This window comes from Desulfobacterales bacterium (genome assembly GCA_028704555.1).
Taxonomy (GTDB): Bacteria; Desulfobacterota; Desulfobacteria; order Desulfobacterales; family JAQWFD01; genus JAQWFD01.
This window is the reverse complement of record JAQWFD010000008.1, coordinates 1-94,237: the sequence shown is the minus strand read 5'-3', so window position 1 is coordinate 94,237 and position 94,237 is coordinate 1. Positions and strand designations below refer to the sequence as shown.

Annotated in this window: 74 protein-coding genes, 1 tRNA gene and 1 other RNA gene; 44 read left to right on the top strand and 32 right to left on the bottom strand. The window is 47.9% G+C overall.

Annotated elements, in window-relative coordinates:
- Window positions 1-98: 98 nt before the first annotated feature.
- From PHQ97_04980 to PHQ97_04965, 4 genes are read right to left on the bottom strand one after another with little or no spacing between them, the layout of a single operon-like run.
- Window positions 99-482: a hypothetical protein gene (locus PHQ97_04980; GenBank protein MDD4392090.1), complete on the bottom strand. Its 384-nt coding sequence runs from the start codon at window positions 480-482 to the stop codon at window positions 99-101.
- Entirely contained in the window at window positions 482-2,263 is a 1,782-nt protein-coding gene (locus PHQ97_04975; protein MDD4392089.1) for a class I SAM-dependent DNA methyltransferase, read from the bottom strand. The genes PHQ97_04980 and PHQ97_04975 overlap by 1 nt, the downstream gene beginning before the upstream one ends.
- Window positions 2,264-2,278: 15 nt before the next feature.
- Window positions 2,279-4,696 carry a DEAD/DEAH box helicase family protein gene (locus PHQ97_04970; GenBank protein MDD4392088.1) on the bottom strand — a complete coding sequence of 806 codons (2,418 nt, stop codon included), beginning with the start codon at window positions 4,694-4,696 and terminating at the stop codon, window positions 2,279-2,281.
- Window positions 4,689-4,922, bottom strand: coding sequence for a helix-turn-helix transcriptional regulator (locus PHQ97_04965; protein MDD4392087.1), 234 nt, complete (start codon window positions 4,920-4,922; stop codon window positions 4,689-4,691). The genes PHQ97_04970 and PHQ97_04965 overlap by 8 nt, the downstream gene beginning before the upstream one ends.
- 536 nt (window positions 4,923-5,458) lie before the next feature.
- On the opposite strand from PHQ97_04965, the gene PHQ97_04960 reads away from it, so the two are divergent.
- Window positions 5,459-6,250 carry an ion transporter gene (locus tag PHQ97_04960; protein MDD4392086.1) on the top strand — a complete coding sequence of 264 codons (792 nt, stop codon included), beginning with the start codon at window positions 5,459-5,461 and terminating at the stop codon, window positions 6,248-6,250.
- Here PHQ97_04960 and PHQ97_04955 read toward each other — a convergent pair whose 3' ends face one another.
- Window positions 6,251-6,907: a SagB/ThcOx family dehydrogenase gene (locus tag PHQ97_04955; GenBank protein MDD4392085.1), complete on the bottom strand. Its 657-nt coding sequence runs from the start codon at window positions 6,905-6,907 to the stop codon at window positions 6,251-6,253. It abuts the gene before it with no gap.
- A gap of 394 nt (window positions 6,908-7,301) precedes the next feature.
- On the opposite strand from PHQ97_04955, the gene PHQ97_04950 reads away from it, so the two are divergent.
- The 4 genes from PHQ97_04950 to PHQ97_04935 are packed head-to-tail and all read left to right on the top strand — an operon-like array spanning window position 7,302 to window position 10,607.
- A complete protein-coding gene (locus PHQ97_04950) occupies window positions 7,302-8,159 on the top strand; it encodes a phosphate ABC transporter substrate-binding protein (GenBank protein ID MDD4392084.1) in 858 nt (285 codons plus the stop codon).
- 8 nt (window positions 8,160-8,167) lie between these two features.
- Window positions 8,168-9,034: an ABC transporter permease subunit gene (locus tag PHQ97_04945; protein ID MDD4392083.1), complete on the top strand. Its 867-nt coding sequence runs from the start codon at window positions 8,168-8,170 to the stop codon at window positions 9,032-9,034.
- Window positions 9,021-9,905, top strand: coding sequence for an ABC transporter permease subunit (locus PHQ97_04940; protein ID MDD4392082.1), 885 nt, complete (start codon window positions 9,021-9,023; stop codon window positions 9,903-9,905). Before PHQ97_04945 ends, PHQ97_04940 begins: the two co-directional genes overlap by 14 nt.
- A gap of 15 nt (window positions 9,906-9,920) precedes the next feature.
- A complete protein-coding gene (locus PHQ97_04935) occupies window positions 9,921-10,607 on the top strand; it encodes an ATP-binding cassette domain-containing protein (GenBank protein MDD4392081.1) in 687 nt (228 codons plus the stop codon).
- A 244-nt stretch (window positions 10,608-10,851) separates the two neighbouring features.
- Here the strand turns inward: PHQ97_04935 and PHQ97_04930 are convergent, their stop codons facing one another.
- A complete protein-coding gene (locus PHQ97_04930; GenBank protein MDD4392080.1) occupies window positions 10,852-11,499 on the bottom strand; it encodes an OmpA family protein in 648 nt (215 codons plus the stop codon).
- A 112-nt stretch (window positions 11,500-11,611) separates the two neighbouring features.
- Window positions 11,612-12,457 carry a pyrroline-5-carboxylate reductase gene (gene proC / locus PHQ97_04925; GenBank protein MDD4392079.1) on the bottom strand — a complete coding sequence of 282 codons (846 nt, stop codon included), beginning with the start codon at window positions 12,455-12,457 and terminating at the stop codon, window positions 11,612-11,614.
- Window positions 12,458-12,918: 461 nt separating this feature from the next.
- On the opposite strand from proC, the gene PHQ97_04920 reads away from it, so the two are divergent.
- The 6 genes from PHQ97_04920 (at window position 12,919) to PHQ97_04895 (ending at window position 17,980) form a co-directional block, all read left to right on the top strand.
- On the top strand, window positions 12,919-13,218 hold the full coding sequence (locus PHQ97_04920) for a YggT family protein (protein MDD4392078.1): 300 nt from the start codon (window positions 12,919-12,921) through the stop codon (window positions 13,216-13,218).
- A gap of 19 nt (window positions 13,219-13,237) precedes the next feature.
- Window positions 13,238-13,741 (top strand): DivIVA domain-containing protein, encoded by a 504-nt coding sequence (locus PHQ97_04915; protein ID MDD4392077.1) that lies wholly within the window; start codon window positions 13,238-13,240, stop codon window positions 13,739-13,741.
- 217 nt (window positions 13,742-13,958) lie between these two features.
- On the top strand, window positions 13,959-15,041 hold the full coding sequence (locus PHQ97_04910; protein MDD4392076.1) for a type IV pilus twitching motility protein PilT: 1,083 nt from the start codon (window positions 13,959-13,961) through the stop codon (window positions 15,039-15,041).
- Window positions 15,042-15,060: 19 nt separating this feature from the next.
- Window positions 15,061-16,227, top strand: coding sequence for a PilT/PilU family type 4a pilus ATPase (locus PHQ97_04905; GenBank protein MDD4392075.1), 1,167 nt, complete (start codon window positions 15,061-15,063; stop codon window positions 16,225-16,227).
- 127 nt (window positions 16,228-16,354) lie between these two features.
- Complete coding sequence (locus PHQ97_04900; protein MDD4392074.1) at window positions 16,355-17,023, top strand: hypothetical protein; 669 nt, start codon at window positions 16,355-16,357, stop codon at window positions 17,021-17,023.
- 45 nt (window positions 17,024-17,068) lie between these two features.
- Window positions 17,069-17,980 carry an MBL fold metallo-hydrolase gene (locus PHQ97_04895; protein ID MDD4392073.1) on the top strand — a complete coding sequence of 304 codons (912 nt, stop codon included), beginning with the start codon at window positions 17,069-17,071 and terminating at the stop codon, window positions 17,978-17,980.
- A 112-nt stretch (window positions 17,981-18,092) separates the two neighbouring features.
- Here PHQ97_04895 and PHQ97_04890 read toward each other — a convergent pair whose 3' ends face one another.
- The 5 genes from PHQ97_04890 to tilS all read right to left on the bottom strand — a co-directional run bounded on the left by PHQ97_04890 (window position 18,093) and on the right by tilS (window position 24,322).
- A complete protein-coding gene (locus tag PHQ97_04890; GenBank protein MDD4392072.1) occupies window positions 18,093-18,863 on the bottom strand; it encodes a type III pantothenate kinase in 771 nt (256 codons plus the stop codon).
- A 109-nt stretch (window positions 18,864-18,972) separates the two neighbouring features.
- A complete protein-coding gene (locus PHQ97_04885) occupies window positions 18,973-19,929 on the bottom strand; it encodes a CdaR family protein (GenBank protein MDD4392071.1) in 957 nt (318 codons plus the stop codon).
- Window positions 19,922-20,788, bottom strand: coding sequence for a dihydropteroate synthase (gene folP, locus PHQ97_04880; protein MDD4392070.1), 867 nt, complete (start codon window positions 20,786-20,788; stop codon window positions 19,922-19,924). Before folP ends, PHQ97_04885 begins: the two co-directional genes overlap by 8 nt.
- Before the next feature lie 158 nt (window positions 20,789-20,946).
- The gene (gene ftsH / locus PHQ97_04875) at window positions 20,947-22,815 is read right to left on the bottom strand and encodes an ATP-dependent zinc metalloprotease FtsH (GenBank protein MDD4392069.1); all 1,869 of its coding nucleotides are present in this window, start codon (window positions 22,813-22,815) and stop codon (window positions 20,947-20,949) included.
- Window positions 22,816-22,870: 55 nt separating this feature from the next.
- Window positions 22,871-24,322, bottom strand: coding sequence for a tRNA lysidine(34) synthetase TilS (gene tilS, locus PHQ97_04870; protein MDD4392068.1), 1,452 nt, complete (start codon window positions 24,320-24,322; stop codon window positions 22,871-22,873).
- A 417-nt stretch (window positions 24,323-24,739) separates the two neighbouring features.
- Between tilS and ffs the strand changes: the two genes are divergently transcribed.
- The 3 genes from ffs to dnaK all read left to right on the top strand — a co-directional run bounded on the left by ffs (window position 24,740) and on the right by dnaK (window position 28,289).
- Window positions 24,740-24,985, top strand: an RNA gene (gene ffs, locus PHQ97_04865) — signal recognition particle sRNA large type.
- A gap of 679 nt (window positions 24,986-25,664) precedes the next feature.
- Complete coding sequence (grpE, locus tag PHQ97_04860; protein MDD4392067.1) at window positions 25,665-26,315, top strand: nucleotide exchange factor GrpE; 651 nt, start codon at window positions 25,665-25,667, stop codon at window positions 26,313-26,315.
- A 42-nt stretch (window positions 26,316-26,357) separates the two neighbouring features.
- The gene (gene dnaK, locus PHQ97_04855; protein ID MDD4392066.1) at window positions 26,358-28,289 is read left to right on the top strand and encodes a molecular chaperone DnaK; all 1,932 of its coding nucleotides are present in this window, start codon (window positions 26,358-26,360) and stop codon (window positions 28,287-28,289) included.
- An 82-nt stretch (window positions 28,290-28,371) separates the two neighbouring features.
- On the opposite strand, the gene PHQ97_04850 is transcribed toward dnaK, so the two are convergent.
- Window positions 28,372-29,946, bottom strand: a complete 1,575-nt coding sequence (locus PHQ97_04850) for an AMP-binding protein (GenBank protein ID MDD4392065.1) — start codon at window positions 29,944-29,946, stop codon at window positions 28,372-28,374.
- A gap of 528 nt (window positions 29,947-30,474) precedes the next feature.
- Between PHQ97_04850 and PHQ97_04845 the strand changes: the two genes are divergently transcribed.
- Window positions 30,475-32,340, top strand: a complete 1,866-nt coding sequence (locus PHQ97_04845) for an ABC-F family ATP-binding cassette domain-containing protein (GenBank protein ID MDD4392064.1) — start codon at window positions 30,475-30,477, stop codon at window positions 32,338-32,340.
- Window positions 32,341-32,529: 189 nt separating this feature from the next.
- Window positions 32,530-33,261, top strand: coding sequence for a hypothetical protein (locus PHQ97_04840; protein ID MDD4392063.1), 732 nt, complete (start codon window positions 32,530-32,532; stop codon window positions 33,259-33,261).
- Between the two features lie 131 nt (window positions 33,262-33,392).
- On the opposite strand, the gene PHQ97_04835 is transcribed toward PHQ97_04840, so the two are convergent.
- Complete coding sequence (locus tag PHQ97_04835) at window positions 33,393-34,067, bottom strand: DUF554 domain-containing protein (protein ID MDD4392062.1); 675 nt, start codon at window positions 34,065-34,067, stop codon at window positions 33,393-33,395.
- Between the two features lie 677 nt (window positions 34,068-34,744).
- Between PHQ97_04835 and PHQ97_04830 the strand changes: the two genes are divergently transcribed.
- Both PHQ97_04830 and PHQ97_04825 read left to right on the top strand, forming a co-directional pair.
- Window positions 34,745-35,191, top strand: coding sequence for a hypothetical protein (locus PHQ97_04830; protein MDD4392061.1), 447 nt, complete (start codon window positions 34,745-34,747; stop codon window positions 35,189-35,191).
- A gap of 229 nt (window positions 35,192-35,420) precedes the next feature.
- Complete coding sequence (locus tag PHQ97_04825; GenBank protein ID MDD4392060.1) at window positions 35,421-36,749, top strand: MFS transporter; 1,329 nt, start codon at window positions 35,421-35,423, stop codon at window positions 36,747-36,749.
- 148 nt (window positions 36,750-36,897) lie between these two features.
- On the opposite strand, the gene PHQ97_04820 is transcribed toward PHQ97_04825, so the two are convergent.
- Window positions 36,898-37,734 carry a glycerophosphodiester phosphodiesterase gene (locus tag PHQ97_04820; GenBank protein ID MDD4392059.1) on the bottom strand — a complete coding sequence of 279 codons (837 nt, stop codon included), beginning with the start codon at window positions 37,732-37,734 and terminating at the stop codon, window positions 36,898-36,900.
- A gap of 405 nt (window positions 37,735-38,139) precedes the next feature.
- Here PHQ97_04820 and PHQ97_04815 point away from each other — a divergent pair, with 405 nt between their 5' ends.
- On the top strand, window positions 38,140-40,329 hold the full coding sequence (locus PHQ97_04815; protein ID MDD4392058.1) for an ATP-dependent RecD-like DNA helicase: 2,190 nt from the start codon (window positions 38,140-38,142) through the stop codon (window positions 40,327-40,329).
- Window positions 40,330-40,443: 114 nt separating this feature from the next.
- Window positions 40,444-41,118 (top strand): DUF1847 domain-containing protein, encoded by a 675-nt coding sequence (locus PHQ97_04810; GenBank protein MDD4392057.1) that lies wholly within the window; start codon window positions 40,444-40,446, stop codon window positions 41,116-41,118.
- On the opposite strand, the gene PHQ97_04805 is transcribed toward PHQ97_04810, so the two are convergent.
- The gene (locus tag PHQ97_04805) at window positions 41,100-41,222 is read right to left on the bottom strand and encodes a hypothetical protein (GenBank protein ID MDD4392056.1); all 123 of its coding nucleotides are present in this window, start codon (window positions 41,220-41,222) and stop codon (window positions 41,100-41,102) included. The genes PHQ97_04810 and PHQ97_04805 overlap by 19 nt on opposite strands.
- 829 nt (window positions 41,223-42,051) lie before the next feature.
- Here PHQ97_04805 and PHQ97_04800 point away from each other — a divergent pair.
- On the top strand, window positions 42,052-43,137 hold the full coding sequence (locus PHQ97_04800; protein MDD4392055.1) for a LacI family DNA-binding transcriptional regulator: 1,086 nt from the start codon (window positions 42,052-42,054) through the stop codon (window positions 43,135-43,137).
- 135 nt (window positions 43,138-43,272) lie between these two features.
- On the opposite strand, the gene PHQ97_04795 is transcribed toward PHQ97_04800, so the two are convergent.
- Together PHQ97_04795 and PHQ97_04790 are read right to left on the bottom strand one after the other, a co-directional pair.
- Window positions 43,273-43,815 carry a hypothetical protein gene (locus PHQ97_04795; GenBank protein MDD4392054.1) on the bottom strand — a complete coding sequence of 181 codons (543 nt, stop codon included), beginning with the start codon at window positions 43,813-43,815 and terminating at the stop codon, window positions 43,273-43,275.
- A gap of 82 nt (window positions 43,816-43,897) precedes the next feature.
- Window positions 43,898-44,887, bottom strand: coding sequence for an Hsp33 family molecular chaperone HslO (locus PHQ97_04790; protein MDD4392053.1), 990 nt, complete (start codon window positions 44,885-44,887; stop codon window positions 43,898-43,900).
- 249 nt (window positions 44,888-45,136) lie between these two features.
- Between PHQ97_04790 and PHQ97_04785 the strand changes: the two genes are divergently transcribed.
- The 3 genes from PHQ97_04785 to PHQ97_04775 all read left to right on the top strand — a co-directional run bounded on the left by PHQ97_04785 (window position 45,137) and on the right by PHQ97_04775 (window position 52,997).
- Complete coding sequence (locus PHQ97_04785; GenBank protein MDD4392052.1) at window positions 45,137-46,717, top strand: MBL fold metallo-hydrolase; 1,581 nt, start codon at window positions 45,137-45,139, stop codon at window positions 46,715-46,717.
- A 718-nt stretch (window positions 46,718-47,435) separates the two neighbouring features.
- Window positions 47,436-51,620, top strand: a complete 4,185-nt coding sequence (locus PHQ97_04780; GenBank protein MDD4392051.1) for a PEP/pyruvate-binding domain-containing protein — start codon at window positions 47,436-47,438, stop codon at window positions 51,618-51,620.
- Between the two features lie 144 nt (window positions 51,621-51,764).
- Window positions 51,765-52,997, top strand: coding sequence for a glyceraldehyde 3-phosphate dehydrogenase NAD-binding domain-containing protein (locus PHQ97_04775; protein ID MDD4392050.1), 1,233 nt, complete (start codon window positions 51,765-51,767; stop codon window positions 52,995-52,997).
- A 148-nt stretch (window positions 52,998-53,145) separates the two neighbouring features.
- Here PHQ97_04775 and rsmA read toward each other — a convergent pair whose 3' ends face one another.
- Both rsmA and PHQ97_04765 read right to left on the bottom strand, forming a co-directional pair.
- A complete protein-coding gene (gene rsmA, locus PHQ97_04770) occupies window positions 53,146-54,003 on the bottom strand; it encodes a 16S rRNA (adenine(1518)-N(6)/adenine(1519)-N(6))-dimethyltransferase RsmA (GenBank protein MDD4392049.1) in 858 nt (285 codons plus the stop codon).
- A 4-nt stretch (window positions 54,004-54,007) separates the two neighbouring features.
- Window positions 54,008-54,487, bottom strand: a complete 480-nt coding sequence (locus tag PHQ97_04765; GenBank protein ID MDD4392048.1) for a DUF2062 domain-containing protein — start codon at window positions 54,485-54,487, stop codon at window positions 54,008-54,010.
- 279 nt (window positions 54,488-54,766) lie between these two features.
- On the opposite strand from PHQ97_04765, the gene PHQ97_04760 reads away from it, so the two are divergent.
- From PHQ97_04760 to panB, 4 genes are all read left to right on the top strand, one after another.
- The gene (locus tag PHQ97_04760) at window positions 54,767-54,937 is read left to right on the top strand and encodes a hypothetical protein (GenBank protein MDD4392047.1); all 171 of its coding nucleotides are present in this window, start codon (window positions 54,767-54,769) and stop codon (window positions 54,935-54,937) included.
- A gap of 26 nt (window positions 54,938-54,963) precedes the next feature.
- The gene (locus PHQ97_04755) at window positions 54,964-55,371 is read left to right on the top strand and encodes a hypothetical protein (protein ID MDD4392046.1); all 408 of its coding nucleotides are present in this window, start codon (window positions 54,964-54,966) and stop codon (window positions 55,369-55,371) included.
- A 115-nt stretch (window positions 55,372-55,486) separates the two neighbouring features.
- Complete coding sequence (locus PHQ97_04750) at window positions 55,487-58,471, top strand: insulinase family protein (GenBank protein MDD4392045.1); 2,985 nt, start codon at window positions 55,487-55,489, stop codon at window positions 58,469-58,471.
- Between the two features lie 447 nt (window positions 58,472-58,918).
- Window positions 58,919-59,767, top strand: coding sequence for a 3-methyl-2-oxobutanoate hydroxymethyltransferase (gene panB, locus PHQ97_04745; GenBank protein ID MDD4392044.1), 849 nt, complete (start codon window positions 58,919-58,921; stop codon window positions 59,765-59,767).
- A 132-nt stretch (window positions 59,768-59,899) separates the two neighbouring features.
- On the opposite strand, the gene PHQ97_04740 is transcribed toward panB, so the two are convergent.
- Complete coding sequence (locus PHQ97_04740; protein MDD4392043.1) at window positions 59,900-60,778, bottom strand: DUF2520 domain-containing protein; 879 nt, start codon at window positions 60,776-60,778, stop codon at window positions 59,900-59,902.
- 802 nt (window positions 60,779-61,580) lie between these two features.
- Between PHQ97_04740 and PHQ97_04735 the strand changes: the two genes are divergently transcribed.
- The 5 genes from PHQ97_04735 to PHQ97_04715 all read left to right on the top strand — a co-directional run bounded on the left by PHQ97_04735 (window position 61,581) and on the right by PHQ97_04715 (window position 67,223).
- Window positions 61,581-62,669 (top strand): CoA transferase subunit A, encoded by a 1,089-nt coding sequence (locus PHQ97_04735; protein ID MDD4392042.1) that lies wholly within the window; start codon window positions 61,581-61,583, stop codon window positions 62,667-62,669.
- Window positions 62,670-62,849: 180 nt separating this feature from the next.
- A complete protein-coding gene (locus tag PHQ97_04730; GenBank protein MDD4392041.1) occupies window positions 62,850-63,632 on the top strand; it encodes a glutaconate CoA-transferase in 783 nt (260 codons plus the stop codon).
- Between the two features lie 271 nt (window positions 63,633-63,903).
- Window positions 63,904-65,160 carry a histidine--tRNA ligase gene (gene hisS / locus PHQ97_04725; protein ID MDD4392040.1) on the top strand — a complete coding sequence of 419 codons (1,257 nt, stop codon included), beginning with the start codon at window positions 63,904-63,906 and terminating at the stop codon, window positions 65,158-65,160.
- Between the two features lie 92 nt (window positions 65,161-65,252).
- A complete protein-coding gene (aspS, locus tag PHQ97_04720) occupies window positions 65,253-67,070 on the top strand; it encodes an aspartate--tRNA ligase (protein MDD4392039.1) in 1,818 nt (605 codons plus the stop codon).
- 77 nt (window positions 67,071-67,147) lie between these two features.
- Window positions 67,148-67,223 (top strand) — tRNA-Asn (locus PHQ97_04715).
- Between the two features lie 1,566 nt (window positions 67,224-68,789).
- On the opposite strand, the gene PHQ97_04710 is transcribed toward PHQ97_04715, so the two are convergent.
- The 10 genes from PHQ97_04710 to PHQ97_04665 form a co-directional block, all read right to left on the bottom strand.
- Window positions 68,790-69,380, bottom strand: a complete 591-nt coding sequence (locus PHQ97_04710) for an ImmA/IrrE family metallo-endopeptidase (protein MDD4392038.1) — start codon at window positions 69,378-69,380, stop codon at window positions 68,790-68,792.
- On the bottom strand, window positions 69,381-69,746 hold the full coding sequence (locus tag PHQ97_04705; GenBank protein MDD4392037.1) for a helix-turn-helix transcriptional regulator: 366 nt from the start codon (window positions 69,744-69,746) through the stop codon (window positions 69,381-69,383).
- Between the two features lie 1,262 nt (window positions 69,747-71,008).
- Complete coding sequence (locus PHQ97_04700) at window positions 71,009-74,152, bottom strand: type I restriction endonuclease subunit R (GenBank protein ID MDD4392036.1); 3,144 nt, start codon at window positions 74,150-74,152, stop codon at window positions 71,009-71,011.
- Window positions 74,142-75,269 (bottom strand): restriction endonuclease subunit S, encoded by a 1,128-nt coding sequence (locus tag PHQ97_04695; GenBank protein ID MDD4392035.1) that lies wholly within the window; start codon window positions 75,267-75,269, stop codon window positions 74,142-74,144. The genes PHQ97_04700 and PHQ97_04695 overlap by 11 nt, the downstream gene beginning before the upstream one ends.
- Window positions 75,270-75,273: 4 nt before the next feature.
- Entirely contained in the window at window positions 75,274-76,299 is a 1,026-nt protein-coding gene (locus PHQ97_04690; protein ID MDD4392034.1) for a virulence RhuM family protein, read from the bottom strand.
- The gene (locus tag PHQ97_04685) at window positions 76,296-77,846 is read right to left on the bottom strand and encodes a type I restriction-modification system subunit M (protein MDD4392033.1); all 1,551 of its coding nucleotides are present in this window, start codon (window positions 77,844-77,846) and stop codon (window positions 76,296-76,298) included. Before PHQ97_04685 ends, PHQ97_04690 begins: the two co-directional genes overlap by 4 nt.
- Window positions 77,847-78,820: 974 nt before the next feature.
- Complete coding sequence (locus PHQ97_04680) at window positions 78,821-79,708, bottom strand: site-specific integrase (GenBank protein ID MDD4392032.1); 888 nt, start codon at window positions 79,706-79,708, stop codon at window positions 78,821-78,823.
- Between the two features lie 85 nt (window positions 79,709-79,793).
- Window positions 79,794-80,375 carry a DUF4125 family protein gene (locus PHQ97_04675; protein ID MDD4392031.1) on the bottom strand — a complete coding sequence of 194 codons (582 nt, stop codon included), beginning with the start codon at window positions 80,373-80,375 and terminating at the stop codon, window positions 79,794-79,796.
- Between the two features lie 117 nt (window positions 80,376-80,492).
- On the bottom strand, window positions 80,493-81,629 hold the full coding sequence (locus PHQ97_04670; protein ID MDD4392030.1) for a Fic family protein: 1,137 nt from the start codon (window positions 81,627-81,629) through the stop codon (window positions 80,493-80,495).
- A gap of 321 nt (window positions 81,630-81,950) precedes the next feature.
- On the bottom strand, window positions 81,951-82,127 hold the full coding sequence (locus tag PHQ97_04665; GenBank protein ID MDD4392029.1) for a hypothetical protein: 177 nt from the start codon (window positions 82,125-82,127) through the stop codon (window positions 81,951-81,953).
- A gap of 118 nt (window positions 82,128-82,245) precedes the next feature.
- Here PHQ97_04665 and arsB point away from each other — a divergent pair, with 118 nt between their 5' ends.
- Window positions 82,246-83,436, top strand: coding sequence for an ACR3 family arsenite efflux transporter (gene arsB, locus PHQ97_04660; GenBank protein MDD4392028.1), 1,191 nt, complete (start codon window positions 82,246-82,248; stop codon window positions 83,434-83,436).
- Between the two features lie 231 nt (window positions 83,437-83,667).
- On the opposite strand, the gene PHQ97_04655 is transcribed toward arsB, so the two are convergent.
- Complete coding sequence (locus PHQ97_04655; GenBank protein ID MDD4392027.1) at window positions 83,668-83,931, bottom strand: hypothetical protein; 264 nt, start codon at window positions 83,929-83,931, stop codon at window positions 83,668-83,670.
- 331 nt (window positions 83,932-84,262) lie between these two features.
- On the opposite strand from PHQ97_04655, the gene PHQ97_04650 reads away from it, so the two are divergent.
- The 10 genes from PHQ97_04650 to PHQ97_04605 all read left to right on the top strand — a co-directional run.
- Window positions 84,263-84,865: a TetR/AcrR family transcriptional regulator gene (locus tag PHQ97_04650; protein ID MDD4392026.1), complete on the top strand. Its 603-nt coding sequence runs from the start codon at window positions 84,263-84,265 to the stop codon at window positions 84,863-84,865.
- Window positions 84,866-84,919: 54 nt separating this feature from the next.
- Window positions 84,920-86,086, top strand: a complete 1,167-nt coding sequence (locus tag PHQ97_04645) for an efflux RND transporter periplasmic adaptor subunit (GenBank protein ID MDD4392025.1) — start codon at window positions 84,920-84,922, stop codon at window positions 86,084-86,086.
- Window positions 86,083-87,024, top strand: coding sequence for an ABC transporter ATP-binding protein (locus tag PHQ97_04640; GenBank protein ID MDD4392024.1), 942 nt, complete (start codon window positions 86,083-86,085; stop codon window positions 87,022-87,024). The genes PHQ97_04645 and PHQ97_04640 overlap by 4 nt, the downstream gene beginning before the upstream one ends.
- A complete protein-coding gene (locus PHQ97_04635) occupies window positions 87,017-87,991 on the top strand; it encodes an ABC transporter ATP-binding protein (protein MDD4392023.1) in 975 nt (324 codons plus the stop codon). Before PHQ97_04640 ends, PHQ97_04635 begins: the two co-directional genes overlap by 8 nt.
- Window positions 87,988-89,121 (top strand): ABC transporter permease, encoded by a 1,134-nt coding sequence (locus tag PHQ97_04630; GenBank protein ID MDD4392022.1) that lies wholly within the window; start codon window positions 87,988-87,990, stop codon window positions 89,119-89,121. Before PHQ97_04635 ends, PHQ97_04630 begins: the two co-directional genes overlap by 4 nt.
- Before the next feature lie 24 nt (window positions 89,122-89,145).
- Window positions 89,146-90,255: an ABC transporter permease gene (locus PHQ97_04625; GenBank protein ID MDD4392021.1), complete on the top strand. Its 1,110-nt coding sequence runs from the start codon at window positions 89,146-89,148 to the stop codon at window positions 90,253-90,255.
- A gap of 20 nt (window positions 90,256-90,275) precedes the next feature.
- Window positions 90,276-91,718 carry a TolC family protein gene (locus PHQ97_04620; protein ID MDD4392020.1) on the top strand — a complete coding sequence of 481 codons (1,443 nt, stop codon included), beginning with the start codon at window positions 90,276-90,278 and terminating at the stop codon, window positions 91,716-91,718.
- Window positions 91,719-91,801: 83 nt separating this feature from the next.
- Window positions 91,802-92,980 carry an FprA family A-type flavoprotein gene (locus tag PHQ97_04615; GenBank protein MDD4392019.1) on the top strand — a complete coding sequence of 393 codons (1,179 nt, stop codon included), beginning with the start codon at window positions 91,802-91,804 and terminating at the stop codon, window positions 92,978-92,980.
- A gap of 151 nt (window positions 92,981-93,131) precedes the next feature.
- The gene (locus PHQ97_04610; GenBank protein MDD4392018.1) at window positions 93,132-93,725 is read left to right on the top strand and encodes a hypothetical protein; all 594 of its coding nucleotides are present in this window, start codon (window positions 93,132-93,134) and stop codon (window positions 93,723-93,725) included.
- Window positions 93,726-94,005: 280 nt separating this feature from the next.
- The coding region (locus PHQ97_04605; GenBank protein ID MDD4392017.1) for a DUF6444 domain-containing protein at window positions 94,006-94,237 on the top strand (232 nt) is incomplete at its 3' end.

Here is a 94,237-nt window from a genome sequence, read left to right as displayed (position 1 = left end):
CAAGAGGTCGGCCAACCGGTATGATGAGAGGTTTCCTTTGAAAGGATTCCTTATACTATCGGATTGACCGGCCTCTTTTTTTTGCACTTCGTTTTATGTCAATTTAAAAAAACTGGATCATCGAGTATATAGTTTTTTTTAGGTGAATCAACAAAATTGCTCTTAGGCGGTTGACCCCCACCTTGAATTTCTAATAATTCTCCGAAACGATACCAACACCAATTGTTAGGTAGATTGGGAAAAGGCAATTCATGCTGCGCGATATCTAAAAGTTTTGGTCTTTTGGGGTAAGCACCAGATATTTCTAAATTTTCTAAATAATTCTTAGCGAATTCAAACTCTTTGTGGGCGTTTTCATTTAGAAATTTTTCTGTCAAATCACCCTTTACAGCTAAATCGCGAACCATTGTGCATATTTGCTGCACCCCACCCGGCGCATTGGCGATATGCCCAAACTCGGCCAGAAATTGTTTGGCATCCATCAGTCGTTCTCCCCGGCATCAAAGTGTTGGGCCAGCGCAGCGGTCAGTTCATCCTTCAACTGGTTCTGGGTTTCCTCAATATCGAGCAGCAGCTTTTTGTATTTGGCCAGCAGTTCGTCCGGATCATAGGTTTGCGCTTCCGGCGCATTGGGGTTTTTAAGGTCCAGATTGTAGATGGGCCAGTAGATGCGATCACCTGCGGCCTGTTCGTCCTTGGCCTGTTGTTTGAGCGCTTCGGATTCGCGGCGCAGCTCGATGATTTCTTTTTCCACCGGCTCGCGGACCTCGGGTTCTTTCACTCGCTTAATAGAGTTGCGCAGTTCTTTGATGCGGTGGTCGATGTCCGATGCCTGGTTGTGCAATTCTTCGGCCTTGCTCCAGTGGGGTTGGGCCTTGGCCTTGGCTTTGCTCTTAATGGTCTTGAAGTCGATTTTCCAGGCGAATTCGCTCTCAACCCGGTCGGCAAAGTCGATCTCCTCTTTGCCCCACCAGTCCTTTTGGGCCTTGAATTCTTCCAGGCGAATGGGCTTGGTTTTACTGTAGCTTTTGTAGCCATCGGGATAGGGGTGTTCGTAAAACCAGATGGTTTCTGTGGCCTTGCCCTTGGTGAAGAACAGCAGGTTGGTCTTGATGCTAGTATAGGGGTTAAAAACGCCTTTGGGCAATCGCACGATGGTGTGCAGGTTACAGTGATCCAGCAGCCATTCCTTTATCCTGGCCTTGATGCCGTCACCGAACAGCGCGCCGTCCGGCAGCACCACGGCGGCGCGGCCGCCTTCTTTGAGCAGTTTGCGGCTGATCAGGGTCAGAAACATGTCGGCAGTTTCTCGGGTGCGCACGTCGGCCGGGAAACTGCCGCCCACGCCGTCCTCTTCCATTCCGCCGAAGGGCGGGTTGGTGATGACGCAGGTCACCTTCTCGCCTTGTGTCCACTCGTTCCAGGGTTTGGCCAGGGTGTTGCGGTGTTCGATCTGACTGGGCACGTCAATGCCGTTGAGCAAGAGGTTGGTGGTGCACAGGAGATGGGGCAATTGTTTTTTCTCGATACCGTGGATGCAGGCTTCAATGGCTTTTTGGTCCTCAGCGCCGGATTTCTCGCTGATCTGGTGGCGAAAGTGGTCGATGGTCGCCTTTAAAAAGCCGCCGGTGCCGCAGGCCGGGTCGAGCACCGTCTCACGTTTTTTCAGGTTCGGGTTGACCATCTGCACCATGAAATGGGTGATGGCCCGGGGGGTGTAAAACTCCCCGGCGTTGCCGGCGCTGCGCAGGTCGTTGAGTATCTGCTCGTAGATGTCGCCCAGGTGCTGACGAGTTTTAAAATCGTGGAAGTCGACGGCTTCGTCGAGCTTTTCGATCACCCCCAGCATCAGGGGGCCGGATTTCATATAGTTGTTGGTGTCCTCAAAAACTTCGCGTACGACTTTGGCTTTGGCGATGTTCGGATCGTTTTCCGCGCCTTCGATATTGAGTTCTTTCAAGCCGGGGAAAACTGTGTTGTTGACGTAGTCAATGAGTTCGCTGGCCTGGATCCGTGGTTTTGATTTCCCATTTTCATCTGTGATGTATTTGGCCCAGTTGCGCCAGCGGTAATCTTCATGCAGGGGAGACCGGTAGGTCTCGCCACGGTCAGCGGCGTCATCTTCCCACTCTTCCTCTCGCTGGTCGAAAACTTTTAAAAACAGCATCCAGGTAAGCTGGCCGATGCGCTGGGCGTCGCCGTCCACGCCGTCGTCTTTTCGCATGATGTCTTGGATTGATTTAATCGTACTGCTCAGGTTCATAGATCGTTCTCGCTATCAGGCGCTCTGTTGGCTGTAGAGGGCCTGCTCCAGTTCTGTCAGTGCTTGTGAATAATTGTCGGCTCCGCCGAATATGGCGCGCCGAATCTGGGTTTTAGTTCCGTATTGATCAAATGGAGGCAATTCCAGGATTTTAGAATCTTCGATGTCGCCGATACCATGATCGGCATATTTTTCCAGCAGTACTTCGAGTACGGCGCGGGCCGAGTCGCCGTATTTGCCGAAGTAGTTTTGCTTTTTGACATTGTTGGCGCGTTCCTGACGCGTCAGCGGCTTCTGGTCAAAAGCGATATGGGCGATGAGGTCGAATATGTCCAATTCATCCGCGTTGGGTACCGCTTTCTGTAACACGCTCAGTGGTATGCCGAGGGCGTTCAGCTCGTCGATCACCGCCTGTTTTCGCTCGGTCGTGGACCAGCGGCGCACAAAACCCTTCAGCGAGCCAAACTGGTCCTGTAGTGTCTTTTTGATCTCCTCTTTCAAATAGACGCGATAGTCCTCGGTGATCAGTTTGCCATCGGCATCCAGATATTGGGAGCGCTCAACGGCGGTGCTGACCGCCACGTCATCCAGGTAGTATTTGATGCGGCCACTGCCGACATCGGTGCTTTGGCTATCCAAACCGGTTGAGACCGGTGGATCGCAGAGTTCGGGTGTTTCGCCGACAACAGGCGGCCAGTTGGGGCCTGATTCCTCCGGCGGCACAACGGGTTCATCGGGTTTGGGTTCGTAGATAACAACGGGTTCACCGTCGAACAACGGATCGGCAAACAGGCGGGTAGCGCCTTTAAAATCCATGATGGTGAAGAAGAGTTTATGGTAATCTTCGCGAATTCGGGTGCCGCGTCCTATAATTTGTTTAAATTCCGTCATGGAATTGATGTTCTGATCGAGAACAATCAGCTTGCAGGTTTTGGCGTCCACCCCGGTGCTGAGTAACTTGGAGGTTGTGGCAATAACCGGGTAGGGCTCGTCATTATCCGTAAAATAGGAAACCTGTGCCTTGCCTTCGGCATCGTCACTGGTCATCCGCATGACGTAGCGGCGGTTCTGGGCGGCTTCAGGGATAAGCTTCACCAATTCCTGGCGCATGCGCTCGGCGTGATCCTGATCGTCACAGAAAACAATGGTTTTGGCCATGGGATCGGTGTTTTTCAGGTACTCCCAGACCCTTGCCGCCACCAGCTCGGTGCGCTTTTCCAACACCAATTTGCGGTCATAATCCTTGGTGTTGTATTGTCGCTGTTCAACGAGTTGGCAGTATTTGTCCGTCTTGCCTTTTTCGGGCGTATAACCCAACGCGTCCACATCGGTAACGATCCGTATAACTTTATAGGGGGCCAGAAAGCCGTCCTCAATGCCTTGTTTGAGGGAATAGGTATACAGCGTGTCGCCAAAGTAGGTTTTGTTGCTGATTTGTTTGGTTTCTTTAGGCGTGGCGGTCAGGCCGATATGGGTGGCCGCAGCGAAATAGTCCAATACCTCGCGCCAGGCGGAATCCTCGTCGGCGCTACCGCGATGGCACTCGTCCACCACCACCAGGTCAAAAAAATCAGCCGGGAACTGTCGGTATATCTGCTTCCATTCTTCCTTGCCGGTGACGGCCTGATAAAGGGATAAATACACTTCATAGTTTTTTTTGACCTCCCGATTGGAGATTTTATGCATCACTTCGCCAAAGGGGGAAAAGTCTTGCTGAATGGTTTGGTCAATGAGGATATTGCGATCGGCCAGAAATAGAATGCGCTTTTTCTTTTTTGCCTTCCACAGCCTCCAGATAATTTGAAATGCGGTGTAGGTCTTGCCGGTTCCAGTGGCCATGACCAGCAGAATACGATCCTGGCCTTTGCCAATGGCTTCTATGGTTCGGTTGATAGCGACGCGTTGGTAATAGCGCGGCTTTTTGCCAGTACCATCACTATAGTAGGGCTGTTCAACCAGCTGGACAATTTCAGGGCTATCGATTCCTTTCCATTGTTGATAGAGCGGCCACAGCTCTTCAAGAGAGGGAAATTGTTCCATTGCCAATTCGCGTTCGGTGGGCTGGGTCTGACCCGTAAGGTCATGAAATAAAAATCCATCGCCGTTGGTACTCAGTGCAAAAGGGACATCCAGCATTTCGGCATAGGACAGCGCTTGCTGCATGCCATGGCCAATGGAATAGATGTTTCGCTTGGCTTCAATAATCGCTATGGGTAGATTGGGGCGGGCATAAAGGACATAGTCCGCACGTTTGGGGCCACCTTTGGCATCTGGATTTTTCACCCTTGCTGCAAGTCTACCCCGTACCATGACGCGGCCATCGGTGAGCTTAACTTCTTCCCGAAACTGCGATTGCTGCCACCCCGCTCGCATAATGGACGGGGTGATGAATTTGGTGCAAATATCTCGTTCACTGAGTTGTTTTTTATCCATGTGCACCGAGCCCTGTTATTTTCTTCACAATGCCATCCGCGTATTTTCGGCAAAACGATACAAATAGGCGACCAGCCAGTCTGGATGGCGCCGTCTTGCTGTTTTCCCAGCGGTTCACCGTGGCAAAGCTGACGTCCAAAGCGTGGGCCAGTTCTTCTTGAGAGAGTACCCTTTGTTTGCGGCCTGCCTTTGCCAGTTCGGGAAAGTTCTCGAGTTGTTGAATCATTGTTCTTTCGACCGCTTGGGTGTAGGCATAGCTTTGCCGAGTACAACTCGACTCAGCCACTTTAAATTTTCAGGCAGAATATAACATTTGTTACGCGCTGTGCAATACAAAAGGCAGAAAAAAGGTGTTTAAAAGATTTGATTAACTCATTATAAATTCAGTTAAATATGCACGAATCAGCAAAAAATGGGGATATTGAACGGCGCAATATTTTCAGGGGCGATACGGGTCGAAACCGGTTCATGGAAAGGCTGGAAATCAGAGCCTCGGCAAAAAATAAATAAGTATTTAATTGCCAAAGCGAAAATGTCAATCTTACTCAGCGGCTCAAGCGAAGCGGGCGATGCGGATATTTTTTTTGTCAGGGTTCGTGGGAGATGAACAACTGCAACTGGAACGTTAAGATCGGAAAACACGTATTTATTGCGTACATTTGAAGAAATATCAATATAATAGCTTGATCCGGCCCTGGCGTTTATTTATAATATGAAGTTATTTTTGCGGGAGACTCAGCTTCAGACAGAAGAAGGAGCAGCATGAATATACGCAAGCGCACATGGGAGATAGTCGAAGTGGCGAAGCGAGGTGACACAGCCAGCCGTGCCTTTGACATCACCATCCTGACAATGATCTTTCTGAACGTTATTGCGGTAATTATTGGCTCAGTCCCGTCCATTCAGATGCGTTGGGGCGGGGCCCTGAACCTGTTCGAGATCGTATCGGTGATCGTATTTACGCTGGAATACATCTTGCGACTCTGGGCATGCACGGTCGATTCCCGTTTTTCAGGTCCCATCCGCGGCCGTGTTCGTCAAACTTTTCGGGTAGTGTCGATAATTGATCTTCTGGCGATCCTGCCCTTCTATCTTCCCTTGATCGGGGTGGACCTTCGCTCCCTCCGGGTTCTGCGGCTGCTTCGGATTCTTCGCATCGCCAAGATCGGTCGATACTACTCGTCGCTTAATCTGATCAAGAGTGTGTTCCGGTCGAATAAGGAAGAATTGGTTCTCACCTCGGTCCTGATGTGCCTGCTTCTGGTTGTATCTTCCACTCTGCTTTATTTCTGTGAGAACGTGGCCCAGCCGGATGTCTTTTCGAGCATTCCGGCGACCATGTGGTGGGCTGTCGCTACGCTTACCACCGTAGGATATGGAGACATTTACCCCATAACAATCATGGGGAGGTTCTTTGCAAGCATCATCGCTATCCTTGGAATCGGGATGTTTGCGCTACCCGCTGGAATCCTCGGTGCAGGTTTTGTCGAGGCCATCCAGGAATCAAAGAAATCAGAGCGGATTTGTCCGCACTGTGGAAAAGAGATCCGGTGACTATTTTTTTGGATATCCCACTGACTGTGAGAGGATGATCCGCTGATCAGCTCGCAGCATCATCACCCTGGCCAGGGCGGGCCTGTCGACCAACCCCCGCACAACAGTGGCCAATCCTTCGGAGGCGCAGTACAGGTAAATATTCTGGCAAATGAAGCCCGTGTCAGCGGCAGAATAGAAAGTTTTGTCGTCAACTTCCGCTTTGCCCATTTTCGAGAAATCCGCAACATAGACCAGGTTCACAGGTGCCTCCTGCACAAACGGCTGACGGCCGGTCAGCGCCCGGATGTCTTCCGAGAGAACCGGTTTTAACGCGTGCGCCTTTGCATCATAAAGGTAAAGGCCAGAGGCGGCAGCGACGTAGATGTCAATTTCCTGCCAGTTCATCGCAGATGGCGCGGTACGCTTTCCTGAGTCCGGCCGATTCACGCCAAACGCCGCCCAAAGCATATTGGAAAGCACCTGCTCGGGCAATTTTTCAGTGCTGAACGCACGCGAAGATTTTCTATCCTTCAACACCTGCATCAGCGGTCTTCCGGTGTCCAGCTGCGGTTCTGAAAGTTGGACCGGCTTGAATTCCTGCCCGGAAGCAAGCGTCGGGCTGATGAGCAAAACGGTCAGCGCCAGGCCAGCGGTTTGAAGCGATTTTGTGTTCATGACAGTCCTTCCTCAAGTTTGATAGACATGGATGTTATCACCAGTTTCCTGAACTTTTTCCCCTCTCTTCGTTTGTAGCCACCTGGCTTTGATGGGGTCAAGTAAAAACGGACACTACGCAAAGCCGCAAAGATTTCAAACATTATTTTTGCGCCTTCGCGCTGTTGCGTGAAAAATATTTTTTTGCTCTGTGATTTCAGCGCCTCAAGCGAAGCGGGCGGTGTGAATATTTGTTCTGCGCGAGTCAGATTTTTATCGCTTTGGATTTCGGGACAGGCGCTGTCATAAAATTTTTCTATTTCTTACATCGCCCTTATCGATATTATCATTTTGACAAAAGCAGGCATTTTCTATAGCAGTAAAAAAAACTTTAAAAAACAAAGGAGATTCGTCAATGAAAAAAATAATATCCCGGATGGGCCTGAACATGTATTCAGGGGTCATGATCATCGCAATGATATTTATTTCCGGTATGATTTCGGGTGCCATGGCTACCGGTTTGGAGGACTTTGCAGGGGAAAAGGGAACCATCAGAATTTCCGGAGGAACCGCCCATATCCCGGTTTTAAAAGAGGTTGCCAGGCGCATCATGACAAATAACTCAAATATTCAGATCAGTATTGCCGGAGGCGGATCGGGTGTCGGAATCATACAGGTCGGTGAAGGCCTGGTCGATATAGGAAATACCGGCCGGAAACCCACGGATGAGGAAGTTGAAAAATATGCGCTCAAGATGTTTAAATGGGCAATCGATGGCGTTGGCGTCGTGGTAAATCCGAAAAACAATGTGCAGTCGATGACAAAGGTCCAGCTGGGTGATATTTTTTCCGGGAAAATCAGTAACTGGAAAGCCCTGGGCGGTCAGGATAAATCAATTAATGTCTATACCCGCGACAGGGCAAGCGGAACACGGGATGTTTTCTGGAAAAAAGCGTTGAACAAGGCCGAGATTACTCCGGGAGCCAATATCGTGGTGTCAAACGGAGCGATGAAGACAGCGGTTTCCAATGACCCGTATGGCATCGGATACGTGTCCGTCGGGTATATTGACAGCAGTGTCAGCCCTGTATCACTTGATGGCGTCGTTCCGACCCTTCAAACCGTCAGAGAGGGAACCTATACGGTTTCCAGGGGATTGTACAGCAACACCAAAGGCGTGCCGACCGGGTTAATTGAAAAGTTCATCGATTATCTGTTCAGTGCCGATGGACAGAAGATTGTTTCCGATAAGGGGTTTGTTCCTGTAAAATGATGAGGCGGTTGAACATTTCAGAAAAATTTTTTCTGTTTGCTGCTGCCTTCAGTGCGTTTTGTACGCTGTTTGTTTTTGTGTTCATGGTATGGCTGGCCCTTCCCGTTTTTCGGGGAGGGCTTTTTTTTCAAATTCTGACGCGCCCCTGGCTGCCGGATCAGGGCGTGTACGGCATTTATCCCATGATTGTCGGAACCGGTGCCATATCGCTTGCCAGCGTTGTCTTTGCCTTTCCGCTGAGTTTGGGGTGCGCGGCCTTTATCAGTGGCCTGGCTCCGGAACGGATCGGAGCATATCTCAGGAAAACCGTCCGGTTCATGACCGGTATTCCAACGGTTATTTACGGTTTTGTGGGGGTGTTTCTTCTGGTTCCGGTTGTCCGGGAATGGTTTGATGGCGGCTCCGGCTTGTGTATTTTGTCAGCAAGCATTCTTTTAGCCATATTAATTTCGCCGACGATGATTCTTTTTTTTACAGACAGCTTTGACCGGGTCCCCCGATCGTATCTGGCCGCAGTGGATGCGTTGGGCGGCAGCAAGGTCCAAAAGATGCTTTACGTGGTTCTGCCGTATGCCCGGCAGGGGGTTTTGACCGGAACGGTCCTGTCGCTGGGCCGGGCCGTGGGAGATACCCTGATTTCGTTGATGATTGCCGGAAATGCCGTTGCGGTCCCCGGCTCGATTCTGGATTCGGCAAGGACGTTAACCGCTCATATCGCCCTGGTTATTGCCGCTGATTTTGACAGCATCGAGTTCCGGACTATTTTTGCCTGCGGCATCGTGCTCTATGGATTTACAACACTGATTGTGCTGCTGGTTCAGGCGCTGGGATCCTGGTCCCGGAAACCCATGAGGAAACATCATGATATCCGGTAAGCTGGAAAAAATCATCATCGGCTACTGCTGGATCTGTGCGGGTGTTATTTTTTCGACGGTGATCCTGCTGGTCGGTTATTTGATTGTAAAGGGCATTGGCACGGTGGGTTTACCCCTGATATTCGGGGAAACAGATCCGCTGGATGCGATCTTATTAAGAAAACAGGTTTTCGATGGGCTTTTTCCGGCCATGGCAGGTACGCTGGCGCTGATCATACTGTCGGTATCGCTGGCGGTGCCTGTCGGAATTGCTGCAGGAATTTACATGGCCGAATACTGCCGGGGGCAGGTCAAACAGATGTTCAGCCTCATGTTTGATATTCTGGCGGGTATTCCTTCGATCGTGGTAGGGCTTTTTGGCTTTTCAATATCGGTATTTCTGCATAAGTACGTGTCTGCCAATATCTATCCCTGCCTGTTGATATCCGCTCTGGCCCTGGCGTTTCTCGTATTGCCCTACCTGATCCGCACCACCCAGATTTCACTGGAAAGCCTTCCGGCAACCATTCGTTTGACCGCGCCGGCATTGGGTGCAACAAAGCTTCAAAATATTTTTTATGTGCTGATCCCGCGGTCGCTGTCCGGTATTATGAGCGGTGTTATCCTCGCCATTGGCAGATGTGCAGAAGATACGGCCGTCATCATGATGACCGGGGTGGTTGCCACTTCAGGCGTGCCGAAATCTTTATTTTCAAACTATGAAGCGCTTCCGTTTTATATTTATTATATATCTTCTCAATATGCGGATCAGCAGGCGCTCATGAAAGGATATGGCGCTGCAGTGATCCTTCTGGTCATTTGTGCGGGTCTGTTTATAATGGCATACGGGATCCGGAGCCGGTTGAGCGAAAAGGCATTTTCTGAAATATAAGGTAAAGAAAATCCCATGATAAAAATAAACATTTCCCGACTGTCGTTTTTTTATGATAATGATTTGATTTTAAACGACATTAATATGGCGATTGAAGAAAATACGGTTACAGCCGTCATCGGGGCTTCGGGGATGGGTAAATCCACGTTTCTGATGGTGTTCAACCGGTTGTGGGAAAGCATTCCGGGGGGCGGAATGACCGGCGGGGTAAAAATTCGGTTCGGAGAGGACTTTTGTGATATTTACAGCTCCTCGTTTCCGCTGGCACAGTTGCGCCGCAAGGTCGGGATGGTCTTTCAGGTACCCAATCCGTTGCCGATGAGTATTTTTAAAAATGTGGCGTTTCCGCTGAAATTAGCCGGAATCAAAGATAAAGACCAGATTCGGGATAAAGTTGAGATGGCCCTGAAGCAAACATTTTTGTGGGACGAGGTCAAACACCGGCTTGAAAGTAACGCGCTGGCCCTGTCCGGTGGCCAGCAGCAGCGGCTGTGTATCGCGCGTGCGCTGATCCTTGACCCGGAGGTGTTGCTGCTGGATGAGCCCACCTCCTCTCTGGATGCATATGCCTGCTCGGTCATTGAAGAGCTGATTCTGTCTCTTAAACGCCAGTGTACGCTCCTGATGGTTTCCCATTATCAGGATCAGGTCAAACGTACGGCTGACAGGGTGCTGGAATTATCCGGCGGAAAATTTGTCTGATGGGGATGCCGACAGGGCTGATCAGCTGAAAAACCGGTGTATTCAGCAACGGTCAGTCAGCTGATCAACTAAATGGATAGTATGGGGGTGTCAAGTTATGATTGTTTTTTATCAGCAGGTTACAGCCTGATGGACGCTGAGCATGAGTATGTTGTAAAATAAAAGCCTCTTGCTTCTAATCGTTTGCCTCAAACGAAGTGCTCCTCAAGCGATAGCGCTCCTCAGTCCGCCCGAAAGGGCTCTCTTATCCCTGCCGGATCGGGGTGATGACAATATTGACTCTCCGGTTCATCGCATCATCTGAATAAATCGGCTGAGATTCACCATAGCCTACCGCCATAACTCGTCCGGGAGCAACTCCCTTTTGAATCAAGGCATTTTTTACGGCCTCGGCCCGCTTTAAGGACAGCGTCTGGTTATAGGTTTCCGAACCCTTTGCGTCCGTATGGCCTTCTACGGTGATGGTGGTTTGAGGATATGAATTCAATACATTGGCAACCCGTGCGATTTCCGAATCGGCTCCCGGTTTGAGCGTAGATGAATCAAACCCGAAGAAAATGTCGGATTTGAATGCGGCGGTAAGAACGTCCTGATTCCGTTGAATATTGGCAGCCTCTGATGAGGCCATGGCATTTCTTAACGCCTGCTCCTGCCGGTCCATATAGGCGGCGATCTGGTTGCCGGCCAGTCCGCCTAAGGCGGCACCGATTCCCGCGCCGATCAGGGTGCCTTTGGTATCCCGGCCGATAACCTGTCCAAGAATGGCGCCAACGCCTGCGCCGACGGCAATTCCGGTTCCGGTTCCCGTTTGTTGCCGGGAAGTGGTTCCTGCACAGGACATCAACGTTAGTAAAAACAGTGAAACGGTCAGTGAAGCGAGAATTTTATTCATTCTTATGGTTCCTTTTTGTTGAAAGTTGTAACGGATAAGGGTGACGGAAAAATATCCCGTTTCCGGGTGAACACTATCGCGCTGCGTTCGCGGGATGTCATATTCAACCGCGTCAGCGGCTGAGTTCTGTTGATCGCTTTGCCGCTGCGTCGATGGCCTGGATGATATGGTTTTTGACTTCATACTGATTCAGGATGTTCAATGCCGCTTCCGTGGTTCCGCCCGGGGATGTCACCTTTTTGCGGAGGGTTTCAGGGGCCTCATCCAGTTCTTCCAGAAGTTTGACGGCGCCTTTTACTGTCTGAATCGTTAGAATTCGTGCCTGCCCGGCGGTTAATCCAAGCGCGATGCCTGCCTGAATCATGGATTCAATCAGGAAAAAAACATAGGCCGGACCCGAGCCTGAGACCGCGGTAACCACATCCAGCATTTTTTCTTCAAATTCGATGACCTGTCCCATTGATTCCAGAATGGATCGGGCAAGCACTATATCTTCTTGGGTTGCATGGGCATTCATGCTTATTCCGGATATGCCGGCCAGAACCAGGGCAGGGGTATTGGGCATCACGCGAATGATCGGAAGCAGATTTTTCGAGGCGCTGTCCAGCGGAGCGTACAGGTCTGCCTCAATTTTTTTTATCGGAAACCCGGCGGCGATGGATATGATTAATTTGCGCTCGGAAATCCGATAGGTATCAGCTGCAGCAATTTGAGAAAGAGCAGCCGCAAGATGCTGGGGCTTGACCGCAAGAATAATGACCCTGCTTTCCGAAAAAAGGACCGTGTTGCTGTCGGCCGGATTTACTCCATATTTTTCGGTTATGAAATCGACACGTTCCTGATTGATGTCGCTGACAGAGATCAGCGACGGGGTGCAGATTTTTGACTGAATGATGGCCCCGATGATCGCTTCGGCCATGTTGCCTGCACCAATAAAGCCTATTTTTTTGTCAAGCATTGATACAAAATCCTCCTTTATGAATTGAACTGGAATTGTTTCACATAACAAATCGAAGCCTCGCCGGTCGTGTCTGTCAAACGGAGGTGCTGATTTGTAATTTTTTTTATTTGCTTCCTGGATGCGTTAATATAAAATATCGACGTCATTCAGGTATCGGTTTGATGAATTCAAGTGAAAATCCTTGACTTATTTTACAGAATATAATTAGTTTTAACAATTAAATCAAAGGATCAGAAAAAGTAATGCCTTTCAGGACAATTGAACGCATCGGTTCTTATCTCATTTTTGAAATATATATTGCAAGTTGCTGTGGCTGGAAGATCTGAAAAAGCGGTTTCAACTGCAACGGAGCGTATAAATTTTACAGATATTAATTCAAATGGGATATGTTGTCAAAACTTAATCAATATACGGTCGGTACGGGATAAGATTCCTGACCGCAGGAGAAGAGGCCCCTTATGTTTATTATCGGTTATTTTTTGATGGCAGCCGCGAAGGTCATCGACTTTGTGCTCCTTTTTTTCATGTGGATAGTCGTGGCCCGGGCAGTGTTGTCCTGGGTCAGCCCGGACCCGTTCAATCCGATTGTCCGGTTTATTCATAATGTGACAGAGCCGGTGCTGTACCCGATTCGAAGGTACCTGCCCATGGGATTTGCGGGGATTGATTTTTCCCCGATTATCGTGTTCATTGCGATTATTTTTTTCAGGACGTTTCTGGTGAACAGTCTTTTGAGACTGGCTCAGTTTTTATTATGACAGGGGTGGATGGTATCGCATGAAAATTACACCGTTAGATATACAGCAGCAACAATTTAAAGTCAGATTCAGAGGCTTTGATGTCCGGGAAGTGGATCTGTTCCTTGAACAGATGTCAGAGAATTTCGAAGCACTGCAGCGCCGCAATCAGGAACAGGCGGATGAGGTTGGTAGATTGAGCAATGAGATTCAGGGATATAAAAAACGCGAAGAAACATTCCGGCGGGCAATGCTCAATTCTCAGAAAATCCTGGATCAAATGAAGGAAAATGCCAGAAAATCTGCCGAACTGATCATCGCTGAATCAGAACTTAAAGCGGAAAAGATCCTCCACAAAGCACACAACCGACTGGCCCAGCTCCATGAAGATATTATCGAGTTGAAACGTCAGCGGATGCAGATAGAAGTTCAGATTCGATCAATTATTGATGCACATTCCAAACTGCTGGATATCGGGAACCAGGAAATGACTTCAATGGAAGAGCAGGATTCCAAGGTCAAACTTCTAAACCAGACGCAATAACTGTGGGGCGGACGCAAAACATTCTCATGAATTCGTTGCCGGGTTTTTTGTCCGTTTATGTTTCCATGCGGGCAGGACGGAAATGACAAACGCAGTATTTCAGGTTCTGTGTTGAAAATAAAAATATGAGACGCAGTCCTCATGAAAAACCGGCAATTTTTGTTCAAACACAATGCGAAGGGCCGGAACAGATTATCTTTTAAGCACGGAGTGATGAATGGCAAAAATAGATGCTTTTTTTAAATTGATGAATGAACAGGGGGCTTCAGACCTCCACCTTGTATCCGGTCAGCCACCCGCATTAAGGCTCAGGGGAGATATTGAGCGGGTAAAATATAAAGTTCTCGATGATGATGAACTCCGAGGCATGCTGTATGAAATTACTCCTGAAGATAAAGTCAAGGTTTTCGAAGAAACCGGCGATGTGGATTTTGGCTATGAAATTCCGGGCCTGGCCAGATACCGTGCCAATTTTTTTATGCAAAAAAACGGAATAGCAGCCGTTTTTCGGGAAATTCCCGGCATCATCCTGACGGCGGCTCAGCTGGGGCTGCCGCCGGTCATCCCCAAGCTGGCAATGCTGCCCAGAGGACTGGTTCTGGTGACCGGACCTACCGGAAGTGGTAAGTCCACAACGCTGGCGGCCATTATTGACGAGGCCAATGCCAAACGCAAGGATCATATTATTACGGTGGAAGATCCGATCGAATTTGTTCACCAGAGCCAGGGATGTATGGTCAATCACAGGGAGGTGGGGCTTCATACGAAAACCTTCAGCGCCGCCTTAAGAGGGGCGCTTCGGGAAGACCCGGATATTATCCTGGTCGGTGAAATGAGAGATCTGGAAACCATATCGCTGGCCATCGAAGCGGCCTCTACCGGGCATCTGGTATTCGGAACCCTTCATACATCCAGCGCCGCTAAAACGGTCGACCGGATCATCGAGGTGTTTCCTTCAGGTGAGCAGGCTCAAATCCGATCCACGCTTTCCGATGGCCTTCGTGCGGTCATTGCGCAGGTACTGTTCAAGCGGATTGATAAAAAGGGCCGGTGTGCTGCGCTGGAAATCATGATCGCAACCCCCGGTATCCGGAATTTGATAAGGGAGTCCAAAACGCATCAGATTAATTCCATGATCCAGACCGGGAAGAAATACGGGATGCAGCTTCTGGATGATTCAATCATGGAGTTGTACAATAAAGGATGGATCAGTGCAGATGAATCCTATGTCAAGGCAAATGACAAATCCAGATTCAGACCGCTGTTGAAAAATCCGCCGACAGATTTTACCGAAGCATAAACGGCTACGAGGTGGTATCATGAGGAAGCAGGAAATTGATCATATTCTGACACGGATGCTGGATGCCCATAAGGGGGTGTCTGACCTGAATCTGACCGCCGGAAAACCGCTTCAGGTGGAAAGTTCCGGACAGTTGATTCCGGTTGACATGGAACCAGACTTGAAGGTGCTGACACCGTTTCAAACGGAAATTTTTGCCTTGAATCTTATCAACCAGGATCTGAGGCTGACTGAAATACTTCTGACCGAAGGATCTTGCGATCTGTCTTACAGCCTGGCCGGCAAGGCCAGATTCAGGGTCAATATCTTTTCACAGTCCGGAAATTATTCTATCGTATTGAGAAAACTGGATACCAAAATTCCCACGATTAAAGAGTTGAATCTGCCCGAAGTTTTTCACAAGCTTGCCGAGGAAAAAAACGGGATCATTCTGGTGACCGGATCAACCGGATCAGGAAAATCAACATCTCTGGCGGCTGTGCTGGATAAGATCAACGAGACGAAGTCGGTTCATGTCGTGACCCTTGAAGATCCGATAGAATTCCAGCATCCCCACAAGAAAGCGACTTTTAATCAGCGGGAGCTGGGTACCGATTACGTGTCATTTGCCAGCGGGCTGAGAGCCGCACTGAGGCAGGCGCCCAAAGTCATTCTGGTCGGAGAGATGCGCGACCGGGAAACCGTTGAAATCGGATTGAGTGCAGCGGAAACCGGCCATCTGGTGGTGTCGACGCTCCATACCGTCGATGCCGGGCAGACCATCAACCGTATTCTGGGAATGTTCGATTCTGAAGAGGAAAATCAGATCCGGATTCGACTGGCGGATACGGTCAGGTGGATCGTGTGCCAGCGGTTGCTGCCGAAAGCCGGCGGCGGGCGTGTGGCAGCCTTTGAAATCATGGGCAGCAACATGAGGGTCAAGGATACGATTCTGCACGGAGAATCGGAGGGGAAAACCTATTATGAAATTATGCAGACCGGAAAACCCTTTGGCATGATCACGTTTGATGACTGTATTGTCGATTTGTATGAAAAGGGCCTGATTTCGCAGGAAACGGCATTGGCCTATGCCTCACGCAAAGGAATTGTCGGCCGCGGCATTGATTCGGTTAAAAGTGCCAGAGGCCAGGCGACGACAGATATTGAAGATCTTCAGCTCGATCATGATTATGATAAATTCCTGTAACGGGATGAGACGAACCGCTCGTTGCTTATCCGGATACAGACGGATACCAGTCTGATGAGGCAGTGGGGGGCCGATCCGATTCAGTCTTTCCCCCGTTAATTTTCGAAGGAGGTGAATATCGGTTATTATGGATATTATTTGTGATCAATGCCAATATAAACTGCAGATTCCCGATGAAAAAATCAATCAAATCTTACCGGGAAAAGTTGCTACCGTTTCATGCCCCAAATGCAAGAGCAAAATTACGATCCAGTCTCCCCGGAAAACCGCTCATGGCGAGCAGGCGACGCCGGAAGGCCTGTCAGAGGGGGGAGAGCCAGTCGCCTATGATGCGTCGGATAAACCGTTTGATTTTATCGAAGAGGAGGGCCAGACCGCTCTGGTCTGTGAATCCGATCCCAATGCCGTGGAAAAGATTCAGAAGACTCTGGATCAGATGGAATACCATCTGACGGTTGCTGAAAATCTAAGGGATGTGTTGAAAAAGGTGAGATACCATACGTATGATCTCATTATGGTGGACGAGAATTTTGATACCCGGAATCCGGATTCCAACGGGGTGCTGACCTATCTTGAACGGTTGAATCCATCGATTCGCAGGAAAATTTTTGTGGTTCTGATCAGCAGCAGATATCGTACGATGGATAATATGATGGCGTTCAATAAAAGTGTCAATCTGATCATCAATTCATCGAATCTGGATGATCTGGAAAAGATATTGAGCCGAAGCATTACCGAAAACGAGTTTTTCTATAGGGTATTCAATGATATGCTCAAAAAAAAGGCAAGGGCTTGAGCAGACCATCCATTATGATTTTCATTTTCAGGAAGGAGTATAACCATGGCGACTCATCAACCTCTTGAGAATTTGTATCTCATCGATTTGGATCAGTCTCTGGAAGGATTCAGGAATTTTATCAGCAGCTGGGTATACAGGCGCGGGGATATGACGATCCTGGTGGACCCCGGACCGCGGTCAACTATTCCTGTTCTGGTGGATGCATTGAAACAGGCGGGCGTGGACCAGCTGGATTATATTTTTCTGACCCATATCCATATTGATCATGCCGGCGGAGCCGGACTGCTGCTGGAACATTATCCGGATGCCCGGGTGATATGTCATCCCAAAGGGATTCGGCATATGGTAGATCCGGCTAAATTGTGGGAAGGTTCCAGAAAAGTGTTGGGCAGGGTCGCGGAGGTCTACGGGGAAATTGCTCCCATACCGGAAGAGAATATTAGCTATAAGGAATTGGTCAGGATCGGGGATGCGACCGTTCAGGTGTATCAGACGCCCGGTCATGCGCCCCATCACCTGTGTTACCACATCGGAGATATATTGTTTGCCGGTGAAGTTGCTGGGGTATACTACCCGCTCGAGCAGGGCATGTATATCCGTCTGGCTACCCCGCCGCCCTTCATTTACGAAATTTTCCGGGGATCTATTGACAAAATGGCCGCGTTGAAAAACGTGACCCATCTATGCTTCGGACATTACGGATATTGCGGGGATGTAAAAAATGTATTTGATACGGCCAGGGATCAGCTGGATAACTGGCTTGCGACGGGGGAAAAACATTATAAAGCCGGAACGGAGCATTTTGAAGAACGCGTTTTTGAAGAGGTTTTGAAAACCGACCGGGGTCTGAAATATTTTTATGCACTTCCGGAAGATATACAGGCCCGCGAAAAAAATTTCTGTTTCAACAGTTTCAGGGGGATACGCGCTTATCTGGAAAAAATAAACGGCTGAACCATGTAAACTCCGGGCAAACTCCGCTGATACGGTTCATGGGATTATAAAAAACCAGCTGGTAAGCTGTTCAGGACGTCATCCTGTCCAGCCAGCTTACCAGCAGCGTATCTCAGCTGCCAATCCGCGTGCCGATAATTCTCAATCCTTCCAGCGTCAGATCCGGTTCAACCGTTTCGATCGTTTCAGATACCTTCACCATAAGCCTGGCAAGACCTCCGGTAGCGATCACCTTCGGATTCCGGGGCATCTCTTTTTTCATCCGATTGACAATGCCGTCCACCAGACCGGCATATCCGAAAATAATTCCTGACTTTATGCTGCCGGCCGTATCGGTTCCGATCACCTTCTCCGGCGGTGTGAATATATCAACTCTGTGCAGTTTGGACGTGCAGTTGAACAAGGCCTCGGAAGCGATCATGATGCCGGGGCTGATGGCACCGCCCAGATATTCGCCCTGCTGTGAGATGGCATCAAATGTCGTGGCCGTGCCAAAATCGATAACGATGAGACTCGTTTTGTACCGGGCATAGGCGGCAACGGCGTTGACGAGTCTGTCTGAGCCGACTTCGGACGGATTGCTGTAGAGAATGGGGATGTCCGGAACGGCGGTGTTGTCCACCCAGTGTGGCGCATGACCCAGATATTTACGGCAGAATGCATCCAGAATGGTGACAACCGGCGGAACCACACTGGATATGACCGTTTTATGAATGTCCTGCGGGCAAATCCGGCTTTCCGCAAACAAACCGGCGGCGGTTATGTAAAATTCATCTTCGGTGGCGTTTCTTTCTGTACGAATCCGCCAGCTTCTGACAAGCCGGGAGCCGTCATATACGCCCATAACCGTATTGGTATTTCCAACATCGATGACAAAAAGCATGCGGCACGATCCTTAACTGTTGGGTTGTTGATAATCGCTTGAATACCCCTTCCGGTAACCGGGTTTATGCGCGGTAACCGGTATCAAGTCAGGCGCTTTTTCTTCTGCACTACCGGTTAGTCATATTTATTGTGAAAATTTCGGGAGTCACGCTGACAAGCGTCGTGTCCACCGGTAAAATAATGGATGCCGGTCTGACATAGACCCCCGGAGATAATTCGTCAAGATCAACAAAGACCTGAATGTCTTTTTCAATATCAAGATGGTCAAGAATATTAACCGGCCCTTTGACCTGTATGTCTATCGATGAGGGGGTGATCAGGTACTGATAAGGGGTGTTCTTTCCGTTGATTCTGATATTGTAAAAATGCTTGCGGGCGATTTTATCCTGGATCGATATGTTCGCTGTAATTATTTTCGAGGAGTCAATTTTCAGCCCTTCAGGGATGTCGAGCGCGCTTTTTTTTCTAAGAGATTCAGACAATCCGTTGATATCGATCCGTTCAGTATAAATGTTTTCTATGGTTCTCATAATCATTTCAGGGCCTCTGATCAATACCGATGAAGGCGTTGGCCGGGATTCGATGACGGAAAATCCGGATGTCGGTTTTCCGCTGAGACGGATTTCAACCGGAATTCGTCGGGAGATTTCCTTGTCCACCTTTACGGTAATCGTTGTCGGATAGTAGCGGATGATCGAAATACCTTCAGGCAATGGTATCTGTTCTGCCTTTACATGGATGGAATTTACTCCGATGGTGACAGCGGATAAGTCCAGGATGTATTTGGGTTTAAATTCGGATATGGTTGATATTATATATCCGGGACCGCCAATATGAACTTCAATACCATTTGTAGAGACGCCGGTTAATGAAAGCCCTTTCGGGAGATTTCTGATATCGGAGGATACGAATATGTCGGTTTGAAGGTAAGAAGTTCCCGGCCACAGGAAAAAGAAACCGGCCAGAATCGGCATGAACAGAACAAAATATATCAAGGCTTTTTTGCGTTTTGCAGGCATAAGTTCAGGGCGGTGTTCCGGTTCATCCGGCGCATTGTCAGGCATGTTTAATTGCATCTGTTATATCTACCGTCATGCGTGCCATAGCGACGTTATGAACTCGAACAATATGTGCGCCGTGAAGAACGGCTGTGCAAATGGTCGCCTGGGTGCCGGTTTCCACTTCCGGCGAATCCGGTTCCATGGGTCTTCCGGTTTTATTCATGAGAATGTTACGAATAAAGGCTTTTCTTGAAGAGCCCACCAGAAGCGGCATCTCCAGGCTTTCAAACTCTTTTAAACGTTTGAGTAACAACAGGTTGTGACCGCCGGTTTTGCCAAATCCGATGCCCGGATCAACAATGATTCTGGATGGTGGGATTCCGTTTCGTTCGGCCCGGTGTATCGTGTCTTTCATAAATGATTTAATTTCTTCGATGATATCATCGTAGGCCGGTGATACCTGCATGGTCCGGGGTGTTCCTTTCATGTGCATCACAATGACAGGAACGTCGTATGCCGCTGCGACAGCCGCCATGTCTTTATCCATCCGCAGCGCCCCGATATCGTTTATCATGGATGCACCGGCATCTAAGGCCCCTTTGGCTACGCGGGATTTGAAGGTGTCGATGGAAATTGGGATCGAAACCCGTTGCGCGATCTGTTCAATGACCGGCGCAACCCGATGCAGTTCCTCTTCAGCGGAAACCGGTTTTGAAAAAGGGCGGGTTGATTCACCTCCGATATCAAGGATGTCCGCCCCGTCTTCAACCAGTTTTTCCGCGTGGGCAAGGGCTGAGTCCGGAGCAGAAAATTTTCCGCCATCTGAAAAAGAATCCGGCGTGACGTTGACAATGCCCATGACGCAGGTTCTTTGACCGAGTTCAAGACGATGATTGCCCCATGAAATGGTAAATGTTTTCATGAATGAGAATGAATAATTTTATGCGTTACAGCCGCCATCCGGCAGAATCAGAAAAAATTCTGCCACAGCGATGGGCACATTTTCCGAGGGGGGATGGCTCACATTTCGGAAATCAAAACTGAATGTGAGCCATCCCCCCGGTTTTTTTGTTGTCTGCTTTATAAAACGGTATCTTCCTCATGAAGATTTTTTTTCGATTTGGAATCGCCCGCTCCCCCCCTGGGAGGCAACTTGATCCCGGGCCGGAGAGACAGAATGAGATCATCCATTTCGGAGCCGAGAACGGTCTCTTTATCCAGTAGCAATTCGGTCAGTTTGTCCAATATATCCCGGTTCTGGCTCAGAACGTCTTTGGCCCGGTCATATGCGCGTTTGGCGAGGCTGGTAATTTCGGCGTCAATCTTTTTTGCCGTTTCTTCCGAGTAGTCCCGATGCTGTGAAATCTCACGAGCTAAAAAGATTTGGTCATCGCCCTGTGCATACGAAAGCGGGCCAAGCGTTTCGCTCATTCCCCATGACCGGATCATTTTCTGGGCGATCTGGGTTGCCTGCTTGATATCGTTTGCCGCTCCCGTGCTGATCCTGTTAAATACGAGTTCTTCAGCTACGCGACCGCCAAATGCCACGGACAGTTCGCTTTCCAGCTGATCTTTGAATTTAAAATCTCTTTCCTCAGGCAGAAACCAGGTGATTCCGGCGGCATGCCCTCTGGGGATGATCGTGATTTTATTTACCGCGTCGGTTTCAGGCAGAAACCGCGCCACCAGCGCATGGCCTCCTTCGTGATATGCCGTGGTTTTCCGGTCCTCTTCCTTGATGACCTTGGACTTTCGTTCCAGTCCCATGAAGACTTTATCTTTCGCGTCTTCAAAATCTATCATATCGACTTTTTCTTTATTTCGTTTGGCAGCCAGCAGCGCCGCCTCATTGACAAGGTTTTCCAGATCGGCACCGGAGCAGCCGGGTGTTCCTTTTGCAAGGGTCAGAGAGTCGACATCCGGAGCGATCGGGCTTTTTTTCATATGAACCCTCAATATCATTTCTCTGCCTTTGATGTCCGGCAAAGAGACTACCACCTGTCGATCAAAACGTCCGGGGCGAAGCAATGCGGGATCCAGAACATCCGGTCGGTTGGTAGCGGATATGAGAATTACGCCTTCATTGGATTCAAACCCGTCCATTTCTACCAGCAGCTGGTTCAGGGTCTGTTCCCGTTCATCGTGACCGCCGCCTAACCCGGCTCCCCGATGTCGGCCAACGGCATCGATTTCATCTATGAATATGATGCAGGGTGCGCTTTTCTTTCCCTGAACAAACAGATCCCTGACACGCGATGCCCCGACGCCGACAAACATTTCAACAAAGTCTGATCCGCTGATGCTGAAAAACGGGACGCCTGCTTCACCGGCGATAGCACGGGCCAGAAGTGTTTTCCCGGTGCCTGGAGGCCCCATTAACAGAACCCCCTTTGGGATTCTTCCTCCCAGACGGGTAAATTTTTTCGGATCTTTCAGAAATTCGACAATTTCTCCTAATTCTTCTTTTGCTTCGTCAATGCCTGCCACATCGGCAAAGGTAATCTTGGTGGATTGATCGGACATGAGGCGTGCACGGCTTTTCCCGAAAGAAAGGGCTTTTCCTCCCCCGGATTGCATTTGTCGCATGAAGAAAATCCATACCCCGATCAATACGACCATCGGGAGCCATGATACCAGCACCGACATATACCAGGGAGATTCGTCGACCGGTTTTGCTTTGATCGATACACCTTTGCTTCTGAGAATGCCGATCAGGTCACTGTCCTGAGGAGCAAACACCTTGAACCGGTTCCCATTGGAGTTGGTGATGTAAAGCTCCTGCCCTTTGATGAGGACCTCTGACACATTCTCGTTTTCAACCATGCCGAGAAAATCGGTATAGCTGATGCTGGCGTCGGATAACTGCTGCTGGTTAAACAGGTTATAGAGCATGACCATCATCAGTGTGACTACAATCCATAACGCAAGATTTTTATAGAATGGATTCAAATGATATTACCTCCCGAATAAAATTAAATTTTTTGTATAGAATAATCATTTTTAATCATAAGGCAACGGAAAATTCTATTTTCAACACATCTTTTGTGTGCGGCGTGATCTTCGCTGACTCATCGGTTCGATAGCCGGCAATCCAGATGATTTTATTCCGGTTGAGAAGGAGCGGGCATTTGGCCCGTCCAGGTCTGGATACCTTGTGATTGATAAAAAATTTTTTAACTTTCTGGCTGCCTGTCATCCCCAGGGGGATAAAATAATCTCCGGGACGGAAATTCCTTATCACCAGAGGAAATTTAATCATGTTCATATCAAAAAAAGCCACCTGAGGTCCAGACACACATCCGTCGGGAATGTCACGAAGGCTAACCGGGCAAAGCCTGAAGGTTGCCCCGGTTTCCTGAATTGTGACGGTTCCGGGCCCAGGGATGCTGTATTCGTAATCCGGTACGGTACGGGCTTTTATTTGTCTTAAGCCACCGGTTTCCCTGATAATGATCAATTGCTCCGGAGCTTTTGTTATCCGGATGCGATCGGGCAGATCGATACTCCCGCTTGCCGGGCCATTTATAAGGAGTGAGACGGCTTCGTCAATATGGGTATAACTGATTCGCCTTAAACTGCCTTTTAAATCGTTGATTGCCTTTCGTAATATTCTTCTCAGGGCGGCAAGGTGGATCTTTTTCAGTTGAAAAGCCGAAAAGACAACCCTGCCGGGCACTGAACTTATCAACGCCTGATGATATAAGGGCCTTATGATGTGATCCATCCATTCGTTTTCGCATGAAGCGATTGACCCCAGCCGATTGAGCGCCTGACTGATTTTTGGGTTGTATTCGGTTTTCAGCATCGGTATTAACCGATGCCGGATGCTGTTTCTCATGAATCGAATGTCTTCATTGGATGCATCGGTTACATAGGCAAGATTTTTACGGGTCAGGTAATTCATGATATCGGAACGGGTCAGGCGAATCAAGGGCCTGATGATATGATTATCCCTGACGGGGGGGATGCCGGACAGACCACAATTTCCGCTGCCCCTCAGCAGATACATCAATATCAGTTCGGCATTGTCGTCCGCATGATGTCCCAACGCGATTTTGTTATATCCGTACTGTTGCGCAATATCATGATAAAATCCGTAACGGACCTGTCTGGCAGCCTCCTCCAGAGAGATTTTATGAAGGCGTTGATGCTGAATTACATCTTTTTTTGCCGTATGACAGGGCAGGCCAAACCGGTGGCTGAGATCCTCTACAAAAGCAGCGTCCCGATCGGATTGATCCCCTCTCAGACTGTGGTTCAGGTGCGCCACGCCAATTCGGCTGAGATGCAAAGGGGAGACGAAATCAAGAAGGATGCTTAACAAGGCCACGGAATCAGGTCCGCCGGATACCCCGACGAGGATCGAATCGCCCGGATTGAGCATGCGGCAGGTTTCAATGGTGTTCTCGACGATGCCAATAATGAGGTTGTCGGATTTTTTTTGAGATTCAGGCATGAATCAGCTCAAAAAGAGTTTATACCAGCGTATGGTGATAAGGCAGATAACTGTTTCGGCGTCTTCAGGGGTATCGTTTAACCGGGGCATTATCGATGCCGTAGACAAAAATAGATTCGTTTTTATTCATTAAGAGAGCGAACAATGATGATGTTTATTCATTATTGTTAGTAATAAACCCTGTTATTTATAAGGTAAGGACCGGTTTCTGTCAATACAAAACCCGGGCGTGTTTTCTTGGTTTATGCGTATATATCATATATATATGGTATATTCTTGATTCAGACTGCCGCATTTTATGGGTTGACATCCGGGTGTAGATACGGATTTGAGAGGCCTGAAAGCGGGAAGATTTTTGAAGAATCATCAGGTTTGCTCTTGAAAAAAAAATAACCCGGCGGTATAGTTCAGGTTCGGTTGTGCTAGGCGGGGAGTTAGCGGTTTCCTGTACCCGAAATCCGCTTTATGCGGGGCTGAATTCCCCCTATAGGGTTTTTTCTGAAAGTGACAGCCATCCTGATCGGTCGCCGCGCAACAGACGGTCGCGAACTTCGTCAGGTCCGGAAGGAAGCAGCGATAAGTGATGCGGTCTGTGTCGTGGATCGATCCCGGTTAAGGATATGGCTTATCCGATTCAGAAAGAATTCGACAGGGGGTGCACAATCGAATTTTTTTACCATTCAGATTCTTTTTCTCCGTATAAGACTGAAATTGTCGTTGCAAATTTCAGCTGCACACTAAAATGCCAGGTTTCGAAGTTGTATATTACATTCCTGCGCGCGATATTCTTGCCATATCCACTGAACATGTAAAAAAGCAGTTTCATTTCCGGATGACCCTCTTCAACCGAACCGCCGCATAACCGTTCGGTCATTTCTTCAAAGATGGACAGAAACGGCGGTTGGGCTCGTTTCTGACCGTTTCAGCACCATGATGACTGACTGACTCTCAAGCATCTCATGCCAAATCATATTTTCTGAAATTGACAGCCTTGTTTGAAAAAATAAGGCACGGGCATAAAAGAAGAAAATGTCAGCTTGACAACACGTTATACAGTATTATTTTTTGTGCATTGTAACAGGTTATATATCCTTTAATTTGTATATGCCATGGGAGACCATGGCATAGATATGTCGGCAGTGTGAACATCTGGTTCTGTTGACAGCTTCATTCAATATGTTGCGCTTTGCCGGTTGTTGCTCTGATAGCCAGATATGTTTGATTCAAGTCATGGAATGTAAATATTTTGTTTAATGGTGTCGATGGCTTCATGAATAAGACATTATGATAAACCGATAAAACGAATTATTCGTGTAGACGAATCAGGAGAGAACATTAGCTGATGACGGATAAAAAGAAGTTAAAAAAATATGCGGAAGCTGAAAAGCTGACTAAAGAGGCTGAGGCGCTTTCTCAAGCGGGTACTGAGGAAAAAGATGATTCTGTCGAAGTCGAAATTGAAGCCGTTGCTGGAAAAAACAGGGAAAAGGAGCTGGAGGCCGTAATCGAAGAGCTGCGGCAGGAGAAGCAGTCTACTTATGACCGGTTGCTGAGGGTTTCTGCAGAGTTTGATAACTATAAAAAACGAGGCGTCCGGGAAATGGAAGAGTTCAGGAAATATTCCAACGAGTCGCTTTTAAGGGAACTTCTTACCGTTGTTGATAACCTTGAGCGGGCTGTCGGCTCATCGGACAGCGGCTCCTGTGATAGCTCCGGTCTGGTTCAGGGGGTGGAAATGACCCTGAGCGGGATTTTGAAAATATTTGAAAAATTTGGTGTCAAACCCATTGATGCGCTTGAAAGGCCGTTTGATCCGAATTTCCATCAGGCAATGATGAAGGAAGAAAACGGTGACTATCCTGAAAATACGGTGTTAAAGGAGTTTCAGAGGGGGTACCTGATTTATGACCGTCTGCTCAGACCGGCCATGGTTGTTGTCTCCGCCGGAAAAACCCGAAGCGAAGAAGATGAAAAGCGGCAGAATGAACAATAATAAAATGAATTTTATATAGATACGAATCTAAGGAGGAAAATAATGGGCAAGGTTATAGGAATCGACTTGGGTACCACAAATTCATGCGTGGCAGTTATGGAGGGCGGGGAAGTAAAAGTCATTACCAATCCCGAAGGCGGACGGACCACCCCTTCGGTAGTTGCGGTTTCAAGCAGCGGTGAACGCCTTGTGGGCCAGATTGCGAAACGACAGGCTATTACTAATCCGGAAAATACCGTTTTTGGCGTGAAACGACTCATTGGTCGAAAGTATAGGTCTGCGCAGGTACAGAACGATATCAAAATTCTTCCATTCAAAATTGAAGAAGCATCCAACGGCGATGTGCGCATTAATTTGAACGGAAAACAGGCCAGTCCCGCGGAAATTTCATCGTACATATTGTCGAACCTGAGAAAAACCGCGGAAGAATATCTCGGGGAAACAGTAACGGATGCGGTTATCACCGTGCCGGCTTATTTTGATGACAGCCAGCGCCAGGCAACCAAAGATGCCGGAAAAATTGCCGGGCTTAATGTGCTCAGGATCATCAATGAACCGACAGCCGCAGCCCTGTCTTATGGCCTGGACAAAAAGGCGGAAGAAAAGATTGCCGTATTTGACCTTGGTGGCGGTACATTCGATATCTCCATTCTCGAGATCGGAGAAGGGGTTTTTGAAGTCAAATCAACCAATGGTGATACCCATCTGGGCGGCGAGGATTTCGATCTTCGTCTCATTGATTACCTGGCAGGTGAATTCAAAAAAGAGCAGGGTATCGATCTGAGATCCGATAAAATGGCGCTGCAACGGCTGAAAGAGGCAGCGGAAAAAGCCAAGATGGAACTGTCCACTTCCATGGAAACCGATGTGAACCTTCCGTTTATTACAGCCGATGCCAGCGGTCCGAAACACTTGAACATAAAAATTACCAGAACCAAGCTCGAAAATATGGTCGCTGATCTGCTGGACAAGCTTGAAGGCCCATGCCGGGCAGCGCTGAAGGATGCCGGCCTTTCGGCAAAGGATATCGATGAGGTGATTCTTGTCGGCGGTATGACGAGGATGCCTGCTGTTCAGGCGCGAGTCAAACAGATATACGGTAAAGAACCCAATAAGAGTGTCAATCCGGACGAAGTGGTAGCCCTCGGCGCCGGTATTCAGGGCGGTGTGCTTAAAGGGGATGTTAAGGACGTACTCCTTCTGGATGTAACCCCGCTGTCTCTCGGAATTGAGACGCTGGGTGGCGTTATGACCCGGCTGATTGAAAGAAATACCACCATTCCTACCCGGAAAAGTCAGGTGTTTTCAACAGCAGCTGACAATCAGCCTGCCGTATCCATTCATGTCATTCAGGGGGAACGTGAGATGGCGGCAGGCAACAAGACGCTCGGACGGTTTGAGCTGGTCGGTCTCCCGCCGGCTCCGAGAGGCGTTCCCCAGATCGAAGTGACATTTGATATCGATGCCAATGGGATCGTGAATGTATCCGCAAAGGATCTGGCAACCGGAAAGGAACAGTCGGTCAGAATTACGGCGACCAGCGGGCTGAGCAAAGATGAGGTTAACAACCTGGTCAAGGATGCCGAGCTTCATGCCGATGAGGATAAAAAGAAGAAAGAACTGGTGGAAGTCAGAAATACGGCCGACGCGTTGATTTATTCATCCGAGAAGTCCATCAAGGAACTCGGCGATAAGGTCGACAGTGAAACAAAGGACAAGGTTGATGCCGTCAGCACTCGCCTGAAAAAGGCCATGGAAGGCACTGATATTGAAGAGATCAAGCGGCTGAGCGAAGAATTGACTCAGGTATCTCATAAGCTGGCCGAAGCCGTGTATCAGCAGGCAACTCAGGCAGGCGGGCAGGCCGGAGGAGAAGGCGCCGGAGCAAAGGATCAGGCTGCCGGCGGCGGAGCCGGTGGTGACGAAGACGTGGTCGATGCGGATTTTGAAGAAGTCAAAGATGATAAAAAATAATAAATTCGTTAGAATGTGTTAAAAAAAAGCCCCGATGGCCGAATGGCCACCGGGGCTTTTTTATAGGCAGTCTTGCATCGAACTAAATTTTAAAGCTTTCCGTTATCCCGCCATATTTTTTTCTGAGCTTCGGTTTTTCGATTTTACCGGTCGGATTGCGCGGGACATTGGCAAAAATGATACGGCGCGGGCGTTTGTATCTGGCAAGCGCCATACAGAATTCATTGATGCTTTCCACCGTCAGAGATCGTTCTGGTTTTGTCTGGACTATGGCTGTGGCAATCTCTCCTAACCGTGGACTGGGAAGGCCGATAACCGCCACATCCTGAATGTCGGGATGGGATTGGAGAAAATCTTCGATTTCGACCGGATAGATGTTTTCACCGCCGGTGATGATGACATCTTTTTTCCGGTCAACCAGCCAGATGAATCCATTTTCATCCTGACGGGCGATATCGCCCGTCAAAAGCCAGCCGTCGACCAGCGCGCTGTGCGTGGCTTCCGGATTTTTATAATATTCTTTCATTATGCCGGGCCCTTTTATCATCAATTCTCCGGGCTGTCCCCGGTCTACCGGTTTGAGTCCGGCGTCGGTGATTTTAAATTCCCAGTCGAAACCGGGTATCCCGATCGCGCCGACGCTGTCGATGTTTTCCAGCCCTAGATGAATGCAGCCCGGTCCTGAGGATTCGGTCAGCCCGTAGTTGGTATCGTATTGATGGTGGGGGAAAATCCTTTTCCATTCAATGACCAGGCTCGGGGGAACGGGCTGTGCGCCGATATGCATCAGTCGCCATTGGTCCAGCTTGAAGTTTTTAAGCTTGAGGTCTCCGCTTTCAATGGCAAAGAGGATGTCCAGCGCCCACGGGACCAGTAGCCACACGATGGTTACATGCTCTTCTGATACTGCTTCCAGAATCCATGCCGGATCAATTCCCTTCAGGAGGACCGCTTTAGCCCCGACCATCAGATTGCCGAACCAGTGCATTTTTGCTCCCGTATGATACAGCGGGGGCAGGATCAAAAAATTGTCCTGATGGGTCTGGCGGTGATGATTGTTTTCGACAAAGCAGGCAAATTCCAGATTCCGGTGGGTGAGTAATGCCGCCTTTGGATTACCGGTAGTTCCGGATGTAAAATAAAGCGCTGCATCATCGGTGATGCTGATATCAACGAGAGGCGCTGTTGCCGGTTGGCCGAGGATTAATTTATGATAGGACCGGGCATACTCCGGGCAGCGTTCCTTTGGACCGGTAAATATGTAGATTTGGACAAACTGGTCAAGCTCCGGTTTAATGAAATTGATTCGTTCCGTGAATTCTTCTCCGAAGATGATTGCTTTGGCTTCGGCGGTTTCCGCACATCTCCGGATAGTCGTTGCGACAAATCGAAAGTTTAACGGAACTGCCCAGGCGCCGGTTCGAAGAACTCCAAAGTAGATGGGCAGCCATTCAAGGCAGTTGGTCATCAGCTGTACGACCCGGTCGCCTTTTCGGATTCCCATCGATATCAGTGCATGGGCCAGGCGATTGGAACTTTCGTCAAATTCTTTCCAGGTTATTTCAGAGCGTCGGTTTTTTTCAGGCTCTCGTTCGACCAGCGCAATTTCATTTCCATACATACGGGCGTTTCGTGCCAGCATATCGGTAATCAGCATAACGGTATTCCTTTCAATAAGGCTCGGACATTGGCCGCGGTGAGGATCCTTATGGCTATTGAAACGCCAGAGCGGCTTTGTCACGTCAGAATAAAGCAAATATCAGACAAGCATGAAACGGTCAAGGTGCCAACAGGCCTGTAAACCGAATTTATCCTGAGCGGCCATCATGCACCGCAAAGTGAAATTGGCAGTTTTCGTTCAGATGCTATTAACCCCGGCCTTCCCGGATGATAATCAACGTGTTGATTTTAATGGAATTATGGACGGAACCGTTCGTGATACCCCGATACGGCAGTTATTTTTCACAATTTTGTTTATGTAACGTTGGGGTTGAGTTTCAGCCAAACTTGCTTTACGGTGAATCGTTTCAATGTTACGATAATCAGGTTTGCATACGGCAGGGCAGTCCGCTAAAATATCGAATGGGGCCGCACGGCGACTTTGTGGCGAGTTGATATTTTTTGCCAGATAACTGCTCGATTTTTTTTTAAGAAATTGAAAAAAGTTCAATGGAAAAATGATGATATGATTAATATCGAGAATCTTACGAAAAGTTATGGCAGTCAGGTCCTGTTTGAAAATATAAGTTTTAAGGTAAATTCACAGGAGCGCATCGGTCTTGTGGGGCGGAACGGTCATGGAAAAACAACCCTGTTCCGGATTATTACCGGTGAAGAAATTTATGATTCCGGTACGATCAGTATCCCAAAACGGTATCGAATCGGCTATCTCCCCCAGCAACTCGGGTTTACGGAAGATACGGTGCTCAAAGAGGGGATGAAAGGACTTCCCGAATCAGAAAAGGACCATTGCTGGAAAGTGGAAAAAATACTGGCAGGTCTGGGCTTTAGCGCTGAAGATATGCAGTGCCCTCCCGGCCAGTTTTCCGGTGGATTTCAGGTGCGTCTGAATCTTGTCAAGGTGCTGGTTTCGGAACCGGACCTGTTGCTTCTGGACGAGCCGACCAATTACCTGGATATCATGTCCATCCGGTGGATCGAGGGCTTTTTGAACAGTTGGCCGCGGGAGCTGATACTTATCAGCCACGACCGGAGCTTTGTGGATAAAGTGGTGACGCATACCGTCGGGATTCACCGTAAAAAAGTCAGGAAGATAACCGGGGACACCGGAAAATATTATTCGCAGATTGCCCTGGACGAGGAAATATACGAAAAGACCCGGGTCAATGACCAGCGGCGTGAAAAAGAGATTACCCAGTTTGTCACCCGGTTCAGGGCAAAGGCAAGACTTGCGACAATGGTTCAATCCCGGATCAAGACGCTTGAGAAAATGGACAGGCAGGATAAGCTCGAGAGAATCAAGGCCCTGGATTACTCGTTTCGGTGTGTACCCTATGCCGGGAAAAATGCTTTGAGTATCCGTAATGTGACGTTTTCATATGAACCGGATCAACCGGTAATTGACAATCTGAGCATGTCCATCGGTAACCGGGACCGCGTCTGCATTATCGGAAAAAACGGAAAGGGCAAGACCACTCTGCTCAAATTGATTGCCGGCATGTTGCCGCTGCAGGAGGGTGAGATCGTTTTTAATCCCAATATTAAAATGGGAGTATTTGAACAGACCAATGTCGAAACGCTGGACAGAAACCGGACGATTGAGGATGAAATTTTGTATTCTCATGAGGATGTGGATCGACAACAGGCGCGAAACGTGTGCGGTGCCATGATGTTTGAAGGCGATGCGGCGCTGAAAAAAATTCAGGTGCTTTCCGGCGGGGAAAAAAGCCGGGTGATGCTGGGGAAACTTCTGATCACCCCGCTGAATCTTCTGCTGCTGGATGAACCGACCAATCACTTTGACATGGAATCCTGTGATGCACTGCTTGCGGCCATCGATAACTTTGACGGAACCGTCATCATGGTGACCCATAACGAGATGTTTCTTCAAGCGATTGCTGAGCGACTGATTGTGTTCCAGGGCAGTCGCATTGACGTGTTTGAAGGAAATTATCAGCAATTTCTGGAAAAATGCGGCTGGGAAGAGGAAATCACAGACACCCGGTCCCGTGAGAAAGCTGCGGATCAGACTGAAACGATGAAATTGTCCAGAAAAGAAATGCGGCGGCGTCGTTCCGAGATTATTGGGGAACGGTCCAGAATATTGAAGCCTTTCGGGCAGCGGATTGAAAAGGCTGAAAAAGGGATAGAAGCAAGCGAAGAAAAACTCGACAAACTCAATGCCGCCATGGTGGAAGCGTCCCAGGCGCAGGATGGCAAAAAGATCGCATCCCTGTCACGGGATATGCATCGGTATCAGGCAGACATCGAACGTTTGTTTGATGAACTGGAGAAATCGACTGAATTGTATGAAACGGAAAAAAAACAATATGACGTCCTGCTTGATCAGCTGGACAGAGAGCTGGAATAGCCTGATTTTGTTTGATCTTGCAGCGTAATTGGTTTTTTGCTAATCTTGGATACGAGATGCGGAATCCATGCTTCAGGCGTGAGCCCCTGATCCGGATTCTTGCACGTTACGCCTTTGCAAAGAATGTTTCGTAAAATCGTAAAATTTGTTTATTTCGCCATTAACCTTTCCCGAACAGGAGGAACGATCATGAGAAAAATCTTCAGGGTGATTTGCATTGTCAGTTGTATCGTTGGAATGGCCGCCTGTTCAACGGCCTATAAGGTAAAACCGTTACCATTTAAAATGCCGTCTACGTATCCGAATGTTCAGACCGTCAGTGGCGTCCAGGTGGCAGCCGGGGCATACACGGATCCGGCAAAGACTAAAGAGTCGTTTGGTTTTGACATACTGGCCGCCGGTATGCTGCCGGTTGAGGTGGTGTTTGATAACCAGGGGCCGCATACCTTTGAATTGAATGGGACCCAGGTCTTTTTGGAAGATCAGACAGGCAATATCTGGCCGGTTCTCAACACCAAGATCGCCTATGACCGGGCGACAAAATATGCCGAAACCAATGAGATTTTCAAGTCGAGCGCTTATCACGGTTTTCTGGGTGCGGCAGCCGGATCGATCATTGGCGCCGCCATCGGCATTGTTACCGGTGAAAATATCGGGTCAGCTGTCGGAAAAGGTGCGGCTGTGGGTGCAGCCGCAGGCGCTACCATCGGGGGAGCCGGTGCGTACGGGTCAGATGAGGCCAGAAGATCCATCACAACGGACTTGCGCGAAAAGTCGCTGCAGAATCAGCCGGTATCTCCCGGGGCTATTGCCTTTGGATTTCTGTTTTTCCCGGGAGAAGCAAAAACGGCTCGCAGTCTCCGGCTTCAGCTGCTGGAAAAAGATACCGGAAAAATTCATACGCTGACATTAAATTTTTAAATAGTGCTTTAAAAAAGCTGTCCGTTTTGTCAATTCCCGCGTTGGGCGAAAATTTTACTGCTCAAAATATTAAGTGTATTTGATCAGTTAAAGTTTTCGCCCGCCGTGAATCTGGCGATTTATCAGACCTTTTATTTTATCATAAAGTACAGCAGTGGAATAAAAATTGCCGGGAGCATATTTCCAACCTTGATTTTTTTTATTTCAAGCATGTTGGTGCCGATGCACATGATCAATAATCCGCCTACGGATGTCATCTGTGATATGACAGAGGGAATTAAAAACTGTGCCATAAACGATGCGGTCAATGTGATAATTCCCTGATATATGAATACCGATAAGGAAGCGAGCATGACCCCTGCTCCGAGGGATGTGGCAAAAACAATCGAAATGATTCCGTCCAAAATGGATTTTGCAAACAGGGTCTGATGATTGCCGGTCAGTCCGCTTTCCAGTGAACCGACAATGGCCATGGCCCCCACACAATACACAAGGCTTGCCGTTACAAACCCCTTGGCGATACTGTCTCCGCCAGTTGAGAACTTGGCTCCGATCCAGCGGCCGAATTTTTCCAGATTTTCTTCAATCTGTAAAAATTCACCGGCTACGGTTCCGATGACCAGACTGGAAATGACGATCAACATATCGTCGGATTTCAAAGCCCCTTTCAGTCCGATTAAAATGACTGCCAGGCTTACAGCGGTCATGATTCCGTCTATATATCGTTTGGGGATCCCCCGCCTGAAAATGAGGCCGACCAATGTGCCTGCGATAATGGCCAGAGCATTGACAATAGTACCTAACACGCCCAACCCCTTTCTATGTATTTTTTGAGTAGTTCCCGACAGGATTCGAACCGATCAGGTGGGTTGCAAAAGGTTGATGGAAAAATGTCGGATATATCCAATTGTGAGAGGCAGTCTGTTTTTTCATCGGACAGGTCGGACAGACCTGCGACATTTTCGAAAAATTATAGCACAGGAAAAAATCAAACTCGAGAAAATTCGGTTTGAGGATGAACAACGTGATTTTCAGATTCCGGACGGATCGGGTGCACCGGATTGCTGTTTTAAAATGTTCGGAAAGATGCCGGATTTGTCGCCGAATCGAAGCATGACGATTATAATAGCAATGATATCTTGACATACTTGATATATATGTTGACTTGAATTTTATGGCTGATCTATTATTTTAATAAACACGGATACTTTTTGAGCTTACTCCCAATCTTCGTTTTACCCGGCAACGGTTGTTCATCAATTGACGTTCACATTCCGCTTTTCACAGGGGCTTGACTGATTTGACTCGTTAAGGCAGACAGGTCCGCTGATTTTTTTCGCAGCCGGCTTTCCGAGAAACCGTCATATCCTGAATGCCTCCGGGTGGATAATGCGTTTATGAAATGACCGGAACATACCAATCCGGATGTTCCTATTTGTATCAGGCAGATGATAGCAAGGGAAATTTCCGGAGGGATTATATTATGAAAACATTTCAGCGCAGCAGATATCATGAGGAAAACATGCCGGATTCCGGTGAATTGATGGCACGGGTTGAACGTATGGGAACCCTTATTGATCAGGTCGCCGTCGATGTGTTTCAAGCGTTTGTGACTGAATTGCTGTCACGGCCCATTACTTACATTATTCCTGCGGTATGGGGTACAAAGAAGAATGGAGAATTGACATCTGCCCAGAAACAGATGAACAACATGATTGCCCCGGTGATAGAGGATATCTTCAAGACGATTGACACCGCCAGCTTGGATAAATCCCAACAATTCGCCGTAGGCTATCTGATCAGGGGCCTTATGATTTCCAAGATTACGTATATGATAGAAAAAATGAAAAATCAGCTCATTGGAAAAATCATTTCGGATTATCGGAGGAACGAACTGCTTTCCGATGCAGAACCTATTGGAACGGCCTGAATAATCAGTTGGATTTTGTGAAAGTCAATGACATGCCCCCGCACGGGTTTGCTCCCTTTAACTGCTGGCGCAACACGGTCACAGCCTGTCGGATGTATCCATCCGGGCCCTTGGTCCCCGCCAAAAAATCTTGTCGTAATGCCTGTTTTGTTCTATGCTCCCCCTGTATTCAGCTTTGATCTTTCCGTATTTTTTTTTCACCTCAACGTATCGGGGCCAAAATGCCGTTATGAAACCCTGTCATAAATCCATATGGGGATGGGCCATGTATGACTGGGCAAACTCTGCGTTTGCCACAACGGTGATGGCCGGTTTTTTCCCGTTGTTTTTTAAACAGTACTGGAGCTTCGGCGTGGATGCCAATCTGAGCACCGCCCGGCTGGGGCTGGCCAATTCAGGTGCCAGCCTGCTGATCGCATTGATGGCGCCAGTTCTGGGTGCCATGGCGGACCGGGGCCGGGCACGGAAAAAATTTCTGTTGGGCTTTGCGTACCTGGGCGTGCTGATGACCGCGTGCCTGTTTCAGGTGCAAAGGGGGCAGTGGGGCTGGGCGGTGTTCGTCTATGTGTTGGGGGGAATCGGGTTTTCCGGGGCCAATGTCTTTTACGATGCCCTGCTGCCGGCAGTTGCCAGTGAACGGGACAGAGATGTGGTGTCCGGACTGGGTTATGCCCTCGGGTATCTGGGCGGCGGCCTTCTGTTTCTTTTCAATGTGCTGATGACCCTGTATCCGTCTCGATTCGGGCTGGCCGATGCCACCGAAGCTGTTCGGTACTCATTTCTCAGCGTGGCCCTGTGGTGGGGGCTGTTTGCCCTGTTCACGGCCGTCTGGGTTCGGGAGGAGCCGCCCGGCTCCGGGCAACCCGCAACAGGGGATATGGGCCTGGAAGGGTTTCGTCAACTGGCCCGGACCGTTCAGCGGATACGGCATTTAAAAGTGGTCGGGGTGTTTCTCCTGGCCTACTGGTGCTATATCGACGGGGTCGATACCATTATCCGCATGGCCGTGGACTATGGCATATCTCTGGGGTTCGCATCGTCCGATTTGATTTCAGCCCTTCTGATCGTCCAGTTTGTAGGGTTTCCCTCCGCGCTGGCATTCAGCAAGCTCGGGCAGAAGTGGGGCGTCCGTCGGTCCATCTGCCTGGCGGTGGCCACCTACATGGGCATCACCCTGTGGGGGGTATTCATGACGCGACCCCGGGAGTTTTATGCTCTCGCTGTGATGATCGGCCTGGTCCAAGGCGGCCTCCAGGCGTTGAGTCGATCCTTTTATTCCCGCTTGATTCCCGAATCGCAATCTGCCGAGTTTTTCGGATTTTACAATATGCTGGGCCGGTTTGCGGCTATTATCGGTCCGGTTCTGATGGGCGTTGTGGGTCTTGGGGTAAGACAGATGCTGATGCCGCCATTGCCGACGCCGGAGCAGATCGTCCATATCGGCCGGCTGGCGTCCAGATGCTCCATTGCCTCGGTGCTGCTGCTTTTTCTGTGCGGACTGGTACTGCTGCAGTTCGTGGATGAGGAAAAAGGGCGGGAGGAAGCAAAAAAATTATAGGTGTTGAAAATTGATGAACTCGTAAAAAATACCCACCCCTGTCATTCCCGCATAGCGGGAATCCAGAACATACTGAAATTACTAAAATTTTTATTTAAGGTGAATGGCAGATGAGGGATAGATATGACTTTTTACAAGGCCATCAAACTTAATTTTTTAAAGATGCTTCAGCAAAATTTCCATCCGCCACCCGCTTTTTTTCCCAGATCCGTTGAAGTTTGACAGCCTGATTCGTGAACACCCAGTCCACCCCCCGGTTGATTTCACGATACAGGCAGTTTTCGGATTCAATAAAACCGGTTCCTGTCTGTTGTCCCTGCCGGTGATGGGTTTGCAGGAGGGTGTTGTTCAGAAACAGGTAATGGCCGGTAATTCCCCCGTAGTGTTTCCGGAGTGCGACAGCGCTCAGATGCCTGAAATTGAGTTCGGCAATCGGTATGAACGTCTGTGAAGGTAAAAAATCGATCCGATCAAACAGGGGCTCATTCAATGACAGAAGATGATAATCACGTTGAGGCGAAAGGGGGGACAGCAGGTCTTTCAGTTGCCGGATATGTCGCGGAGAATCCGGAAATGTCTCTTTTTTGAGTTCGATCATCAGATGCAGGCTGCCCCCGTATCGGTCGATAACTTCCTCCAGGGACGGGATCAGGGGAAAATCCGTTTGAAGTTCCGAAAGGCTCAGAAGGCGGATTTCAGCCTCTGAATCGAACAGCCTCCGTCCGGTTGTATCGTGAAATACCACCGGCTGGTGATCCAGGGTCCACTGAATATCCAGTTCGATGCCCCAGACGCCTTCATCCCGGACACGGTCAAATGCCGGGATGGTGTTTTCTATCAGGCTGAGGTTGTCATGCTCGCCCCGGTGGGAGATGATATGAACATCCTCAAACCGTTTCCTGGCGGGTATGGGTTGTGGCCAGCGGGAATAAAATTGATTTATAAGCCTGTGGAATGCCATTTTTATCCAGCGAGATACAGGCATGGGATTGCATCCTTTATCAAAAATGATACTCAGGGCCATGAAAACCATTTGTGAAAACAGACAGGTGCGAATACGGACAACGCCTGTTGTATTATTTTAAAGGCTGGTGGCGATCTGTGTAAAGAAAAATTCGGAGTAAGGCATGATGCCAGGCTATATCAGGTGCCGGCCTGATCATAACTTCGGCCATAACGTCGTGAGGACCGTCCCGGCCGGTCCCGGCTTCTCCAGCACGATACGCCGGGAACGGCCGGGACTTTGAAACTACACGTAAGAGAATATGGCCGCAGTAATGATCAAGCCTGAAAAATATATACCTTTCAACCATATAGTGTTAATAACTGAGGTGTATTCTGGCAGTAAGTATGGAAAATTCATTGAGGCTTTTATATAACGTTTATCACTATGCTAATCGATTTATCCGGTCAAATTGAACGAATTACCTATGCCAATGAAGAAAACGGTTACACCATAGCCCGGCTGAAGGTCTATGGTCGTCCGGATCTGGTGACGGTGGTCGGCAATATCATGGAGCCGGCGCCGGGTGCAGTCCTGAACATGAAAGGCGAGTGGACCCAACATCCCCGGTTTGGCGAGCAGTTCAGGGTGGTCAATTATGAGACCGCGGTACCGGCGACGGTTTATGGTATCAAAAAATATCTGGGATCCGGGTTGATCAAGGGCCTGGGTCCGAAAATGGCTGCCCGGATTGTCAAAGCCTTTGGTGAGGATACCTTCGATATTATCGAGCATCACATCGAGCGGCTTGCCGAGGTCGACGGCATTGGAAAAAAGCGGATTGAAATGATCCGCGGCGCCTGGCAGGCCCAGAAGGAAATCCGGGAGGTTATGGTGTTTCTGCAGCGCCACGGGGTCAGCTCCGGCTATGCCACCAAAATTTTCAAAGAATACGGAAACGACGCCATTGCCGTGGTCAGTGAAAATCCCTATCGACTGGCTACCGATATCTTCGGCATCGGTTTTGTTACGGCCGACAAGATTGCATCCAGTCTCGGTTTTGATAAACAGTCCAGGTTCAGGGCCGAAGCCGGGATCATCTATGTGCTGCACCGGCTGGCCGATGAAGGCCATGTCTATTACCCGTATGAGCCGCTTATCGAAAAATGCCGGGAGCTGCTCCAGGTGGACAGGGAGGTGATCGCAGATGCCCTGGCGGCGATCTGTGCTGCGCAGAAAATTGTTATCGAAGATCTCAATGAGAGCATCGAGGCGTTTAAGGAAAATTACAAGGCCGTATATCTGGCTAAATATCACCTGTGCGAGACCCGCATTACCAGCCGGCTCCGTATGCTCATGAGCGCTCCGAAAGCGGGTCCTGCCCTGGATGCGGACCGCGCGATCCAGTGGGTCCAGGAGCATCTGGCCATCAAGCTGGCGGAAAAACAGGTCGAAGCGGTTAAAAGCGCCATCGGCACCAAGGTCCTGGTGATCACCGGGGGACCGGGAACCGGAAAAACCACCATCATCAATTCGGTACTCAAAATTTTTTCCGGAAACCATGCCACCGTTCTGATGGCCGCTCCGACGGGCCGGGCGGCCAAGCGCATGACCGAAACAACGGGCCATGAAGCGAAAACCATCCACCGGCTTCTGGAATACAGTTTTAAAAAGGGCGGATTTCAGAAAAACGATGATAGCCCGCTGGACTGTGATCTGCTCATCGTGGACGAGGCCTCGATGATTGATACCATTCTGATGCATCATCTGCTCAAAGCCGTGCCGGTTCAGGCGACCGTGATTCTGGTAGGCGATGTCAATCAGCTGCCGTCGGTGGGAGCCGGAAACGTGCTCAACGATATTATCGGCTCAGGGGTTGTGCCCGTGGTGGAACTGAATGAGATTTTTCGCCAGGCGAAAAACAGCCGGATTATCGTCAATGCCCACAAGATCAACAGTGGCATTGTGCCGGATATGGATTCGTCCGGCCCGAAGACCGATTTTTATTTTATTCGGCAGGAAGATCCGGAAAAAGTGCTCGACATTATATTGCGGTTGGTCCGGGACCGGATACCGGCCCGTTACGGGCATGATCCGGTCGATGATATCCAGGTGCTGACGCCTATGCACAAGGGAATTGTCGGCGCCGGCAACCTGAACGAAACACTGCAGCAGGCGTTGAATCCCGGCACCGGGGGCATTGTCCGGGCAGGCCGTACCTACCGGGTGACCGATAAGGTCATGCAGATCAAAAACAATTATGATAAAGAGGTCTTTAACGGCGATATCGGACGAATCCGGAAGATCCTGGCCGAAGACCAGGACGTGATTATCTCTTTTGACGGGCGCGATGTGGTCTATGACTATTCGGAGCTGGATGAAGTGGTGCTGGCCTATGCCGTATCGGTTCACAAATCCCAGGGCTCTGAATATCCGGTCGTGGTGATTCCGGTGATGATGCAGCATTATATCCTGCTGCAGCGCAATCTGATCTACACGGCCGTTACACGGGCCAAACAACTGGTCGTGATGGTGGGCAGCCGCAAAGCACTGGCCATGGCCGTTCATAACGACAAGACTCAGAAACGCTTTACCCGCCTGGATCAGCGGCTCAGGCAGTATACTCTACCGTTGTAAGTTGGAGAAGAAGCAGTCATGAGTCAGCGGTCAAGGTCCTGAGCGTTGCCTGAAGCCTGTTTTTTTTATATTTTAAAACCAGTTTTCGCAAATTTTTGAAAGGAGTCGAAAAACATGTCTGACAAAGGTGCTCAATGTGCCCGGTGTCCGTTTGAAATGGCACAGAGGCTGTGCAAAATCGAAGGGGGCAAGTCCCCGGAAAATTGTCCGACCAAAACCAAACAGGCGATCATCGAAAAGAGCCTGAAGGAATATGAAATACCGGAGGTAAAGGAGTTTGCCAGGCAGTCATCGCTTCAGGAGGCTGAAGGCTATGGAGATAAACATCTGGGGTATGCCCATGTTAAACCGGTTAAATCCCGTATCGTGGAAGTGATGGAATTTGCGAAAAAGATGAAATACAGGCGTTTGGGGCTTGCGTTCTGTGTAGGGCTTCGCAAGGAGGCCGGAATCGTAGAGGCGGTTTTCTCATCCGGCGGCTTTGAGGTGGTATCGGTCGTGTGCAAGGTGGGGCGGGTGCCTAAGGAAGTCATCGGTGTCAAAGAAGAGGAAAAAATCTGCAGCGGGCAGTTTGAAACCATGTGTAATCCTGTTCTGCAGGCAATGATGTTAAACGATGAAAAGACGGATTTTAATATTCTGCTCGGGCTGTGTGTCGGACATGATTCGCTGTTTTTCAAATATGCCGAGGCCCCGTGTACGGTGCTGGCGGTCAAGGACCGTCTGCTGGGCCACAATCCTCTGGCCGCTGTTTATAATATTGACAGCTATTATCGCAGTTTGAAATAATTCAATCGTATGGGAATTTCCATTCCTTTACGAAGTTGTGTGGATATTTTCTGAACTTCGGTGCGGTCCAGATCCAGTTCCCTGTCGATCCGTTTATTGGACAAATTCAGTCTCATGAAATAAAGGCACACTATCCAGAGGGGTGATGGCGTTCAGCCAATAGGGTGCCGGTCAGAGCATCGAAGCGTTTTTCGCAATTTTTACACCCATAGCGCTGTCTGGCAGGCCCCTTTTCGTTGAACCCCCTTTTGATTACTCGTTTGGAATTACAAAACGGATACCGCCTTCCTTCTGTTCAACGCAATTCGCGTACCGTGTCGTAACCTTGCGCATCATCTGTCAGTGCCTTTATATTTACCTGCATCCGCCGGACGCCTATCGTGAGTTGGTTAAAATAAAATTGTTTTTGGCCACTTTACGACCCTGAAACACAACATGAGCCATATAAAAATATCAACAGCTTCTATGGGAAATCGCAGGTTCTGTTTGGCTTGAGCCTGAACGTAGAGGAAGTCCAGGTCGTTGGATTTTTCGGTCGAAACGATGCGGGGAAAAGCTTCGATATTCCGAAGCATCATGGGGCTGGCTCCGTTGATCGCGCAGCAGGTAATGGGACATGGTGCTGAAGATTAAGGAAGCATTGGATATCCGCATTGTTGTCGTGGAGCAAATTTGTTTTTAAGGACTGCGTTTCCGGTTTAAATTCCAGACCGGCAGCATTTTATCAGATGAAACAAATTAACAGTTGAAATTTGCAGTTGATTGTTGATAATAGCAGAGGCTTCGGTTGCTAACATTCTATTAAGCTAAACAGTTTATTACTTTATCACAGTGGTATTTAATACGATTCGTTTTAAATGCCAACGTGTATAATTGCGTGACAAGGAGGTATCTATTAAAACGACACGGCGCCCCAAAACAACTTTGAAAGATGTGGCGAAAGAAGCTAACGTTTCTTCAACTACTGTATCGCTAGTATTGAAAGATAATGAGACATCCAGAGTTGGGGCTGAAACCCGTAAACGGATACTTGAGATTGCCAAGCGGCTGAGCTACCGGCCGAATTTTGCGGCCCGGGCGCTTCTGAAACAGGAGTGTTATACGTTAGGACTGGTGATAACCACTCTGGTAAACCCGTTTTATTCGGAAATATCCCAGGATATTATCGCCAGGTGCAAAGAAATAGGGTACAGCGTCATTATCAGTTCGGTCCGGGGCGGTATCGAGGATGAAAGACGATCTGTTCAGGATCTGATGGATCGGGGAGTTGACGGACTCATCATATGCTCTGCCCATGAGAAGGATCCGGTTGTATCCGATCTGATTCAGTTCGGAGTTCCGTTTATTCTGGCCCTGAGAGGCGTCAAACAGAATATGGGGGATCCACCGGTTGATTTTATTGTCGTGGATAACAAGCGCGGCGGGTACATTGCCGTCAAACACCTTCTGCAAATGGGGAACAGGCGTATCGCCATCATTACCGGTGATCAGGGGACGCTTACGGGAAAACACCGCCTCCAGGGATCGCTGGCGGCCTTTAAGGCAAATGGGGTCATGCCCTGTCAGGAACTGATTAAAATTGGAGATTTTTATCAGGATTGCGGATATCGCCTGACCGGCGAATTGCTGCGCGAGAAAGACAGGCCCACCGCCATATTTGCCCATAGTGATCATATGGCCGTTGGCGTTCTTGAACGGCTCTACAGGGAAGGTATCAGCGTTCCGGAGGATATGGCGGTGATCGGGTTTGACGATATTGAGATGGGGAGACTGCCTGGCGTTGATCTGACCACAGTCACACAGAAAAAGGCAATCATGGGTCGGATGGCCGTAGACAATCTCATCGCGAAAATCCGGGGTGAATCCTCTTATATTTCCACCCGCATTATTTTAGATCCGGTACTCATTGTCCGTCGTTCCTGTGGATTTCATCTGCCCGGAAACGGTTATGAACTTCCGTTGAAAAAAGGTCAGGAAGAGATCGTACTGGATGGTTCCTTCAATTTGAAAGGCATTTGAACTCCAAACGTTCTGTTTCGTTCCGAAGGATGATGATATCTGCTGCTAAACTGGTGTCGGGAGGGAAAATATCCTAAAAGAGGAAGCTGTTATAGCTTCCTCTTCCAGTTATTTGATGATCCCATCATCAAATAATCAGGGCGCTGATACGCTGAGGTTAAATTCAGGCTCCATCAGTACGACGGAATTGTCATATGCAAAGGTCAGTGCAACATGCCGGATTCCGGATGAATCGGTATACCGGGTATCGATCTGAATCATATCTGAGGCGGTTTCCCCCTGATCCGTCCATTCCCGGATCAATGACTCCAGCTCGGATCGACTTCGATCAACATTTTCTCTGTTTTCAATGGAATCGTTTGCCGAATGCCGTTGCTTTGAACTCAGATAGTTTACGTACAAGGAAAAAAAGCGTTCTTTAGCCTGCAGGGCATTAAATTGACTGATGTCCGGACGGATAACGGTTTGCTCGGTTCCCGATTGAATCCGGGCGGCTATGACGCGTTTTACAAGATACTTATATCCAACCCCGAATGCCATCCCCGTCAGTGCCAGTCCGATAATGATTGCAGCAAAAAGATGTTCCGGATTGATCAGTCTGAGCGCTTTCCACAACGAACAATACCCGGGGAGCTCGTTTGAAACAGAAACCTGCCGCGGTTTTTCAGTTTGTTCCATATTGATTTTTCTCCTGATTACAGTAATATTCCCCATGGAAACCGTTGGGGTTATAATATCCCAAAATGGTAGGTGTGAGGGATTATATATCATCCGGGGTGCCGGTCATCAATGACTTGTCAACGTATCCTTCGCTCATATGGTGTCGTCTTTCGTAAATGTGTTGAAGATCATTTTTGCTGAAATAATACGGCGTGTTGCAGTACTGGCAGCGCAGTTCCAACGGAAACGGATCGGTTGAAATCATGTCGGCCAATTCGTCAGCGGGCATGTGGGCGAGAATAGCGCGAAAAAAATCCTGCCCGCAAGGACACAAAAATTCGATTCGCCGGCTTGCCAGAAACTCAGGCGCGTGTGCTTTGAATACATCTCGGATAAATTGAACAGGGTCGGTGCCATCAGAAAATACAGCGCCCAAAGACGGAAGCTGCCTGATGAGCGCTTCAATCTCAGCTACCGTTGTTTCGCCGGCACCCGGCATCGTTTGAAGAAAAAGACCGCCTGCCCCGGTTACATTTCCGCCGGAATCAAACTGGATGCTCAGGTTAAAAGAAGCAGGCACCTGTTCCGAATGAAGGAAATAATGGGCCAGATCCTGGGCAATATTGCCGTATTGAAGCATGACGTTTCCGGTAAAGGGGGCTTTGTCGTCTTCCAGAAACCGGGTGATCGATAAAAATCCCGCTCCGAAAAATGAGGACAGATCAAAACTGTCTAAAGGTTTTTCCACCGGAATCGGGACTTGCTTCAAAAACCCCCGTACGTCGCCAAAGGCATTGGCCTCGACGACAAGTCCCTTGATAGGTCCTGAGCATTCGATTTCGAGACGAATCCGGTCATTGCCTTTTAAATCGCTGGCTATCAAAGCGCCTCCCATCAAGGCATGCCCCAGCGCCACGGTTTCCAGAATTCCGATTTCATGGTTGGCACGCATTTGATTGATCATTCGTGTGCTGTGAACGATGCCCCCGCGAATGGCGCCTCTGTGCAGTAAAAAATGATACAATTTGTCTTTAGCGCCGGCAGAGAGTTGCTCTTTGACCGTTTCGTCTTTCATTTTCTTATTTATCATAATCCCTTATCCTTTTTTGACTTTGTGCTAAGACATATAGAAAACTGAGCATATTGTGTCAAGACGGAATAAGGCTTTATCTGTCATTACCCCGGGACATGAACGGCAACAGGTTGATTGCTTTTTCCAATGGTAAAACGTTCTGGTAATTTTTATCAATATAAGATATTTTAACGGGCAGTGAATAATTGAGTTGTAAAAAAAGAAACCTTTCAGATGAGCGATAACCAGTAAAGATGGGGTGAAGCGATGAATGTTACATTTTACGGCGCGGTAAGGGAAGTGACAGGATCAATGCACCTGATTTCCTCTCACAGCGACAGAGTGCTGTTGGATTGCGGAATGTTTCAAGGGCGGAGAAAGGAAAGTAATCTGAAAAACAGTGTGCTTCCCTTTGATCCGGAAATGCTCACCAATGTTGTGCTTTCTCACGGCCACATCGATCATTCCGGACGTATTCCCCTGTTGGTAAAAAATAATTTTAAAGGGCATATTATCTGTACGCGACCGACTATGGATGCGTGTGAATTTCTTTTACTCGACAGCGCGCATATTCAGGAATCCGATGCCCAGTATCTCAATTATAAAACCTTGCGGTCCAATCTGTATGGCCTGAAATCCTTCGATGGCTCAAAGCCGTCGTCCAAACGCAGAATGAATGAAATCAAGAAGCTGTTGAAAAAAGACATGCATGCGCTCAATACCGATGTGATCAATCAGCTTATCGCAAAATACCGGCTTGAATTTATTGAACCCCTGTATACCGTAGAAGATGCCGAGCAGTCGCTTTCCGCTTTTGAGGGATACCCGTACAGAGAGCCGGTCACGGTTGGCAGGGATATGACCTGTACCTTCTACGAGGCGGGTCATATTTTAGGTTCTGCCATGTGCATGATCAAAGTCCGTGAAAATGGTCGTTTATTTAGAATTATTTATACCGGGGATATCGGCAGGTTTGACCGGCCGATTATCAGGGATCCGAACACCCTGTTTCCGGAAGAGGACCGGGACATCGATCTGATGATTATGGAAAGTACCTATGGCACACGTCATCACGGCCCCATTGACGATCTGAAAGAGCGAGTGAAACAGGTGATCATCGAGACGGTCAACAGAGGAGGGTCTATCGTCATCCCGGCATTTGCCTTTGGCCGGACCCAGGAACTGGTGTATGTGCTGCATGAACTTTATGATGATAATGAAGTGCCGAAAATACCGGTATATGTCGACAGCCCGCTGGCCATGAAATTGACAAAGGTGTTTGGCGAGCACCCCGAAGTCTATGACCGCCAGACTCATGAAACCTTTCTGGCAAATGCCAAGAATCCTTTTTCGTTCAGTCATCTGGAGTTTGTCCAGTCGGTTGAAGCGTCCATGGCGTTGATGCAGAAAGAAGATTCGCATATCGTCATTGCCTCGTCGGGTATGTGTGAAGCCGGCAGAATCCTTCATCATTTGAGGTATAAAGTCCATAATCCCAAAAATACCATTCTTATTGTCGGCTATATGGCGGAAAATACGCTGGGACGCCGTATCCGGGATCTGGGATGGGAATATGAAAAATCAGGACGAGTGGGCCCCCCGCCAATGCTCAAATTCCTCAACAAATCCTATCCGCTCTGCGCCCGCGTGGTACGACTCAGGGGGTTCAGTGCACATGCGGACCAGACAGAGATGCTCCGATTCTTGAAAATGTCGAATCTGAATATCAGTCAGATTGCGGTTGTTCATGGCGAGGATCATGAATCAACGGGATTTACAGAAAAATTAAGGGAAGAGGGCTATGATGCCTTTATCCCTCATATGGGTGAACCGTTTCAGATCCGATAACTTTGTTGATGACGGGAATTCAGGCTGCCGGCCGATGCGTTTGTCACATGGGCCGGCAGCTTTTTCCCGGATCGCGCCATGTCGTACGCCGGCAGCGGCCGGGACTTCGAAACTACACGTAAGAGAATATGGCCGCAGTTATGATCAAGCCCGGATTTCCGATCTCCTTGATTTAACGTGCTGACCGCGACGTGCCCTCCCCGTGTTTTCTAACCGCCTGTTAAGCGTAAGCATGCTGAGCGGTTGTTGACGTTTGAATAAAGCCAGAAACGCTTAGGGTTCACTCAGAAATAACTTCACATTTTAAGCGCCGATGCATCCTGTCTGGCTGCGTTACGAAAGCTCGGAATATGCTTGATATTCCTGCGCTTTCGTGCACTGCCAGACAAGCGCCTCAACACTTAAAATTGCGAACTTATTTCTGAGTGAACCCTTAATTTGTATTGAAATTTTTTTTCCCCTTTGTTAAGATAAACTCAGTAATTTCATTTCAATATACAAACACAGGATTGCTTGCCTGTTTAGCTCGCCCATTGTTGCGATAAGTGCCGTATTTGTGTATTGCCGTCCGGAGCATTCCAGGTTTATTGTGTTTTTTTCTCATATGAAACTCGCCAGGTTATTCCTATCAATTCGAAACCAACAGGTATGTTGCAATTCGGTAGAATTGTTTGTCGGTAGCACTGAAGCAGGTTTTATATGTTAAGAGGAGTAGTGGTTGAAGATAGAATCGAAAGCACTTGAAGCGAATATCGCCAGCTATAGCGTTGATGTGAGTGTGGATCCCAAGTATTCTCCCTTGATAGAGATAATGTCAAAGTATTACGGGCTCATGCCCGGATTGACTACGTTTCTCAAAGAATTATCGCACCCCTATATGAACTGGCAGTTTATTGTCAAGGAAGCAAGGAGTTATTCGCTGGATTATTTTCACCTGTTTAAAAATCATCTGAAAGGACCCGAGGGCGCAGGTCTTTTCGTCGATATTTTTACCAGATCCATCGAATCGACTGTAAATGATGGGGTCAGGGCTGAGGCAATCGATTATTTTCTCCTGTTTATTCAGAAAGTCATCAAGGATTCAGGCGACCAGCTCCAACGGTTTATGCCGGTACTGGATGTGGCATTCCATCGTGTAAGGCATTATCCGGATGAGGTGTTCGTTCTTTTCGTCAAGAGTTATTATCAAATCAAGAAGCTGGCAGAAATTATTCTGAAAAAATCATATGATGTTGAGATCGACCTGAAGGAAATAAATTTGCTGCTGACCCGGTATTATCTGCATACGTATTCCTACTGGCTGAATGAGCCTGATCCGCAAGCCTGGTTTGAAGCTGAAGCAGGCGATATCCAAAGGCCCGGCCGGCTGAAGGCTATCTTCAGGGACGTATCCCATAACCATATTCAGCAATTGCAGATTTCTCTTGAAAATGCCGTTCGGCAATACCCGAATAATTTACAGCTTTGTCTGGAACAGGTCGTTGGCCTCCCCGGATATAATGAGATTGTGGATGTCTACAAAACCATTCCCCGGGCTTTGTTTGTCGAGGGGGCGCAAAATGAAGAGGGAAACAATAAATGGAAGCTGATATTTCTTTTTCATATCATGCATGTATCCGGTCTTTCATTAATCCATGAAGATTGCCTGAGAGATATCAACCGGACGTTGAGCTGGGTGATTATCAATGAAAAGCACCAGAATATCAGCAAACTCATCGATAAGACATTTTCCATTTTAAAATCGAGATTTGAACATTACCCCGGCACATCGCTCAGCTGTGTGCTGAATGTGGGTAAGGGCGTGTATAAAACCGATGACATCGATCTTGTCAATTTTTTTATCGATTCGATGATCAATCTGGGCTTTCAGGTGCCGATGATCGGAGGGGTGGGAAATGACTGGCAGATCAAAGTCAATCCGGCCCATCTGCTGAATATCAGAACGTGGCTGGAGCTGATCGAGTTGAATCCGAAACGCTCGACGCGACTTTTGTCGTATCTGATTATTCATCTGTCCCTTTGCGGTGTGTTTATCAAGGATACGGATCTGTTTCCGAGAGATATCACCCGGTTGTTGAACAGAGGAATCGGGCCGGTGTATAATCTGGTCAAACAGCTTTGCAAACTGTTTCCTGTCTATTTTAACGATATCGGTGCCGAGGGGCAGCTCAGAGATATTTCCACGGAGATCGATGAGATTCTCAATCGAAAAGACGTGCTGGTTCATTTTCTTCGCAAGCAGAGTCATGTAGAGAGCAGTAACCGGATTGTCAGTTTTATGGAGGCGAGCCTGAAATTCTGGGAGACGGGGGATAAGACAGTCCTGGAACCGTTCGTTCCTCCCGTTATCTTCAATGAAATCGAGTCTGGAGGCCGTTATGTGGACGGGGTTTGCCGGTGCATGACTGCATTGAGCAATCATGGAATAGCACTTCCGAAAGGACTTTTGATTCTGAAGAATGATATGTTGCATCAGGCGCTCAAGGATGTGCCGGGCGTAACGGATATCGACAGAAAACGAGTTGAACTTGCCGTTTCGTTTTATAAGCTGCTCCATCATAAATATAACCTTGACTTTATTGAGACGGGGCATTATATCGCTCAACTTCAGGCGGGGGCGTTTCCCCGTCTTGATCAGCTGAATGAAGCACTGTCAGAAACCGATACCCGGACGAAACTTGTCAGGCTTATCGATTATCTTGAAATGCTCAAACAGCTGATTCTGTCGGATCAGGCATATGAGATTCGGGAGGATATTTATAAAAAAAGGCATTTCGCAGTGGATATCCCGTCAATGTACGGGTGCTATCACGAAATGAAATTCGATGCCCTGGGTCTCACCTTTCGTATTGAGTCTCTGGTCAATGTGCTGCTGGAAGAAGTGGTCGATGCCATTGATCTGAATTTGATTACTAAAGCGACATTCTACGAAATTAATGATCTGCTGCTTTTATTTGACAGGGTACTGAAGCTGGATGGCATCGCATCTGCCGAGTTTGAACGGCAACTTGATTTTCTGGCTCATTCTCTCGGAATCAGAGGGTTTACGTTTACGCAGTTTCTGGATATCTTCAAAGGATTTGCGCAGGCGGTAAAAAATATCATCAATGACTATTTTAACAATATTCATGATCTGAACCTGAATCGTATCCTGTCTCAGATTCCTTTCGGTAAGATTTTGAAAAAATTTCTCCCGCAGGAGGAAATATCGGAACAGGAGAAATTAAAATACAGGATTTCGGAAATATTTTCCAGGGACAGACTGGCCCTGTCTTTGGGACTTCCCCAGTTAGATCTGTTTTTAACGCGGATACTGCATACGCTTTTTCGGCAATCGGATAAAGTGCCGGCGGACAAACTACTGCTTCTGCTCAACTACGATCCCCAGCGGGCGATTACGTTTTTGGAAGATCCTAATAAACGGGTCAACAGCATTATTTATCTGGGGAATAAGGGCGCGAATCTCGTCCGGTTGAAAGAATACGGGCTGCCGGTTCCCCCTGGCTTTATTGTGACCACCGAGGTGTTTCGGTCCAGAGAAATGATTGAGAGCTATGCGCCGGCAGCTCAGAATTTCAGCGATCAGGTCGCGCAGCATATTGCAGGACTGGAGAAAAAGACGGGCAAAATTTTTGGCGATCCCAAAAAACCTTTGCTGCTTTCGGTTCGCAGTGGTGCCTCCATTTCACAGCCCGGAATGATGGACACATTTTTGAATGTCGGCATCAATGAAGATATCGCCTCCGGTATAGCTGACCTGACCGGAAATGCATGGTTCGCCTGGGACAGTTACCGGCGGTTTCTCCAGGGGTACGGCATGTCATACGGGCTGAAAAGAGATGATTTTGATGCCATTATCGATGCGCACAAACACCGGCTGGGGATTCCGCTCAAACGGGGATTTGCGGGCGATCAGATGAAGCGCGTGGCATTGGATTATAAACAGTTCATCTTGGATGCGGGTTTTGAAATCATCGAACAGCCTTTTGAACAGTTGTCCATGATTATTAAACGGGTGTCTGATTCATGGGAATCAGGTAAAGCGAAAACATATCGAAAGATCATCGGAATATCCGATGACTGGGGTACGGCCGTTACGGTTCAAAAAATGGTTTTCGGTAATATATCCAGACAATCGGGTACGGGTGTTTTTTTTACCCATAATCCCAGGTGGTCCGAGGACGTTATTCGGCTATGGGGTGATTTCAGCCAGGGAAATCAGGGTGAAGATGTCGTTGCGGGCCTGGTGCAAACGCTTCCGATTTCAGAAATTCAAATCAGTACGGAGAAGCGGGAAACCGATATCAGTCTGCAGACGCATTTTCCGGATATTTATTCGGCATTGAAACGTATTGCAGTGGATCTGGTTAATGAAAAGGGCTGGAGTCCGCAGGAAATGGAATTTACCTTCGAAAGCCCGGATGTCAACGATCTGTACATTTTACAGTCCAGAGATATGGCCTTCCGGGAACGCAAGAAGGTGTTGACGTTTGATATTGACGATATAATCGATAAAAAATTTCTGGGCCACGGGATCGGGGTCAGTGGTGGTGCCATCAGTGGCCGGGTCGTATTTAATCTCGATGAAATTGATAAATGGCGACGACTCGAACCCTTTACGTCTCTGATCCTGGTCCGGTCCGATACCGTTCCGGATGATATCCGGGAAATTTACGCGGCAGACGGATTGTTGACTGCCAGGGGGGGGTTGACATCGCATGCCGCCGTTGTGGCGCACAGACTGGAGAGAATATGTGTCGTGGGATGTGCTGATCTGCTGTGCAATGAAAAGGAAAAATGGTGTTCATTCAATCAGGTCAATCTTCACTCCGGCGATTATATAAGTATTGACGGTCAGCAGGGGACCGTCTACTGGGGACGAATAAAAATAAATGAGAGCTGAAAGATACATGATGAATCCGGCTTGAACGGTCAAATTCTGTCAGAATGGCTGAATTGGTAACAAGGGAAATGAATTGAGGCGGCCCGGAATTGACCGGTGTGTATTTGTGAAGATGCCGATATGGTGAAAAGGAGGATACAGACATTGAAGCTTGGCATAAACGGATTGGGAAGAATTGGAAAACTGACGGTATGGAATCATCTGGGGCGAAAATATTTTGATGAACTTGTTGTGAATGTCGGCCGTGGCGTGGGCCAAGGCCTTGAAAGTGTCGCCGATTATCTCCAGCATGATTCGACCTATGGATCGCTTCAGGGATGTTTATATGGATATTATTCGAAGCCATTGATCGAAGAAGTGGATGAGGCCAGCGGTTGCATGAGAATTGATGGCGTAAAAATCAAAGTGCTCAGAAGCGATAGAAATCCGGCCGATATCCACTGGGGGGATGAAGGGGTCCGGCTGGTGGTAGATACCACCGGAAAATTTTTGGACCCGACCCTGCCGCCGGACCATCCGGGCGGATCGGTTCGTGGGCATCTGGTGATGGGGGCTGAGAAAGTTCTCGTATCCGCACCATTTAAAATAAAGGATAAAAGCCGACCGATGCCGGAGGATGCTGTAACCACCGTGATGGGCATAAATCATAATGATTATGACCCCCGGGTACATAAGATTGTATCCAATGCATCCTGTACGACTACGTGTCTGGCGCATATGATTAAACCGTTGCTCAACTATTTCGGCGCTGACAAGATTATGTCCGCTTCCATGACCACCATTCACGCCGCGACCGGTTCGCAGGCGGTACTGGATCGTCTGCCGAAATCCGGTGCCAGTGATTTGAGAAAAAACAGAAGCATCCTGAATAATATTATCCTGACGACGACCGGTGCTGCCCAGGCATTGAGCCTTGTGATACCGGAAATGGGTAAAATTGGCTTTATTGCTGAATCCGTCAGGGTACCTACGACCACCGGATCTTTGATTATACTCGTGGTCAACCTGCAGGAAAGGCTGACCGGGGAACCGGTCCGGCGGGATCTGATCAACAGAATATATCAGCAGGCAGCGGAAGAGGATCCGAATCAGTATCTGTATTATACGGAAAAGCAGAATGTGTCCTGCGATATTATCGGAATGCCCAGGGTCGCAACGATCATTGAAGCCCATGAAACGCATACCCGGACTGCCGAAGCCAGCATTGATCTGGGGCATGTGCCGGGGCTGGGGCCTCAAGTCAAAGAGTCGCTGAAAGATATGATCATTCGGATACCCGTTACTCAGGCAGTGATATACGGGTGGTATGATAACGAGTTGGGCAGCTATGTCAACATATTTGGCGACCGAACGGTTTCGGTAGCCGAGAGCATGTAGGGTGCTGCCCGGCCATGCAGGTTTGCTCTTTAGCGGCAAACGATGATGCAGATCCGGTAGCGACCGAGGTCGGCGCCGCAGTTATCTGCTTCAGGAAATGTCAGGGTCTGCTCTGATGTACTGCCTGTCCTGTCAAGAGCGGTCGAAATTAAACAGAATCGGTTGTATAAGGAACAACGTTATTGCTAAGTACGGTAAATTCGTCTATTGACAGCGTTTCGGCACGTCTGGAAGGATCAATGCCGGATTGCTCCAGAACGCTTCCAGCGGTAGCTGCATCCATCGGAAGCTGACTTCCGGCCAATGAATTTTTCAACGTTTTACGGCGCTGCCCAAATGCCGCTTTAATGACTTTGAAGAGCAAGTCTTCATCTGTTGCAGGCAGAGGGATTTCTTTTTTAAATTGGACATAAAGTACTTCAGAGTCTATTTTGGGCTTAGGAAAGAAGGCAGAGGCCTTGACTTCAGTTAACGTTTTAATATCGGCGCAATATTGGAGCATGGCAGACAACCGTCCGTAATCCCGGTTTCCCGGAGTTGCTTTAATCCGCTGGGCCAGTTCTTTTTGAAACATCAGGACCGCATGATGAATGATGTGTCTTGAGCGGATCATCCGGACCAGTATCTGGGAGGATATATTGTACGGGAGGTTGCCGACGATAACAATTTTCCGGTTCTTGTCTTCGGCAACGTGTTCGATATCGACCGTTAGAATGTTTTCGTTCAATAAGACGATGTTGTCAATATGATGGCTGTCCAGTTCGTCCTGTAATATCGGAATGATCCGGGGATCTTTTTCAATGGCATATATCTTCCCGGCGATTTTTGAAAGCGGAATCGTCAGCGCGCCGAGGCCTGCGCCTATCTCAAGGACCACATCTTTCGGGCCAACCCCGGAACGGGATGCGATGGACTGCGCAATGGACGAATCAGACAGGAAATTCTGGCCGTATTGCTTTTTTGCCTGAATGTTCCACTTGTTGAGAAGTGCTGCGGGTGACGTCATAGTGTTATTCTTTATCGGTGAAAGGGTGGATTTCCGAGGGCTTGCCTGTGGCGGCAGGCCGTATGGCGGTCACGATTTTACGGGTGATCCAGTAAGCCGCTATTCCGGGAATAACGCCAAGAATGATTCCGCCGGTAATCATGGCAACGGTAATTTCAACTCCCTGGTTCAACAGCTCGGAGATGTCGATCCGATTTTCATCAAACGGTGAACAAATGCCCATGACGTGCATGCCGACTTTATAGCTGCCATAGTAGAACACGGGAATCGTGACAGGATTGCTGATCCAGACCCCGATTGCCGCCGCCGGTTTGCTGGCACGGCATATGAATGCCAGCGACAGTGCAATCAGGGTATGAAAGGGGATTGTCGGTGTGACAGCGACAAAGATACCGATAGCCATGCCCAGCGCGACATAATGCGGATCGCCGTTGAGTCGTTTGAACCGATGAATGAAATTTTTTGCTTTTAATTTTATGTTCATATGAAACCGGGAATGCGTTTTGATATTTATTTTCAATCCGCCCTGTATAGCATGGATTGAAATATTTTAAAATATTGTTTTGCCAGGGATATATAAGAGGTTGAGTTTAAGGCTAAACTTAGGTATCTATAGTATAGAAATTTTTATCTGAAGTTTAAACTGGAAATCAAAAATACAGCTGTGAAGCATTGCAATTAACCGATACACTCTTATCTTAACGGATATGGAACTGTAATTATCTGATTATGAACAGTTAAAATCCGCAAATTAAGTTCCGTAATGTCGGATCAGGTCGATGAAAGTTATGGCGGCAGGCAGTGCAGGGTTCATTCTGCTGATTTTGGCGAAGACATTAAAGTATTGACTTTTGATGTAATATTAAGTAATTGGCATGAAAATTTAACTGTGCTTTCTGCCGATGATTATGGTGCTGATGATTATGGTTATTAATTCAACTTGTTAAGGAGGCTTTAGCGATGAGAAAAAAAGGAAAAACAGTAAGCTTTGACGCAATGGTCAAGTTTTTCATGCAGAATTATAACATCCCGACAACAAAAGACTTCGATAAGGTGATTGCCCGGATGGATCGGCTCGAAAAAATGGTCAAAACTTCATCTTACGGGAAAAACAGACGATACGCCAGAGGTATCGCAGCCGGTGCGCTGGGAAGACCCGCCATGTCCGCATCGGATATGGTCCTGGAGATTATAACAAAATTCAAACAGGGTGTTGATTTTACAGAAATTCAGGCTCGAACCGGATTCGAAGAAAAGAAACTTCGAAACATTATTTATCGTTTAACCAAACTGGGCAAAATTACGCGTAAAAGTCGCGGCATTTATGTCGGTTCAGCGTCATCTTCATCTGCGCCTGAAGAGGAATAAAGACTGATATGTCTTTATGATGGACAGGGGTTGATATTTGTTTTCTATTTATATCCAGGGATAAGGTTAAAATGATGTACAGTTTTCCGTACCCCATGAAACTTGAGAGGTCTCAATGATGAACGTGCCTGCGTCTGGTCATTCTTCGGTGTTAAGTGAAGGAGCGAATATCTGTGGCTATCGATTGAAAAAAATCGTGGAACTCAAAGATCAACACGGTGTGTTCTATGAACTTGAGCATATGGCGACAGGGTGCAGGCACGTTCATATCAGTAGCCGTGACAAGGAAAATACCTTCAGTGTTGCGTTTAAAACGGTTCCGGAAGATTCGACCGGGGTGGCTCATATTCTGGAGCATACGGTTTTATGCGGTTCACGCAGGTATCCGGTACGGGACCCTTTTTTTTCAATGTTGAAAAGGGGGCTCAGCACGTTCATGAACGCCTTTACGGCGTCTGACTGGACCATGTATCCGTTTTGTACACAGAATCGGAAAGATTTTTACAACATTCTGGATGTGTATCTCGACGCCGTCTTTTTTCCGAATCTCAATGATCTGAGCTTCAAGCAGGAAGGACATCGGCTGGAGCTGGAGACTACTACAGGAAAAGATCCTGCACGACTTGTGTACAAGGGCGTTGTATACAATGAAATGAAAGGGGCCATGTCGTCGCCGGATCAGGTTATGGAGAGATCCCTCATGAATGCTCTTTATCCGTCTTCCACCTACCGATTCAACTCCGGTGGCGAGCCTTCTGAGATTCCGAAATTGACTCATCAGGAATTGGTAGAATTTCACCGGAGGCATTATCATCCGAGCAATGCGTTTTTTTATACTTACGGAAATCTTCCCCTGGAAGAGCACCTGACATTTATTCAGGAAAAGGTATTAACTCATTTTACCCGGATTGATCCGGAAACCGACGTGCCGCCACAACCTCGATGGACCACCCCCAAAACGGCTACTTATACCTATCCGCTGGGGAAAAATGAAGACCCGTTGAAAAAGTGTCAAATCAGTATGGCATGGTTGATGGCCGATATCCGGGATTCATTCGAAATTCTGGCTCTGACGCTGCTGGAACAGATTCTGCTGGGAAACGCCGCATCACCACTTCGAAAGGCGCTGATCGATTCCGGACTCGGAACATCGCTGAGTGATGGAACCGGTTATGACGGGGAGCATCGTGATACTTCGTTTGCCTGCGGGCTCAAAGATGTGGAGGAATCTTCGGCAGACCGGATCGAGTCAATTATCGTTAACGTTTTCCAGGAGCTGGTGGCCAATGGGATCGAAAGAGAACTGATTGATTCGGCGGTTCATCAGCTGGAATTTTATCGTAAAGAAGTAACAAATCAACCCTATCCCTATGGATTGAAACTGTTGCTGGAATTTTCCGGAAGCTGGTTTCATGGTGGTGATCCGGTCAATGCCCTTCAGTTCGACGCGGATTTGCGTCGCCTCGACAGCGAACTGGAAAAAGGGCCCTTTTTTGAACAGAGAATACAACGCTATTTTCTGGATAATCCTCATCGGGTCTTGCTCAAACTGATCCCGGATCAGTTGAAAGAGAGCCGGGAAGCCGGGGAGGTGGTGCAGGCGCTGGAACGGAGACTGGAAGGGATGACACGTTCCGAACTGGATCAAATCATCAAAGATGCCGATGCCTTAAAAGCGCTGCAGGAGTTTCAGGAAGATGTTTCGTGTCTTCCTACTCTGGGGCTGGAGGATATCCCTCCTGAGGTGGATATCGTCAAAGAGAATAGCAGCTTTCCGGATGTGCCGGCGACCTGTTATCAGCAACCGACATCGGGGATTTTATATGTTTCAGCTGCTTTCGGCGCCGGTCAGGTGGCCGGCCCGTTACTTTCTCTGGTCCCATTTTTCTGTTATGCCTTTTCCAAGATGGGAACCCGTCGTCGTGACTATACAGAAATTGCCCGCCGGATGGATCTGTATACCGGCGGGATCGGGTTGTCGATCAATGCCCGAACCCGCTTTGACAGTGACGGGGTATGCCTGCCGTTCGCACTCCTGGGTGGTAAGTGTCTGGCGAGAAATCAGGATCAGATGTTTGAGCTTCTGGATGAGCTTCTTTGTGAAGGGGACTATTCCGATCTGAATCGATTGAAAAAACTTCTTCTCCAGTACAGGGCCGGTATAGAGTCCATGGTGGTGCAAAATGGACACGGGTTCGCCATATCCCTGGCTTCCAGGAATTTTTCCCGTACCTGCGCATTGAGTGAGCAATGGAACGGGATTTTCCAGCTCAAAGTTTTAAAAACGCTGACCGATGACTTGACGGACGAAACGCTCGAGTCGCTGTCGCAGGATATGTCCCGGATTGCCGGTGTGCTTATTGGAAGGCAGAACATCCGGGCGGCTCTGGTTGGTGAAGAGGACTTGCTTACGACGGCAGGCTCGAAGATTGCCTCGCTTCAGGAGAAACTTGACAGCGGGCCGTCAGACGGGTTTGTGCCTCCTCCGATTGATGTGGATGACTACATTCCGAGAGAAGGGTGGAGTACGTCGACGTCCGTTTCATTTGTGGCCCGGATGTTCAAGGCCGTTCGAATGGGGCACGAAGATGCGCCGGCGTTGTCAGTGATCAGCAAGCTTCTCAGGTCGATGTATTTGCATCGTGAAATCCGTGAAAAGGGCGGAGCCTATGGGGGATTTGCGGTATATAATTCGGAAAACGGCCTTTTCGGTTTTGCCTCCTACAGGGATCCGCACATAGCCTCCACTTTGAAGGTATATGAGGGGGGGGAGGCCTTTATCCGATCCGGTGCCTGCACGGATGGAGATATAAAAGAAGCTGTGCTTCAGGTATGTTCTGAAATTGACAGACCCGATCCCCCCGGTCCGGCTGCCAGAAATGCGTTTTTCAGGAAGATTGTTTCGCTGTCAGACGAGCAGAGGCAGGAATTCAAAAGCAGGCTGCTGTCGATGACCCGTCGGGAAGTGATGCGTGTTGCGGAAACGTATTTTGATCGTCATTCGCAGAAGAGTGCAGTGGTTGTGATTTCGGGAGAAGAGGCGCTTAAACGCGCAAATGAAAAACTCGGGCAATATCCCCTGGAGCTGCATCAGATATAAAACCGGTAAGTTTGCAGATCGAACGATGATGTTTTCGAATCGATGCCGAAGAATCGTGCCTGCATCGGTATCGGTTCGCAGTTTTTCGGTAGTCAGGCACCCTCCGGTTTTTACCGGTCCCGTGAATAAATCCTCAATGTGCACCATGTATCCCCCCGGTAAATCTGACAATATTTTATGATCGTGAAAAACTGCATTATAGGATTTGCTGCCTGGGCTACGATATGCCGGGATTTTTTGTCTTAACTTCGGGTATTAAATTGCCGGATAGAGCGGATTGTATCATCCCGTCAGTCAGCAACGAAATACAGCGGGGATGGCGAACTGTCCCGGTTGAAGTAAAAAAAGACATTGACACCGAATAGCTCTGGATTTAATTATGGTGAAAATGGTACGCTACCCGGATATTGAACGAGTTCGAAAAAAATAAATCGCAGGAGAATAGACATGCAGAAAAAAGTGACTGTACCCGAGATCAGGGCCCGAAAGAAAGATCCGAAAGCCATTACCATGCTGACCGCATATGATTACCCCTGGGCGCTTCTGGTAGATCAGGCCGGTATTGATATGATTCTGGTGGGCGATTCTCTGGGTATGGTGGTTCTGGGGTACCCGGATACGGTATCGGTAACTATGGATGAGATGATGCATCATATTAAAATCGTTACACGGGTTGTGAAACATTCACTGGTTGTCGGTGATATGCCGTTCGGCTCTTATAACGTGTCGGTTGAAAAGGCGGTTGAAAATGCCAACCGGATCATGAAAGAGGGTCGGGCGGATGCCGTGAAGCTGGAAGGCGGAAAAGTCATGGCGCCCGTTGTGGAAGCGATCGTCAACGCCGGAATCCCGGTTCAGGGGCATATCGGACTGACGCCCCAGACCGCCTCTGCGCTCGGCGGATTCAAGGTGCAGGGCAAAAATGCAGCAGCGGCCCGCCAGTTGATCGAAGATGCCAAAGCCCTTGAGGCGGTCGGATGCTTTTCTCTGGTTCTGGAAGCGATTCCCGCACCGATTGCCGAGATGATCACCGAAGCCGTCTCGATTCCCACCATAGGCATTGGCGCCGGGGTTAAGTGCGACGGCCAGGTTCTGGTGACGCACGATATGGTCGGGCTGTTTGACAAATTTGTCCCCAAGTTTGTAAAACAGTTTGCCGCTATCGGGAGTGCGATCTCAGATGCGATTGCGCAATACAAGGATGAAGTGGAAAACAGGCGCTTTCCGGAAGCAAAGCACAGCTTTACCATGAAGGCCGAAGAAATTGAAAAATTGATCCAGATCCTCGATAAATAACCACAAACGGGTTCATTCCTAAAAAACGGGTTTTCGCTTCAGCTTCCGGGTGGCTGAAGTGAAAACCCGTTTTTATATCTGCATGCCAATACAACGGTTTACCCGATGCGATGGGGTAATCCTGCTAGACCGTCATATTTTCCGGAGGAAGACTTCTTCGAGTTTTTGAACCGCAGCGTGTGACAGAGAGCCCTTTGCGGTTGCGATGTCAATGGTATGAATCCCCAGCTGTCTGTAAAGGGAAAGGAGTTCAGGCTTTTTCGACTGAATTTCATCCATATGGGTGACGATGGTTTCGGCGTCCCCTCTTTCGATGGGGCCGGTCAACGCCTGGGGAATCCCGACGTTTTCAATGTTTGAAAGCGTGCCTTCTATCAGGGGCTTAAACAGCTTAAAGGCTTCTTTGTCCGGCACTCCCGCATCTTTAATGAGCTTGAAGGCCAGATCCAGCAGGGTGACCAGATAGTTTGATACCACCACCGCCGAGGCGTGATAAAGCGTTTTCGCCTCGGTTTTGATTTCCATAAATTGCGCCCCAAGATCCGTTGAAATGATCCGGGCAGCGGAAACGGCTTCCGGATCGCCTTCTGCTGAGATGATAATGTCCTTGAACGGGTTTTGTGTGATCTGTTTTGATGCAAAACTCTGCAGGGGGTGCATTGAACCGATGGCCGCACCGCATCGCCTCGCCGGGGATAGGATTCTGGATGACAACAATCCGCTGCAATGGAATACGATGGATTGTTCCGAAAAACCGCCGTTGTCTGCGATCTGGAGACAGGCCTCGACGATGACGCTGTCCGGTGTCGTGATAAAGATAATATCTGCAGACCGGGAAATGTCCCAGTTGATTTTGCTGAATTTTCCGATTCCGGCCAGGTCAGCGGCATTGCGTGCCGATGCCAGGGTTTTGCTGGCCATGCCGGCTGATTTGTATCCGGCCTGAGTCAAAAAGTTGGCCAGTGTCGTACCGACTTTTCCGCATCCAATAATGGCAAAAGATGGTTTCATAACCAATTTTCCTGCAACGCGTGAAGTGAGGGCTGTGTGACCTGACAGCCGTTGATAGGGTGAACAATCTTCAGGGCTCCGGCAGCTCAACGCATAAAATCGCGAGTTTATTTTTATGCTGTTGTGAGAGACCCGAATGACAGAATAAACCCTATTTACACTGGAGAACAAAAATAAGCAACCGCATCTGGCCTATGATCTGTTGACGGACTGGTTTTCTGAAATTTGGTTTTCAAAAGATGGACACGGGCGGGTGTTTTCGATCCTGACGGTAAAAAAGTCGATTTTATGGATGCAAACGAGCTGCGCTCAATTGTCATTCGCCTCGATAGATATAAACCGGTCAGGCTGACAGCTGATACTCTATCTGAATTTGGCGGAAGCCAATTGGCGGACGGGTAAAATGCCTTAACGAGTTTATGTCATAAAAAATAAGATGAAGTTTTTTCTTGACTTTAATTTGCTATTTTGGGAAAAAAGCTAATTCTTTTAAAAAATTTAATTTGATAAATTTAGAAAACCTGACTCAATGCAATTTTTACTGTAACATAAAGAACATGAGGGATGGTTTGTGAAAATTCCCCATTTTAAAACGGGGATTAAGGCTCAAAAAAAAGATTTTATGAGCTTGGGTAGCATAAGCGTTGAGACTTATATTGCGATGCATCCGCCAGCCTGAATGTTGAAACAGTAAGTAAAGACTATGGGAAAGGATTTCTAAAGTTGATAGTGCTGCCTTAAAAAATCCATATCCGGGTTTAGGGCGTGAGGAAAACTTAACTATGTAGGTGGGAGGTTTGAAATGAAACCAAATGAAACGTGTTCGGCAATCAGAAATGCTTCCAGTCTGCAACCAGAAGTCATTGCAAAATCAGCTGGGGGTGCGGAAAAATTTGAATGGTGGGGGCTTTCACCGGAAGAGGCCAGAAAAATCATGGTCAACAAGCCAAAAAGTTTGAGAGATAAGACCTCTACCATGAAAGAGGCCGTTGATCGATATGTAAAAGATGGCATGAATATCGGTATCGGCGGCTTTGTCAATACCAGACCTCCCGTCGCAGCTATTCATGAAATTATCCGCCACGGCGCAAAAGACCTGACCCTTTCATTCCAGTCTAATTCAATCTGTCCTGAACTGCTTGCCGGCGCCATGCTTCTGTATCCTGAACATATATCCGTCAAACGCGTTGAACTGGCCTGGTGGGGATATGAAGTCATCGGTATTGCACCGCTGCTGAGATATCTCAATTCCAAAGGCATGATTCTGATGGATGATTATACCAACCTGGGCATGGCGGCCCGATTCAAAGCTGCATCCATGGGTATTGAATTCATGCAGGTTCGGGACCACGGTGGCGCCGATATGGAGCTGACCAACCGCGGGATGATGGTAAAGAGCCCGTTTACCGGGAAAAATACCTACCTGGTAGCGGCAAGCTATCCGGATCTTGCGCTTGTTCATGTCACGGCTGCGGATAAATTCGGAAACAGTCGTATTTTTGGCGCAACCTGTACCTGCCCGGAACTGGCACTCGCCGGCGGTCATTGTATCGTCAGTACCGAGCAGATCATTTCCAATGAGATTATTCGAACCTATCCGAATCTGACAGAGATTCCCTATTCCGCAGTGGATGCAGTGGTTGAGCAGCGTTTTGGATCCTATCCTGGAGTCCATTACGGGCATTACTGGTTTGATATGGAGCATATCCTGATGTTCAGAAAAGCCTCTGATAATTTCCGTAAAACCGGTAAAACCGATGAACTGAAGAAATACTATGATGAATATATCTTTGGATGTGAAACATTTGACGATTTCCTGAGCAAAATTCCATATAAAACGCTTAAGAAACTGAGAGATTTGGACGGCGGGCAGCCCATCATCGTTGGGTAATGATCCATTTGATAGCATTCATCCTGAAATAGGATAGTCTTTTCAAGTTCAAGGAAGGCGATGACTTTAACATATTGAATGAATTGAAGATTTTTATGGTTAACGTCTGAGTCTGACACGCATGAAAAAACAGACATTTATGGATGGATACTTGTTAAAAAAAAGCAAGGAGGTTATACAATGGCTGAATATACACCATTTGAAATGATCGCATATACAGGTTCCAGAGTTTTGGAAGATAACAAGATCGTGTTTGTCGGAACCGGTCTTCCGATAATCGCGTCCATGCATGCACAGCTGACCCATGCACCGGGTCTCGGGTTGATTTTTGAAGCCGGCCCCCTGGCACCGGTTCTTGAAATGGGGATGCCGCTATCCGTCGGTGATACCCGTGCCTGCCGCAAAGCCTGTTATCTGAAAGGATTGAACGCCGTATTTGAATTGACCCAGAGAGGACATTCGGATTTTGCATTTATCGGCGGCGCTCAGATCGATAAGTACGGCAACATCAACTCCACGTTCGAAGGCGGAACCTATACCGAAGCTGTGACCCGGTTCCCTGGCAGCGGCGGCGCAGGTGCCATGGCAGCCAACTGCGAAAGAACCATCGCCATCATGGCGCTTGAACCTCGACGGTTTGTCAATAAACTGGACTATATTACTAGTATCGGTTACGGTGACGGCTCTCCGGATTACAGGGAAAACGCGGGTGTGATGGGCGCCGGTCCCTACCGTGTCATTACCAACGAAGCATTGTTCGGGTTTGATGAAAAAACAAAGCGCATGGTGCTTCTGGAAGTGATTCCGGGTAAAACCGCACAGTATATCCAGGACAAGGTCAGTTTTGAACTGATCATTTCTCCGGACCTGAAAGAAATGGTCGAGCCGACGGCAGACGATCTGAAACTGCTTCGGGAAAAATGCGATCCGGACGGATATTTTCTGGCCAGACAGCTGAAGTAATCTGATTTGCAGGGGGGGATCCCCCGATATTAAATACATTCCAGAATCCGGGTCCTCAGGGGCCCGGATTTTGTATTTCTATGGCAGCCATGTCTCAATTTATTGGCGGTGTTCTAAAATCCGTTGACTAATAGAAAATATCGGATATTATAAAATGTTTATGGAAATACGGCTGTTTTAAACAGGAACCGTTTGATTTTTTTACAGCAGCTCGTGAGATCTCAACGAATTGATTGAACACGTGACGATATGAGAGGAAACTGACGCAAAGATGATTCATCTGATCAGAGGATTTAAAGACATATTGCCGGGTGAAGTGGAGCTCTGGCAGTATATAGAACGAACTGCCATAGACCTTTTTGAAAATTTTGGCTTCAGGGAAATCCGGGTTCCCATTATGGAACGGACCGAACTGTTTTCCCGGAGTATCGGGGAAGATACCGATATCGTGGAAAAGGAGATGTATACCTTTCCTGACCGGAAAGGCGAATTCATCACCCTTCGGCCCGAGGCCACGGCCTCTGTCGTGCGCTCCTATATTCAGCAGAAACTGTACACGACGGATCCAGTACAGAAGCTGTATACGATCGGTCCGATGTTTCGAAGGGAACGGCCCCAGAAGGGAAGATACCGGCAGTTTTATCAGATCGATGCGGAAATTTTCGGCTCCCAATCCCCTCTGGCGGATGCCCAGTTGATTTTTATGCTGGTGTCACTGTTTATCAAATTGTCCGTGACCGATGCCACGGTGCACATCAATTCGCTGGGCTGTCCGGAATGCCGTCCGAAATTCCGGGAGGCGCTCTCCGGCCTGTTGAAACAGGTTGAACCGCAACTGTGTGAGGACTGCGTCCGGCGAAGCACGCGAAATCCGTTAAGGGTACTGGATTGTAAAGTGCCCACATGCCGGGATGCCATCGCGGAGGCGCCGTCCGTAATTGATTTTCTGTGTCCGGAGTGCCGCGAGCATTTTGAAACCGTCACGCGTCTGCTGGACACGATGAACGTGCCCTATGTGCGGGATAAGCGCCTGGTCAGGGGCCTGGATTACTATACCCGGACGGCCTTTGAAATTCAGACCGGTGCACTGGGTGCCCAGAACGCCATTGCCGGCGGAGGGCGCTATGACAGTCTGGTCAAAACACTGGGCGGACCGGATACGCCTGCCATTGGATTTGCCATCGGTTTTGACCGGCTGGCGGAAATCGTTGCCCTGTCGGGCCGTGATTTTTCAAAAGGTCCCGAGGTATTTATTGCGGCATTGGGAAAGGATAGTCAGGCCAGGGCCTTTGAATGGCATTGTGCGCTGAGTATGGAAGGCATTTCCACCGAGATGGATTTCAGTGGTCGCGGACTCAAGGGGCTTATGAAACGGGCGAGCAGGCTCAAATCCCGTTACGTGTTGATCGCCGGCGAACAGGAGCTGGAACAAGGCGCGCTTGTTCTTCGGAATATGGCCACCAAAGAGCAGGTGGCGGTTCCGGTTGATTGCGTGGTCGAAACCGTTAAATCAATGATTTTACAATGACCATCGTGTCGCTTTCCCTTTTGGTGGGGGTGCGGTATGATTGCAGATAATGATTATATGGTGAATAACTCAGTTGGAAAGGAGTCGTTCCATTGATAGATAAACTTGGAGATTTGAGGCGAACCCATCACTGCGGCCAATTGACGGTCGATAACGAGGGTCAGGCGGTTGTGCTCATGGGGTGGGTCCAGCGTCGCCGGGATCTTGGCAGCCTGATATTCGTTGATTTGAGAGATCGGGAAGGCATTACCCAGGTCGTGTTCAATCCGGAAACCGATTCGGCCCTGCATGAAAAGGCTCACAGCATCCGTCATGAGGATGTGATCGCCGTGACGGGGACCGTGGGCAGGCGTCCGGAAGGCATGGAAAATGCGAATATGTTGACCGGCGGAATTGAAGTGACCTCTCTGGCGCTTCGAATATTGAACCGGGCGCAGACGCCGCCGTTTTTGATCGATGAGTCAACCGACGCAGTATCGGAAACCGTTCGTCTGAAATACCGGCACCTGGATCTGCGTCGCCCCCGGCTTCAAAGAAATCTCGTCCTGAGGCACAAGGCGGCATTTTCTGTGCGTCAATTTCTCGACAGCCGTGGTTTCCTGGAGGTGGAAACGCCGATGCTCACCCGGAGTACGCCGGAGGGTGCCAGAGATTATCTGGTTCCCAGTCGAGTGAATCCGGGCCATTTTTATGCCCTGCCACAGTCGCCGCAGCTGTTCAAACAGCTTTTGATGGTTGCCGGTTTTGATAAATATTTTCAGATTGTTAAATGCTTCAGAGATGAGGACTTGAGAGCTGACCGTCAACCGGAATTTACCCAGATCGATATGGAGATGTCCTTCGTGGGTGAAGAGGATGTCATGGCGGTTTCCGAAGAAATGGTAAAGACGGTTTTCCGTGAAGTTCTTGGTGTCAGTGTCGGTTTGCCCTGTCCGCGGCTGACGTATCAGGAAGCCATGTCGCGTTTTGGAATTGACCGGCCGGATACGCGCTTTGGCCTGGAGCTGAAAGATCTTTCCGATATCGCAGCAGATTGCGGTTTCAAGGTGTTTTCCGGTGCCGTACAAAGCGGCGGTGTTGTCAAGGCGATCAACGCAAAAGGCTGTATTGATTTTTCGAGAAAAGACATCGATGAGCTGGGCAAATTCGTTGAGATCTACAAGGCAAAGGGGCTTGCCTGGATTAAGGTCAAAGAAGGCCAGTGGCAGTCACCTGTTGCCAAATTTTTTACGGACGGGGAAAAAAAGACGATCGAGCAGCGCCTGGAGGCGGAAACCGGTGATCTGCTTCTCATCGTGGCAGATCAGCCCAGAATCGTTAATGATGCCCTGGGGCAGCTTCGAAACCATCTCGGAAAAAAGCTGGGGCTGATCGATGAGAAAGCGTTCAGTTTTGTATGGGTGACCCATTTTCCGCTGCTGGACTATGATGAGGAAGAAAAACGCTACGTCGCGCTGCACCATCCTTTTACCGCACCGCTCGAGGAAGATTACGATCTGTTTGAAACCGATCCGCTTTCGGTCCGGTCACGCGCTTATGACCTGGTGCTTAACGGGTCAGAAATCGGCGGCGGCAGTATCCGGGTTCATCAGATCGAGGTGCAGAAAAAGATTTTCAACGCCCTGGGCATGACCCCGGACGAGTATCAGGAAAAATTTGGTTTTCTGCTGTCAGCCCTGGATTCCGGAGCCCCCCCTCATGGCGGTATAGCCTTTGGTTTAGACCGGCTGGTAATGATTCTGTGTGCCGAATCGTCAATTCGAGATGTCATGGCTTTCCCGAAAACCGTATCGGCCTCATGTCCGTTGACCAATGCGCCATCGATCGTCAGCCCGGACCAGCTCGATGACCTTTGTCTGAAAATTCAGAAATGCAAAAAGGATAACGCCTCACCGGAGTCCGGTGAGTAAATTGAAAAATTATCTAAAAAATAAGTTGACTTTTCCGGAGGGAATGGGTAAATAGTAAAAGTTCATTCAACGAGCATTCCCCAGTAGCTCAGTTGGCAGAGCGAGTGGCTGTTAACCACTAAGTCCGCGGTTCGAGTCCGTGCTGGGGAGCCAGTAAACATAAGGGTTTAGAGATTTTCGTCTCTAAACCCTTTTTTAGTACCCACCATCATACCCACCATGCAGACTCAAAAACAGGGTAAACCCCACATAAAAAAAAGAGTGGCCCGACATGTCCGCCGATACCACTCTCAATGTTTTTATTTGCCCAGGAAGCCGGGCAGGGATCCCTATTTTTCGGCTACCCGGTCTATCCTGAGCAAAGCTTGTGATTTTATCCATGCCGTAGCATGTGTTCAAATAAGATCGTCCGATATACGGCAAGTGCGCGTGTTATTCGTCTTCTCCCTCGCAATCATCCGGGTAAAATTCACCTAAATTGTCAAAAAAAGCCCGTTACCCCTACGCGTTGCGACATCTGCCCATAAAGCCCACCACATGGCCGATATCGGGTTTTATTTAAAGGATATACGATAGTATAGATCATGACATAAAATCTCTGTCGTAACACGCTGACGGCTTCATTTTTAAGCGGGTTAGGATTTGTTATGTTTGTACCGGCTATTTAGAACTGATAGGATAATTCTTTTTACATAATCGTAAATTTTAGGTGCCTTATTGAATCTATTTAAATTGCCAGTGATCATAATTGAATAGATTCCGGAAAGATGACAGATATAAAATTAATACCGCAATATTTTGGATAATTTGAAACCTGTAGTACATAGCAGGTATCTGCATTCGGGAATTTTTAGGTATGGATTTAGAAAAATGGGATAAAAACAAAAAAACGCTTAAATATAACACCGCCCCAATTTACACAAAGCACTTTCTGCACGAACGTCCCCTCTTACGCCCCGACTCCAATTAGCTCTTTTGATGCTTTGGCGTGACTGGGAAAATTGTTTAAATGTGGGCTGTGATATGCAATTTTTGACATAGTATCCCTGCCTGACTTATGCAGGCAGGGTTTTTGTAAATGGTTAGTGTCTTGTTGGGTCATTCAGGATGTATCGCTGGCCTTTCTTAGGCGGAGGCGGTAATGGTTCATTTTTTGTGACAGTTCTCTCTTTGCCTGTGTCTCCGCCACGGGGTCCGATAATGCCATACTGACCTGAACGCGGTGCTTTTTGCCCTGGTTTGAAACTTTTTTTTGCCATAATAATTGTTTCCTTTGTCAAGAAAAGGTTAATAAAATAAATTAAAACCCCTCGTTCTGTTCGCAGGAGAGGGGACACCCCGGTTGCTTAAACAATTCTATCGTAGGTTAATCCCCATATACTGGGATGCGCCAAGCCTTGCGGCCATGGTCACGAGCCCAATCACGGGTTCCGTCTTTCCTGGTAATCCAGGCGCGGAAGATCCACCCAACGATTCTGCGTTTGGCATTTTTCGCCATAAGCACCTCGCAATCAGGGAACTATTTTTCTTGACAACCTCGGGCACACAATGCAACTATTTCGATGCCTATACAAAATGTGCAGCAATCCGTTCTCAGCCCAGCTGCTGAAGAATTTACCATTTTCTATCGTGTCCCATATACCGAATGAAAATTGGTTTGCTGTGATTTTCAAAAAAGGGAGCTTGTTTGCAGCTGTAACTGCTAAGCTCCCTTTTTTCTTATAAAATATTAATTTTTAAAGCCCTCGCCCTTGTACGGACAAAAGCACGATTGACCTGAAAAAGTTCTGACAGATCCCCTTCATTAGCACCGTCTTTTACAGCTGTTCTAAAAGTGGATTCCGGCATCAAAAGTGCACCAGCGTACCTCCAAGCCTGCCACTCGGGATTTCTGTAAATCGGCACATTCTCTTCCCTATGCAGACGTAAAGACATGTGATCATTATCGTGGATAGATCTTAAAATGGCTCTTTTTTTTCTGAATTCAGGCACATGTGTCAAAACATGAGCAATCTCATGAGCAATTGTTGACCTAGCAAATTTCATTTGAAAAGGATCATCCATCATTTCAGATGAGATTACGCATGTCATCTTTTCGGAATCCGTTATGCCATAAATTCCGTAAGGAAGATTTCCATAATCCGGTTTAACACCGCTAATGTTTTCGAGATCAAATTCAAAAAAAGATTCTACATTAAATGGAGCAGGCTGTTTTAATGTAATAGGCTGGAAATTTATATTAATTCTATTTGCCGAAGCATCGATGTCGCGGCCGCTTCTGGGATTTGCAGCAACAATTTTTCGTGCCAATTATCCATCCTCCCTCTTTTTTTTGATCTCTTTGAAATAATTCATCAAGTCGTCAAATTCTTTATCAGTAAGATCTTCATCGGCCCTGAGTAACGCTTCAGACAGTTTAGGTGTCAGCATGATTCGGTCAGTCCATTCTTTAGGGATTTTTTTTCTTATCTGTGATGCCAAAGCAACTAAAGTTCCATCATAAACCCCCAAGCATTCCTCCATCTTCTCGACAATATCCAGCACCGGAGGCCTTTTTCTGTTATTTTCGATGTCTGATAAATAACCAACCGATTTGCCGACATGCTCACTAAGGATGCGCAAAGTGACTCTCTTGGCCGTTCTTGCTTTTTTGAGTGCTTTACCAAAGCTTTTCATCGCCGCCGCCTCCTTTTTCCGGTTAAAGGGTTAAAAATTTTTTGATAATCATTTACACCGACTCTGGCGTAATTTTATTAACAATATAATATCGTAATATCAGGTGTCAAGAGAATAATACGTCGAAATCGGCGTAAAATAAAGAGGGTTATAATGATTTATAAATAAGAATATAGTATAACTATTTGAAAAATTTGCATTTTCTTGGTTTTAGAAATATGAACACACTATATATTGTTATGCAAAAAAAGATAAAATCTATATATAGTATCGAGCTGATTTTCATTTTCAATATCAGATTGACCGTTTTGATCCAGTTATCAGTGGAAAACGAAAACGGGGTAAATTATGCTCTTTTCGGTAAATTCGGCGCATGAATTGTCACCGGCCTCGCAGTTTGTTAGCGGCGGTTTAAAAATGTATTTATTAAGATGCGAATAGTGTAACGCCTATTTTTTCCAATTCACAAAATAGTGTAACGGTTCGTTTCGTCTTAGCAAAATATGCTTAAGCGGCTTATTCAGCGGGGTATTTCAAATTATTATAGGCGGGGTATGTTGTGTAAAAAAAGTTCCCAATAGGCGTTACACTATTCGTTACTTAACATGCACTCAGTAATTGATATAAATATAGAATGTACCTTTATCTGTTTATCGTCGAGATTGAGTCAGACAACCCGAGGGATAATATAAAATATTTGCGTAAAGGACATGAAGAGGCTAAAACAAGGAAGGAGATGGAATTAAATTAAAACTCACAACATATCTAAACTCGCAACATAACTTGCCAATACCTGAATAAATAGATTTCTTCGGATATGTAGATCATATTTCATTGTGTATAAGGGAATTGCTCTTCAGTAGCCAATCCCGGCAATGCTCCTCAACGTCGTGAACTCCTGCCGGGACAGCCTGGGGTCCGGGATCTCCATCAGTGCCGCGCTCTTATCGTTATTTTGTACTCGCAAGAAAATAGCTGGCACAACGGTTTATCATCCATATGATGTAGAGATTTGCCCCCCTACTGGTCAAAAGCGGTCATGCGTCGTGTCTATAACCCGTGAAGGTGTTTTGTCGGTTCTATTTGCCGAAAACCCCCGCCAACACTGGATAAAAATCTGAAAGTCTATAATTTCATGGCGTCAAATTACTATACGTTTAATAGACGTTTTCCTGCCAAGCCGCCGTTCCTGCCTATCGAATAAGGTTAGATTGTGGTTCGCTCCGCTCTCACAATCTAACCTTATTCGTTATCTGTATTCACTACAATGCCTCATTGGAGATATTAAAAAATCGTTCAAAAAATTGAGTAAGCCTGCTTAGAACGCTCTCTCGTTTTTGGGTTCGTTCACCCGTTTTACTAAACCTGGATACAGATGGTATAACCGTTGTAATAGCGGTGCCGCCGGTTGCAATATAACCATCACGAAAAGCATTGTTCACAAAGGTGTAAGCGGCATCACGGTTAAGGTTTTCATCTCTAATAATCTGCTCAAGCTCCTCAATTTTCCGCTTGTTGACAAATTTCTGCCAATCTTCATCAATATTTGCCCCCACGTCAAGAGAGGTAATAAACTGGTTGATAAGCTCTTTTTTGTTACGCAGCTCAACGCTTGAATCAATCGCCTTATTGATATCAACCAGAATCTCCTTATCTTCCGTATGTTTTTCGTGATACTGCTTAATCAGTGAGAGAATATAGTCAATGTTGATCTCTATCTGCTTGATAAGCTCCATTTCAAACACCAGATCATCGTTGATGTTCTCTTTGTCTGCCTCACCGGTTTTGCGTAACTGGTTATAGAGATCAATGTATTTGCTGTGATAGTCCTGCAAATCACGCTCGGTTAAAATCTCATTGCCCGTAAATTCATCAAAAGCGGTCAGAATATTTCGCATCCGCAAAATAGCGCCATAGAGTCTGATAAAATCCTTCTGGGCTTGTTCGCTGATGATTTGCTCACCTGCAGGATATTTTTCCAGCAGTTCGTCAATCATGCTTTTGTAGCCTCGAACCTCTTTATCCTCATTCTGGTAGCCGTTGTAGTAATCATCATACGATTTTAACAGCACCAAACCGCCAGCCTCTTTATCACCAAACAAGGCTATTGACTCGTTGGTGGCTTTTTCAAGATTGCGGAAGCAGACAATATTGCCGAATGTTTTAACGCTGTTCAGGATTCGGTTGGTGCGTGAATAGGCCTGCAGCAAACCGTGCAGGCGCAGATTCTTATCCACCCACAGGGTATTCAGGGTGGTTGCGTCAAAACCTGTCAAAAACATATTCACTACAATTAGAATATCCACTTCACGGTTTTTTACCCGCTCGCTTAAATCTTTGTAGTAGTTTTGAAATTTATCGGTTGAAGTATCATAAGAGGTGCCGAACATCTGGTTATAGTCGCTGATTGCACTGTCTAAAAAATCTCGTGAGCTGGCATCCAGCCCTGTCGTGTTTTCTGAGTTTTCATCATCAAGAAACCCGTCTGTCTCCTCCTCGTTGGCACTATAACTAAAGATGGTGGCTATTTTGAGCTGCCTGTCACTGGGCACGCCCTCAAGTTGCTTTTTAAATTCAACATAATATTTTTTTGCGGTATCAATGGATGAAACAGCAAAAATAGAGTTAAACCCCGACAGGCGAATTTGCGCCATAATCCTTTCAACTTTTCTCCGGTCTTTCGCACTTACAATTTCATTGATATTTTTTGTGACACGATGAAAATAAAACTTATTATTTCGTTTTGTCTTTTGATTAAAATGCTCAAGGATATAACCCACAATATTGCTCAGACGTTCAGCAGATGAGAGTGCCGCCTCACGGTCAATACCGCTTATCTTCTTATCTTCGATATTTTCCTCTTCCCGCATGGTGGAGATGTAATCCACCTTGAAGGGGAGAACGTTTTTATCGGCAATGGCATCAACAATGGTATAGGTGTGAAGCTTGTCGCCAAAAGCCTGTTCGGTGGTTTTAAGATCGGCTCTACCACCGGAGCTGGAATTTTTTGCAAAAATCGGTGTGCCGGTAAATCCGAACAGGTGATAGTTTTTGAATGTTTTTGTGATGCCGGTATGCATATCACCGAACTGGCTGCGGTGGCATTCATCAAAGATAATCACAATATGATCACTGAAAATCGCATGTCCTTTGTTTTTCTTGATAAAACGGTCCAGCTTCTGAATCGTGGTGATGATGATGTTTGCATTCGGGTTTCCAAGTTGTCGGGTAAGAATCTGAGTGCTGGTGTTGCTGTTGGCCGCCCCTTTTTCAAACTTGTCATATTCGCGCATGGTTTGATAATCGAGATCTTTTCTATCCACCACAAACAGCACCTTGTCGATATGAGGCAGTCGGCTTGCCAGTTGCGCTGTCTTAAAGCTGGTCAACGTTTTGCCCGACCCTGTGGTGTGCCAGATATAACCCCCCGCTTCTAATTTACCCAGAGTTCTGGCGTTGGTGCTGATCTCTATGCGGCTGAGAATACGCTCGGTGGCAACGATCTGATAAGGTCGCATCACCATCAGCTCCTTGTCTGAGGTAAACACGCAGTAGCGGGTGAGGATATTGAGCAGGGCATGTTTGGCAAAAAAGGTTTTAGCAAAGTCCATCAAGTCGGTAATGGGCCTGTTGGTGGCATCCGCCCACCAACTGGTAAACTCAAAACTGTTGCTGCTTTTTTTGCCTTTTTTTGCAGTAGATTTGCCGCCCTCTTTAATGTGCCTGGCACGGGTGGTATTGCTGTAATACTTGGTATGGGTGCCGTTGGAGATAACAAAGAGCTGCACAAACTCAAACAGTCCGCTGTCTGCCCAGAAGCTCTCACGGGCATAGCGGTTAATCTGGTTAAACGCCTCGGTAATCGCCACACCTCGACGTTTCAGCTCAATATGCACCATCGGCAGACCATTAACCAGCACCGTCACATCGTAGCGGTTGGATCGCTTCCCCGCATCAGTGGCGTATTGGTTGATCACCTGTAGCTGATTGTTGTGGATGTTTTTCTTGTCCAGCAGATAGATGTTTTTTACCGTGCCGTTTTCAAGTGTCAGGTTCTTGATATGGTCTTCTGCAATAGTGGTGGTTTTTTCAACAATGCTCTGGTTGGGGTTGGCAAGTTCCGTATTAAAAAACCGCTCCCACTCGCTTGATGTAAACGAATAGTTATTGAGCTTTTCCAGCTGGGTTCGCAGATTGTCTTCAAGTGCCTTGGCATCGGTGATCGGTAGATACTCGTATGCCTGTAGTTCAAGTTGCTTGATAAACGCTTTTTCCAGGGCATCTTCGCTTTGGTAATATTCTGCCCGTTTTTCCCGCACCTCACTCACACCCTCTGGCGGATACTTTGCCACCACCGTGCTGGTCGGGTTTTGGGCAACCAGATTGTAACTGTAATCAGTTGGCATCCTGTGCCTCCAGTGGTTTAAAGGTTAGTAGCTGGTTGCGATAGTATTCATACTGTTTTTTGCGGGCGGCGATCTCTGCGGGCAGACCCGTTGAAATGTCGTTGACTAGGGCATCGAATTTATCGAGGATGGCGACGATCTCTTTTTGCTTGGATAGGGGTGGGATGGGGATAGAGTATGTTTCAAAGTCCTTCACACGAACATGTGGCACTCCAAAACCTTTCTTCATGGAATGAATCGTTTTTTGATTTTTCTTCAAAAAGTAATAAATAAATTTTGGTTTAAGCAAAGTAGTTTCCAAATAAATACTGAACGCATCTGTAATAAATATCGGCTGATTCCAAAAACTAACCAGCCCACAATAAGCGCCAGATCTAGAAACAACAATTGTTTCTCCTGTTCTGTTGCTTTCGCCATGGAAGCAAATAGGTCCAGGTGCATTTGCAACAACCGGAATTTCTCCAACCGACGTTTTTTTCTTTGTAATAGCTGACCCTCGAAGAAACTTACAAACCTCCCCCAACGCCCGAAACTCCACATCATCCCCAAAGCTCAAAAGCGCCTCACGATAATGCTCATACTGCTTTTTTCTCGCTTCCAGCTCTGCTTCCAGCTCTGCTTCCAGCTGGGTGAAATTATCAAGGATTTTGACAATCTCTTTTTGGATGGTGAGGGGTGGGATGGGGATTTGGACTTTGTTGAGCATGTCATATGAAACAAAAGGTTGGGATGCACTATGCGCCATCGAATTAAAGTCTTGTTTCAATAATTGATAGTAAGCATATTTTGGAGTTACAAAATCGGCTATTATTTTGCATATAACTCCGTTGTATGTGACGTAATGTTTACCATGTCCCCAGTTGACGATTCCAGCATATGCGCCAATATGCCCAATTACTGGAGAATTTTCACTATTGAACTCATTATGTGTTCCAACAACACCATTGCTCCCATAAACAGGATATTGACCACCAACTGTAGGAATAGTATTCCCTTTTCCGTAATTGAACTTGTAAACCTCACCCAATGCCCGAAACTGCACCCCCTGCGGACAAAATTCCTCAATCAATTTCCCTACCTGCGCCGTTGGCGCGGCAGGCAGGTCTATTTTATTCATGGGCTTAGTCATGGCGGTTCTCATCTTTTGCCTTCTTCTCAATCTTTTTCTGCACGGTTTTAATGCTATCCAGATAGGCTTTTTCTACAGGAGAGAGTGTTTTTACCTGATATTGTCGGTACTCATTTTCGGCTTTTTCTGTTGCCTGCCTGTGGCTTACTTTTCCTGCATCTGCAAGTACGCCTTTGCCGTAGATTTCGGCAAATTTATCAAGTTCCGCCACCCAATCTTTCATCCGCATTTGGGTATGTTCCCTGGCTTTGATTTCAGCAAGGTCAAAAAATGCCGACACCATGCGGTTCAGGCGAAACAGCTCATCTTCATTGAGATAATTTTTGGCGATTGCGGTTTCTGCTTTGGTGGGTCTTAAACCGCTAAAGTTTAAGAGTCCCATAAAATCTTTTTCGGCATCGGCGCGAGAGTAAATAGTCTCTGCGGCTGTCTGCTTGTTGGTGGCGTAGTGCAGTTTGTTTTGCACGGTTTTGAAAAATGCAATTGATTCGTTGCTTTTTGGATTGTAATCCACACTCGTAGCGTAAAGATCCAGCACTTGCCGATAAAGCACTTTTTCACTGCTTCGAATATCACGGATACGCTCAAGTAATTCTTTCCAGTAGTTTCCACCGCCCAGATTTTTAAGCCGCTCGTCATCCATGGTGAAACCTTTGCGGATGTACTCATTCAATCGTTTTGTCGCCCATATCCTGAAGCTGGTGGCAATACGGGATTTAATCCGATACCCGAGGGAAATGATCATATCGAGGTTATAAAAGGGAATTTCCCTTTTTACATTTCTGCCGCCTTCTTTTTGAACCTGTCGGAATTTCCGACAGGTTGTCTCCTCGGCCAATTCCTCTTCTTCAAAAATGTGCTTGATGTGTTCGACGACATTCGTTCGTGATGTTTGGTAGAGTTCCGCCATTTGTTGTTGGCTTAACCATACATCCTCGTTTTCAAGACGAACGGTAATGTCCGTTTTTCCGTTTTCGGTTTTATAAATAAGGATATTATTTTTTTGCTTTTCTTTCATTGCCGGCTTCCCTCCAAATCAGCGACAATTTCATCAATCGCTTTACGCAGTTCATTTTGCCGGGCAACAATGCCGACAATCTCGGCGTTGAGTTTTTGAATATCAATCATCTCGCGGGTATCTTCCTGCACCACGTAACTTGAGACGGCGATGTTATAGTCATTTTCGCCGATTTTCTGGTTATCTACCAGCCTGGCAAAATATTCACTGTCTTCACGGTTTTTAAAGGCCGTTAAAATCTTTTGGCGGTTTTCATCACTGAGTTTGTTTTTATTGCCACCGCGGACAAACTCGGCAGAGGCATCAATAAACAGGGTTTTGTTGTCTTTTTTGCTCTTTTTTAAAACGATGATGCAGGTGGCAATGGTGGTACCAAAAAACAGATCTGGCGGCAGCTGGATCACCGCATCAATATAGTTGTTGTCTATCAGATATTTTCTAATCTTCTGCTCGGCACCACCACGATAAAGCACACCGGGGAACTCAACAATCGCTGCTGTGCCTGATGTTGAGAGCCAGGAGAGCATGTGCATGGTAAAGGCAAGATCTGCCTTGCTGGGCGGGGCCAGCACACCTGCGGGGGAGAAACGGGGATCGTTGATAAGCAGCGGGTTGTTTTTGCCCTCCCATTTAATCGAATAAGGGGGATTGGAGACAATCGCATCAAAGGGCTCATCGTCCCAGTGGTAGGGATCGATCAGGGTATCTCCGTTAGCGATATCAAAATGGTTGTAGTTGATGTCGTGCAGAAACATATTGATGCGGCAGAGGTTGTAGGTGGTCAGATTGATCTCCTGTCCATAAAAACCGCCCCGCACATTCTCTTTGCCCAGAACCTTGGCAAATTTAAGCAGCAGAGAGCCGGAGCCACAGGCAGGGTCATACACTTTGTTGACCTGTGTTTTACCCACGGTGCTTATCTCCGCCAGAAGTTCACTCACCTCCTGCGGGGTAAAGAATTCACCCCCTGATTTTCCGGCACTGGAGGCGTACATGCTCATCAGATATTCATAAGTGTCACCAAAAGCGTCGATGGTGTTGTTAGATGAGCCAAGTTTCAATCCCGCAATAGCAGTGAGCAGTTTGGCCAGTTGTTTGTTACGCTTCTCTACGGTAGCGCCTATTTTATTGGAGTTGACATCCAGATCATCAAACAGCCCCTTGAGGTCATCTTCACTCTCAGTGCCTTTGGCGGAACTTTCAATATCGCGAAAAATAGCGGCAAGGGTTTCATTGAGGTTGGAGTCATTTGCGGCATTTTTAGCCACATTAAAAAAAAGCTCACTGGGCAGAATATAAAAGCCTTTCTCTTTTACCGTATCTGCGCGTCCAAACTCAGCATCACTGTCGGAGAGTTTAGCATACTCAAAACCTTCTTCAGGTTCATTGGCATTGATATAATTGGTAAGGTTTTCGCTGATAAAACGATAGAAAAGCATTCCAAGCACATACTGCTTAAAATCCCAGCCATCGACACTACCACGCAAATCATTGGCAATCTGCCAGATGGTACGGTGTAGTTCTGCGCGTTCTTGTTCTTTACTCATCTATTGTCCTTTTGATTTAGTTTTTGCCACTTTTTCATAACACTACACTCTGGCGCAGAGTTGGTTGCTTTTTGCAGATAACGCCTGGGTCACTGGGAGCCCGCCGTTTGGGCGATCCAGTGCACCCGGTCGTTAGCCGCTTTTATGTACTTTTAATACATGATCACGAGTAATGCCACGTCGCGCCACAAGCGCCGCAGTGCGCCTCAGTCTCTTCTTCTTTACGAGACAAGCCTGTCGCAAAAAGAGACCAACCAAAAGTGAGAAGGGCTCCGGTTGTTTTGGCCCCACTGATGCCTTTCTTCTTCTTAACTTTCTTAGTGGTTACGGATCCTCTCGTCTGACAATGAGGACATATCATTTCTGAGCCAGAACCGCCACTATATGAAAGATTTTGTGTGGTTCCTGCTATGCTGTGATGAACCGCTCCACAAAAACATCGCACTCCGCCGGGCGGATTCAGGGTGAAGCCAGTGGCGTTTGGGGTGGCCTGTTCTCGTTTGATTTTTAAGACCCGTTTAATGCAGGCGTTCTGACGTTGGCATTTTCTCGGTTTGCCCAGGCTTATCAATAAACACTCTGAATCTATCTAAGTTTCAGCATCCTGTATCCATCTATCAATGCCCGCTCTTCAAGCAACTCTGCGTGAAGCTTCAGCCACATTTTGATTTTACATACTGCATGTGTATAAAAAATTATGTAAAAACAAAAAAGGCCAAGACTTTTAACAGCCTTGGCCTAAAGATAAATATCTTAAAATATTATAAAAAATACAATATCGCCGATATATTTATATCACCGTCGGTTTTTAGTAACCATTGATGTTATTTCTGAATTAAATGGTTATTTCCGTCGATCCTCCAGATTCACGACTTGTTCAGGCTCTTTTTGATTTGCGGCCTGGCTGATGATACTACCGGCAAGATTAGATGCCTTTCGGAGTGAATCGTCCCGTAAATGGCTATATCGTTGCGTCATGAGTGGGCTTTTATGGCAAAGAAGCCGCTGTAGGACGTGTGCATGTCCACCTCACCACTTGAAGCCAGCATGGAAGCGTATACATGGCGTAATCCGTGCAGCGGTCTAAACCCCATGGGAAAACCGGCGTCCTTTGCAATGCGGACAAAGCTTTTATGACAATCGGTAAGGTGCTGCCCCGGGATCCTGCCTGGAAAAACATAATCGCTTCCATCAGCCTGCTTAATACTCTCAAAAACGCCCCGGGCTTCATCGTTCATGGGAATTGACTGATTTACACCGCCCTTGGGGTCTCGCAAAGTGATAAAGCCGCGCCTGAAGTCAAGATCTTCCCATTTGAGTTTAAATATCTCGCCGCGCCTCATGCCGGTAAACAGGGCAAGCCTCATTACATTTGCCGCGGTCTGATCTTTATCCGCGCCAAGAACCTCCATAAGCTTTTTAATTTGTTCCGGGCTCAAATCCTCAGTAGTCGTATTATTCAGCCGTGGCACTTCAATTTTAAAACTGATTGGGGGAACCAAGCCGCGCTTTATCCCGTAATTAATTGACCGCCGCAGCAGTTCAAGCACTCTGGCCGCCATGGTCAGCTTGCCTTTTTTTTGCAATTTCAGCCTGAGACGCTCTGTGTCTATCGGTAGTAGTTTGCCAGGTTCTTTTTCTCCAAGTCCGGCCCGCAGATACTTTTCATATTTCAGTTTTTCGTTATTCAGAGATTTGTTTTGGGAATTGTTTTCACAATACAGATCCCACAATCTGTTTATGGTCCAGCGGTTTTTCTCGGCCTCTTTAGCCGCTTTCTCGGCCTTCCTTTTCTCTTGTGGCGTATAGGCATTGGCTTCGATCAATCGAGCTCGGTATAATGCCGCTTTTGCTGCCGTCATACTGTTTTTGAACTGTCTCCCTGCTTTGGCCTCGACTATCTTTCCGTCTCTTTTATAAACGACATAAAAAATCCTTGTTAAACACCTAAACACCGGCGTCACCACCGAGGAGTCTGTCCTCGGCCTTCTGGAGCGATTCATAACCGGCACCAATGACCGTAGCGAGTAGCACCTTTTCAGCGAGGTTTTCCTTTCGCTCAAGAAACTGCATCAGGTTTTTATAGTACAGTGCCAGCGTATTGTCCGAGTATGTCTCCAGCTCACCGCGCAGGTAGGTTTTCATCGAAGTGCCTCCTGGGCCATCCTCATCAATGGGGCGCCCCCGGCTGTGCAGATTGGGATATTTTGCTGCCAGCTCTTTGGTCCAAACGATTTCGATTTCCACGATTTGGTCAATCAGCGGATTTTTACTGAGTGGTGGAATACTGTTCTCCATGCGGGCATATTTCAGGGTCAACAGGTTTAGCCCCTTGGCATCGGCCCGGATGAGGTCATCCCGATAGCTCTCAAGGGCAGCTTCGGACCAAACTGAAAACGAGACCCCCCTGTAGAATCGGAAAGCCCCCGGGTTTTCCTGGCAGGATGCCGGTTCTCGGGCGTGGACATTGAGAAACATATCGAGTTCTCTGTCGATGATTTCCTGGATAAGTTTTTGTTTTTTTTCCATTTCAACCTCTTTTACATGTTTATCAAGTACTGCTTTGCTTACAGGGGGAAAAGAAACGCGGAATTTCATACCAGCCTTTTCTGTGAAGCTGCTGCAGTGATTCGTAGATTATGATTTTTAACTCGGTATCATTGCCTTAAGAATGTCGGTGTTAGGGCGATATTTTTTGCCAATCTTTTGTAATAAATTTAGAGCTTGTAGCTCTTTGATGTCTCTAACAAGCGTAGTCTGTTTGAGAGTCGCATATTTTTTTACAATACTTGGGGTTAATTCTAAAATTTCATTAAGAGATAATTCACGATCTATAGGCATCTTAAGCATTAATTCGCGTTTTCTCTTAAAGGCATTTTTTTTTGTATATTTGATCTTCGAGAATTTTTCATAGATATAATTCTCCCAAAATATAATGAAATGACCTTCCTGGATTATTTTTAAATTTTCGTTTAAACCATCTCTAAAACCCAGCACAGCGTATTCTATGAAATCTGTCAGGTCATTCTTTTTTATAGCATTATCAAGCTGTCTGTAATATTCGGGTCTGGTTTGATTATAAAAGTTTGATAATATATGTGAAACTATACTTGGCAAGCCTGCACGTAATAAAATATAAAATTCAAGCAGACGGCCTGTCCGACCATTTCCATCTGCAAACGGGTGAATCCATTCAAGGTAAACATGAGTTATAATTGCTTGAACAACAGCGGTTTTAAAATGTTGGCTTTTTTCGTAATGAAATTCTTTTTTAAGCCAGCTGCAAAGATTTTCAATCAATTCTGGAACATGTTTGTGAGCAGGGGCTAAATAAGTTCCAACAACTCGGCTATCGCACCTGTATTTTCCTGGAATCGCATCAGAATGATTACCTAAATTTTTCGTTACCATATAATGAAATTTTTTTATTAGATCAGGAGTCAATATATTAGTTTTGTTTTCTGAAACGATTTCTCGCAAAAGTGTGTTAAAAGCCTCAATTACATTTTTTACCTCAATTTCTTGATACTCTCTGCTTGGTGGCAATTTCCAACCTTCGTTAATTTTTTCTATTTCTTCCTGGCTGAGAGTATTTCCTTCAATTGCCGTTGTCGCCTGGGCGCCTTTTATGAGTGATACTTCAAGTAACTTGTTTCTATATTCCGGCTTTAAAGGCGTGTTTGAAAGCGCGTGTATAAATGCATTACATTCACCCAAAATAAAAGAACAGTCTGGCGTGATTTTCCATCGCTTGTAGAAGGATATGTGCTTGTAATTCTCCATTTAGTGCCTTCCTCTTTAAAGATGCCGGGTAAAATGTAAAATTATTTGTTAAAATAATAATTAAATGATGGGCCTTTTTTGTCAATAAAATTGTTATAAAAATGACAAATAACCCATATTATTTGTATAAAAATTTAAAGCTTTTTTTGAAAAAGCTGTAGCAATAAAGTGGCCACAGCACATTATGGGCAAGCGTATAAATTTGTTTGTGATCGGGTTCCGTATTGCTGCAGAGTCTTAAATGGTGGCGCTGGACTACTGCGGAGCGTGGGGTGCTGTTCTGATATTGCCGGTCGGCCGTAGATACTTGAAACCGATGTCTCAGACCGGGTCATAGGATGCGATTATCCCGGCCGAATTCGAATCGGGCCGGCCGTTTTCCATGTGGTTTTCAAAGGCGAACAGGGCGAGCTGTTCCCAGCAAACATCAAGAATGAAATTGAAATCCGTATCCGAAATGCTTTGGGGCGCATTGGCTTTATTCAGGGATTTTATCATCCTATAGGGGATACTTATTCACGAACAGGTGGTATAATCACATTATCTTGTCCGAAAACAGAGCAGTCAAAGCGTTTTTTTCTTGTCCTTATAAACGATGAAAAGGAGGAAATAGACGATGAGTGACAATGCGATTCAAACCCATGCACGCAGGATGACCAGCGTTTTCGAACGTTTTCTTTCCGTGTGGGTGATTTTGTGTATTGTGGCAGGCATCCTGCTGGGCAAGATGGCGCCTGGCATGGCCCGGTATCTTGACAGCCTTTCAATATCGGTTAACGGCGCACCGGTGGTGTCCATTCCCATCGCCATATGTCTTTTCTGCATGATGTATCCGATCATGGTAAAGATCGATTTTGCCGAAGTCATAAAGGCCGGCAGGAGTGGAAAGCCTGTCTTTCTCACACTCTTTATCAATTGGGCGATCAAGCCGTTTACCATGTACGCCATTTCACTTTTTTTTCTCGGCACTCTGTTCTATGGTTTTATCGGACCGGATGCCACGGATCTGGTCAAGATGCCGTTTGGCCTCAACCTTCCGGTGGGATCCATCCATGGCGCCGGCAGCGTTGTGCTGGTGGAGGGTGTTAAAATGCTGGAAGTCCCCCTGTGGCGAAGTTATCTGGTCGGCTGCATTTTACTCGGCATCGCTCCGTGCACGGCCATGGTACTGGTGTGGGGTTTTCTGGCCCGCGGAAATGATGGGCTGACCCTGGTGATGGTGGCCATCAACTCGTTGGCCATGCTGCTCCTTTACGGCCTGCTGGGCGGTTTTCTGCTGGGTGTCGGACGTTTGCCGGTGCCGTGGCAGGCACTGCTGCTTTCCATTGGCATTTATGTGGCGTTGCCGTTGGTGGCCGGCTATTTTTCCCGCAAATGGATCATCGCCGCCAAAGGGGAAACCTGGTTTAAAGAAAAATTTCTGCATGTACTCACACCGATTACCATCATCGCACTGCTCACCACCCTCGTGCTCCTGTTTTCATTCAAGGGTGAGGTTATCATCGCCAATCCGATGACCATTGTCTGGATCGCCATTCCTCTGTTTATTCAGACCATGCTGATTTTCTGGTTGGGATACGGGTTGGCGCGGGTGCTTAAGCTGAGTTACGAAGACGCTGCCCCTGCGGCCATGATCGGCGCTTCCAATCACTTCGAGGTGGCAATTGCTACTTCTACCATGCTTTTCGGGCTTTCATCCGGAGCGGCGCTGGCCACGGTGGTGGGCGTACTCATCGAGGTTCCGGTGATGCTCATGCTGGTTAAGATTTGTCTTGGTACGCAGTCCTGGTTCAGGTATTCACGTTAACATTCTCTCCAAGTCTCATCGTTTCATTCACATAGTGCCCCTACCAAAAAAATGTGGGCAGGTATATTATGCAGAACTGGCACGATTCTGTCGTGTTACGCAACAAACCGTAGGATGGGCGATGCGAAGCGTGCCCATCAATTATACATAACGGAATATGAACCGATATTTTCGGAAAGCCGCTTGAGAGAATACATCTTGGGAAGCCCTTTTACAGGCTTTGGCTTCTTTTCATTTTTCGATTGAAACAGGTGCCTGAAATTCTGGTAATGCCTGGAGACAAACTTCCGGGAGCCGATGATGCCCGAATTGGTGAAATACCGGGTCCGGTACCGAAAACGGTCCGCACGGGTCAGCACAAAACCTTTTTTTCATCGAGTACCTTACGAGCGTCTCGCCCTTATCCACAATAACGCTTTTAAACCGGTCTCCCCCAAAATAGCCCCTGCGGTTGTGACGTTTATTGTAATATCGTGCAAATTCGATCTTCATCATCGAGCGCAACATCGTCATGGCGTATCGCGAACTGAGAAGCGCCAACAACTATGCGGCCCTCATCCTACAGAAGGCGCAAGAAGCGCTCAATTCTCTCGCAGGCGAATTGGCGGGGTGAGCCAGATATTGAATCATAGCTTTTTCTCGAAATCTCGCTTTATCCAATGATTTCGATTTGCCAAGGATACCTTCTGGTAAAACGCATAAACATCGTTAATTCGGATCATTACGGTGGAATAATACGATTAGCAATTTTTTTACTTGACAAGAAAAGATCTGAATTTTACTATTGTGAATAGTGAATCACTATTCTACAGATCGGAGTCGTGAAATGAGAGCTCAGAAGACAGAAACAGAAGCAAGACAGAGTCAGATCATAGGGGCGGCCCTCGAACTGATCGGCGCTGAAGGAGTCAACGCCCTGAGTATTGCCGGAATCGCTGAACGGGTCGGTATCGTGCCGTCGGCTCTGTACCGTCATTTCAAAAGCAAAGATGATGTGCTGGACGCGGTGCTGGAGTTGCTCAAAGTCCGTTTGTTGGGCAACGTCACCCAAGTCAGGAAGGAAACGCCTGGGGCCTTGCCGCGACTCAAATCCTTATTGATGCGACACGCCCGCATGCTGAGCGAAAACCGGGCCATCCCGCTCGTCGTGTTTTCGGATGGAATTTATACCGGACACCCCGAGCGAAAGGCTAAGGTAGCCGCAATTATAACCAGTTATCTGAGTAAGATTCAAAAGATCGTTGAAGAAGGAATACAGGACGGCTCGATCCGTGAGAACGTCGTTTCGACTGCGGCATCCGTCATGTTTCTGGGTATGATTCTGCCCGCCGCGGTTCTTTGGAATGTTTCCGAGGGTAACTTTGACATGAACGCACATGTGGAAAATGCCTGGCCTGCTTTCGTTCGGTGCATTGCAAAGAACACTTAAAGCCGGTGTCGGTTTTGTTTTTAACAGATTATTCTCCTCATAGGAGGCCCAACCATGTCCAAGAAAAAAAGATTGATCATCCTCCTGTCGGTCATGGCGCTTATTGCAGCCGTCATAATCATCTTGCAATACGGTCGGCATTGGTCACACAACGATCCAAGTCTTCTTCGTATCTCGGGAAACATCGAAGTCCGAGATGCGGAAATCAGCTTTAAGATCGCCGGCCGAGTCCTCGAACGGTTGGTCTCCGAGGGCGAACGGGTCAAATCCGATCAAATTATAGCCCGTATGGATAGCTTGGATTTGGTCCAGGACGTTACGCTTCGCCAGGCCGAACTTCGAGCGGCACAAGCTTTTCTGGCCGAATTGGAAGCGGGGTATCGCCCGGAAGAGATTGCACAGGGTCAAGCGGTTATGCAAAAGGCGCAGGCACGACTGGATGAGCTTCTTGCGGGATCGCGGCCGGAGGAGGTCGCTGCGGCGAATGCCAGCGTGCAGAATGCGAGCGTCAATGTGGCTCACATGAAGATCGAATTCGATCGGCAATCAAAGCTGCTGAAAGGGGAAACAATTTCACAGCGTGAGTTTGACCGTGCCAAATCTGAATATGAAAGCGCCATGGCAAGCCTTCGCGAAGCGCAAGAACAACTGAAGCTGATTAAGGCCGGGCCTCGTAAGGAACAGATCGATCAGGCGCGGGCTGCCCTTAATGAGGCTCAGCAGCGATATGAAATGCTTAAGAAGGGTCCCCGCAAAGAAACCATCGAACAGTCCCGCGCCCGGGTTGAACAGGCAACGGCTGCCAGGACAATGGCGGAGATTCGGTTAAGCTACGCGACGATCAGCGCCCCTTTCTCCGGAATGGTCCTTTCTGAAAATGTTGAACCAGGCGAATACGTGGCTCCGGGCACACCCGTGGTGACGCTGGGTGATCTTGAAAACGTGTGGCTTCGGGCCTACATCAACGAGACCGACCTTGGACGCGTCAAGCAGGGTCAAAAGGTTCGCGTTTCTGCGGACACTTATCCAGGGAAAATTTACGAGGGACGCGTTTCCTTCATCTCTTCAGAAGCTGAATTCACACCGAAAAACGTGCAGACCGCAAAGGAGCGGGTAAAACTTGTGTATCGCGTCAAAATCGATATCCCGAACCCGAACATGGAGCTGAAGCCCGGAATGCCGGCGGAAGCTGAAATCGTGCTTGGCCCGGGAGCAAAATGATGGATGCCATCCGAACCGAGAACCTGACCAAGGTCTTTGACAGTTTCACCGCGGTTGACCATCTTAGTTTATCAGTAACTGATGGGGAGATTTTTGGTCTCGTCGGCCCGGACGGCGCGGGCAAGACGACGACTATGCGGCTGCTGACCGCCATCATGGATCCCACCGCGGGCGAGGGATGGGTCTCCGGCCACCACACGGTGCGCGAGGCAGAGGCGATCAAGGAGGAAATCGGGTACATGAGCCAGCGTTTTGGTTTGTATCCGGATCTGACTGTCATGGAAAATATCGATTTTTATGCGGATATTTATGGCGTGCCGCGCAAGGGCCGGGCGGAAAAAATTGATCGGCTGTTATCTTTCAGCAACCTGACGCCCTTTAAGAAGCGCCACGCCGGAAATCTGTCCGGCGGGATGAAACAAAAACTGGGACTGGTCTGCGCCTTGATTCATACACCAAAGGTATTGTTTCTCGATGAACCCACCAACGGCGTGGACCCGGTTTCGCGGCGCGATTTCTGGCGCATTCTCTACCAGCTCCTGAGGGAAAAGGTCACCATCTTTGTTTCCACGGCCTACCTGGATGAGGCTGAGCGTTGCAGTCGTGTCGGACTTATCCACAAGGGCAAGCTGCTTGCCGTGGGGACGCCGGACGAATTGAAGCGCTTGATGCGAGGCACGATTCTGGAAGTTCGCGCCGCCATACCCCGTCGCGCCACGGTTGTTCTTCGGAAAGAACTTGGCGCTGACGCGGTCAGCCTCTTCGGTGACAAGGTTCATGTGGTGACTGCCGCGCCGGAAAAAACGGCCCGCGATGTTGAACGGATTCTTGGCGGAGAAGGGCTTGAATTTATCGGTGTGCGGCCGATTGAACCCGCACTGGAGGATGTGTTTGTCTCGGTCCTTGGGGCTGAGAAGGAGGACAGCGCCCATGGATAGCGTGAAAAACACTAAAGCGGTCGTGGTCGAAAATCTGGAGCGGCGTTTCGGCAGCTTCATCGCGGTCAATCGGGTGAGTTTCGATGTGGCCAGGGGGGAGATCTTCGGTTTCCTCGGCCCCAACGGCGCCGGCAAATCCACCACGATCCGAATGCTCTGCGGCCTTCTCGCTCCCACCGGCGGCTCTGGCATCGTGGCGGGTTTTGACATCCGCACTCAGTCCGAAGAAATCAAGGCGAACATCGGTTACATGAGTCAAAAGTTCTCCCTTTACGACGATTTGACAGTTGAGGAAAACATCAACTTTTACAGTGGCATTTATCGGATTTCTCGGGAAAAGAAAAAGGATCGCAAAGAATGGGTGATCGAAATGGCCGGGTTGACGGAACACCGCCACTCTCGCACGTCAATCCTTTCGGGCGGTTGGAAACAGCGCCTGGCACTCGGTTGCGCGGTGCTGCACGAGCCCCCCATTATTTTTCTCGATGAGCCCACTTCGGGTGTCGACCCCATCAGTCGCCGACAGTTCTGGAATTTGATTTACGAACTTTCCGGTAAAGGGGTAACCATCTTTGTCACGACGCATTACATGGAGGAAGCGGAGTATTGTGACCGGTTGGGGTTGATTTACCGCGGTGAATTGATCGCCATTGGCACCCCGGAAGTTCTAAAGACGGAGCAGATGCACGATGATGTGCTGGAAGTTCAATGCCCACGGCCGCAAGAAGCCATGGATCTGATTGCCAGGTTACCCGATGTCAAAGAGGTCGCTCTTTTCGGAAAAAGACTTCATGTGGTGACCGCATCGCATGGAAAAGCGCTCCAATCGATTCATACGACCCTTTCCGAGCAAGGCTATCCCATAGAAAAGGTTGAGCGCATTGTACCTTCAATGGAAGATGTCTTTGTCTCCCTGATTGAAAGCAGGGACCGGGCTGAACAACCTCAAGAAGAGGTGCGGCGATGAACACACTTCGAATATGGGCGATATCCCGCAAAGAGTTCATACACATCATCCGAGATCCTCGCAGCCTGGGTATGTCGATTGCCATCCCCATGCTGCTTCTCCTGCTTTTTGGTTACGCGCTGACCCTGGACGTGGATGATGTCCCCATGGTGGTCTGGGACCAGGAGGGTTCGCAGGTGAGCCGAGAGTTTGTCAGCCGCTTCACAGGCTCGCCTTACTTTTCGTTGCAGGCGTATGTTACGAATTATCGGGAGCTTGAACGCGCTGTCGACTCAGGCAGGGCACTTGCAGCCCTGGTCATCCCCACGGGTTTCGCTGGAAAAATTGATTCGGGCCGGGAAGCACCCGTACAACTGATCGTTGACGGCAGTGATTCAAACACGGCTACAATTGCCATGGGGTATGCCGATGTTTTGGCGATGGTCTACTCGCAGGATGTTGCCCTCGACAAGATTCGCCGCATGGGAGGAATCAAACTGGCATTGCCTTTAGATGTGCGGCCGCGGGTCTGGTTTAACCCGGACCTGGAGTCAAAGAATTATATCATCCCCGGCCTGATCGCAGTCATCATGATGGTCATTGCAGCCCTGCTGACGTCTCTTACCGTGGCGCGTGAATGGGAGCGCGGCACCATGGAACAACTGATTTCAACACCTGTAAAAGGCCAGGAACTGATACTGGGCAAGCTTCTGCCGTATTTCGCCATTGGCATGTTTGACGTCCTGCTGGCGGTGCTCATGGGCGAGTTTCTTTTCCAGGTGCCGCTTCGGGGAAACATCGCGCTTCTTTTTGCCATGGCCGCGATTTTCCTTGCCGGTGCGCTTTCGCTGGGCATGGTGATCAGCGTTGTCACCAAGAGTCAGTTGCTGGCCAGTCAGCTGGCCATGGTGATGACTTTCCTCCCGGCGTTTCTTCTGTCCGGGTTCATGTACGCGATCAGCAACATGCCAAAAGCCATCCAGTTGCTCACCTATCTGATTCCAGCCCGGTACTTTGTGGCCCTGCTCAAAGGTATTTATCTGAAAGGCATCGGCTTGCAGGTTCTTTTCATTGAAGCCGGCCTGCTGGCGATATTCGGGGTCATGATGATCATCCTGGCAAATGTAAAATTCAAAAAGAAACTGGTGTAAGCAATGATAGAACGCATCAAACATATGCTGATCAAAGAGTTCATCCAGATTTTCCGGGATCCGCGGATGAAAGGCGTCATTTTTCTGATGCCCATCATCCAGCTGCTGGTTTTCGGCTATGCGGTTACCACCGATGTCAAGCATGTGGCGACCGCAGTGGTTGACCTGGACAACAGCGTGGCCAGTCGTGATCTCATTGCGCGTTTCGTGGAGTCAGGATATTTCGATATTGTGGCCTACGCCACGAATCCAGACCCTGTTCGCGAACTGGTGGATCGCGGACATGTCCGTGCGGTTTTACAAATGAACAAGGGGTTTGAGGACGACTTGAGGGCCGGGCGGACCGCGATCCTTCAGATTATCGTTGACGGCACAGATTCGAACACAGCCGGAATCGTGCTTAACTACAGCGCCAAGATCACAGGTGCGTTTTCACAAAAGATATTGGCCACAAGATTCAGCCGCCTCAAAGGATTGGCCTTAAAGCCTGCCACCATAAAACTTCAGACGAGAGCGTGGTTCAATGAAAACCTGGAGAGCCGTAATTTCTATGTTCCGGGGGTCATCGCGATCATTGTCATGCTCATTACCCTGATGCTTACCAGCATGGCCGTCGTACGTGAAAAGGAGATCGGCACCATGGAACAAATCATGGTAACTCCCATCACACCTGTCGAGTTCATTCTCGGCAAGACGATTCCGTTCGCGCTCATCGGTTTTGCCGACGTTGTCCTCATCACGGTACTGGGTGTTTTCTGGTTCGAGGTGCCGATTCGCGGCAGCCTTCTGATGCTTTTTGTCGCCACGGCTTTGTACCTGATGACCACACTGGGCGTGGGGCTTCTAATCTCCACTGTCAGCGAGACGCAACAGCAGGCGATGATGAGCACTTTTTTCTTTTATTTTCCGGCGGTGCTGCTGTCCGGGTTTATGTTTCCAATAGCGAACATGCCTGCGATGATCCAGTGGCTGACCTATTTGAACCCATTGCGGTACTTTCTTGTCATCGTTCGGGGCATCTTTCTCAAAGGGGTTGGACTGGGTGTTCTTTGGCCGCAGATGGCCGCCTTGGCGGTGATGGGAATGGTCATTTTGTGGCTGGCTTCAAAAAGATTTCAAAAAACATTGGCTTGAGTGATGAAAGGAGATTCCCGATGATCATAATATCTCGATGGCTCTGGGCCATAATACCCTTATTAGCCGTTACGGCCACCGGTTGCGCTATGATCGATCCTCCTCGTACAGCACGAATTGAGGATTATATGGTCCATTCCAGCCTTGAGAAGGAAGATAAGTCAGCTCCTGGTGTACCGGCCCAGGCGGACCTGATCGATGAAACCATGATGAAGAAACGGCCATTGACACTTGCGACATGCGTCCGAATTGCACTTGATAAAAATCCTGCCCGCCGGGCGGCCCAAGAGGGCGTCGCCGCCGCGCGTGAAAGCGTCGGCATGGCCAAGGCCCCATATTACCCGACCGTGGGTCTTGATGCTGCTTATCGTCGCTGGGAAACCCATGCCTTTCTGCCCGAGGGATTATCAGGCATGGGAAAACCTTCTGTGATCGGACCCACCGATGACTGGTCCTCCGGTCTGCGCGCAAGCTACCTGCTTTTTGACAGCGGCAGGCGTGCGGCCCAATTACGAATCGCGTTGTCCAGGCAAGGCCTGGCCGAAGAGGAAGAAGCGAGTATCCGGCAGGATATTGCCATGGCTGTTCATCAGGCATTCTTCAGTTTGATATCAACCACGGAAGCACAAGTGGTTGCCGGGCAAAACAGAACGCGGGCAGAGGATCATTTGAGGTTAACGAAAGAGCGCTGGGAGGCAGGCGCGGTGCCTAAAGCAGACGTTATTCGCGCCCAGGTCGAGGTTGCCGATGCAAAGCTGCAACTGGTGAGATCCGATAGCGCGATCAGCCTTGCGCGCGGAAGCCTCAACACCGCCATGGGACTTTCGGTGGAAATGACGGTTGCTTTAGATGTTGAAAATAGAAATATGGAGTCACCTGACAAGATTGACGTTACTGGAGTACTCAATCAGGCTGTTGAGTGCCGTCCTGAGTTGAAGGCCGCACTTCATCGAATCGAAGCCAGCCGCAATTCAATCGATGTCGCTAAAAGCGCTTTTGGCCCCACCATAACCGCCAACGGAGGCTATGGGTATCGAGATTCTGAATTTTTGCCGGAGGATAAGGATTGGTCTGCGGGAGTCGGTATTGCGCTGCCATTGTTCGAAGGCTTCAAGCGCGGCCACGATGTGTCGAGGGCAAAACACGAATTGGCAAAAGCGGAGGCCGAGATTCGGTATCTGGTTCTTAAAGTGAGGGAAGAGGTCTGGGGCGCTCAGACGAAACTTAAGGAGGCCCATGAAGCCACTCAGGCTTCTGAGGCGGTGGTCCGGGACGCCAGAGAAAGCATGCGTATGACCCGGGAGCGGTATGGGGCCGGGGCGGCAACGGCAACGGATCTTTTGGATGCACAAACAACCCTGGCGCGAGCCGAATATGTGCTGGTGGAAGCGCGCTGGAGTTATTTTTCTGCTCGCGCTGCCCTTGATCGAGCGATGGGAACAATTCTTGATAATGGCGACTGATAACGTTTGCAGCCTTCAATAGATTTAGACTATATGATATATTGATAACCAACAAAAATCATTATAGTAAAGGAGGCCTTTACATGCAAAAAAGAAAAATAACGGAAAGCATTTATTGGTTGGGCGCTGTCGATTGGGACAGTCGTCTGTTCGACGCCCTTATCCCCCTTCCGGATGGAACCAGCTATAACGCTTATTTCATTGAAGGCAGCGAAAAAACGGCTTTGATCGACACGGTTGATCCGCCCATGGCCGAGGAATTCATGGCACAGCTTGAGGGTATACCGAAGATCGATTACATTGTTTCCAGCCATGCAGAGCAGGATCATTCCGGAACCATCATGCAGGTTTTTGAAAAATACCCTGACGCAAAGCTCATATCAACTCCCAAAGCGAAGGGAATGCTTATCGATCTTTTGAAAATACCTGAGGACTTTTTCATTACCGTCAAAGACGGGGAGACGCTTTCTCTCGGTGATAAAACGTTGAAGTTTATTTATACGCCCTGGGTTCACTGGCCCGAGACCATGGTGACCTATCTGGAAGAAGACAAGATTTTGTTCAGCTGTGATTTCTTCGGTTCCCATATTGCCACAACCGATCTTTTCGTCACGGACGAAGGCCGTGTTCATGAGGCGGCCAAGCGCTACTATGCCGAAATCATGATGCCCTTCAGGGGTATGATTAAAAAAAATCTGGAAAAACTCGCATCTTACGATATAGAAATGATCGCTCCGGGCCATGGTCAACTGTATCCACGTCCGGCATTTATTATCGATGCCTATCGCGACTGGACCCTGGGAGCCCCTCGAAATACAGTGGTGTTGCCGCACGTATCCATGCACGCGAGCACCAGGCGGATGGTCGATCATTTGGCTGCCGCATTGGTGGATAGGGGCGTAAGGGTCGAGCCGTTCAACCTGGCCGTAACCGATATCGGCAAACTGGCCATGGCCCTGGTGGACGCAGCAACCATTGTCGTCGGCACGCCTACCGTGCTGGCAGGCCCGCATCCCTATGCGGCCTATGCCGCGTTTCTGGCAAATGCGTTGCGCCCAGATACCAAATTTCTGTCCATTATCGGTTCCTATGGGTGGGGCGGCAAGACCGTGGAGATACTTGCCGGAATGATTCCCAACCTCAAGGTGGAAGTCATTGATCCTGTGCTGTGTAAAGGCGTACCCACGGAGGAGGCATTCAATGCCCTGGATAATCTGGCAACTGCAATCGCACAGAAACACAAAGAAAACGGTTTCAGATAATAACGGGTGAACCATTGGGAAATCCGTCTTGCTGAGAACTTTTTCGGCATTTTACACACCAAGGTGTGCCGTGATCCTGTTACGCTATTTTTTGGATGCCTGCTATTCGTGCTATTCTATTTTGTAAATTTGAAAAGAGAGGTCGTATAACATGAAATATCTAAAGTTTTTTGATGAAATTGAAAGTATTTTTTTAAAAGACGAATTAGCTAAATTCCTTGGCGTTAATGAGGATGGAATTATTGAACTTACATACATAGATATCGTAAAAATGGCAGGGCACAGTTGTGCAACAGTAGCTGGGGGATACTTAATGGCATTGAAAGGTCTTAAGGCGTTGTACGCAGATGAGGTACCCAAAAGAGGAGAAATAAAGGTCGAAATAAAAAAATCGCCCACCGAAGATCATTCAGGCGTTGTGGGATGTGTACTTTCCAATATTACAGGAGCAACGACTGATTATGGCTTTGGAGGGATTCCCGGTGGCAAATTTAATAGAAGGGACCTTTTGTTTTACAATGCTCCCATTGATACCGATGTTCGCTTTACACGTCTTGATACCAGAAAAAAAATCGGTATAAATTATCATCCGGGAAAAGTAGTAAATCCTATGCAAATATTGATGAGCGCAATTGGTCCGGATGCTACACCAGAAACTAAAAAAATATTCCCAAAACGGTTTCAAGAAATGGTGAAGATCATATTTGAAAATGGGAATGCGGTAATAGAAGTGGTTGAAGATTAATATTTAGTAACTATTCAGCGAAAAAACAAAAAGTAGCTAAAAAAAGACTTGACAGGGTTTTTCTGAAAAATTTTAAAATTCAACTTGATATGACTTTATTGTCGTATTCCGATAATAATGAATCCGATAGGGCAATCTGAGGTGTTTTCAGCTAAATACGACACCCCTTTCATCTATTTATTTTTATTGCTGTAGCATCGATTACAGAGCTGAAAATTTCGGTTTCAAAACCTGTGCTATAATAGCCTTAATAAAAACACTGACACAGGACCGGAACCGAATGAAGATCGAAAATATTGATATCGAGGCCACGATTGAAAAGGCCCATAACCTTGTTCGCGAAGACAAGCAACTGTCAGCGGCCACGAAATCAATGTTTGAAATTCTGATTCTGATAATCACTCTGCTTGCCAATCGTTTAAATTTAAACAGTACAAACAGCAGCAAGCCGCCATCGACCGATCCAAACAGAAAAAAGCAACCGAAAAAGAAAAAGGATAATAAAGCAGGTG

Bases quoted from the DNA above. Each gene is read 5' to 3' on its own strand.
- PHQ97_04980 (MDD4392090.1), bottom strand. From the start codon at position 482: ATGGATGCCAAACAATTTCTGGCCGAGTTTGGGCATATCGCCAATGCG.
- PHQ97_04975 (MDD4392089.1), bottom strand. From the start codon at position 2,263: ATGAACCTGAGCAGTACGATTAAATCAATCCAAGACATCATGCGAAAA.
- PHQ97_04970 (MDD4392088.1), bottom strand. From the start codon at position 4,696: ATGGATAAAAAACAACTCAGTGAACGAGATATTTGCACCAAATTCATC.
- PHQ97_04965 (MDD4392087.1), bottom strand. From the start codon at position 4,922: ATGATTCAACAACTCGAGAACTTTCCCGAACTGGCAAAGGCAGGCCGC.
- PHQ97_04960 (MDD4392086.1), top strand. From the start codon at position 5,459: ATGAATATACGCAAGCGCACATGGGAGATAGTCGAAGTGGCGAAGCGA.
- PHQ97_04955 (MDD4392085.1), bottom strand. From the start codon at position 6,907: ATGAACACAAAATCGCTTCAAACCGCTGGCCTGGCGCTGACCGTTTTG.
- PHQ97_04950 (MDD4392084.1), top strand. From the start codon at position 7,302: ATGAAAAAAATAATATCCCGGATGGGCCTGAACATGTATTCAGGGGTC.
- PHQ97_04940 (MDD4392082.1), top strand. From the start codon at position 9,021: ATGATATCCGGTAAGCTGGAAAAAATCATCATCGGCTACTGCTGGATC.
- PHQ97_04935 (MDD4392081.1), top strand. From the start codon at position 9,921: ATGATAAAAATAAACATTTCCCGACTGTCGTTTTTTTATGATAATGAT.
- PHQ97_04930 (MDD4392080.1), bottom strand. From the start codon at position 11,499: ATGAATAAAATTCTCGCTTCACTGACCGTTTCACTGTTTTTACTAACG.
- proC (MDD4392079.1), bottom strand. From the start codon at position 12,457: ATGCTTGACAAAAAAATAGGCTTTATTGGTGCAGGCAACATGGCCGAA.
- PHQ97_04920 (MDD4392078.1), top strand. From the start codon at position 12,919: ATGTTTATTATCGGTTATTTTTTGATGGCAGCCGCGAAGGTCATCGAC.
- PHQ97_04915 (MDD4392077.1), top strand. From the start codon at position 13,238: ATGAAAATTACACCGTTAGATATACAGCAGCAACAATTTAAAGTCAGA.
- PHQ97_04910 (MDD4392076.1), top strand. From the start codon at position 13,959: ATGGCAAAAATAGATGCTTTTTTTAAATTGATGAATGAACAGGGGGCT.
- PHQ97_04905 (MDD4392075.1), top strand. From the start codon at position 15,061: ATGAGGAAGCAGGAAATTGATCATATTCTGACACGGATGCTGGATGCC.
- PHQ97_04900 (MDD4392074.1), top strand. From the start codon at position 16,355: ATGGATATTATTTGTGATCAATGCCAATATAAACTGCAGATTCCCGAT.
- PHQ97_04895 (MDD4392073.1), top strand. From the start codon at position 17,069: ATGGCGACTCATCAACCTCTTGAGAATTTGTATCTCATCGATTTGGAT.
- PHQ97_04890 (MDD4392072.1), bottom strand. From the start codon at position 18,863: ATGCTTTTTGTCATCGATGTTGGAAATACCAATACGGTTATGGGCGTA.
- PHQ97_04885 (MDD4392071.1), bottom strand. From the start codon at position 19,929: ATGCCTGACAATGCGCCGGATGAACCGGAACACCGCCCTGAACTTATG.
- folP (MDD4392070.1), bottom strand. From the start codon at position 20,788: ATGAAAACATTTACCATTTCATGGGGCAATCATCGTCTTGAACTCGGT.
- tilS (MDD4392068.1), bottom strand. From the start codon at position 24,322: ATGCCTGAATCTCAAAAAAAATCCGACAACCTCATTATTGGCATCGTC.
- grpE (MDD4392067.1), top strand. From the start codon at position 25,665: ATGACGGATAAAAAGAAGTTAAAAAAATATGCGGAAGCTGAAAAGCTG.
- dnaK (MDD4392066.1), top strand. From the start codon at position 26,358: ATGGGCAAGGTTATAGGAATCGACTTGGGTACCACAAATTCATGCGTG.
- PHQ97_04850 (MDD4392065.1), bottom strand. From the start codon at position 29,946: ATGCTGATTACCGATATGCTGGCACGAAACGCCCGTATGTATGGAAAT.
- PHQ97_04845 (MDD4392064.1), top strand. From the start codon at position 30,475: ATGATTAATATCGAGAATCTTACGAAAAGTTATGGCAGTCAGGTCCTG.
- PHQ97_04840 (MDD4392063.1), top strand. From the start codon at position 32,530: ATGAGAAAAATCTTCAGGGTGATTTGCATTGTCAGTTGTATCGTTGGA.
- PHQ97_04830 (MDD4392061.1), top strand. From the start codon at position 34,745: ATGAAAACATTTCAGCGCAGCAGATATCATGAGGAAAACATGCCGGAT.
- PHQ97_04825 (MDD4392060.1), top strand. From the start codon at position 35,421: ATGAAACCCTGTCATAAATCCATATGGGGATGGGCCATGTATGACTGG.
- PHQ97_04820 (MDD4392059.1), bottom strand. From the start codon at position 37,734: ATGCCTGTATCTCGCTGGATAAAAATGGCATTCCACAGGCTTATAAAT.
- PHQ97_04815 (MDD4392058.1), top strand. From the start codon at position 38,140: ATGCTAATCGATTTATCCGGTCAAATTGAACGAATTACCTATGCCAAT.
- PHQ97_04810 (MDD4392057.1), top strand. From the start codon at position 40,444: ATGTCTGACAAAGGTGCTCAATGTGCCCGGTGTCCGTTTGAAATGGCA.
- PHQ97_04795 (MDD4392054.1), bottom strand. From the start codon at position 43,815: ATGGAACAAACTGAAAAACCGCGGCAGGTTTCTGTTTCAAACGAGCTC.
- PHQ97_04790 (MDD4392053.1), bottom strand. From the start codon at position 44,887: ATGATAAATAAGAAAATGAAAGACGAAACGGTCAAAGAGCAACTCTCT.
- PHQ97_04785 (MDD4392052.1), top strand. From the start codon at position 45,137: ATGAATGTTACATTTTACGGCGCGGTAAGGGAAGTGACAGGATCAATG.
- rsmA (MDD4392049.1), bottom strand. From the start codon at position 54,003: ATGACGTCACCCGCAGCACTTCTCAACAAGTGGAACATTCAGGCAAAA.
- PHQ97_04765 (MDD4392048.1), bottom strand. From the start codon at position 54,487: ATGAACATAAAATTAAAAGCAAAAAATTTCATTCATCGGTTCAAACGA.
- PHQ97_04760 (MDD4392047.1), top strand. From the start codon at position 54,767: ATGTCGGATCAGGTCGATGAAAGTTATGGCGGCAGGCAGTGCAGGGTT.
- PHQ97_04755 (MDD4392046.1), top strand. From the start codon at position 54,964: ATGAGAAAAAAAGGAAAAACAGTAAGCTTTGACGCAATGGTCAAGTTT.
- PHQ97_04750 (MDD4392045.1), top strand. From the start codon at position 55,487: ATGATGAACGTGCCTGCGTCTGGTCATTCTTCGGTGTTAAGTGAAGGA.
- panB (MDD4392044.1), top strand. From the start codon at position 58,919: ATGCAGAAAAAAGTGACTGTACCCGAGATCAGGGCCCGAAAGAAAGAT.
- PHQ97_04740 (MDD4392043.1), bottom strand. From the start codon at position 60,778: ATGAAACCATCTTTTGCCATTATTGGATGCGGAAAAGTCGGTACGACA.
- PHQ97_04735 (MDD4392042.1), top strand. From the start codon at position 61,581: ATGAAACCAAATGAAACGTGTTCGGCAATCAGAAATGCTTCCAGTCTG.
- PHQ97_04730 (MDD4392041.1), top strand. From the start codon at position 62,850: ATGGCTGAATATACACCATTTGAAATGATCGCATATACAGGTTCCAGA.
- hisS (MDD4392040.1), top strand. From the start codon at position 63,904: ATGATTCATCTGATCAGAGGATTTAAAGACATATTGCCGGGTGAAGTG.
- PHQ97_04705 (MDD4392037.1), bottom strand. From the start codon at position 69,746: ATGAAAAGCTTTGGTAAAGCACTCAAAAAAGCAAGAACGGCCAAGAGA.
- PHQ97_04700 (MDD4392036.1), bottom strand. From the start codon at position 74,152: ATGCCAACTGATTACAGTTACAATCTGGTTGCCCAAAACCCGACCAGC.
- PHQ97_04695 (MDD4392035.1), bottom strand. From the start codon at position 75,269: ATGAATAAAATAGACCTGCCTGCCGCGCCAACGGCGCAGGTAGGGAAA.
- PHQ97_04690 (MDD4392034.1), bottom strand. From the start codon at position 76,299: ATGAAAGAAAAGCAAAAAAATAATATCCTTATTTATAAAACCGAAAAC.
- PHQ97_04685 (MDD4392033.1), bottom strand. From the start codon at position 77,846: ATGAGTAAAGAACAAGAACGCGCAGAACTACACCGTACCATCTGGCAG.
- PHQ97_04680 (MDD4392032.1), bottom strand. From the start codon at position 79,708: ATGACGGCAGCAAAAGCGGCATTATACCGAGCTCGATTGATCGAAGCC.
- PHQ97_04675 (MDD4392031.1), bottom strand. From the start codon at position 80,375: ATGGAAAAAAAACAAAAACTTATCCAGGAAATCATCGACAGAGAACTC.
- PHQ97_04670 (MDD4392030.1), bottom strand. From the start codon at position 81,629: ATGGAGAATTACAAGCACATATCCTTCTACAAGCGATGGAAAATCACG.
- PHQ97_04665 (MDD4392029.1), bottom strand. From the start codon at position 82,127: ATGATAAAATCCCTGAATAAAGCCAATGCGCCCCAAAGCATTTCGGAT.
- arsB (MDD4392028.1), top strand. From the start codon at position 82,246: ATGAGTGACAATGCGATTCAAACCCATGCACGCAGGATGACCAGCGTT.
- PHQ97_04655 (MDD4392027.1), bottom strand. From the start codon at position 83,931: ATGATGAAGATCGAATTTGCACGATATTACAATAAACGTCACAACCGC.
- PHQ97_04650 (MDD4392026.1), top strand. From the start codon at position 84,263: ATGAGAGCTCAGAAGACAGAAACAGAAGCAAGACAGAGTCAGATCATA.
- PHQ97_04645 (MDD4392025.1), top strand. From the start codon at position 84,920: ATGTCCAAGAAAAAAAGATTGATCATCCTCCTGTCGGTCATGGCGCTT.
- PHQ97_04640 (MDD4392024.1), top strand. From the start codon at position 86,083: ATGATGGATGCCATCCGAACCGAGAACCTGACCAAGGTCTTTGACAGT.
- PHQ97_04635 (MDD4392023.1), top strand. From the start codon at position 87,017: ATGGATAGCGTGAAAAACACTAAAGCGGTCGTGGTCGAAAATCTGGAG.
- PHQ97_04630 (MDD4392022.1), top strand. From the start codon at position 87,988: ATGAACACACTTCGAATATGGGCGATATCCCGCAAAGAGTTCATACAC.
- PHQ97_04625 (MDD4392021.1), top strand. From the start codon at position 89,146: ATGCTGATCAAAGAGTTCATCCAGATTTTCCGGGATCCGCGGATGAAA.
- PHQ97_04620 (MDD4392020.1), top strand. From the start codon at position 90,276: ATGATCATAATATCTCGATGGCTCTGGGCCATAATACCCTTATTAGCC.
- PHQ97_04615 (MDD4392019.1), top strand. From the start codon at position 91,802: ATGCAAAAAAGAAAAATAACGGAAAGCATTTATTGGTTGGGCGCTGTC.
- PHQ97_04610 (MDD4392018.1), top strand. From the start codon at position 93,132: ATGAAATATCTAAAGTTTTTTGATGAAATTGAAAGTATTTTTTTAAAA.